At 65.6% G+C, this 109,920-nt stretch carries 111 protein-coding genes and 1 pseudogene; 40 read left to right on the forward strand and 72 right to left on the reverse strand.

Annotated features, from left to right (window positions below; genetic code table 11):
• Positions 1-316: 316 nt before the first annotated feature.
• From Q1U94_RS07945 to rnd, 5 genes are read left to right on the forward strand one after another with little or no spacing between them, the layout of a single operon-like run.
• Positions 317-943, forward strand: coding sequence for a TetR/AcrR family transcriptional regulator (locus tag Q1U94_RS07945; RefSeq protein WP_300543207.1), 627 nt, complete (start codon positions 317-319; stop codon positions 941-943).
• Between the two features lie 29 nt (positions 944-972).
• Entirely contained in the window at positions 973-1,734 is a 762-nt protein-coding gene (locus Q1U94_RS07950) for a lysophospholipid acyltransferase family protein (RefSeq protein WP_300543208.1), read from the forward strand.
• Between the two features lie 48 nt (positions 1,735-1,782).
• Entirely contained in the window at positions 1,783-2,508 is a 726-nt protein-coding gene (locus tag Q1U94_RS07955; protein ID WP_300543210.1) for a 1-acyl-sn-glycerol-3-phosphate acyltransferase, read from the forward strand.
• Entirely contained in the window at positions 2,505-3,824 is a 1,320-nt protein-coding gene (locus tag Q1U94_RS07960) for an MFS transporter (RefSeq protein WP_300543212.1), read from the forward strand. Before Q1U94_RS07955 ends, Q1U94_RS07960 begins: the two co-directional genes overlap by 4 nt.
• Before the next feature lie 37 nt (positions 3,825-3,861).
• Complete coding sequence (gene rnd, locus Q1U94_RS07965; RefSeq protein WP_300543213.1) at positions 3,862-5,031, forward strand: ribonuclease D; 1,170 nt, start codon at positions 3,862-3,864, stop codon at positions 5,029-5,031.
• Here rnd and Q1U94_RS07970 read toward each other — a convergent pair.
• The 4 genes from Q1U94_RS07970 to Q1U94_RS07985 are packed head-to-tail and all read right to left on the reverse strand — an operon-like array spanning position 5,028 to position 10,522.
• Complete coding sequence (locus Q1U94_RS07970; protein ID WP_300543214.1) at positions 5,028-6,551, reverse strand: Ppx/GppA family phosphatase; 1,524 nt, start codon at positions 6,549-6,551, stop codon at positions 5,028-5,030. The genes rnd and Q1U94_RS07970 overlap by 4 nt on opposite strands.
• Positions 6,552-6,556: 5 nt before the next feature.
• A complete protein-coding gene (locus Q1U94_RS07975) occupies positions 6,557-8,734 on the reverse strand; it encodes an RNA degradosome polyphosphate kinase (RefSeq protein WP_300543215.1) in 2,178 nt (725 codons plus the stop codon).
• Entirely contained in the window at positions 8,731-9,411 is a 681-nt protein-coding gene (locus Q1U94_RS07980; RefSeq protein ID WP_300543217.1) for a hypothetical protein, read from the reverse strand. The genes Q1U94_RS07975 and Q1U94_RS07980 overlap by 4 nt, the downstream gene beginning before the upstream one ends.
• Positions 9,412-9,436: 25 nt before the next feature.
• Entirely contained in the window at positions 9,437-10,522 is a 1,086-nt protein-coding gene (locus tag Q1U94_RS07985; RefSeq protein WP_300543219.1) for a DUF2066 domain-containing protein, read from the reverse strand.
• A gap of 129 nt (positions 10,523-10,651) precedes the next feature.
• Between Q1U94_RS07985 and purM the strand changes: the two genes are divergently transcribed.
• Genes purM through arfB form a run of 3 tightly spaced genes read left to right on the forward strand, consistent with a single transcriptional unit; the run spans position 10,652 to position 12,782 of the window.
• Entirely contained in the window at positions 10,652-11,692 is a 1,041-nt protein-coding gene (gene purM, locus Q1U94_RS07990) for a phosphoribosylformylglycinamidine cyclo-ligase (RefSeq protein ID WP_300543220.1), read from the forward strand.
• A 19-nt stretch (positions 11,693-11,711) separates the two neighbouring features.
• On the forward strand, positions 11,712-12,362 hold the full coding sequence (gene purN / locus Q1U94_RS07995; protein ID WP_300543222.1) for a phosphoribosylglycinamide formyltransferase: 651 nt from the start codon (positions 11,712-11,714) through the stop codon (positions 12,360-12,362).
• Positions 12,363-12,782, forward strand: a complete 420-nt coding sequence (arfB, locus tag Q1U94_RS08000) for an alternative ribosome rescue aminoacyl-tRNA hydrolase ArfB (protein WP_300543223.1) — start codon at positions 12,363-12,365, stop codon at positions 12,780-12,782. It begins immediately after the preceding gene.
• 41 nt (positions 12,783-12,823) lie between these two features.
• On the opposite strand, the gene Q1U94_RS08005 is transcribed toward arfB, so the two are convergent.
• The 4 genes from Q1U94_RS08005 to Q1U94_RS08020 form a co-directional block, all read right to left on the reverse strand.
• A complete protein-coding gene (locus tag Q1U94_RS08005) occupies positions 12,824-13,444 on the reverse strand; it encodes a LysE family translocator (protein ID WP_300543225.1) in 621 nt (206 codons plus the stop codon).
• Positions 13,445-13,600: 156 nt separating this feature from the next.
• A complete protein-coding gene (gene ndk / locus Q1U94_RS08010; RefSeq protein ID WP_300543227.1) occupies positions 13,601-14,023 on the reverse strand; it encodes a nucleoside-diphosphate kinase in 423 nt (140 codons plus the stop codon).
• 109 nt (positions 14,024-14,132) lie between these two features.
• On the reverse strand, positions 14,133-14,507 hold the full coding sequence (locus Q1U94_RS08015) for a hypothetical protein (protein ID WP_300543228.1): 375 nt from the start codon (positions 14,505-14,507) through the stop codon (positions 14,133-14,135).
• Positions 14,504-15,379: a M20/M25/M40 family metallo-hydrolase gene (locus tag Q1U94_RS08020; protein WP_300543229.1), complete on the reverse strand. Its 876-nt coding sequence runs from the start codon at positions 15,377-15,379 to the stop codon at positions 14,504-14,506. Before Q1U94_RS08020 ends, Q1U94_RS08015 begins: the two co-directional genes overlap by 4 nt.
• A 101-nt stretch (positions 15,380-15,480) precedes the next feature.
• Here Q1U94_RS08020 and Q1U94_RS08025 point away from each other — a divergent pair, with 101 nt between their 5' ends.
• Both Q1U94_RS08025 and Q1U94_RS08030 read left to right on the forward strand, forming a co-directional pair.
• Positions 15,481-17,367 carry an ABC-F family ATP-binding cassette domain-containing protein gene (locus Q1U94_RS08025; protein WP_300543230.1) on the forward strand — a complete coding sequence of 629 codons (1,887 nt, stop codon included), beginning with the start codon at positions 15,481-15,483 and terminating at the stop codon, positions 17,365-17,367.
• 233 nt (positions 17,368-17,600) lie between these two features.
• On the forward strand, positions 17,601-17,903 hold the full coding sequence (locus Q1U94_RS08030) for a hypothetical protein (RefSeq protein WP_300543231.1): 303 nt from the start codon (positions 17,601-17,603) through the stop codon (positions 17,901-17,903).
• Here the strand turns inward: Q1U94_RS08030 and Q1U94_RS08035 are convergent.
• The 4 genes from Q1U94_RS08035 to Q1U94_RS08050 all read right to left on the reverse strand — a co-directional run bounded on the left by Q1U94_RS08035 (position 17,900) and on the right by Q1U94_RS08050 (position 20,592).
• The gene (locus tag Q1U94_RS08035; RefSeq protein WP_300543232.1) at positions 17,900-18,256 is read right to left on the reverse strand and encodes an I78 family peptidase inhibitor; all 357 of its coding nucleotides are present in this window, start codon (positions 18,254-18,256) and stop codon (positions 17,900-17,902) included. The two genes, Q1U94_RS08030 and Q1U94_RS08035, sit on opposite strands and share 4 nt — an antisense overlap.
• Positions 18,257-18,277: 21 nt before the next feature.
• The gene (locus Q1U94_RS08040) at positions 18,278-18,592 is read right to left on the reverse strand and encodes an I78 family peptidase inhibitor (RefSeq protein WP_300543233.1); all 315 of its coding nucleotides are present in this window, start codon (positions 18,590-18,592) and stop codon (positions 18,278-18,280) included.
• A complete protein-coding gene (locus Q1U94_RS08045) occupies positions 18,589-19,041 on the reverse strand; it encodes a DNA polymerase III subunit chi (protein ID WP_300543234.1) in 453 nt (150 codons plus the stop codon). Before Q1U94_RS08045 ends, Q1U94_RS08040 begins: the two co-directional genes overlap by 4 nt.
• A gap of 66 nt (positions 19,042-19,107) precedes the next feature.
• Positions 19,108-20,592 carry a leucyl aminopeptidase gene (locus tag Q1U94_RS08050; RefSeq protein ID WP_300543235.1) on the reverse strand — a complete coding sequence of 495 codons (1,485 nt, stop codon included), beginning with the start codon at positions 20,590-20,592 and terminating at the stop codon, positions 19,108-19,110.
• A gap of 123 nt (positions 20,593-20,715) precedes the next feature.
• On the opposite strand from Q1U94_RS08050, the gene Q1U94_RS08055 reads away from it, so the two are divergent.
• The 6 genes from Q1U94_RS08055 (at position 20,716) to rsmA (ending at position 28,424) form a co-directional block, all read left to right on the forward strand.
• On the forward strand, positions 20,716-21,837 hold the full coding sequence (locus Q1U94_RS08055; protein WP_300543236.1) for an LptF/LptG family permease: 1,122 nt from the start codon (positions 20,716-20,718) through the stop codon (positions 21,835-21,837).
• On the forward strand, positions 21,834-22,931 hold the full coding sequence (locus Q1U94_RS08060) for an LptF/LptG family permease (protein ID WP_300543237.1): 1,098 nt from the start codon (positions 21,834-21,836) through the stop codon (positions 22,929-22,931). Before Q1U94_RS08055 ends, Q1U94_RS08060 begins: the two co-directional genes overlap by 4 nt.
• A gap of 83 nt (positions 22,932-23,014) precedes the next feature.
• Complete coding sequence (gene lptD / locus Q1U94_RS08065) at positions 23,015-25,207, forward strand: LPS assembly protein LptD (RefSeq protein WP_300543239.1); 2,193 nt, start codon at positions 23,015-23,017, stop codon at positions 25,205-25,207.
• A gap of 69 nt (positions 25,208-25,276) precedes the next feature.
• Positions 25,277-26,548: a peptidylprolyl isomerase gene (locus Q1U94_RS08070; RefSeq protein ID WP_300543240.1), complete on the forward strand. Its 1,272-nt coding sequence runs from the start codon at positions 25,277-25,279 to the stop codon at positions 26,546-26,548.
• Complete coding sequence (gene pdxA / locus Q1U94_RS08075; protein WP_300543241.1) at positions 26,548-27,561, forward strand: 4-hydroxythreonine-4-phosphate dehydrogenase PdxA; 1,014 nt, start codon at positions 26,548-26,550, stop codon at positions 27,559-27,561. The genes Q1U94_RS08070 and pdxA overlap by 1 nt, the downstream gene beginning before the upstream one ends.
• Complete coding sequence (rsmA, locus tag Q1U94_RS08080) at positions 27,558-28,424, forward strand: 16S rRNA (adenine(1518)-N(6)/adenine(1519)-N(6))-dimethyltransferase RsmA (RefSeq protein ID WP_300543242.1); 867 nt, start codon at positions 27,558-27,560, stop codon at positions 28,422-28,424. The genes pdxA and rsmA overlap by 4 nt, the downstream gene beginning before the upstream one ends.
• On the opposite strand, the gene gmk is transcribed toward rsmA, so the two are convergent.
• From gmk to fabD, 7 genes are all read right to left on the reverse strand, one after another.
• A complete protein-coding gene (gene gmk, locus Q1U94_RS08085; RefSeq protein WP_300543243.1) occupies positions 28,411-29,067 on the reverse strand; it encodes a guanylate kinase in 657 nt (218 codons plus the stop codon). The genes rsmA and gmk overlap by 14 nt on opposite strands.
• Entirely contained in the window at positions 29,057-29,932 is an 876-nt protein-coding gene (locus Q1U94_RS08090; RefSeq protein WP_300543244.1) for a YicC/YloC family endoribonuclease, read from the reverse strand. The genes gmk and Q1U94_RS08090 overlap by 11 nt, the downstream gene beginning before the upstream one ends.
• Positions 29,932-30,972, reverse strand: coding sequence for an endolytic transglycosylase MltG (gene mltG / locus Q1U94_RS08095; protein WP_300543245.1), 1,041 nt, complete (start codon positions 30,970-30,972; stop codon positions 29,932-29,934). Before mltG ends, Q1U94_RS08090 begins: the two co-directional genes overlap by 1 nt.
• Before the next feature lie 22 nt (positions 30,973-30,994).
• Positions 30,995-32,278, reverse strand: coding sequence for a beta-ketoacyl-ACP synthase II (gene fabF / locus Q1U94_RS08100; protein ID WP_300543246.1), 1,284 nt, complete (start codon positions 32,276-32,278; stop codon positions 30,995-30,997).
• A gap of 10 nt (positions 32,279-32,288) precedes the next feature.
• Positions 32,289-32,525, reverse strand: a complete 237-nt coding sequence (locus Q1U94_RS08105) for an acyl carrier protein (protein WP_271187710.1) — start codon at positions 32,523-32,525, stop codon at positions 32,289-32,291.
• A gap of 159 nt (positions 32,526-32,684) precedes the next feature.
• Positions 32,685-33,422 (reverse strand): 3-oxoacyl-[acyl-carrier-protein] reductase, encoded by a 738-nt coding sequence (gene fabG / locus Q1U94_RS08110; RefSeq protein WP_300543248.1) that lies wholly within the window; start codon positions 33,420-33,422, stop codon positions 32,685-32,687.
• Positions 33,422-34,375, reverse strand: a complete 954-nt coding sequence (gene fabD, locus Q1U94_RS08115) for an ACP S-malonyltransferase (protein WP_300543249.1) — start codon at positions 34,373-34,375, stop codon at positions 33,422-33,424. The genes fabG and fabD overlap by 1 nt, the downstream gene beginning before the upstream one ends.
• Positions 34,376-34,617: 242 nt before the next feature.
• Here fabD and rpsF point away from each other — a divergent pair, with 242 nt between their 5' ends.
• From rpsF to Q1U94_RS08165, 10 genes are all read left to right on the forward strand, one after another.
• Positions 34,618-34,974 (forward strand): 30S ribosomal protein S6, encoded by a 357-nt coding sequence (gene rpsF, locus Q1U94_RS08120; RefSeq protein WP_300543250.1) that lies wholly within the window; start codon positions 34,618-34,620, stop codon positions 34,972-34,974.
• A 14-nt stretch (positions 34,975-34,988) separates the two neighbouring features.
• Complete coding sequence (gene rpsR / locus Q1U94_RS08125) at positions 34,989-35,243, forward strand: 30S ribosomal protein S18 (RefSeq protein ID WP_138510340.1); 255 nt, start codon at positions 34,989-34,991, stop codon at positions 35,241-35,243.
• A gap of 14 nt (positions 35,244-35,257) precedes the next feature.
• The gene (rplI, locus tag Q1U94_RS08130) at positions 35,258-35,899 is read left to right on the forward strand and encodes a 50S ribosomal protein L9 (protein ID WP_300543252.1); all 642 of its coding nucleotides are present in this window, start codon (positions 35,258-35,260) and stop codon (positions 35,897-35,899) included.
• A gap of 321 nt (positions 35,900-36,220) precedes the next feature.
• Entirely contained in the window at positions 36,221-37,708 is a 1,488-nt protein-coding gene (locus Q1U94_RS08135) for a replicative DNA helicase (protein WP_300543254.1), read from the forward strand.
• Entirely contained in the window at positions 37,689-38,798 is a 1,110-nt protein-coding gene (gene alr / locus Q1U94_RS08140; RefSeq protein ID WP_300543255.1) for an alanine racemase, read from the forward strand. The genes Q1U94_RS08135 and alr overlap by 20 nt, the downstream gene beginning before the upstream one ends.
• Before the next feature lie 14 nt (positions 38,799-38,812).
• Complete coding sequence (gene radA, locus Q1U94_RS08145; RefSeq protein ID WP_300543256.1) at positions 38,813-40,189, forward strand: DNA repair protein RadA; 1,377 nt, start codon at positions 38,813-38,815, stop codon at positions 40,187-40,189.
• Positions 40,190-40,201: 12 nt separating this feature from the next.
• Positions 40,202-40,846 (forward strand): CvpA family protein, encoded by a 645-nt coding sequence (locus Q1U94_RS08150; RefSeq protein WP_300543257.1) that lies wholly within the window; start codon positions 40,202-40,204, stop codon positions 40,844-40,846.
• A complete protein-coding gene (gene purF, locus Q1U94_RS08155) occupies positions 40,843-42,324 on the forward strand; it encodes an amidophosphoribosyltransferase (RefSeq protein ID WP_300543258.1) in 1,482 nt (493 codons plus the stop codon). The genes Q1U94_RS08150 and purF overlap by 4 nt, the downstream gene beginning before the upstream one ends.
• Complete coding sequence (locus Q1U94_RS08160; RefSeq protein WP_300543260.1) at positions 42,321-43,037, forward strand: SDR family NAD(P)-dependent oxidoreductase; 717 nt, start codon at positions 42,321-42,323, stop codon at positions 43,035-43,037. Before purF ends, Q1U94_RS08160 begins: the two co-directional genes overlap by 4 nt.
• A gap of 80 nt (positions 43,038-43,117) precedes the next feature.
• Positions 43,118-43,597 (forward strand): GNAT family N-acetyltransferase, encoded by a 480-nt coding sequence (locus Q1U94_RS08165; protein WP_300543261.1) that lies wholly within the window; start codon positions 43,118-43,120, stop codon positions 43,595-43,597.
• Between the two features lie 46 nt (positions 43,598-43,643).
• Here the strand turns inward: Q1U94_RS08165 and der are convergent, their stop codons facing one another.
• From der to Q1U94_RS08230, 13 genes are all read right to left on the reverse strand, one after another.
• Positions 43,644-45,029, reverse strand: a complete 1,386-nt coding sequence (gene der / locus Q1U94_RS08170) for a ribosome biogenesis GTPase Der (protein WP_300543262.1) — start codon at positions 45,027-45,029, stop codon at positions 43,644-43,646.
• An 84-nt stretch (positions 45,030-45,113) separates the two neighbouring features.
• Entirely contained in the window at positions 45,114-46,481 is a 1,368-nt protein-coding gene (locus tag Q1U94_RS08175) for a PQQ-like beta-propeller repeat protein (RefSeq protein ID WP_300543264.1), read from the reverse strand.
• On the reverse strand, positions 46,474-47,184 hold the full coding sequence (locus tag Q1U94_RS08180) for a tetratricopeptide repeat protein (protein ID WP_300543266.1): 711 nt from the start codon (positions 47,182-47,184) through the stop codon (positions 46,474-46,476). Before Q1U94_RS08180 ends, Q1U94_RS08175 begins: the two co-directional genes overlap by 8 nt.
• Positions 47,185-47,270: 86 nt before the next feature.
• Positions 47,271-48,098, reverse strand: a complete 828-nt coding sequence (gene panB / locus Q1U94_RS08185) for a 3-methyl-2-oxobutanoate hydroxymethyltransferase (RefSeq protein WP_300543268.1) — start codon at positions 48,096-48,098, stop codon at positions 47,271-47,273.
• 82 nt (positions 48,099-48,180) lie between these two features.
• On the reverse strand, positions 48,181-48,522 hold the full coding sequence (locus tag Q1U94_RS08190) for a hypothetical protein (protein ID WP_300543270.1): 342 nt from the start codon (positions 48,520-48,522) through the stop codon (positions 48,181-48,183).
• Positions 48,519-49,061 (reverse strand): sigma-70 family RNA polymerase sigma factor, encoded by a 543-nt coding sequence (locus tag Q1U94_RS08195; protein WP_300543272.1) that lies wholly within the window; start codon positions 49,059-49,061, stop codon positions 48,519-48,521. The genes Q1U94_RS08190 and Q1U94_RS08195 overlap by 4 nt, the downstream gene beginning before the upstream one ends.
• A gap of 22 nt (positions 49,062-49,083) precedes the next feature.
• On the reverse strand, positions 49,084-49,467 hold the full coding sequence (locus tag Q1U94_RS08200) for a DUF6249 domain-containing protein (protein WP_300543273.1): 384 nt from the start codon (positions 49,465-49,467) through the stop codon (positions 49,084-49,086).
• 78 nt (positions 49,468-49,545) lie between these two features.
• On the reverse strand, positions 49,546-50,103 hold the full coding sequence (locus Q1U94_RS08205; protein ID WP_300543275.1) for an NnrU family protein: 558 nt from the start codon (positions 50,101-50,103) through the stop codon (positions 49,546-49,548).
• Positions 50,104-50,187: 84 nt separating this feature from the next.
• Complete coding sequence (locus Q1U94_RS08210; RefSeq protein ID WP_300543276.1) at positions 50,188-50,520, reverse strand: hypothetical protein; 333 nt, start codon at positions 50,518-50,520, stop codon at positions 50,188-50,190.
• On the reverse strand, positions 50,517-51,047 hold the full coding sequence (locus Q1U94_RS08215; RefSeq protein WP_300543278.1) for an RNA polymerase sigma factor: 531 nt from the start codon (positions 51,045-51,047) through the stop codon (positions 50,517-50,519). Before Q1U94_RS08215 ends, Q1U94_RS08210 begins: the two co-directional genes overlap by 4 nt.
• The gene (locus Q1U94_RS08220) at positions 51,048-51,461 is read right to left on the reverse strand and encodes a hypothetical protein (protein WP_300543279.1); all 414 of its coding nucleotides are present in this window, start codon (positions 51,459-51,461) and stop codon (positions 51,048-51,050) included.
• Between the two features lie 92 nt (positions 51,462-51,553).
• Positions 51,554-52,180 (reverse strand): SH3 domain-containing protein, encoded by a 627-nt coding sequence (locus Q1U94_RS08225; RefSeq protein ID WP_300543280.1) that lies wholly within the window; start codon positions 52,178-52,180, stop codon positions 51,554-51,556.
• An 86-nt stretch (positions 52,181-52,266) separates the two neighbouring features.
• Positions 52,267-53,709, reverse strand: a complete 1,443-nt coding sequence (locus Q1U94_RS08230) for an alpha/beta fold hydrolase (protein ID WP_300543282.1) — start codon at positions 53,707-53,709, stop codon at positions 52,267-52,269.
• Between the two features lie 146 nt (positions 53,710-53,855).
• Between Q1U94_RS08230 and Q1U94_RS08235 the strand changes: the two genes are divergently transcribed.
• Positions 53,856-55,373, forward strand: coding sequence for a LytTR family DNA-binding domain-containing protein (locus Q1U94_RS08235; protein WP_300543284.1), 1,518 nt, complete (start codon positions 53,856-53,858; stop codon positions 55,371-55,373).
• Between the two features lie 73 nt (positions 55,374-55,446).
• Here Q1U94_RS08235 and Q1U94_RS08240 read toward each other — a convergent pair whose 3' ends face one another.
• From Q1U94_RS08240 to Q1U94_RS08255, 4 genes are all read right to left on the reverse strand, one after another.
• Positions 55,447-56,370 carry a hypothetical protein gene (locus Q1U94_RS08240; RefSeq protein ID WP_300543286.1) on the reverse strand — a complete coding sequence of 308 codons (924 nt, stop codon included), beginning with the start codon at positions 56,368-56,370 and terminating at the stop codon, positions 55,447-55,449.
• A gap of 72 nt (positions 56,371-56,442) precedes the next feature.
• Complete coding sequence (locus Q1U94_RS08245; RefSeq protein ID WP_300543288.1) at positions 56,443-56,652, reverse strand: SlyX family protein; 210 nt, start codon at positions 56,650-56,652, stop codon at positions 56,443-56,445.
• Between the two features lie 46 nt (positions 56,653-56,698).
• The gene (locus tag Q1U94_RS08250) at positions 56,699-57,217 is read right to left on the reverse strand and encodes a DUF2938 domain-containing protein (RefSeq protein WP_300543289.1); all 519 of its coding nucleotides are present in this window, start codon (positions 57,215-57,217) and stop codon (positions 56,699-56,701) included.
• Positions 57,214-58,071, reverse strand: coding sequence for a class I SAM-dependent methyltransferase (locus tag Q1U94_RS08255; RefSeq protein WP_300543290.1), 858 nt, complete (start codon positions 58,069-58,071; stop codon positions 57,214-57,216). Before Q1U94_RS08255 ends, Q1U94_RS08250 begins: the two co-directional genes overlap by 4 nt.
• A gap of 75 nt (positions 58,072-58,146) precedes the next feature.
• Here Q1U94_RS08255 and Q1U94_RS08260 point away from each other — a divergent pair, with 75 nt between their 5' ends.
• Positions 58,147-58,584 (forward strand): helix-turn-helix domain-containing protein, encoded by a 438-nt coding sequence (locus Q1U94_RS08260; protein ID WP_300543291.1) that lies wholly within the window; start codon positions 58,147-58,149, stop codon positions 58,582-58,584.
• 84 nt (positions 58,585-58,668) lie between these two features.
• The gene (locus Q1U94_RS08265) at positions 58,669-59,148 is read left to right on the forward strand and encodes a glutathione peroxidase (RefSeq protein ID WP_300543293.1); all 480 of its coding nucleotides are present in this window, start codon (positions 58,669-58,671) and stop codon (positions 59,146-59,148) included.
• A 31-nt stretch (positions 59,149-59,179) separates the two neighbouring features.
• Here Q1U94_RS08265 and Q1U94_RS08270 read toward each other — a convergent pair whose 3' ends face one another.
• A complete protein-coding gene (locus Q1U94_RS08270; RefSeq protein ID WP_366917277.1) occupies positions 59,180-59,878 on the reverse strand; it encodes a YafY family protein in 699 nt (232 codons plus the stop codon).
• Positions 59,879-59,950: 72 nt separating this feature from the next.
• Here Q1U94_RS08270 and Q1U94_RS08275 point away from each other — a divergent pair, with 72 nt between their 5' ends.
• Complete coding sequence (locus tag Q1U94_RS08275; protein ID WP_300543295.1) at positions 59,951-60,556, forward strand: glutathione S-transferase family protein; 606 nt, start codon at positions 59,951-59,953, stop codon at positions 60,554-60,556.
• On the opposite strand, the gene Q1U94_RS08280 is transcribed toward Q1U94_RS08275, so the two are convergent.
• Together Q1U94_RS08280 and Q1U94_RS08285 are read right to left on the reverse strand one after the other, a co-directional pair.
• Positions 60,553-60,777: a hypothetical protein gene (locus tag Q1U94_RS08280; protein ID WP_300543297.1), complete on the reverse strand. Its 225-nt coding sequence runs from the start codon at positions 60,775-60,777 to the stop codon at positions 60,553-60,555. The genes Q1U94_RS08275 and Q1U94_RS08280 overlap by 4 nt on opposite strands.
• Before the next feature lie 113 nt (positions 60,778-60,890).
• Positions 60,891-61,100 carry a cold-shock protein gene (locus Q1U94_RS08285; protein ID WP_300543298.1) on the reverse strand — a complete coding sequence of 70 codons (210 nt, stop codon included), beginning with the start codon at positions 61,098-61,100 and terminating at the stop codon, positions 60,891-60,893.
• 520 nt (positions 61,101-61,620) lie between these two features.
• Between Q1U94_RS08285 and Q1U94_RS08290 the strand changes: the two genes are divergently transcribed.
• Positions 61,621-62,430 (forward strand): hypothetical protein, encoded by an 810-nt coding sequence (locus Q1U94_RS08290; protein ID WP_300543299.1) that lies wholly within the window; start codon positions 61,621-61,623, stop codon positions 62,428-62,430.
• Positions 62,431-62,676: 246 nt separating this feature from the next.
• Here Q1U94_RS08290 and Q1U94_RS08295 read toward each other — a convergent pair whose 3' ends face one another.
• Entirely contained in the window at positions 62,677-63,396 is a 720-nt protein-coding gene (locus Q1U94_RS08295) for a hypothetical protein (protein ID WP_300543301.1), read from the reverse strand.
• 3 nt (positions 63,397-63,399) lie between these two features.
• Positions 63,400-64,974, reverse strand: a complete 1,575-nt coding sequence (gene guaA / locus Q1U94_RS08300) for a glutamine-hydrolyzing GMP synthase (RefSeq protein ID WP_300543302.1) — start codon at positions 64,972-64,974, stop codon at positions 63,400-63,402.
• Positions 64,975-65,202: 228 nt separating this feature from the next.
• Between guaA and Q1U94_RS08305 the strand changes: the two genes are divergently transcribed.
• Positions 65,203-65,799 (forward strand): YceI family protein, encoded by a 597-nt coding sequence (locus Q1U94_RS08305; protein WP_300543303.1) that lies wholly within the window; start codon positions 65,203-65,205, stop codon positions 65,797-65,799.
• Here the strand turns inward: Q1U94_RS08305 and Q1U94_RS08310 are convergent.
• From Q1U94_RS08310 to guaB, 6 genes and pseudogenes are all read right to left on the reverse strand, one after another.
• Positions 65,796-66,380 (reverse strand): annotated as a pseudogene (locus tag Q1U94_RS08310) (RsmB/NOP family class I SAM-dependent RNA methyltransferase); the annotation flags it as partial. The gene Q1U94_RS08305 and the pseudogene Q1U94_RS08310 sit on opposite strands and share 4 nt — an antisense overlap.
• A 12-nt stretch (positions 66,381-66,392) precedes the next feature.
• Positions 66,393-67,109, reverse strand: a complete 717-nt coding sequence (locus Q1U94_RS08315; RefSeq protein ID WP_300543304.1) for a hypothetical protein — start codon at positions 67,107-67,109, stop codon at positions 66,393-66,395.
• 27 nt (positions 67,110-67,136) lie between these two features.
• Entirely contained in the window at positions 67,137-67,676 is a 540-nt protein-coding gene (locus tag Q1U94_RS08320) for a DUF2867 domain-containing protein (RefSeq protein ID WP_300543306.1), read from the reverse strand.
• Positions 67,677-67,732: 56 nt separating this feature from the next.
• Complete coding sequence (locus tag Q1U94_RS08325; RefSeq protein ID WP_300543308.1) at positions 67,733-68,101, reverse strand: DUF3088 domain-containing protein; 369 nt, start codon at positions 68,099-68,101, stop codon at positions 67,733-67,735.
• Positions 68,098-68,514, reverse strand: a complete 417-nt coding sequence (locus Q1U94_RS08330) for an MAPEG family protein (RefSeq protein WP_300543309.1) — start codon at positions 68,512-68,514, stop codon at positions 68,098-68,100. Before Q1U94_RS08330 ends, Q1U94_RS08325 begins: the two co-directional genes overlap by 4 nt.
• A 129-nt stretch (positions 68,515-68,643) precedes the next feature.
• The gene (guaB, locus tag Q1U94_RS08335; protein WP_300543310.1) at positions 68,644-70,113 is read right to left on the reverse strand and encodes an IMP dehydrogenase; all 1,470 of its coding nucleotides are present in this window, start codon (positions 70,111-70,113) and stop codon (positions 68,644-68,646) included.
• 170 nt (positions 70,114-70,283) lie between these two features.
• Here guaB and Q1U94_RS08340 point away from each other — a divergent pair, with 170 nt between their 5' ends.
• Positions 70,284-72,326, forward strand: coding sequence for a bifunctional diguanylate cyclase/phosphodiesterase (locus Q1U94_RS08340; RefSeq protein WP_300543312.1), 2,043 nt, complete (start codon positions 70,284-70,286; stop codon positions 72,324-72,326).
• 180 nt (positions 72,327-72,506) lie between these two features.
• Here the strand turns inward: Q1U94_RS08340 and Q1U94_RS08345 are convergent, their stop codons facing one another.
• Positions 72,507-73,250, reverse strand: a complete 744-nt coding sequence (locus tag Q1U94_RS08345) for an RlmE family RNA methyltransferase (protein ID WP_300543313.1) — start codon at positions 73,248-73,250, stop codon at positions 72,507-72,509.
• Positions 73,247-74,359: a Ppx/GppA phosphatase family protein gene (locus tag Q1U94_RS08350; RefSeq protein WP_300543314.1), complete on the reverse strand. Its 1,113-nt coding sequence runs from the start codon at positions 74,357-74,359 to the stop codon at positions 73,247-73,249. Before Q1U94_RS08350 ends, Q1U94_RS08345 begins: the two co-directional genes overlap by 4 nt.
• Positions 74,360-74,571: 212 nt before the next feature.
• On the opposite strand from Q1U94_RS08350, the gene hspQ reads away from it, so the two are divergent.
• The 3 genes from hspQ (at position 74,572) to Q1U94_RS08365 (ending at position 75,986) form a co-directional block, all read left to right on the forward strand.
• A complete protein-coding gene (hspQ, locus tag Q1U94_RS08355) occupies positions 74,572-74,907 on the forward strand; it encodes a heat shock protein HspQ (RefSeq protein ID WP_300543316.1) in 336 nt (111 codons plus the stop codon).
• A 96-nt stretch (positions 74,908-75,003) separates the two neighbouring features.
• Positions 75,004-75,645: an SRPBCC family protein gene (locus Q1U94_RS08360; RefSeq protein ID WP_300543318.1), complete on the forward strand. Its 642-nt coding sequence runs from the start codon at positions 75,004-75,006 to the stop codon at positions 75,643-75,645.
• Positions 75,645-75,986, forward strand: a complete 342-nt coding sequence (locus Q1U94_RS08365; RefSeq protein WP_300543319.1) for a metalloregulator ArsR/SmtB family transcription factor — start codon at positions 75,645-75,647, stop codon at positions 75,984-75,986. The genes Q1U94_RS08360 and Q1U94_RS08365 overlap by 1 nt, the downstream gene beginning before the upstream one ends.
• Before the next feature lie 27 nt (positions 75,987-76,013).
• On the opposite strand, the gene Q1U94_RS08370 is transcribed toward Q1U94_RS08365, so the two are convergent.
• The 3 genes from Q1U94_RS08370 to Q1U94_RS08380 form a co-directional block, all read right to left on the reverse strand.
• Positions 76,014-77,027, reverse strand: a complete 1,014-nt coding sequence (locus Q1U94_RS08370) for a fumarylacetoacetate hydrolase family protein (protein WP_300543320.1) — start codon at positions 77,025-77,027, stop codon at positions 76,014-76,016.
• Positions 77,028-77,066: 39 nt separating this feature from the next.
• Positions 77,067-77,705: a carbonic anhydrase gene (locus Q1U94_RS08375; RefSeq protein ID WP_300543321.1), complete on the reverse strand. Its 639-nt coding sequence runs from the start codon at positions 77,703-77,705 to the stop codon at positions 77,067-77,069.
• A 157-nt stretch (positions 77,706-77,862) separates the two neighbouring features.
• Positions 77,863-78,330, reverse strand: a complete 468-nt coding sequence (locus Q1U94_RS08380) for a hypothetical protein (RefSeq protein ID WP_300543323.1) — start codon at positions 78,328-78,330, stop codon at positions 77,863-77,865.
• Positions 78,331-78,424: 94 nt separating this feature from the next.
• On the opposite strand from Q1U94_RS08380, the gene Q1U94_RS08385 reads away from it, so the two are divergent.
• Positions 78,425-79,333 (forward strand): LysR family transcriptional regulator, encoded by a 909-nt coding sequence (locus Q1U94_RS08385; protein WP_300543324.1) that lies wholly within the window; start codon positions 78,425-78,427, stop codon positions 79,331-79,333.
• A 39-nt stretch (positions 79,334-79,372) separates the two neighbouring features.
• On the opposite strand, the gene Q1U94_RS08390 is transcribed toward Q1U94_RS08385, so the two are convergent.
• From Q1U94_RS08390 to Q1U94_RS08405, 4 genes are all read right to left on the reverse strand, one after another.
• Positions 79,373-80,431, reverse strand: coding sequence for an isoaspartyl peptidase/L-asparaginase family protein (locus tag Q1U94_RS08390; protein ID WP_300543325.1), 1,059 nt, complete (start codon positions 80,429-80,431; stop codon positions 79,373-79,375).
• 78 nt (positions 80,432-80,509) lie between these two features.
• On the reverse strand, positions 80,510-82,546 hold the full coding sequence (gene pbpC, locus Q1U94_RS08395; protein WP_300543326.1) for a penicillin-binding protein 1C: 2,037 nt from the start codon (positions 82,544-82,546) through the stop codon (positions 80,510-80,512).
• A 3-nt stretch (positions 82,547-82,549) separates the two neighbouring features.
• Positions 82,550-87,415 carry an alpha-2-macroglobulin gene (locus tag Q1U94_RS08400; protein ID WP_300543327.1) on the reverse strand — a complete coding sequence of 1,622 codons (4,866 nt, stop codon included), beginning with the start codon at positions 87,413-87,415 and terminating at the stop codon, positions 82,550-82,552.
• 89 nt (positions 87,416-87,504) lie between these two features.
• Positions 87,505-88,209, reverse strand: a complete 705-nt coding sequence (locus Q1U94_RS08405; RefSeq protein WP_300543328.1) for a sulfite exporter TauE/SafE family protein — start codon at positions 88,207-88,209, stop codon at positions 87,505-87,507.
• Positions 88,210-88,323: 114 nt separating this feature from the next.
• Here Q1U94_RS08405 and Q1U94_RS08410 point away from each other — a divergent pair, with 114 nt between their 5' ends.
• Entirely contained in the window at positions 88,324-89,091 is a 768-nt protein-coding gene (locus Q1U94_RS08410; RefSeq protein ID WP_300543329.1) for a DUF2189 domain-containing protein, read from the forward strand.
• Here Q1U94_RS08410 and ccoS read toward each other — a convergent pair.
• The 8 genes from ccoS to ccoN are packed head-to-tail and all read right to left on the reverse strand — an operon-like array spanning position 89,043 to position 96,964.
• Positions 89,043-89,258 carry a cbb3-type cytochrome oxidase assembly protein CcoS gene (gene ccoS, locus Q1U94_RS08415; protein ID WP_300543330.1) on the reverse strand — a complete coding sequence of 72 codons (216 nt, stop codon included), beginning with the start codon at positions 89,256-89,258 and terminating at the stop codon, positions 89,043-89,045. The genes Q1U94_RS08410 and ccoS overlap by 49 nt on opposite strands.
• Positions 89,246-91,441, reverse strand: a complete 2,196-nt coding sequence (locus Q1U94_RS08420) for a heavy metal translocating P-type ATPase (protein WP_300543331.1) — start codon at positions 91,439-91,441, stop codon at positions 89,246-89,248. The genes ccoS and Q1U94_RS08420 overlap by 13 nt, the downstream gene beginning before the upstream one ends.
• Positions 91,429-91,899: a FixH family protein gene (locus Q1U94_RS08425; protein WP_300543333.1), complete on the reverse strand. Its 471-nt coding sequence runs from the start codon at positions 91,897-91,899 to the stop codon at positions 91,429-91,431. The genes Q1U94_RS08420 and Q1U94_RS08425 overlap by 13 nt, the downstream gene beginning before the upstream one ends.
• Entirely contained in the window at positions 91,896-93,380 is a 1,485-nt protein-coding gene (gene ccoG, locus Q1U94_RS08430) for a cytochrome c oxidase accessory protein CcoG (RefSeq protein ID WP_300543335.1), read from the reverse strand. Before ccoG ends, Q1U94_RS08425 begins: the two co-directional genes overlap by 4 nt.
• Positions 93,381-93,422: 42 nt before the next feature.
• On the reverse strand, positions 93,423-94,355 hold the full coding sequence (gene ccoP, locus Q1U94_RS08435; RefSeq protein WP_300543336.1) for a cytochrome-c oxidase, cbb3-type subunit III: 933 nt from the start codon (positions 94,353-94,355) through the stop codon (positions 93,423-93,425).
• Entirely contained in the window at positions 94,345-94,539 is a 195-nt protein-coding gene (locus Q1U94_RS08440; RefSeq protein WP_300543337.1) for a cbb3-type cytochrome c oxidase subunit 3, read from the reverse strand. Before Q1U94_RS08440 ends, ccoP begins: the two co-directional genes overlap by 11 nt.
• Before the next feature lie 4 nt (positions 94,540-94,543).
• Positions 94,544-95,302 carry a cytochrome-c oxidase, cbb3-type subunit II gene (gene ccoO, locus Q1U94_RS08445; protein ID WP_300543338.1) on the reverse strand — a complete coding sequence of 253 codons (759 nt, stop codon included), beginning with the start codon at positions 95,300-95,302 and terminating at the stop codon, positions 94,544-94,546.
• Between the two features lie 9 nt (positions 95,303-95,311).
• Positions 95,312-96,964, reverse strand: a complete 1,653-nt coding sequence (ccoN, locus tag Q1U94_RS08450) for a cytochrome-c oxidase, cbb3-type subunit I (RefSeq protein ID WP_300543339.1) — start codon at positions 96,962-96,964, stop codon at positions 95,312-95,314.
• A gap of 198 nt (positions 96,965-97,162) precedes the next feature.
• Here ccoN and Q1U94_RS08455 point away from each other — a divergent pair, with 198 nt between their 5' ends.
• Positions 97,163-98,233 carry a DUF2855 family protein gene (locus tag Q1U94_RS08455; RefSeq protein ID WP_300543341.1) on the forward strand — a complete coding sequence of 357 codons (1,071 nt, stop codon included), beginning with the start codon at positions 97,163-97,165 and terminating at the stop codon, positions 98,231-98,233.
• A gap of 12 nt (positions 98,234-98,245) precedes the next feature.
• On the opposite strand, the gene fsa is transcribed toward Q1U94_RS08455, so the two are convergent.
• The 6 genes from fsa to Q1U94_RS08485 form a co-directional block, all read right to left on the reverse strand.
• A complete protein-coding gene (gene fsa / locus Q1U94_RS08460; RefSeq protein ID WP_300543342.1) occupies positions 98,246-98,899 on the reverse strand; it encodes a fructose-6-phosphate aldolase in 654 nt (217 codons plus the stop codon).
• A 75-nt stretch (positions 98,900-98,974) separates the two neighbouring features.
• Positions 98,975-100,231: a threonine ammonia-lyase gene (locus tag Q1U94_RS08465; RefSeq protein WP_300543344.1), complete on the reverse strand. Its 1,257-nt coding sequence runs from the start codon at positions 100,229-100,231 to the stop codon at positions 98,975-98,977.
• A 90-nt stretch (positions 100,232-100,321) separates the two neighbouring features.
• The gene (locus Q1U94_RS08470; RefSeq protein WP_300543345.1) at positions 100,322-100,471 is read right to left on the reverse strand and encodes a hypothetical protein; all 150 of its coding nucleotides are present in this window, start codon (positions 100,469-100,471) and stop codon (positions 100,322-100,324) included.
• 75 nt (positions 100,472-100,546) lie between these two features.
• A complete protein-coding gene (locus Q1U94_RS08475; RefSeq protein ID WP_300543346.1) occupies positions 100,547-101,116 on the reverse strand; it encodes a DUF4287 domain-containing protein in 570 nt (189 codons plus the stop codon).
• A gap of 13 nt (positions 101,117-101,129) precedes the next feature.
• Positions 101,130-101,693: an SRPBCC domain-containing protein gene (locus Q1U94_RS08480; protein WP_300543347.1), complete on the reverse strand. Its 564-nt coding sequence runs from the start codon at positions 101,691-101,693 to the stop codon at positions 101,130-101,132.
• On the reverse strand, positions 101,690-102,091 hold the full coding sequence (locus tag Q1U94_RS08485; protein WP_300543348.1) for a helix-turn-helix transcriptional regulator: 402 nt from the start codon (positions 102,089-102,091) through the stop codon (positions 101,690-101,692). The genes Q1U94_RS08480 and Q1U94_RS08485 overlap by 4 nt, the downstream gene beginning before the upstream one ends.
• A 433-nt stretch (positions 102,092-102,524) precedes the next feature.
• Here Q1U94_RS08485 and Q1U94_RS08490 point away from each other — a divergent pair, with 433 nt between their 5' ends.
• On the forward strand, positions 102,525-105,968 hold the full coding sequence (locus Q1U94_RS08490) for a pyruvate carboxylase (protein WP_300543350.1): 3,444 nt from the start codon (positions 102,525-102,527) through the stop codon (positions 105,966-105,968).
• Between the two features lie 87 nt (positions 105,969-106,055).
• Here the strand turns inward: Q1U94_RS08490 and Q1U94_RS08495 are convergent, their stop codons facing one another.
• On the reverse strand, positions 106,056-107,063 hold the full coding sequence (locus Q1U94_RS08495; RefSeq protein ID WP_300543352.1) for a DUF3137 domain-containing protein: 1,008 nt from the start codon (positions 107,061-107,063) through the stop codon (positions 106,056-106,058).
• A complete protein-coding gene (locus Q1U94_RS08500; protein WP_300543353.1) occupies positions 107,063-109,903 on the reverse strand; it encodes a valine--tRNA ligase in 2,841 nt (946 codons plus the stop codon). Before Q1U94_RS08500 ends, Q1U94_RS08495 begins: the two co-directional genes overlap by 1 nt.
• Positions 109,904-109,920: the final 17 nt, after the last annotated feature.

A 109,920-nucleotide genomic window follows, 5' to 3' on the forward strand; every position in this document is an offset into this window, starting at 1 on the left:
CCGGGCTCTCCGGTGGACAGGGGCGGCTCGAGCCTGCAGCGGGCGGTCCGGGGGACACGCGGTGCGGGGTGCGCGGGAGTACCGGCCTGCCCAGCCTACGCACACGCAAACGCCGTATGCCCTGGGGAAATGGTGTGTCCCGGTTTTCGCCCGTTTTTCGTTGAGCACCCTACTCTGCCCGCCCACTAACCCGCTGAAATTATACTTCATTCACACCGGACATGATGTAAGCAATTATTCACTTGCATTTTTACGAACAATGTTCTAAAAGTATGTAAATGGTCATTCACACTCCTCAGCAAGGGACACGAAACCGATGACCGGGATGTTGAGACAGGATCTGTTCGACGGGGTGGACACCAATGTCGGGGTGACCGCCAGGCGCGGGACCACCAAGGCCCGGATCGAGCGGGCCGCGCTGATGCTGTTCGCCCGCCACGGCATGGACGGGGTGTCGATCAAGCAGATCGCCGGGGCCTGTTCGATCTCCGACGGCGCCATGTACCGGCATTTCAAGTCCAAGGATGCACTGGGCCGGCAGATGTTCGAGGCGATTCACGCCCGCCTGCTGGACCTGGTGACCGCCAATCTGCAACCGGACGCCTCGCTTGAGGATATCGCACGCGCGCTCACACGTGCCTATTGCCACCTGGCCGATACCGATCCGGCGCAATTCGTCTATCACCTCACCCACCGCAACTATTTCATCGCCGCGTCCGGCGATGGCGGGGCCGATCCGTCCGACGTGATGACGGCCTGCGTGGCCCAGGCGATGGAGCGCGGCGAGATCCCTCCCGGCGATCCCGAACTCAGATCCGCCATGGCGCTGGGCGTGGTCATGCAAGCCGCCGAATATTCCCTCTACGGCCGTATCCAGCTGCCGCTGGCTCAGCACGTCGAGACCTTCGTGCGTGCCATCATGGCCGTGCTGCGCACGGCCTGACCCGGCCGATCCAGACACAGGACACCGATATGCGTTCCCTTCTCTTCAACATCGCCTACTGGACCATTTCCGGCATCTATGCCGTGCTTTGCGCCATTCTGGCGCTGATACCGGGGCGGTTCGCCCTGATGCACGGGCTGCGCTCCTACTGCCGGCTCACCGTGCACCTGATGCGCTGGATCTGCGGCATCCGGGTCGAGGTGCGCGGCACACCGCCGAAGGACCGGCCCGTGATCATCGGCGCCAAGCACCAGTCCTGGGGCGACGGTATCGTGATGATGGCCAAGTGCGGCGACGTGAATTTCGTCTGCGGCGATCACATGCTGAAATTCCCGCTCATCGGCTGGGTGCTGAAACGCTGCGGCGCCATTGTCCTGTCGAACCGGGGCGGCGCGGCGGCGCAGAAGAGCCTGATGGCGGGCGTCGAGCGCTCGCAGGGCGAAGGCCGGCCGCGCCCGGTCCTGATCTATCCGGAAGGCCATCTGACGCCGGTCGGCACCGGCATGCGCTATCGCTCGGGCGTATGGCGCCTGTCCCGGGCGCTGGACCGTCCCATCGTTCCGGTCGCCACGAATCTGGGCCAGTGCTGGCCGCAACAGAACTGGACCAAGTTTCCCGGCACGGCCGTGGTCGAGTTTCTCGAACCGATCGCACCCGGTGAGAATCGCGATGCGGTGCTGGCGGAACTGGAAACGCGTGTCGAAACCCGCTCGCGCGCCCTGGAGGCCGAGTTTGCGCCGCTCACCGAACCGTCGCAATCTCGCTGCCGCCCGGCGCAAGCCTGCGCGTAGCAAGCCTGCGCGTAGGACGCGAACGCCGCGGGAAACCGGGGAGACATCATGCGATCGGCCATCTTCAACATCCTGTTCTGGGGCCTTCTCGTGGCGATGGTCCTTGCCGCGTACGCGCTCACCTTTCTGCCCTGGCGCCAGCCGGTCGTCGCCCTGATGCGAACCACCTGTTCGGGCGTACGCGGACTGATGCGCGGGGTACTGGGGATCCGGATCGAAATTCGCGGCCGTATTCCCAGGGACGAAGCCGTTATCGTCGCGTCCAAACACCAGTCCTGGGCCGACGGTTTCGTGATGATGAGCGTGCTGGGCGATATCAATTTCGTTATCGGCAACGGCATCGAGACCTTCCCCCTGATCGGCCGGATCGTCGCCAGGTCGGGGGCCACAATGGTCGCCTCGCCGGGCCTGCGCGGAGCCGAGGGCGCACTGCACGACGCCATGAAAACCGCCGCCGACGATCCGCGCGTCCTGCTCATCTACCCCGAGGGCGGATTGGCACCGGTGGGCGAGGCCAAACGCTATCGAAAGGGTGTGCAGCTGATGTACGAGACGCTGAACCGTCCCGTCGTGCCTGTGGCCACCAATCTCGGCCTGCGATGGCCACAGAACAAGTGGACCAAGCGCCCGGGACCGGCCGTGGTCGAATTCCTGGCACCGATCCCGCCCGGACTGCCGCGTGACGACTTCCTGCCGCGCCTGCAACTCACCATCGAAACCCGCACCCGCGACCTCGAAACCGAGGGCATGGCCGCAAAGGAAACCAGCACATGAGCGCCAGGATCGCCGCCCGGCTGGTAACGCAAAGACGTTTCCTGCCCCTGCTGATCGCCCAGTCGCTGGGTGCCTTCAACGACAATTTCTTCCGCTATGCCGTGGTCACCATGGTGACATTCGGAGGCCTGTCCATGTTCGGCCTCGACCGGCTGACCCTGGTCTCGGTGGCCGCCTCGCTGTTCACCGTGCCCATCTTCCTGTTCTCGGCGATCGCCGGACGCCTTGCCGACCGGTTCGACAGGACCCGGATCATGCGGGTCGCCAAATTCGCCGAGATCTGGCTGATGGCCATCGTGGCACTGGGATTCGTCCTGGAGCAGCCGCATCTGCTGATGGCCGCCCTGTTCCTGATGGGCGCCCAGTCGGCCTTCTTCACGCCGGCGAAGAACTCCGCCCTCCCCACCCTGCTGGCGCCGACCGAACTGGTCCCGGCGAACGCGCTCCTGTCGGGCCTGCTCAATGTCTGCGTCCTCGTGGGAATCGGCCTGGGGACCTGGCTGATCACCAAGACCTACGGCCCCGCCACTGTCGGTGGAGGCCTGGTGGTCATGGCCATCGTCGGCTGGCTGGCAATCCGGCAATTGCCCAGCGCTCCGGCCTCGCGTCCGGACCTGAAGCTCACCGCCAATTTCGTTGCCGAGACCGTGCGCGTGCTGGGCTATGCCTGGCGGGCACCGGCTGTCTTGCGGCCGCTGCTGGGCGTCGCCTGGTTCTGGATGCTGGCGGCCTCCATCGTCACGCTGATGCCGGTCTTCACCGCGTCGATCCTGGGGGCTGACGAGACCGTGGTGCTTGTTTTCTCCGCCCTCTTCACGGTTGGCGCAGCGGTCGGGGCCATGCTGTGCGGCGCCCTCAGCGGGGAAGGCGACGCCCTGCCCTTCTCGATCGCCGGTGCCCTGGGCATCGTGGTCTTCACCGGCGATGTCGCGCTCTACACCTGGGCCAACCCCGTCATTCCGGAAGGAGCGGCCCTCCTGTCCGCCGACGTCTTTCTTGCCGAACGGGCCAACTGGCGCATCCTGACCGATCTCTGCCTGGCCGCAATCTCCGCAGGCCTGTTCGTCGTCCCCCTGCAGGCCATGGCCCAGCGCCGGGCCGCGCCGGAACTGCGCGGCCGGCTCCTGGCCGCCGGCGGTATTCTCAATGCCGCCACGGCAACCGGGGGCCAGTTCGTGCTGGCGGGAATTGCCGCAACCGGCCTGCCGATCCAGACCGCCTTCGTGACGATTGCGGCGATCAGCCTCCTGGCCGGCCTCTTCATCCTCTGGCGATTGAGTTTGCGGGGGAAAACACCGGCCGACTCGCCTTCCTGATGGAAAAGTGGAGCGGTCCGCGCTAAAGGGCCGCTCCATGAACATCATTACGACGACAAAGGCCCTCGAAGCGGCCTGTGACGAACTTCTCCAGAATGCGTATGTGGCCGTCGATACCGAATTCATGCGGGAAACGGTGTACTGGCCCCAGCTCTGCCTGATCCAGGCCGCGGCCGGCAAGACCGAGGTCATCATCGACCCTCTGGCCGAAGAGCTCGATCTGGAACCCTTCTGGGAATTGATGGCGGACGAGCGCATCACCAAGGTGTTCCACGCCGCGCGCCAGGATCTGGAAATCTTCTTCCACCGCGGCGGCGACAGCCTGATCCCGCATCCCATGTTCGACAGCCAGGTGGCCGCCATGGCGCTGGGCCTGGGCGATTCCATCGCCTATGACGCGCTGGTCAAGGCGCTGCTGAAACGCCCGATCGACAAGGGACCGCGCTTCACCGACTGGTCGCGCCGACCATTGTCCAAGGCGCAACTGGAATACGCGATGGCTGATGTCACCCATCTGCGCGACCTCTATCCGATCATGCTGGAACGGCTGGAAAAGAAGGGCCGCGAAGGCTGGCTGGCCGAGGAGATGAAAGTTCTCACCAATCCCGCCACCTACCGGCTCGATCCGGAGGAAAGCTGGCGCCGCATGAAGCTGCGCAAGACGACGACGAAATGGCTGGCGGCGCTGCGTGCCGCCGCCGCCTGGCGCGAAACCGAGGCGCAGACCCGCGACATGCCGCGCCAGCGGGTGATGAAGGACGATGCGATCTACGAGATCGCCAGCGTCGCGCCGACCGCGCCGGAGCAATTGCAGGGCCTGCGGGCCGTTCCCAAGGGTTTCGAACGCTCTGCACCCGCCAGGCGCCTGTTCGAGAAAATGTCCGGGGCCCTGGCCGACGCGGAGAGCTACGCGCCGCAGGCCGAGAAACCCGCTCCGCCGCCCCAGGGTATCGGACCGACGGTGGAACTGCTCAAAGTGCTGCTGAAATTCGTCGCCGAAGACGCCGGTGTCGCCACCCGACTGATCGCCACCGTGCCCGACCTGGAAAAGATCGCATCCAGCGACAATCCGGACGTCGAAGCGATGAAGGGCTGGCGCCGGGAAGTCTTCGGCGAACCGGCCCTTCGCCTCAAGCGCGGCGAGCTGTCGCTGACGCTGCAGGAGGGCAAGGTCGTGGTGAGCGAGATCAAGCCGCCGCCGCGCTAGACATAGTCCGCATGCGCCGAACGTCCGATCGCCCGGGCGAGATTGTCCAGCAGGCTCAGCGAGCGCTCGACATATAGATCTCGCACACTTTCGTCGACAGCCAGGCGGACCGTGTCGGGCGTGACCGACAGGGTGAACCGGTCCAGAAGGCGCGGCGCCCGGCCGGAGAGTTTCGCGCCCAGGCGCAAGGCACACCCCATCATCTGGGCGATATTGTGCTGGGTCTCGGTGAGCAGATGGAACTCGGCATGCTCGTCCAGCTGGGGCCGCTTGCCGGCATAGCGATAGTGGATCGCGGCGGCCAGGAAGGCCCGTTCGGGGTGGGTAACACCGGCAAAGGGCGCGTACAGCACGGTGTCCCGGGCGAGCTCGGCGCGATGGTCGGGATGGAAACGGGCGCCAAGATCGGTGAGACGCGCGCCGGCTTCCTGCAGGACCCGGTCGCGGGCCGGCGAAAAGGCCGTCTCCACTTCGCGCATGGCCGGGGCGATCCAGGCGGCCAGGGCCCGGCCGAAATCCGGTGTCGGGGAAGACGGGCGCGACATCGCCTCGGCCCCGGCGATCAACGGATCGGTTTCCATCAGCGCCGGCGGCAGCCCATCGGCGAGAACACCCTCGCGCACGCCGTAGGCAGAGAAGACGATACGGTCGAAATTCCCGTGCCGCATCACCCGGCGCAACAGCAGGGCCGCATAGGGCAAGGTCGCCACACGCCGGGCCGACAGGCCGGGCGTGCCCAGCAGGGAGGCCGCGCTGAGCCGCGTTGCCAGCCGCGCCAGTTCGCGGACTTCATCGGCATCCAGGGCGAACTGGTGCACCACATGCAGCGGATAATCGAAACGGACGAAGGCGAGCTGCGCCATGGCGCGCCAGGCCCCGCCGACCGCATAGAAAGTGCCGCCCTGCCCCGCCAGCGTTCCGCATTCGGTGAGGCGCTCGTCGACGATCTTCATGGCCGCTTCGCTGTCGAACGTGTCGCCGTCCATCACTTCCTGCGGTCCCAGCGCCAGCGTCCGGCCCGGTGCGGGAACGCCGCCAACGATCGGGGTGAGTTCCAGGCTGGACCCTCCGAGATCGCCCATCACGCCGTCGGCATCGGGGATACCCGCCACCAGACCCAGCGCCGAGAGCCGCGCTTCGTCCTCACCGGACAGCACACGAACCTCCAGACCGGTCAGGTCGCCAACGGCCTCGACGAAAGCCGGCCCGTCCCGGGCGTTGCGGACCGCGGCCGTGGCCACGGCATGGCGCTCGGTCACGCTTTTGGCATCCAGAAGGCGCTGGAAACGTTTGAGGGCCCGCAGGGCGATCTCCCGGCCCTCGGGATGGAGTTTGCCGGTGTCGTGCACGCCGCGGCCGAGGCCGGCCATGACCTTCTCATTGAAGATCGGCCAGAGCGCCCGCCCCTCGACACGGAAATGCACCAGGCGCACCGAATTGGAGCCGACATCGATCACCGCGATGTCGCGGTGGATCGCGGTCTCGGCGATCAGGGGTTCGATAGAGGCCGGCTCCGCCAAGGCCGTCAGCTGCCGGGATGACCCGTCAGGGTCGGCGGCTGGTCGTCCTTCAGGGCGTGGCCGCGGCCGGACAGGCTCGGATTGGTCATGAAATAGGCATGGGCCGAGAAGGGCTTGTCGACATTGGCCGCATCCACTCGGTGATAGGCGCCCTCACTGTCCATATACCAGGACTGGTCGGTATCGTTGAGATTGGCCACCATGATCTGGTCGAGCACCTGGCGATGCACCGTCGGATTCTGGATCGGGCAGAGATGTTCGACCCGCCGGTCGAGATTGCGCGGCATCCAGTCGGCAGACGAAATGAACACCTTCGCGGCCGGCGACGGCATGGCCTGGCCGTTGGCGAAGCAGACGATGCGCGAATGTTCCAGGAAACGGCCAACGATGGACTTCACGCGGATATTCTCCGACAGCCCCTTGATACCCGGCCGCAGGCAACAGATGCCGCGCACCACCAGTTCCGAGCGAACGCCGGCCTGGCTGGCCCTATAGAGCGCATCGATGATTTCCGGATGGACCAGCGAATTCAGCTTGGCCCAGACAGCCGCGGGCTTGCCGGCCTGTGCATTGCCGATCTCGCGCTCGATATGCTCGATGATGAATTCCTTCATCCCGATCGGCGAGACCGACAGCCGTTCCAGGTTTTCCGGACGGGCATAGCCGGTGACATAGTTGAACACCCGCCCCGCATCGCGCCCGAAGGCCGGATCGGCGGTGAACAGCGACAGGTCGGTATAGATGCGGGCCGTGATCGGATGATAATTGCCGGTACCGAAATGGGCATAGGTGCGCAGGTCCGAGCCTTCCCGGCGCACCACCAGCGATATCTTGGCGTGGGTCTTGTACTCGATGAAGCCGTAGACGACCTGGACGCCGGCCCGTTCAAGGTCACGCGCCCATTTCAGGTTCGCCTCCTCGTCGAAACGCGCCTTCAGCTCGACCAGAGCGGTAACATTCTTGCCGCTTTCGGCCGCCTCGATCAGGGCGGCGACGATCGGACTGTCCTTGGAGGTGCGATACAGCGTCTGCTTGATCGCGATCACATCCGGGTCGGCCGCCGCCTGACGCAGGAATTCCACCACCACGTCGAAGCTCTCATAGGGGTGGTGGACGATGATGTCCTTTTCCTTGATCGCCGCGAAACAATCCCCGCCATGATCGCGGATGCGTTCGGGATAGCGCGGCTCATAGGGTTTGAACGTGTGTTCCGGCCGGTCGTCGGGGATCAGCTGGCCGATCTGGGCGAGCCCCAGAAGCCCGTTCACAGGCACGATATCCTGCGGTCCCGCATGCAGGTGCTGGACGATGAGATCGCGCAGCGCCGGCGGCATGCCGGCCTCCATGGTCAGTCGCACCACGACCCCGCGGCGGCGCTGTTTGAGGAGGTTCTCGAATTCCAGCATCAGGTCTTCGGATTCTTCCTCGACCTCGATATCGCTGTCGCGGATGACCCGGAACACGCCCTTTCCGACCACTTCATGGCCCGGGAACAACGTGTCGACGAAGAGCGTGAGCACGGCCTCCAGCGAGATGAAGCGGCGATCCGGCCGTCCCCCGTCACGGCGCGGGCGCGTGGGCAGTTCGACAAAACGCTTGACCCCGCTGGGCAGCGGAATCAGCGCATTCATCAGCTTGCCGGTACCGCGTTTGCGCAATTGGAGCGCCAGGGCGAAGCCCAGATTGGGGATAAAGGGAAAGGGATGAGCCGGGTCGATCGCCAGCGGCGTGATCACCGGCAGGGTGTGTTTGAGAAAGTCGCCGCGCAACCAGGCTTCATCCGTCTTGCCGACCTGATGCGCCTCAAGCACTTTCACGCCCGCCTTGCCGATTTCGGACTTCAGCTTGCCCCAGAGCTTTTGTTGCTTGAGCATCAGCTCGCCAGCCAGCGCATGGATCTGTTCGAGCTGTTCGGCCGGTGTCAGCCCGTCGATACTGGTCGCGGTCACGCCGGAATGCATCTGGGCCCGCAGACCGGCCACGCGCACCATGTAGAACTCGTCCAGATTGCTCGCCGAGATGGACAGGAAGCGCAGGCGTTCGAAAGCCGGGTGATCGGCATTCTCAGCCTCTTCCAGGACGCGCAGGTTGAACTGCACCCACGACAGCTCCCGGTTCAGGAAGCGCGCCGGTGACTGCATCAGGGCGCCGATGTCGGAAATGTCGCGTGCCGGCAGGTTCATTCCACGTCTCCGCTGTCCTGCCACGTGTCTAACACCTCCCGCGCCACGGTGCGATTGATGGGTGTCTTTTTTACCAGTGCCAGTTTGTCCATACGCTCAACCAGGCAGCGCACGGCTGCGACCGACCGTTCCATGCGCGGCAGGAGGTAGTCGATCACCCCCGGCCGGACCGGTGCGCCGCGGTCGGCGAGCTGTTTTTCGATCAGCCGCGTCAGCAATTCGTCGTCTGCCTCATGCAGGTCGGCATGAGGCAGGGCACGCAGGCGCGAAACCAGGTCCGGCAGCTCGGCCGGCCACAGGACGGGCGGTGTGCGCGCCGTCAGCAACAGCGCCGGTATGTCGCCCTCCGACGCACGGTTGAGCGTATGGAAGAGCGCATCCTCGTCCACACCGCGGTCCACATCCTCGAGCAGCAGGGCCTGTCCCGTGGCAAGGCCCGGCAGGCTGTCGCGCAGCAGCGCCCCCGGCACGATCGCCGCATGGCATTCCCTGGCCCACACGGTCCCGATATGGGATTTCCCCGCGCCCGCCGGACCGACCAGCGCCATGACGTGGCGCGGCCAGTCCCGCCAGCGCTCCAGCGCGGCCATGGCCTCTGCATTCGACGGGCCCAGAATCAGGCTTTGCGCGCTGAAATCCTCGCGAGCCGGCAGATCGAGCGCCAATTGCGGTGTCATGGTCAGTCCGCGGTTAGAAGTCACGCTAGCGGGCGGACAATACCACCCAGCCCAGCCCGGGATGTTCTTCCAATGCCGCGCCGCGCTCAGCAAGCTCGGAGACCAGCTGTTCGAACGCACCGCGGTAATTGACCGTCATGCGGGCACCGTCGCGCGAGAGCGCATCCAGCTGGGCATTCTGCACCAGGGAGGCACGGGCCAGCGCCTGCTGCAATTGCCGCCATTCCGGCAGGCCGGAATAGAGCACGGTCACACGCAACTCCGTCAGCTGCCTGTCGCGCACGATGGACTGGACCTTCCAGGCCTGTTCGCGATCGCGCACAAAGCGCCGCGCGCCGTCTGTCCAGTCCCCGTACACCGTCTCCGGCCCCCAGGTTTCGACCGCCATGGTTCCGTCGCCTGCAATTTCGACCAGATAGCCCCCGAAACGCCGCTGCCCGCCGCGTTCGCCGGCGCGCAGGACCGCGATCCGGTTCACCCCGTGCTCCGCGGCCAGCCCGCGCAGCGCTGCCTCGTCGAGTTCCAGCGCCTGGCGCGGTGTGACCGAGCCGGCTTCGGGCGTGAACATCGGCGTCAGCGCGTGGTCGAAATTCTGCTCGCGCCAGGCGGCGCGCCAGGGATTGCTCTCCCAGAGGCGAAAGCCGGTCTCCGACTCGAAGACAGGCAGGACCAGAACCGGACGGGACTGGCTCTCCACATAGGGAACACCGTAGGCATCCAGGACCCGGCCCACCGAGCGGCGGTGAAATCCGACATCGAGTTCGGCGAGATAGCGCGTGGCGCTGCGCTGTTCACTGTGGATTTCCAGGCCCGAGATCATTTCCGCAATGATCGCATCGTCGAGGGCGAAACCGCTGACCGTTTCGCCCGCCTCCGTCACGCGCGGCTGCATGTCCAGCGGCGTACCGATCCGGTCCTCGGCCAGGGTGATCCGCTCGATCAGGCGGCGGGCCGCGTCGCGCTGGCCCTGGCGCATGGCCTGTGTCTGCGCCTCCAGCGCATTGCCCGCCGTCGCATCGATCTCCACGCCGGTCACGGTGAAGGGATCCTCGGCCCCTGCGGCCGGCAGGGCGACAAGGCTGAGGCAGAGGGCGGCGAGGAAGGAACGCACGGCAGACTCCTGTGGATTTCTTGCGTCGCCACTATAACCGGACGCAGTGTCGCGTGAAGCCCGCGGCTTGCGTCCGGCGCGGCTTTCGACTGTACTCCGCCGCACTTTCCACAAGGCTGGGGGATCGGCATGGCCGGAACCGACGACACCACGCGCAAGAACGGGCTCACCTATGCCGACTCGGGCGTCGATATCGATGCCGGCGATGCGCTGGTCGATCGTATCAAACCGCTGGCGGCCGCCACGCGGCGTCCGGGCGCGGCGGCGGATCTGGGCGGTTTCGGCGGGGCTTTCGATCTCAAGGCGGCCGGCTATGACGACCCGATCCTGATTTCCGGCACGGACGGTGTCGGCACCAAGCTGAAACTCGCCATCGCCACCGGCAAGGTCGATACCGTCGGGATCGACCTGGTCGCCATGTGCGTCAACGACGTGCTGGCCCAGGGCGCCGAACCGCTCTTCTTCCTGGACTATCTGGCCACGTCCAAACTCGACCCCGCCCGCGGCGAAGCCATCGTGAAGGGGATTTCCGAAGGTTGCCGCCAGTCCGGCTGCGCCCTGATCGGCGGCGAGACGGCAGAAATGCCGGGCATGTATGAGGGCGAGGATTTCGACCTGGCGGGTTTTGTCGTGGGGGCCGCCGAGCGCGGCCGGCTGTTGCCGGACCATGACGCCATGGCCAGGGGCGATGTGCTGATCGGCCTCGCCTCTTCGGGCGTGCATTCGAACGGCTTTTCCCTGGTTCGCAAGGTGATGGAAATTGCCGAACGCGACTGGTCCGACGAAGCGCCCTTCGCGCCGGGCCAGACGCTCGGCGAGGCGTTCCTGACCCCGACCCGGCTCTATGTGAAATCCTGCCTGCCGCTCATCAAGTCGGGCCTGATCAAGGGGCTGGCCCATATCACCGGCGGCGGTCTGGTCGAGAACCCGCCGCGCATGATGCCCGATCATCTCGTCGCGCGGATCGACTATGATACATTCGAGCTTCCGCCGCTTTTCCAGTGGATCGAGAAGACCGGCGGCGTCGCCCGCCCGGAAATGCACCGGACCTTCAATTGCGGTATCGGCATGCTGCTCTGCGTGAGCCCCGACACTGTCGATGCGGTTATGGACGCGCTTGCCTTGACGGGTGAGACCGCCATGATTGTCGGTGACGTCGACAACGCCTGATCCGGACAGGATACACACAATGGCGAAGACCAAGATCGCCGTGCTCATTTCCGGGCGCGGATCGAACATGCAGGCGCTGGTCGAGGCGGCGAAGGCGGAAGACTATCCCGCCGAGATCGTGCTCGTCGCGTCGAACAATCCCGACGCTCCCGGCCTTGAATTCGCCGAGGCGGCCGGGATCGACACCGAGGTCATCGACCACCGCGATTATGACGACCGCCAGGCCTTCGAAACGGCGCTGGACCAGACGATCAAGCTCTACAATACGCGCTTCGTGTGCCTGGCCGGCTTCATGCGCATTCTCACCCCCTGGTTCACCGAGCGCTGGCGCGACCTGCTGATCAACATCCACCCGTCCCTGCTGCCGGCCTTCAAGGGGCTGCACACGCACGAGCGGGCGCTGGAAGCGGGTGTACGCATACACGGCTGCACGGTGCATTACGTCCGCCCGGAAATGGATGACGGCCCGATTATCGGCCAGGCCGCCGTACCGGTACTGCCGGGCGACACGCCGGACGTCCTGGCCGCGCGCGTGCTGGAGGCCGAACACAAGCTCTATCCGCAGTGCGTCGCGCTGGCCTGTTCGGGCAAGGCGCGGGTCGCTGGCGAACGCGTGCGCCTGCAGGCCCGCGAATTCGGCGCCGAACTCCTGATGAACCCGCACGACTAGATGCGCATCACCGACACGCTGACCGTCGACGAGACCGAGATCGAGGAACGGTTCGTCCGGGCCTCCGGTCCCGGCGGCCAGCATGTCAACAAGACGGAAAGCGCGGTCCAGCTGCGCTTCGATGTCCGGCGATCGGCGGCACTCGACGAGGCGGTCAAGCGCCGCCTGACCCGCCTGGCAGGTTCGCGGATGACGCAGGACGGCGTGCTGGTGATCCGTGCCGACACCCACCGCTCGCGCGAGCGCAACCGGGCCGATGCCAGGGAAAGGCTGCGGAGCCTGGTCGAGCGGGCCCTGACCCCACCCAAACCGCGCAGGAAATCCCGTCCCTCGCTGAGCTCGATCCGCAAGCAGAAGGAGGCCAAGGCCCAGCGGTCGAAGACCAAGGCGAGGCGCAGGAAGCCCGGGCTGGACGACTAGTAAGTCTCCACATGGCCCGTTCCGGCCCGGCGCACGGGGCTCTAGCCCAGCAGAATGAGGGCGATCGTCAGGAGGATGATCCCGGCGATCGCGGCATTCAGGATGCGCGCCCAGCGCGGATCGCCCATGAAGCGTTTCAGCGTACCGCCGGCGAACATCCAGGCCAGTCCCGCAGGGGCGCCGAAACACAGGAAGGTGCCGACCATGATCGCGGCGCGCTCGGGCGCGGTATCGGCCAGGGCGACATAGGCCCCGGCGGCCGAGACCGACATCATCATCGCCTTGGGATTGACCCACTGGAACAATGCCGCCTCGTAGGTGCGGAAGGGGCGCGTACGGGTCTGGCCGGCACTGCGCGCCGCGGCGGGCAGCGGGTTCAGCGCAGCCACCGCGTATTGCCAGGCCATCCAGGCCAGCCACAGCGACCCGCCCGCCTTCACGACCACCAGCGCCACGGGAAAGCGCAGCACCAGTTCGCCCAGCCCGAATACGGCGGCGACCAGCATGACGTTGAAACCCACATTCATGCCCAGCCAGTGCGGCAGGGTGCGCCGCACCCCGAACAGCGCGCTCGACGACATCACCATGAGATTGTTCGGTCCCGGCGTGTAGGACATCGCAAAAACGAAACCTACCAGGCTCAACCAGAGCGCCATGTCCATGGGCTTTCCCCGCGCTACCTGCCGGTGCCAGTTAGGCATGCCGGCCTGCGGCCACAATCCGCTTCTTGCCGCGTGCTGACGGAAAGTTGTCAGGAGCAGGACAAAAAAGGGCCCGGCATGACTGCCGGGCCCTTGTCCGTCCGAACGCGCGTGGCGTCAGCCAACGATCTCGTCGTCGGAGAAGAAGAACTTGATCTCTTCGGCCGCGGTTTCGGGGGCGTCGGACCCGTGCACGGAGTTTTCGCCGATCGACAGGGCGAATTCCTTGCGGATGGTCCCTTCGGCGGCCTCGGCCGGATTGGTGGCGCCCATCACTTCGCGGTTCCTGGCGATGGCGTCTTCGCCTTCGAGAACCTGCACGACCACCGGCTCGGAGATCATGAACTCGACCAGTTCGCCGAAGAAGGGACGGTCCTTGTGCACAGCGTAGAAGCCTTCGGCCTGCTCGCGCGTCATGTGGATGCGCTTGGAGGCAACGACCCGCAGGCCGGCCTCTTCGAACTTGGCAATGATCTTGCCGGTCAGGTTGCGCTTGGTGGCGTCGGGCTTGATGATGGAGAAGGTGCGTTGCAGCGCCATGAGACTAAATCCTTGGATACTTGAGCGGGGGGTGTCCGGGAGAACCCGGCCGGTGAATTCGCGCGGCTTATAGCGGGCAGCCGGTCGGTTGAAAAGCGGCGGAGTGCTATCAGGCCGGCTGCGGCGCGACGCGGTCCGGCCGGGCCGCCGCCAGATAGATGCCGGCCGCCAGATAGAGAACGGACATCAGCGCGAAGACCCACCCCGTATTGGCAATGGCGTGGGGCGAACTGACCGGGGCAAACGCCAGCAGGCCGGCAAGTCCCAGCCGCAGCACGCCATAGATCGCCAGGATCGCACCCCATACCCGCACTGCGATGCGGCCGGCCCGAGGACCGGCGAGGCGAGCCCCCAGCAGCAGCGCCATGACCGTGAGAACGAAACCCAGCGGTACGAACGATCCCACCGAACCATAGATCGCTGCCCGCACCGAGAAGGCAACGAGGCTCAGCGCCAGGACAAGATTCGGCAGGTCCCGGATCACGGGATGTCTCCACGGATCAGATCCAGAAGGACGGACTGCACGAGACGTGTATTGCGGGCCAGATAGGCGTGGTTGAGCGTATCGGCGGTATCGGTCGGCCGGTGCCGGTGCGGCGAGGAATCGCGCAGTTGAAAGGCTTCCCCGAGACACACCGCATCGATTCCGAGATCGCGAAAGGAGACGTGGTCGCTGGAATCGTAGGTCACACGGGTAACCGGAATATCCATCTCGGCCGCGGCACGCTCATAGTGCGGGAACAGGCTGTCCGGTGCATCGACCTCGATCGCGCGGTCGCCGTCGCCGTCCCAGCCCGCCATGTCGATCGAGTGCATGGAATGAATATCGAGGCCTGTATCGAGAAGCTGCCGGGCGAGTGCGGCACTGCCGACCTTGCCCTCCTCCTCCTGATCGAAAAAGGCGAGCAGCACTGTGTATTGGCGGTCCGGTTCAGCTGCGAGGGCCCCGGCGATCGACAACACGGCAGCGAGACCGCTGGCATTGTCGTCTGCGCCGGGACTGCCGGCTTCGCTGTCATAATGCCCGCCCAGAACGACGACCGGCGCATCGGGCCGGCTGGCCGGAATGGTCGCGGTGACGTTGACCCCGCTGAAGGGCGGCATGACGAGATCGAGAAGCGGATGGACGTTCGGGGCGCGATAGGGCCGACGCTCACCGTGCAGGCCGCGGCGCTCCAGTTCGGCGATCAGCACATCGGCGGCAACCCTGCGCTCGCCGGCCGAGCTGCGGGCCGGCGCCGTCGCGGCCTGAAATCTGGAGACGAACTCGCGCTGCTCCGCTTCCAAGGCGTCCTGCGCGCCAGCCGGGCAAAGCCCAAGCAGACCCGTCAGGGCCCCGATCATCCATCGTCTCATGCCAACCGCCTCATCCCGCGCGGACGAAGCCAGCAAGATTATTGTGGCGAGAGTGCGACCGGCTTGCGCGTGGACACAAGCCGCGCTAACCGCCTCTTCCCATGCTGCACATCAACGATCTCACCTATCGCATCGAAGGCCGGATGCTGTTCGACCAGGCAACGCTGTTTCTGCCGGCCAAAACCCGTATGGGACTGGTGGGCCGTAACGGCACGGGCAAGTCGACCCTGTTCCGCCTGATCCGCGGCGAAGCCGTGCCGGAGACCGGCGACGCGCGAATTCAGAAAGGCGCGCGCCTGGGCTCGGTGGCACAGGAGGCGCCCGGCGGGGAGGAGACGCTGATGGAGGTCGTGCTGGCCGCCGATACCGAGCGCGCCGCCCTGCTGGCCGAAGCCGAGACCGCCACCGATCCCAACCGCATCGCCGAAATCCAGACACGGCTGGCCGATATCGACAGCCATACCGCCGAGGCGCGTGCCGGCGCCATCCTCTCGGGCCTGGGCTTTTCCGGCGCCGACCAGCAGCGGCCCTGCCGGGAGTATTCGGGAGGCTGGCGCATGCGGGTGGCGCTGGCCGCGACACTGTTCGCGCGGCCGGATTGCCTGCTGCTGGACGAGCCGACCAATTATCTCGACCTGGAAGGCGTGATGTGGCTGCAGAGCTATCTGAAGACCTTCCCCGGCGCTGCGCTGGTGATCTCGCACGACCGCGACCTGCTGAACGGGGCGATGCAGAAGATCGCCCATCTCAAGGACGGCAAGCTGACCGTGTTCGACGGCGGCTATGACGATTTCGAGAAGGCGTTGACGGAAAGGCAGCGCCTGCAGATGAAGCTGGTGGAGAAACAGGAGGCCGAGCGGCGCCACCTGCAGGCCTTTGTCGACCGTTTCAAGGCCAAGGCCTCCAAGGCCAAACAGGCGCAGTCGCGCGTGAAACGGTTGGAAAAGATGCAACCCGTGGCGACCATGGTGCAGGACCCCGTGGCGCCTTTCGACTTCCCCAACCCCCAGCGCCGCATGGCCCCGCCCATCGTGCGCATGCTGGATCTGGAAGTGGGCTACGAGCCCGGCAAACCCATCCTCAAGGGTGTCAGCCTGAACATCGATACCGACGACCGGATCGGCATTCTCGGCCGCAATGGCGCGGGCAAGTCGACCCTCGCCAAACTCCTCGATGACAGGCTGGAGCCAACCGGCGGCTTCCTGCGCAGGCACAAGAAGCTGCAGATCGCCTTCTTCGCCCAGCACCAGATCGAACACCTCTCGCCGGAGGTCTCGGCCTATCAGCATGTCATCGAGCTGATGCCCGACGCCACCGAGGCCCAGCGCCGCGCCCGCCTGGCCCGGTTCGGCCTGCCCGGCGACCGCCAGGAAACGCCTGCCAAGAACCTCTCCGGGGGCGAGAAGGCGCGGCTGCTGTTCAACCTGATCACCTTCGATGGTCCGCACCTTCTCATTCTCGACGAACCGACCAATCATCTCGATATGGACAGCCGGGCGGCACTGATCTCGGCGATCAACACCTATGAAGGCGCGGTCGTGCTGATCTCCCATGACCGCCACCTGATCGAGAGCTGTGTCGACCGGCTGTGGCTGGTCGCCGACGGCACGGTCAAACAGTATGACGATGATATCGAGACCTACCGGCAAAGCCTGCTGGGGCGGTTGCCCCGCGACCCCGGTGCCAGGAAGAAGGCCGCCCCGGCGGACGAGAAGACGCTGCGCCGCCGGTCGGCGGCCGGCCAGCGCGAGGCGCTGAAACCGTTGAAGGCCGAAGCGGCCCGCTGGGAAAGGGAGGCGGAACGCTTGCGCGGGGTTCTGGAGGTCATCGACCGGGGCCTCGCCGCGCCGGGACTTTATGAAAAGGATCCCGGGACGGCCACGGAGCTGCAGATCAAGCGCGCCCGGGCTGTGGAACTGCTGGATGCCGCCGAAACCAGATGGCTGGAGGCCGAGGAAGCGCTGGAAACGGCGCGCGCTGTGTCCTGAGACCGCCCAATTCCGTTAAGCAACCGTTTGCAATTCCCTCATAGGGTATGAGCGTGCTTGAAAACCACAGGTGGACGGATCATGAGGTCCTTTGGCGCGCCGCCGGGCGTCATCCACCCCAGGGAAGGCCGCCCGGCGGCTGACAATATGGCTCCCTCGAGCCTCTCCAGCGCGTCTCCCGCAGAGACGGCGCCCGGGACCGCTTGCACCCGTTTTCGTGCAGGAGGCCGTTCATGAAGATCGACCGCCCCGCGCCCGCTTCCCCGTCCAGGCTCGTCTCGCGGCGCCCTTCCGGCTCCGGACCTGCCGGCCTGCGCCACGACAACAGTTTTCACACCCCGGACCGCTGGCGCGTCGACGCGGTAATTGCCACACCTGCCGATCCGGATGAGCAACAGCCCGTTGCCGACACTCCGGCGCTAAGCCGCGAGGATGCGATGGAAACGGCACTCGAAGTGGGCGCCTGGCTGGCCGGCCATTCCCTCGCCATCGCGAACCGGCACGCAGGACGCCTGCATCACCTGTTCATCGACTAGCCGCAGGCCATGCTCTCGACAACATCCTGTTCGTCCACCCGGATGGTCAGCCGGTCGGGCCGGTAGTCCATCGTCATGGCATCGTCCGGCCCGACGACACGGTAATTGTCCGGCATGGCGCTGCGCGGCACCTCGGTGCGCGGCTGGCCAACATAGTGCTGAACGCGTTCCATGCCGCAATTGCCGGTGATCGGCGGGGTAACACCCCTGCCGTTCACATCCTCGGCATCGCCGAGAGGCGGCAGGGCGTCGGCCGGGCGGGACGCTTCGGGAGCCGGCGCGGTGTGAGGCGCTCGCGCGGTCAGGGCGCACCCGGCGAGGAAGCAGGCAAGCAAGGCGATACGCGTTTTCATGGGCTTTGTCCGTCCGTCAGGTCAGCCGCACCAGGGCCGCAGAATGACGCCCGCCCCGCTGACGTCAAGATTGAGCCGTTCAGGCCGGTAGTCTTCGGTGACGGCGGTATCGGGGCCGATCACGCGAACATCGCGGGCGAGCGTGCCCAGATCGACTTCTGCGACCTGCTGTCCGACGAGATAGGTCCGCGCCCGGGCACCGCAGGCATCCTCGACCGGCCGGCCGCCGTCAAAGACCGGCGGTGCGATGTCCGGCCCGGAGGTGTCCAGCCCGCCCGATGTCGAACAGGCGGTTACGGCCAGGGCCGACAAGGCCGCCAACAGACAATGCCTCATGCCTTCTTCTCCCAGCGCCCTTCAGGCGATTGCCGCCAGTAGGAGACCGTCCGGCCCTCGCCGGAGGCCTTCTTCCACAATTGCCGCGCATCCTGCACCGCCATCTCGTCATGTCCGTCGAACATGACAATCATACGTTCGAAGGCGTCGGGATTTTCCGGTTCGGCCCCGTCGAGCAGGAACAGGCATTGCGCCTTGTTGGGATTGGTCTCGTCCTCGGCCAGCAGGACGGGCTGGCGCTCGTCATGCCCGCCGCCGGCCTGTCCATGGGGCGTGAAACTGTCGTCGCGCCAGCTCCAGAGCCACTGGTCCAGGGCTTCCCGGCGCCGCGCATCGGGCGAACGCACCAGCGCCCGCCAGCCCCGGGCCAGCGTCTTTTCCAGGAGTTCGGGCAGAACCTGATCCAGCGAGGAGCGCTCGAGATGGTAGAACCAGAGTTCACCGGTCATGGCCTTCTCCACATCGTCCTGCCCCATCATGGGGCAGGACGGGTACCGGTCTGTCGTGCGCGGCTCCTACGCCTCGTAGTGGTCGCGCACGAAGCGGTCGAGAATGCGCACGCCCCAGCCCGTGCCCCAGCTGGGCTGGCGCGGATCCTCTTTCGAATTCATGCCGCCCATCGCCGTACCGGCAATGTCGATATGGCACCAGGGACGGTCGTTGACGAAGCATTTGAGGAATTCCGCCGCCGAGATCGACCCGGCCAGGCGGCCTTCGCCGATATTGCGGATATCGGCATTCTTGGTCTCGATATGCTTTTCATAGTCCGGACCCAGCGGCAGACGCCAGACCGGCTCGTCGCTGTCGGTGCCGGCGGCAAACAGGCGCTCGGCAATCTCGTCGCTATTGGTGAAGATGCCGGCGCGCGTATTGCCCAGCGCAATCAGCATCGCACCGGTGAGCGTCGCCAGATCGATGATGAGTTTGGGCTTGAACCGGTCCTGGGCATACCAGAGCACATCGGCCAGGACGAGACGGCCTTCCGCATCGGTGTTGAGAATCTCGATCGTCTGGCCCGACATCGAGGTGACGATATCGCCCGGACGCTGGGCATTGCCGTCGGGCATGTTCTCCACCAGGCCGACGATGCCGATCGCATTGACCCCGGCCTTGCGGCCGGCCAGCGCGCGCATCAGGCCGACCACGGCGGCCGAACCGCCCATGTCACCGCGCATCTCGTCCATATTGGCGCCCGGCTTCAGCGAGATACCGCCACTGTCGAAGGTCAGGCCCTTGCCGACAAAGAGCAGCGGCGCTTCGCCCTCGGGGCCGCCCGACCATTTCATGATCGCGATCTTGCTCTCGAACTCGGAACCCTGGCCAACGCCCAGAAGGGCGTGCATGCCCAGTTCCATCATCTTGGCTTCGTCGATGATCTCGATCTCCAGGCCATGTTCGGCCATGCCTTCGATCTTTTTGGCATAGGTCTCGGGGTTGAGCACGTTCGGCGGCAGGTTGGTGACGTCGCGCGCAAGATCGACCCCGTCGGCAACGGCGCCCCAGCTCGCCCACGCTGCCTTGGCGGCATCGACATCGCCCGCGGTGATGATGACCGTCGCAAGGGAAGGCTTCTGGTCGTCCTTCAGCTTGGTGCGGAACTGGTCGTAGCGATAGGCCGCCAGCCGCGCACCCAGCCCGGCTCGCGCGGCACCCTCTGCATCCGTCTCGCCGTCCAGCCGCAGCGTCACTGCGGTCTCGCCACCGGTCAGCAGTTTCTGCACCACCGCGGCACCGGCCTTTTCGAGCACGGAGGCGGTGCGCTTGTCCTTTTCACCCAGGCCGAACAAGACGATCCGCGACGCATCGATACCCGATGGCGCGACGATCTCCAGCGTCTGGCCGGCCTTTCCGGTGAAGCGGGACGCGGAAATCGCCCGCTGGACCGCACCGCCGGTGGCCGTGTCCAGTTCGGCCGCAGCGTCGGACAGGGCGTCATTGTCGTACACCGCAGCGGCGATGGCGCCCGTTGCGGTTCCGGCAGCGGCAAATTCGATTTTCATGGCTTCCCTCTCCGATTGATGGCCTGCCCGGAACCTGCGTTTCGGGCGAAAAACTTGTGTTGCGGAAGTGGTATCCGATCACGACGTGAGATAGAAGGCGGATCGCGCAGCACAAGCCCGGTCATGATTCTCGTTCAGCGGTACTTCTTCAACCAGTTGCTCTGGCCTCTCGTGACAGCGGTGGCCGCGTTTGCCGGGCTGGCCCTGCTGACCCAGTCGCTGTCGAATGTCGACCTGATCTCGGGCTATTCGGAAACCGCCTTCACCTTCTTCAAGGTCACGATGCTCGCGCTGCCGCACCTGACCGCTCTTCTGGTGCCGCTGGCTCTCTTCGTGGCGGTCCTTTCGACACTGAACCGGCTGACGGGAGACAGCGAGATCGTCATCGCCTCGGCCGCCGGAATGAGCCGGTACGGCCTGATTGCGCCGGTCATCCGGCTTGCCGTGTACGTGATGATCGTGAACCTGGCGATCAACCTGTTCGTCCAGCCCCTCGCCTATCGCGAAATGCGCCGCAGCCTGCACGAGTTGCGCTCGGACGTGGCGTCCAGCCTGATCACGCCCGGCGCTTTCAACCAGGTCGGCCCCGGCGTGACGATCTATGCCCGCGAACGGGACCGCGACGGCCGCATGCAGGATATCCTGATCAACGATACCCGCGCCGATGAACGCGCCACGTTTACGGCCCGCGAGGGCGTGGTGGTGCGCACCGGAACGCGTTCGGTCATGGTGCTGATCGACGGCAATCGCCAGGAGATCGATGAAGCCGGAGAATTGTTCTACGGCACGTTCGACCGTACCGAATTCGACCTGGGCGAATTCATCGGTCCCGTCGATGCCATGTTCTTCAAGGAAAGCGACCGCTTCCTGCACGAGCTGATCTGGCCGGACGCGGCGACCATCGCCCGCACGGGCGGACCGGAACGCGCCTGGGCCGAGGCGCATTACCGCCTCTCGGCGCCGCTCTACAATCTTGCCTTCGCCCTGATCGCAGCGGCCGCCTTCATGGCCGGCGACCATTCGCGCATGGGATATTCCAGGCGGGTCATGACCGCCGTGACCTTGGGCATGACCATGCGGCTGATCGGCTTCGCCATCCAGTCGGCCAGCGCCGACGACGCGGCGGTGAATGCCGGGCAGTATCTCGTCCCGCTGTCCGGAGTCATCGGCGCCCTGGCTGTGATCTACTGGCCTTCGCGGCGAAGACCGGGACGCGCGCTCCTGGCCCGGGAGCCGGCGGCATGACCGGCGGCCGGCTCAACCGTTATATGCTGTTCCAGACCTTGAGCGGGCTCGGTCTGGCGGCGCTGACGATCACCACGGTGATCGTGCTGGTCGACTTCGTCGAACAGTCCCGGGCAATCGGCACGCGCGTCGATGTGTCGACCTTCGACCTGCTGAGCCTGACGCTCCTGAAGACCCCCTCGCTTCTGGAGACCACGCTGCCCTTTATCTTCCTGTTCGGGATTCTCACCTCCCTGTTCCGGCTCAACCGGCGCAGCGAGCTGATCGTGATGCGCGCCTCGGGCATGTCGGCCTGGCGGATCCTGACAGCGCCGATGATTTTCGCGCTGCTCGCCGGAATTGTCGGGGCTACGGCGCTCAATCCGCTTGCCGCGGCCGGCAATGCCGAGTTCGAGCGCCGCCGCGACGCACTGATGAATGTCCGGCGGGCCATAGGGGTGGAACAGCCCGTCTGGCTGCGGGAAGCCACGACGGACGGCTTCACCGTGATCTCGGCGACGACCCTGGAAGAGAACCGGCAGGAATTGCGCAATCCGGTCTTTTACCAGTTTGCTGTCGACGATGCGGGAATTCCGAGGCTGGAACGCCGGATCGACGCGGCGGCGGCCACACTGGAAAACGGGTTCTGGCAAGTGACCGGAGCCATCGAGCGTTCGCCCGCCGCGCCGCGATTGCAGCTGGGCACCATTACCATGCCGACCCTCATCAATCGCCAGGCGCTTTTCGAGCGGGCCCGGTCGCCGGAGGGCGTCTCCTTCTGGGACCTGCCCGCGCTGATCGTGTCGGCGGACGAGGCCGGCCTGGCGACCCAGCGCTACGAACTGCGCTGGCACAGCTTGCTGGCGCTGCCCCTGACCTTGCTGGCGGCGACCCTCATCGCGGCGGCGGCAACACTGCGGCTGCACCGGCTCGGCGGCGCCGCGGCCTTCGCGCTTGCCGGCGGCCTGGCCGGTTTTGTCATGTTCTTCTTTCAGGAATTCCTGGGGTCGTTCGGCGCCACCGGCGCCCTCCCCCCCATCACGGCGGCATGGGCGGCTCCCGCGCTGACCGCACTCATCGCACTCACCTACATCGCCTCGACGGAAGACGGATGACGGCGTGGACGTCGGCGGCAGCTTCGGCTAGTCAGAATATGGCCGTTCGGCCGGGGGTCGGCACAAATGAGGGAGTGACGCGCATGGCGTCGCAGTTTCGCCGCTTAGCGGCCGCGTTGATGACTACGACGGCGCTTGCATTCGCCGGTCCCGCCCTCGGCCAGACCTCGCCCGGCAGCGAAGCCCCGGTCTATCTGGAAGCCGACCGCCTCGAAGACCTGTCGGACGGCGGCTATCTGGCCCGCGGCAATGTGCGCGTCCGCCAGCAGGGCCGAACGCTGATGGCGGACGAGCTGGAATACCATCCCGATATCGACCGGGTGATCGCCCGCGGCCATGTCGTCATCGTCGGCCAGGGGCCCTTCCCCCAATATGCCGACGAGGTCGAACTCGATTCCGAACTGGCATCCGGCGTGGCACTGGGTTTTGCGACCATGCTGGAAAATAATGGCCGCATGGCCGCAGCGGCGGCGATCCGTCACGAAAACGAGTCGATGACGCTGCGCGACGCCTATTATACCGCCTGCGAGCTCTGCGAGACGGGGGAGCGCGAACCGACCTGGCGCTTGCGGGCCCGGCAGGTCCACCAGGACGCCGAAGAGCAGATGGTCTACTATCGCGACGCCCGGCTGGAACTGGCCGGCGTTCCGGTCCTCTACTCGCCGGTGTTCGCTCATGCCGACCCGGCAGCGGAACGTCATTCAGGGTTCCTCTTTCCCAAGCTGGGCCTCTCCTCGCGGCTCGGCTTCGTCTATCAGCAACCCTATTACTGGGTGGTCTCGCCGTATCAGGACCTTGTTGTCGCGCCGCGCTACATGGGCAATGTCAATCCGCTGCTCTACGGCGAATACCGCAAGCGTTTCTGGTCAGGCTATGTCGAGTTCGACGGCAGCATCACGCGCGAGCGCGAGATCGACAGCGACGGGGAACTGTTCGGAGATCGCGAATGGCGCTGGCACATTTTCGGCGGAGGCCAGTTCCAGATCGCCGAGGACTGGCGTTGGGGTTTCGGTATCCAGCGGGTGCGCCATGACGATAACCTCTATTTGCGCCGCTATGATTTCTCCGAACGCAACAAGGATCACGGCCAGCCCATCGAAGCGGTAAACCGCCAGCTGGTCAGCCAGTTGTATCTCGAGAACCGGTCCCGCAACCGGTATGGATCCATCCTCGCAGCTTCCTACCAGGACCTGCGCCGGGGCTTCGACAACGACACCCTGCCGGAGATCGCGCCGCAGATCGACATCCGCCAGGTCATCACGGCACCCGACAATTGGGGCCGGGTCGTTCTGAGCGGGAATGCCGTGCATTTCACACGCACAGAGGGCACCGATTACACGCGCGGCAGTGCCACTGCGGACTGGCGCACCCGCTGGACCGCACCGGCCGGCGTGGTGGTGGAGCCCTTTGCCTACGCACAACTGGATCACTATGACCTCGCCGACCTCCCGGTGCCGGCGGGCGAACCGGATACGGACAGTTTTTCACGCGCCCTGGGGCTGGTCGGCACCGAGATAAGCTGGCCCTTCTACCGGCCGGGCGAGACGGTCGACTGGATCGTCGAACCCGTCGTTTCGCTTGTCGCCGCCTCGGACGATCCCGAAGCCAACCGCCTGATCAACGAGGACAGCCAGACCCTCGATCTTGACGAAAGTCTTCTCTTCGAGCCCGTGCGTGCGGCCGGATACGATCTGTGGGAGGAAGGCCTGCGCGTGAATTACGGCCTGCAGGCAAGCGCCTTCTGGGGGGATACGGGCCGTATCCGCGGTTTTCTGGGGCGCAGCGAGCGGCTCGACGGCGATCCCGTTTTCCAGGCCACAAGCGGCTTGCTGGAGGACCGGTCGGACTATGTCGTCGCCGGCGAAATCGCGATCGACGGTTTCTCCGCGGAATTGCAGACACGGCTCGATACGGTCGATTACGACGTCAATACCCTGCAATTCGAGACCCGCTACACCAGCGACCGCGTCAATGTCATGCTGGGCTATCTCGATGTCAGCGACGAAGCCGCCACTCGCGGACCGCAACGCGAATTGCGGGCCGATATCGGTATCGGTGTGACACGCAATTGGAGCCTGGTCGGACGCGTCACGCGCGATATCGACAGGGATTTGTCCCGCCGCCAGGAAACCGGCCTGATGTACCGGGACGAATGCACACAATTCGAAATCGTCTATCAGCGGGAAGATCTGGGAATTGACGATCTCGGCCCCTCGGAATCGATCCAGTTCCGCATTACACTTTTCACCCTGGGCAGCGTGGATCCAGACAGCTAACGGTGTCGCGTCATTGCGCCCGTTCCGAGTTTGAGTAATGTTCCGCGCCGAACCGAAATGCGATTGCTTATGACCTGCGCCAAAAATCTCGTCATTGCCCTGTTTGCCGTGCTGGCGGTCGCTGGCCTGCCCGCAGCCCACGCCCAGTCGACCGAGGGGGTGGCTGCGCTCGTCAATGACGAACCCATCACCACGGTGGATGTGCGCAACCGGATGCGGCTGATCATTGCCTCGACCGGCATGTCGCAGATCGACCAGGAGACCCTGGCGCGTATTCAGGACCAGGCGCTTCGAGGCCTGATCGACGAGCACCTGCAATTGCAGGCCGCACGGGAGTACGAGATCGAGGTTGAAGATTCCGAGATCACCAACTCGCTGCTCGACCTGGCCAACCGGAACAACACCACCATCGATGCCATCATTTCGGATCTGGAAAACTCCGGCGTCGATATCGCCACCTTGCGGCACCAGCTTGAAGCCGAGATTGCCTGGCAGATCCTGGTCAATGGCCGCTACGGTTCGCGGATCAGGATTTCCGATCAGCAGATCGAACTGGCCCTGGAACGTCTGGCAGCCAGCGCTTCCCAGCCGCAATACCGCATTTTCGAGATGTACTTCGAAGTGCCCGCGCCGGGTCAGGAACAGGCGACCGTCCAGCGCCTTATCGCGGTCATGAACCAGCTCCAGCAGGGGGCCGCCTTCCCCGAACTGGCGCGGCAATTCTCCGACGCTCCGTCGGCCGCGTCCGGCGGCGATATTGGCTGGATCGTGGCCTCGCAGCTGCAGCCCGAAGTCGCGGCGATCATGCCGCAGATGAGGCGCCAGTTCGAACAGACCGGCGGTCAGGGCGCGCTGTCCAATCCGGTGCAGGTGCCCGGCGGCTTCATGGTCATCGCCCTGGTCGGCGTTCGCGACGGCACGACCACGCTGCAGTATGACCTGAACCAGATTACCGTGCCGGCCAGCGCGATTGGCGAGAACACCCGCAGCCGGTTTGCACGCCTGATGGCCGAGGATCCGACCTGCGCCACCGCAGAAAGCGTCGCCAACCGCCTGGAAGGTGCCATACACACGCCGCTCGGCTCGATCGGCGCCGACGCCGTTCTGGCACAGATCCGCGAGGCGCTCGAACCGCTCGATGCCGGCGAAAATACGGGCGTCATCGAGAATGCGGGCGGAAGCCTCACCGCACTGATCGTCTGCGACCGGGCCATTGCCGGTCCCGGTGTACCGACACGCGATCAGCTCGAGGCCGACCTGCGAGGCCAGCAATTGTCCCTGCAGTCGCGCCGCTGGCTGCGCGACCTGCGCCGGGATTCGACGATCGAGATTCGCGACTGATGAGACCGCCCTCACCCATCGTCGTGTCGATGGGTGATCCGGCCGGTATCGGCCCCGAGATCATCCTGAAAGCGTATCAGTCGCTACGCGGCGATGGCCTGCGGCTCGTTGCCCTCGGCGATCATCGCGTGTTTTCCGATATGGCCGGCCGGCTGGGTCTGCCCGCGCCGACCCGCGCGGCACAGTTTTCCGGCCTTCCCGGCGAAACCGCGGCGCTGCCCGTCCTGGAACCTCCCGTCGTGTGTTCCCGCGCTGTCGAACCGGGCCGGCCGGACGCGGCGCATGCCGGGGCCGTCAAGTCGGCGATCGAAACCGGCGTTTCGCTCTGCCGCGACGGCCGGGCGTCTGCCCTGGTCACGGCTCCGATCTCCAAGGCGGTGATGTACGAGGCCGGTTTCGACTTTCCGGGCCATACCGAATTCCTGGCCGATTTGACGGCGGACATGCCGGTTTCCGGTCCAAGGGGACCCGCCATGATGCTGTCGGGCGGCGGATTGCGGGTTGTCCTGGTCACCATCCATCTGGCCCTGCGCAATGCGATCGAGGCCCTGAGCCCGGACCGCATCGCCACGACAGCGCGATTGACCGACCATGCCTTGCGCCAGGATTTCGGTATCGCCGCGCCGCGCCTGGCCCTGGCCGGTCTCAACCCGCATGCGGGCGAAGGCGGCGCCCTGGGCGAGGAGGAACGGCGCATCGTCAATCCGGCTGCCGCCGGCCTGCGCACCGAAGGCATCGACATTACCGATGCGCTGCCGCCCGATACAATGTTCCACGCAGAAGCCCGTACCCATTACGACGCGGCGGTCTGCCTCTATCACGACCAGGGCCTGATCCCCGTGAAGACGCTCGATTTCGACGGCGGAGTGAACATCACCCTCGGCCTGCCCATCGTGCGCACATCGCCCGATCACGGCACCGCCTTCCCGATCGCCGGTCAGGGCAAGGCCCGGCCGGACAGCCTGATTGCCGCCATCCGCGAAGCCGCGGCAATTGCGGAGCGGCGCGGATGAGCCTCGACGACCTGCCGCCCCTGCGCGAGGTAATCGCGCAGCACGGGCTGGGCGCCAACAAGGCCTTTGGCCAGCATTTCCTGCTCGACCTCAACCTCACCGGAAAGATCGCCCGTCTGGCGGGCGATATGAGCCAGACCCACGCCATCGAGATCGGCCCCGGACCGGGCGGTCTGACCCGGGCCATCCTGGCTGCCGGGGCGAAGACGCTGACAGTCGTGGAGAAGGATTCGCGCTTTCTGGGGGCCCTCGGCGATATCGGCACGGCCAGTGGCGGCCGCCTCCATGTCGAACAGGCCGATGCGATGCAGGTCGACGAGGTGGCATGCCTCCCCGCCGGGGGCGACAAGGTCATTCTCTCCAACCTGCCCTACAATGTCGGCACGCTGCTGCTGATCAAATGGCTGGAAGCCGAACCGGTCTGGTGGTCGCGAGCCGTATTGATGTTCCAGCGCGAGGTCGCCGACCGGGTCGTCGCCTCGCCCGGCAGCAAGGCCTATGGCCGGCTTGCGGTGATCGCCCAGTCGCGCTGCACGGTCCGGATGGGTCTCAAAGTTCCGGCCCGCGCCTTCACGCCACCGCCCAAGATCGACAGTGCGGTCGTGGTACTCGATCCGCTGCCGGCCGGAACACGGTTCGAGGATGTGGCGGCGCTGGGCGTTGTCACCGCCTCCGCCTTCGGCCAGCGCCGCAAGACGCTGCGCCGCAGCCTGGCCCAGGCGGCCGGGCAGACCGGCGCAGGCGCCGAGGACCTCATCGCCGAAGCGGGGCTCGATGCCGGCGCCAGGGCGGAAACAGTGGATGTGCCGGGCTTCCAGCGTCTGGCCCGCGCCTGGCGCGCGGCGCGTGCTACTGGCCCATGATGGCGCCGACGAAATCGTCGAGCCAGGGATGGCGCGTCCGCTTGAGCCGTTCGGCATGGAGAATCTGGTTCAGCTTTTCCAGAGCACGGGCGAAATCGTCATTGACGATGACATAGTCGTATTCGTGCCAGTGGGAGATCTCGTCCTTGGCCCGGGCCATGCGGCTCTTGATGATTTCCGGCGAATCCTGGCCCCGCTTGCGCAGGCGGTCCTCCAGAAGCGCCAGCGAAGGAGGAAGGATGAACACCCGAACCGTGTCCTCCGGCGCCTGTTCGGCCAGGGTCTGGGCCCCCTGCCAGTCGATGTCGAAGACCACATCGCGGCCTTCCTCCACCGCTTCCATGACCGGTGTCTTGGGCGTGCCGTAGAAGCGGCCGAACACCTCGGCCCATTCGAAGAAATACCCGTCCTCGATCCTGGCCTTGAAGTCCTCGACCGACATGAAGTGGTAGTCCTGTCCGTCGACCTCGCCCGGACGTGCCTTGCGCGTGGTCGCGGAGACCGACAGGACGACATCGGGATTCTGGCTCAGGAGCCGTTTGGACAGCGTCGTCTTGCCGGCTCCGGACGGGCTCGACAGGGCGAGCAATACCCCGCGGCGGCGGCCGCGAAAGATCGGTCCGGTATGGCCGTCACTCGACATTCTGCACCTGCTCCCTGAACTGGTCGATCGTGTTCTTGAGCTCAAGACCGATCTGGGTAAGGGAAGAATCGGAAGACTTCGAGCATAGTGTGTTCGCTTCGCGATTAAACTCCTGACACAGAAAGTCGAGCTTGCGGCCGACAGGCGAGCCCGCCGCGATCAGCTCGCGCGCCGAGGCGACATGGGCCGTCAGCCGCTCGATCTCCTCGCGCACGTCCATCTTCACCGCCATTGCGGCGGCTTCCTGGGTGAGCCGGTCTTCCGGCAGGTCTCCGGCCAGGAGGTCGGCGAATTTCGCGGCGATCCGGTCACGTATGGTATCGATGCGGGCCGCTGCACTGCCGGCCGCCTGGCGGGTCAGGTCCTCGATCGTGCCGACATGCCCGCGCAGCACAGGTTCCACTGCGGCCCCCTCGTCGCGCCGGGCGGCCCGGAGCGCGTCGAATGTTTTCGCCAGGCCATCCACGATCGCTTCGTCAAGGCCCGCTTCGGCCGGCTCGGCCTCCTCGCCGCCGAGCACGCCCGGCACCTGCAGCAAACCCTCGAATGCGGGTGGTTGAACGCGGCCGGATTCGACATAGGGCCGGCTCGCCTCGAGCAAGGCATCGAGCCGTGCCGTATCGATGCTCAAGCCGCTGTGGCCGGCATCCCGCCGCAGATTCAGGCTGGACTGGATATTGCCGCGCACGAAGCGCGCCTTGGCCAGTTCTCGGGCCCTGATCTCCAGCCGGTCATAGCCGGAAGGGAAGCGGAACCGCGCTTCCAGCCCCTTGCCGTTGACACTGCGCGTCTCCCAGACCCAGCGCCATTCGCCGTGCACACCCTCGCAGCGCGCAAAACCGGTCATTCCGGACAGAGCCGCCATCAGCGCCCGTCCCGGCGCTGGCGCTCGATACGGCGCCATCGGGCCACGTTGCGCTGGTGCTCGGCATAGGTCTCGGCGAAAACGTGTCCGCCAGTCCCGTCGGCGACGAAGAAGAGCGCATCGCTGTCGGCCGGATTGAGCACTGCCGCGATCGACTCGCGCCCCGGATTGGCGATCGGCGTGGGCGGCAGGCGCGGGATCTGATAGGTGTTCCAGGCGTTCTGCGCATTGTCGATTTCCGACCGGCGCAGGCCGCGGCCCAGCGGTTCGCCCCGGCTGATGCCGTAGATGATGGTGGGATCGCTTTCCAGGCGCATGCCCCGGCGCAACCGGTTGACGAACACGGCCGCCACTTCCGGCCGTTCCGACGCCACGCCCGTTTCCTTCTCGACGACCGACGCGAGGACGATCGCCTCTTCGCGGGTCTCGAAGGGCAGGTCCTCGGCCCGGCTGGGCCAGAGCCGGTCGAGCAATTCGTCCTGGGCGGCCGCCATGCGGTCGATGACCTCCTGGCGCGGAGTGCCGCGGGTCACCAGATAGGTTTCCGGCAGCAGCGTGCCTTCCGCCGGCACCTCGGCGATCTCGCCGGTAAGCACCTCGGTCTCGTTCAGCGTGGCGACAATCATCGCGCTCGTCAGGCCTTCTGCGAACGTAACGGAATGCTGAACGGTCTGGCCCGTGCGCAGCAATTCGTAGATCCGGGCCATGGAGGCGCCGGCCGGGATCTCGTACTCGCCCGCCTGCAGGGCCCGGTCTCCATTGTCCAGGGTGACGGCAATGCGGAAGATGCGGCGGTCGCCGATAACCCCCTCCTCCTCCAATTGCCGGGCAATGCGGATCAGACCGGCCCCGCGGGGCAGGAGCACAACGGTATCCTCGGCCGAGGGGCCGGGCGCCTCGAACCGGGCTTCCAGCCACTTGTAGCCGCCATACGCCGCACCCAGCGCACCAACCGCCAGCACGGCCAGGACAAGCACCAATCCAATCAGAAACTTCGCCAGCCCGTCTTTCCCGGGCTTCGGCGCGGACGCCTCACTCATTTCCGGCTTCCCCGACTTTCCGTCACTCTGCCGCGACGAATACCACGGAGGCATTGGTGCCGCCGAATCCAAACGAGTTCGACAATGCCGCCCGCACCGGCTTCTTCACCGCCGCCCTGGGCGCCAGGTTGATGGCCGTTTCGACGGAGGGATTGTCAAGATTGAGCGTGGGCGGACAGATGCCGTCGCGGATGGCCAGGACCGAGAAGATCGCCTCGACGGCGCCTGCGGCTCCCAGGAGATGTCCGATCGCCGATTTGGTCGAGGACATGACGAGCCCCCCGGCACAGTCACCGAAGAGACGCTCGACGGCGCGCAGCTCGATTTCGTCGCCCAGCGGCGTCGACGTGCCGTGGGCATTCACATAGTCGATATCGCCCGGCGTCATGCCCGCGCTTTTCAGCGCCGCCGACATGGAGCGGAAACCGCCATCGCCGTCCTCGGCCGGGGCGGTGATGTGATAGGCATCGCCGGACAGGCCGTAGCCCTTGACCTCGGCGTAGATATTCGCCCCCCGGGCCCTGGCGTGTTCGTACTCTTCCAGCACGACCACGCCGGCCCCCTCGCCCATGACAAACCCGTCGCGGTCCCTGTCATAGGGACGCGACGCCGCGGCGGGCGTGTCGTTGAAGCCGGTCGAGAGCGCCTTGCAGGCAATGAAACCCGCCACGCCCAGGCGGCACACGGTGGCTTCGGCGCCACCGGCCACCATCACGTCTGCATCGCCATGCGCGACCAGCCGGGCCGCATCGCCGATGGCGTGGGCACCGGTGGAACAGGCCGTCACCACGGCATGGTTGGGACCTTTGAGGCCGTGACGGATCGACACCTGGCCGGAGACCAGATTGATCAGCATGGCCGGAATGACAAAGGGGGAGAGACGCCGCGGCCCCTTCTCGTGCAGATCGACCGAGGCATTGTAGGTCGTTTCCAGACCGCCAATGCCCGATCCGATCATGACGCCGGTTCTGTACCTGTCCTCGTCGGAGGCCGGGGTCCAGCCGCTGTCGGCAATCGCCTCGTCGGCGGCCGCGATACCGTAGAGAATGAAATCATCCACCCGGCGCCGGTCACGCGCGCTCAACACGCTGTCGGGGTCGAACACCCCCGCATCGCCTTCGCGCCCGCCGCCGCGGCCGTCACTGCGTGGCACGAGACCGGCGATCCGGCACGCCAGATCCGCGGTCTCGAAATGCTCGATCGGTCCCAGCCCGGAATGACCGGCGAGAAGACGTTCCCAAACGACTTCCCGCCCGCAACCCAGCGGCGTTACAAGGCCGATACCCGTGACGACAACGCGACGCATGAAGGGGTCGTTAGCCCACCTTCTCGGAGATGAACTTCACGGCGTCACCGACCGTCTGGATGTGTTCGGCGGCATCGTCCGGGATTTCGATGTCGAACTCTTCTTCGAACGCCATCACGAGCTCGACATTGTCCAGGCTGTCCGCGCCCAGATCGTCGATAAAGCTCGCATTCTCGGTAACCTTTTCGGCTTCGACATCGAGATGCTCGACAACAATTTTCTTAACGCGCTCGAGAACGTCAGACATTTCAGACCCTCATTGTGAATCACCGCGGAACTATAGCGGTGCAGGACAGGACGGAAAGGGCCTATGACAAGGCCATTCCCAGGATGCGCGGGCACCTAGCACAGTTCAAAGCACGAGGCCAGAATGTGAAGCCGTGGCCGCAAACTCGATATTCTCTGTTTAAATCATCGCCATACCGCCATTGACGTGCAAGGTCTGGCCGGTGACGTAGTGGGCTTCTGCACTGGCGAGATAGACCACGGCGGCGGCGATGTCATCGCCGGAACCGAGATCGCCCGCGGGAATCTTGTTCAGGATGGCGGCTTTCTGGTCGTCCGTCAGCACATCGGTCATCGGCGAGGCGATGAATCCCGGCGCGACGCAATTGACGGTGACACCGCGCGCCGCGACTTCCTGGGCGAGGGATTTGGAAAACCCGATCATGCCGGCCTTGGAGGCGCAGTAATTGGCCTGCCCCGGATTGCCGGTCACGCCGACAACCGAAGTAATGCCGACAATCCGGCCCCAGCGGGCCTTCATCATGCCGCGCAGGGCCGCACGGGACAGGCGGAAATAGCTGTCCAGATTGATGCGCAGCACCTGGTCCCAATCCTCGTCCTTCATCCGCATCAGGAGCTGGTCCCTCGTGATGCCGGCATTGGCCACCAGGATATCCAGCGAGCCCATGGCCTCGGCGGCCTGTTTCGGCAGCGCGTCGACGGCTTCGGCATCCGAGAGATTGCACGGCAGGACATGGGCACGTTCGCCCAGATCGCTTGCAAGATCCTGCAGGACGTTTTCACGCGTGCCCGACAGCGCCACCGTGGCGCCCCGGGCATGCAGCTTGCGCGCAATCGCATTGCCCAGCCCGCCGGTCGCACCGGTCACGAGCGCATTCTTGCCGGAAAGATCGAACATCAGACGTTCTCCTTGAGCGCGGCCGCAAAGGCTTCCAGGTCGGCAGCGGTATTGAGGGCGACGCCGGTGGCGTCCTTGGTTGTGCGCTTGAGCATGGTGGTGAGTACCTTGCCGGAACCGGCCTCGGCCAGTGTACCGATACCCGCCTCCTCGACCATCCATATCACGCTCTCGCGCCAGCGCACGCGGCCCGTAACCTGTTCGACAAGCTGTTTGCGAATGGTCTCGACGTCGTCCGTCGGGCGTGCGGTGACATTGGCCACGACCGGCACGGACGGTGCGTTGATCGCCGCCGCGGCCAGGGCTTCGGCCATGGCGTCGGCAGCCGGCTGCATCATCTCGCAATGAAACGGCGCGGACACCGGCAGCAGCATGGCTTTCTTCAGGCCCAGATCGTTCGCCGTGGCAATCGCGGCCTCGACCGCCGGCTTGGCACCGGAAATCACGATCTGGCCCGGCGCATTGTCATTGGCGATCTGGCACGGGCCGAGATGCATTCCGCTGGCGACGGCCTTGGCAGCCAGTTCCTCGTCCGCGCCCAGAAGGGCCGCCATGGCCCCGGCCCCCACAGGCACGGCCTTCTGCATGGCCCGGCCGCGGAGCTTGAGAAGTTTCGCCGCGTCGGAAACCGAAAGCGCACCGGCAGCGGCCAGTGCCGAATATTCACCCAGACTGTGACCGGCGACAAACTTCGCCGCGGTGACGTCTACGTCAAACTCGCTCTTGAGGACCGCCATAACTGCGAGACTGGCCGCCATCAGGGCGGGCTGTGCATTCTCGGTCAGCGTCAGATCCTCGATCGGCCCCTCGGCCATCAAAGCGGACAGGTTCTGGCCCAACGCCGCATCGACCTCGTCAAGCACGGCTTTCGCGCTGGCGAAATCGTTGGCCAGATCCTGACCCATACCGACGGCCTGGCTGCCCTGGCCGGGAAAGACAAAGGCGAGTTTCATCGAATATTCCTCCCCCGTTGTTCGAGTTGTCCGCTCGATAGCCCCTGAAAGACGGGCAGCGCAAGGGCGCTTGCGGCTTGCACTGCCCACGCATTTCAGCTATGGGCCGCGCTTCGCTTGGTTGCGGTCCCTTCCCGCTAGCGTTCGTGCATGGTGTACGGGCCGGGAGAAGGGAGCCACCGCGGGCCTGCCCGACCCTTCGGCAAGGTCTGCGCCGCAACCGTATATGAAGGGAGCCATTGATGGCACTTTACGAGCATATCTTCATCGCGCGTCCGGACATTTCCCCGGCGCAGATGGAATCTCTCATCGAAGAGACCAAGACCCTGATCGAAGAGAAGGGCGGCAAGACCGGCAAGACCGAATACTGGGGCCTGCGCAATCTTGCCTATCGCATCAACAAGTCCCGCAAGGGCCATTACGGCCTCATCGACATCGACGCTCCGGCGGATGTCATGGCTGAACTGGACCGAATCCAGCGCCTGTCCGAAGACGTGATCCGCCACATGACGATCCGCGTCGACGAGCACCACGAGGAACCGTCCGCGATCCTGTCCAAGAAGGACGATCGCCGCGGTCCCCGCCGCGAGCGCAACTAGAAAGGACTTACGCGATGTCTTCTGGAAACATCTCCAACCTGCCGGCGCGCCGTCCGTTCATGCGCCGCCGCAAGGTCTGCCCGTTCTCCGGCGAAAACGCGCCGAAGATCGATTACAAGGACCCCAAACTGCTGCTCCGCTACATGTCCGAGCGCGGCAAGATCGTTCCGTCCCGCATCACCGCGGTCTCGGCCAAGAAGCAGCGTGAACTGGCCCGGGCGATCAAGCGTGCCCGCCAGCTGGCCCTGCTGCCGTATGTGGTCGATTGAGGGAGGACTGACAGATGAAACTGGTTCTCCTGGAACGCGTTGAAAACCTGGGTGTCATGGGCGATGTCGTCTCCGTGCGCCCGGGCTATGCCCGTAATTTCCTGCTGCCGCAGGAAAAGGCGCTGCGCGCCACCGAAGCCAATCTCGCCCGTTTCGAAGCCGAACGCGAAGCGCTGGAAAAGCGTAACGCCGAACGCGCTGCCGAAGCGGCCAAGGCCGGCGAAACGATCGATGGCGAAAGCTATGTCATGATCCGCCAGGCCGGTGAGAGCGGTCAGCTCTACGGTTCCGTCACCTCGCGCGATATCGCCGATATCGTGTCGCAGTCCGGTACCGCGGTGGCCCGCTCGCAGGTCGTGCTGAACGCGCCGATCAAGACGCTGGGCGTGCACGATGTCCGCATCAAGCTGCATGCCGACGTCTCGGTGACGGTGACGATCAATGTCGCCCGTTCCGAAGACGAAGCCGAGCGCCAGGCCGCCGGTGAAGACGTGATCGCGGCCCAGGCCGACGAAGATCGCGCGATCGCCGAAGCCCAGGCTGCAGCCCTGTTCGAAGCCAGCGAGGAAGGCCAGGAACTGGCCGCCCAGCAGGCTGCAGCAGCGGAAGCCGCCGAAGGCGAAACCGAAGCGGAAACGGAAGAGACCGGACAGTAGTCACGGGCTTCCCATCCCAGACCATCGAAGAGGGCGGGCCGGTTTCGGCCCGCCCTTTTTGTGTCCGTCCACGGTAAAAAGTTTACCCAGCGCACCGTGGAAAACTAACCTGCTGATATCCTTAAGTGGCCAATTCCTGCCAAGCCCCCGCAACCTCTTGTAGCGGCGGGCACTGCCGGACTTGTCCACATATCAACAGGCGCTGTGCAGATGGCGGGAATCGACTGATAGTGGCCGGATTCGGGAGTGGCCTTGGCAGCGGCTGCCCGCTATTGAACCGCTCTTCGCCTCCTTCGGGGTGAGGACCAGGGGACAATCGGAATGACCACCGCGCTGCAGCCGTTCATCGAGGACGACGCCCAAATAACCGATGCCGATACGGCCCCCCACAATCTGGAGGCCGAACAGGCCTTCCTGGGTGCTCTCCTGTACGACAACGAGATGTACCACCGGGTCGCGGACTGGCTGAAACCCGGACATTTCTACGACCCCGTCCATGGCCGCATCTTCGAGACCGCCGCCGATCTGATCGGCAGGGGCTCGCTGGCCGATGCCGTAGTCCTGAAGACCCAGTTCGACCGCGATGACGGGCTCAAGGAAATCGGCGGCACGACCTATCTCGCCGTTCTGATGGAAGGTGCGGTGACGGGCAATGCGGCCGTCGAATACGCCAAGATCATCTACGAACTGGCCCTGCGCCGCGAACTGATCCGGATCGGCAACGATCTGGCCAATGCGGCCAGCGCCGACGCCGAGATCGAGGCGCGCGCCCTCATCCAGGACATCGAACAGCAGCTCTATAATCTCGCCGAGGAAGGCTCGTCCTCGCGCGGCTTCGTCAGCTTCAAGCAGGCGCTGACGGAATCGGTGGAGACGGCCGCTGCAGCCTATGAGCGCGATGGCGGCCTGGCCGGCATTTCCTCCGGCCTGGCCGAGCTGGACCGCAAGCTGGGCGGGCTCCACCCGTCCGACCTCATCATCCTCGCCGGCCGGCCCTCGATGGGCAAAACCTCGCTGGCGACCAATATCGCCTTCAACGTGGCCAAGGCCTATCAGTACGAGGACCAGCCGGACGGTTCACGCAAGACCGTTCGCGGCGGCATCGTCGGATTCTATTCGCTGGAAATGTCCGCCGAACAGCTCGCCACCCGCCTGATCGCCGATCACACATCCATCCCCGGCTACATGATCCGCCAGGGCACGATCGACGAGGCCCAGTACGGCGAGATCCGCGACGGGGTGCTGGAGATCCAGAGCCTGCCGCTTTATATCGACGACACCGGCGGCCTGCCGATCTCGGCACTGGCCGCCCGGGCCCGGCGCCTGAAACGGACGCACGGACTGGACCTGATCGTGGTCGACTACCTGCAGCTGGTAACCGCTTCGCGGACCCGTGCCGGCGCCAGCCGGGTGGAAGAGGTCTCGGAAGTGACCCAGCACCTAAAGGCGCTGGCCAAGGAACTCAACGTGCCGGTGATTGCCCTGTCGCAGCTGTCGCGCCAGGTGGAGAACCGCGACGACAAGAAGCCCCAGCTCTCGGACCTGCGCGAATCCGGCTCGATCGAGCAGGACGCTGACGTTGTGATGTTCGTTTACCGCGAAGCCTATTACAAGGAACGGGAGAAGCCGCGCGAGGACACGCCGGAATATCTCGCCTGGGAAGAAGAGTTCCGCCGAATTGAGAAAGTCGCTGAGGTCATTATCGGGAAGCAGCGTCACGGCCCGATCGGATCGGCTAAGCTCGCCTTTGACGGCATGCTGACCAAGTTCACCGATCTCGAGACCCGGTATGACGACGATCCGCACTGAACCCCGCGCCGAACCCGCACCGCGCCTGATCATCGATCTGGCGACCATACAGAACAATTACTCCAGGCTACGCGACCTCGCCCCGGCCGCCGATGCGGGCGCAGTGGTGAAGGCGAACGGCTATGGTCTGGGCGCGGCCGAGATCGTGCCGGCCCTGGCCGATGCCGGCTGCCGGACCTTCTATGTCGCCCACACGTCCGAAGCCCGCGAAGCGCGCGACGCGCTGGCCGGACGCGCGGCCGACATCTATGTCTTCAACGGGTTCTGGCCGTCCGAACTGCCGGCCCTGCGCAAGGCCGGCATTTTCCCGGTCATCAACGAGCTGGCGCAATTGGAACAGTTGCGCGAACTGGCGCCCGACCTGCCCTGCGCGATCCATTTCGATACCGGGATGAACCGGCTGGGCCTTGGCGCCGAGGAGACCGAGGCCCTGATTGCTGACCCGGCCCGGCTCGACGCCATCGATGTGCGGCAGATCATGAGCCATCTGGCCTGCGGCGACATGCCTGACCATCCGCTGAACGCCCGCCAGCGCGAACGCTTCACGCGTATCCGTGCGGCCTTCCCAGGCATTCCGGCCAGCCTGTCCAATTCGGCGGGCATCCTGTTGGGACCGGATTATCATTTCGACGTGCTGCGCCCCGGCCTCGCCCTGTTCGGCGGCGTTCCCGCGCCGGGCCATCCCTCGCCCTTCGAACCGGCCGTCACCATCGACGCCCCCATCCTGCAGATCCGCACCCTGCGCCCCGGCGACACGATCGGCTATGGCGCAACCTATACCGCCGGCGAAGCGCGCCGGGTTGCCACCGTTGCGGCCGGCTATGCCGACGGCCTGCTGCGCGCGTTCGGCAATGGCGGCTATGGCCGGATCGGGGAGACTCGCGTACCCATTCTCGGACGGGTGTCGATGGACCTGATCGGCGTCGACGTCACCGAAGCCGGCCCCGTGGCACCGGGCGATCCGGTCTGTTTCCTGGGCGGCGATATCGAGGACATGGCCGACAGCGCCGCGACCATTTCGTACGAATTCCTGGTGCGGCTGGGTCTGCGTTTCCACCGCATCTACAAACCGGCCGCCAAGCGGCGCTGACAACACGAAGAGCCATGGCCCGTTCCGATACCGTCTATGTCTGCCAGGCCTGTGGTTCGACACATCCCAAATGGGCCGGCCGCTGCGACGATTGCGGCGAGTGGAACACGCTGGTCGAGGAAGCGGCTCCGGCGCCGCTGGGCACCCAGGCCAGCGCCCCGAAACGGCGCGGCCGGGCGGCCCGGCTGGACCTCGTCGACCTGGGGGCGGAAACCCCCGAAACGCCGCGCCTGATCTCCGGGATCACCGAACTCGACCGCGTCTGCGGCGGCGGTCTCGTGCCGGGGTCGGCCATTCTGGTCGGCGGCGATCCGGGAATCGGCAAGTCGACCCTGCTGCTGCAGCTGATGGCCCGTATCGCTTCGCAAGACACGCGCGCCATCTACATTTCCGGCGAGGAGGCGATCGACCAGGTGCGCCGCCGCGCCAAGCGGCTGGGCCTCGCCCAGGCACCGGTCGCCCTCGCGGCGGAAACCTCGCTGAACGACATTCTCGACGGGCTGAAGAGCGAAGGGCCCGATATCGTGGTCATCGACTCGATCCAGACGCTGTGGTCCGACCAGCTCGCCGCCGCACCGGGCACGGTGGCCCAGGTCCGCGCCTGCGCCCAGGAACTGGTGCGCTTCGCCAAGAAGCGCAATTGCACGGTCATCCTCGTCGGCCACGTCACCAAGGACGGACAGATCGCGGGACCGCGCGTGGTCGAACACATGGTCGATGCCGTGCTCTATTTCGAAGGCGAGCGCTCGCACCAGTTCCGCATCCTGCGCGCCGTGAAGAACCGGTTCGGCCCGACCGACGAGATCGGCGTGTTCGAGATGGGCGACATGGGCCTGGCCGAAGTCGCCAATCCGTCCTCGCTCTTTCTCGACGGGCGCGGTGAAGCCAATCCCGGCGCCGCGGTCTTTGCCGGCATGGAGGGCACGCGGCCGGTCCTGTCGGAAATCCAGGCCCTGGTCGCCCCGGCCGCCTTCGGCACGCCGCGGCGGGCCGTGGTGGGCTGGGATTCCGGGCGCCTGGCCATGGTGCTGGCCGTGCTGGAAGCGCGCTGCGGCTTCAACATTTCCAATCGCGACATATTTCTCAATGTGGCGGGCGGGTTGAAGATCACCGAGCCGGCGGCCGATCTGGCTGTCGCCGCGGCGATCGTTTCCTCCGCCATGGACGTGGCCCTGCCGGCCAAGGGCGTCGTTTACGGAGAAATCAGTCTTTCCGGCGATGTTCGTCCTGTCGGCCGCAGTGATTCGCGCCTGAAGGAGGCCGCCAAGCTGGGCTTCACCGAAGCGATCGCCCCGCAGGCCGCCGCCGACGAAAAGGCGCCAATACGCGTGCGCGGCGTGGCCACGGCACTCGATTTGGTGCAAACTTTGAAGGCCTTGGCGGGCGAATAAGGAGCAACGCCGATGGACAGCACCCTAAGCGCATTCGACGGGATCGGTCTCGCCCTCCTTCTCGCATCGGGTCTGCTGGCACTGGTACGCGGCTTCGTCCGCGAAGCGTTGTCGGTCACGGCCTTCGTCGCCGCCTCGCTGGCAACGCTCTGGTCCCTGCCCGCCTTCATCGGCCCGGCGCGCGACATTATCGATCCGGACTGGCTCGCCCCGCTCGCCATCGGCGGCTTCGTTTTCATCGTGATCTATCTCGCCGTCACCTTCGTGACGAGTTCGCTGTCGAAAGGTCTGGCCAAGGGCGAGGATGTCAATGTCGTCGACCGGACGCTGGGTTTCGCATTCGGCCTTGTCCGCGGCATGGTTCTCTTGGGTCTGGGTGTGATTTTCCTCGCCGCCACCTTCGGCGAAAACGGCCGTCCGCCCGGCTGGGTTACAGAAGCGCGCATCTATCCCATGGTCAGCGCCACCGCACGCGCCCTGCAGACGCTGGCACCGGAAACCTCGCGCCTGGCCGAGACCCGGCCCCTGCCCGGCGGCGAGCGCGACCCGATTGCAGAAACAATAAGAAATAATGACAGCTCCTATAGAAGCCGCGACCGAAACCGACTAGATGAGCTCATCGGTTCGACCACGGATGACCAGGACGACGACGGATGAGCTGCAACCCCGCCATTCCTGCCACGCTGACCTACGATCCCGAGACAGATCGGCCGCAGGAAGAATGCGGTGTTTTCGCTGTTTACGGGGCCGAGGACGCCGGCGTGCTCACGGCGCTCGGGCTTCACGCGCTGCAACACAGGGGTCAGGAAGCCTGCGGCATCGCGACCCATGACGGGTCGCGTTTCCATATCGAACGCTATCTGGGCCTGGTGGGCGAAAACTTCACCTCGCCGGACATGCCGCAACGCCTGCCCGGACGCGTGGCGATCGGTCATGCCCGCTATTCCACGCAGGGCGCCTCGGTGCTGCGCAATGTCCAGCCGCTCTATTCCGACGTACGCGGCGGCGGCATCGCGCTCGCTCACAACGGCAATCTGACCAATGCCCGCGTTCTGCGCGAAGAACTGGTCAATCACGGCGCGATCTTCCAGTCGACCTCGGATTCGGAAGTCGTCCTGCACCTCGCGGCCCAGTCGAAGAAGACCAAGCTGACCAATCGTGTGCTGCAGGCGCTGAAACAGGTCCAGGGCGCATTTGCCTTTATCGCGCTGGTCAATGACCGGCTGATCGCGGCCCGCGACCCCTACGGCATTCGGCCTCTCGTGATGGGCAAGCTGGGCAATGCAACCATTTTCGCATCCGAGACCTGTGCGCTGGACATGGTGGGTGCCACCTTCGAGCGCGACGTGGAGCCCGGTGAAGCCGTGGTCGTAAATGAAGAGGGTGTGCGCACGGAACGCTTCGCCCCGGCGCATCCGGCCCGGGTCTGCGCCTTCGAATACATCTATTTCGCCCGGCCCGACTCCGTCATCGGCGGCCGCAGCGTCTACGAGGCGCGCAAGCAGATGGGCCGCCAGCTGGCGCTGGAAACCCCGGCCGATGTGGATGTCGTCATTCCGGTGCCCGACAGCGGCGTACCCGCAGCGATCGGCTTTTCGGAAGCTTCGGGCATCCCCTTCGAAATGGGCATTATCCGCTCCCACTTCGTCGGACGGACCTTCATCCAGCCCACCCAGGACCGGCGCGACCTGTCGGTGCGCCGCAAGCACTCGGCCAATGCCGCCGCCGTGCGCGGCAAGCGGGTTCTGCTGATCGACGATTCCATCGTGCGCGGCACGACCTCGCTGAAGATCGTGCGCATGATGCGCGATGCCGGTGCCGCCGAAGTCCATTTCCGCTCGGCCTGTCCGCCGATCAAATTCCCCGACTTCTACGGTATCGACATGGCCGGCCGTTCCGAACTGATCGCGGCAAACATGGAGATCGGGGAGATGACCGAAAAGCTCGAGGCCGACAGCCTCGGCTTCCTCTCGGTCGAGGGCCTCTACGAAGCCGTCATCGGCGGGCCGCGCAACGACAAGGCGCCCCAGCTGGCCGACCACTATTTCACCGGCGAATATCCGACCCGGCTCGTCGACCATGACCGGGACCTGTCCGCCAAGGAATTCCAGCTCTCGCTACTGGTGGACGCATGACCCCAATCGATCTCAAAGGCCGCCTCGCTCTGGTGAGCGGGGCGTCGCGCGGTATCGGCTATGCCCTGGCGCTGGAACTGGCCAGGGCCGGAGCCCACGTCATCGCCACCGCCCGCACCCAGGGCGGTCTGGAAGAGCTGGACGACGCGATCCGCACTGCCGGCGGCACGGCCACCCTGGTTCCCATGGACCTGATGTCGGAAGACGGGATCGAGCAGCTTGGCCAGATCGTCAACGAACGCTGGGGCAAGCTGGACATTCTCCTCGCCAATGCCGGCGCGCTGGGCGAGCTGACACCCGCCGCTCAGGTCAAGGCCAAGACCTGGCAGAATGTCGTCGGCATCAACCTGATCGCCCCGGCCCGCATGATCCGCGCCTTCGAGGGACCGCTCCTGGCCTCGGACGCCGGCCGCGCCGTCTTCGTGTCCTCGGGTGCCGCCGGGTCGCGCCGCGCCTTCTGGGCGCCCTACGCCGCGTCCAAGGCGGGCCTTGATGCACTGGTCCAGTCCTGGGCGAACGAACACGTCAACAATCCCGGCCTGCGCATCAATGTGGTCTATCCCGGAGCCATGCGCACCCGCATGCGCGCCAAGGCCTTCCCCGGAGAGGATCCGAACTCGCTTCCCGAACCGGCAGCGCTGTGGCCCATGGTGGCCGAACTGGTTTCGCCGGAGTGCAAGCGCCATGGCGAAATCGTGAGTTTCAGGGGATAGCACACCCCGTCCGTCAACTTGACGTGAAAGGCCGGCCCGCGGCTTTCGCCCGGCGGCAGGGCCTGCTAGCCCGTCAGGCCATGACTGACCGTCCCGACATCGAATTCGTCCGCCTGTCCGATATCCCGCGCGCGGAAATCAACGCGCACATGTCGGATCCACGCGTGGGCCGCCATCTGCCCTTGCTGGCCGGCCGTTGGGACCAGGCCGCGTGCGATGCCTTCCTGGCAGCCAAGCAGGCTTGCTGGGACCGCGACGGGCTGGGTCACTGGGCCATTCTCTGCGATGGCACATATGCCGGCTGGGGCGGTTTCCAGAAGGAGGACGGGGAATGGGATTTCGGCCTGGTGCTGAAACCGTCGCATTTCGGACTGGGCGCACGCATCGCCCGCAAGGCGCTGGCATTCGCGCGCGCTGACGATCGTATTCCCTACGTCACCCTCCTGCTGGCCCCGTCGCGCCGGAATTTGCGAGGGCTGGACCGGCTGGGCGCCCGGCCTGTTGGCGAAGCCGTGCACGAGGGCCAGCGCTTTCTCAAATTCCAGCTGGATACGGCCTAGCCACAATGGGCCGCTTGCCATCGCGGCCGGCCATTGTGCAGGGGTCCTAGGCCTTCTTCCCGCCGGACCCGCCGCGATCGCCGTCCACATAGGGATTCTTGCCCGCCTTCACGATCAGGCGAATGGGCACGCCGGGCAGCTCGAAGGCCTCGCGCAGGCCGTTGACCAGATAGCGCTTGTAGCTTTCCGGCAGGTCAGCGGCGCGCGAGCACATCATGACGAAGGTCGGCGGACGGCCCTTGGTCTGGGTGATATAGCGCGGCTTGATACGCCTGCCGTTTACCGATGGCGGCGGATGCCGCTCGATCATCTCGTGCAGCCAGTCATTCAGGTCGCGCGTCTTGACCTTGGCGTCCCAGTCCTCGTGCAGCTTGGCCAGGGCCGGCATCAGCATGTCGAGCCCCTTTTTCTTGACTGCCGAGATAGGCAGGATCGGCGCGCCCGTCATCTGGGGCAAAAGGCGTTCGAACTCCACCCGGATATCCTTGATGAAGGCCTCGCGGTTCTCAACCAGATCCATCTTGGACACGGCGATCGCGACCGCCCGGCCTTCCTTGTAGGCCATGTCGGCCAGGTGCAGGTCCTGCTTTTCCAGCGGGTGGCCGGCATCCATCAGCAGGAGCACGACCTCGGCAAACTTCACGGCACGCAGCGTATCGGCGGCACTCATGCGCTCCAGCCGGTCGGAAACCTTGCCGCGTTTCCTCAGACCCGCGGTATCGTGCAGGCGCACGCGCCGCCCGTCCCACATCCAGTCGACGGATATGGCGTCGCGGGTGATCCCCGCCTCCGGACCGGTGATCAGGCGTTCCTCGCCGATCAGCGCGTTGATCAGCGTGGATTTTCCGGCATTGGGCCGGCCGATCACGGCGATGCGCAGCGGCGGCTCGTCCTCGCGGTCGCGATGGCGTTTGGCGGCCCTGGCCAGATCGCCCAGCCCCTCTTCCACCGCCTCGTAGAGTTCGCCGATACCGCCGCCATGGGCGGCCGAGAGCGGTACCGGTTCACCAAGACCCAGGGCATAGGCGTCCATCAGCCCGCCTTCGCCGATCCGGCCCTCGCACTTGTTGGCCACCAGTACGACCGGCTTGCCCGAGCGGCGGATGACATCGGCGAAGGTCTGATCCAGCGGTGTGACACCGGTGCGTGCATCGACCAGGAACAGGCACAGATCGGCGTCGCGAAGCGCGATCTCTGTCTGGGTGCGCATCTCTGCGTCCAGCCCCGCCTTCTCGCCATCGTCATAGCCGGCGGTGTCGATGAGCAGGAGCGACATGTCGCCCAGCCGGCCGCGCGCTTCGCGGCGGTCGCGGGTCACGCCCGGGCGGTCGTCGACAATGGCCAACGGCTTGCCGGCCAGCCGGTTGAAAAGGGTTGATTTTCCCACATTCGGCCGTCCCACGACGGCGATGCGGGGCAGATGTGCAGTCATGCGTTTGCGCCTTGGAGCCCGCCCGCGTGATTAGCAAATCGCGCGGGCGGCTCAAACTTCTTGTTGAAGGCGCAGTCCTGGCGCCTAGCGGAGCGCGATCAGCCGCGCCTCGTCGGTGACCACATATACGGTTTCGTTGGCAATGACAGGTCCCACGAACACATCGTCGCGCAGATCCGTCTCGCGCAGGATCTCCCCGTCATAGGCATTGAGAAGAACACCCTGGCCATCGCTGGAGGCGACGAAAACCCGGCCGCCGGCCAGAACCGGCCCGGTCCAGGCGATGCGGTCGCGGCGCTTGTTCGGGTTTTCGAACAGATCGAGCTGGGTGATCCACAGCACGCTGCCATCACGCCGGTCGAGACAGACGATCTCGGCTTCATTCGTGGTGATGTAGAGATAATTCCCCGCCACCCAGGGCGCATGTGCGCCACCGGCAGGCTGCGTCCACAGCCGCTCGCCCGTACGCAGCGAGATCGCCACCAGCATCCCGGAATGGCTCATCGCATAGACGGTGTCGTCCATGATGACCGGGCTGCCGGCCACGTCATTGATATCCGAGAGCGCCGTCAGACCGGCCGAACCGGACAGGCTGTCCGACCAGATCGGATTGCCGTTCTGCACGCGCTGGGCAATCAGTTCGCCCGAGGCAACGGGGGCTACCACGAGAACGCGGAGCACGGCCGGGCTCGGCGCGGTCAGGAGGCGCGCCGTTTCGATAATACCCTCATAGGTCCACATCACCGTGCCGGTATCGGCTTCCAGCGCCAGCAGCTGATTGTCGTCCGAGGTCACGAAGACGCGTCCCTCGGCAACGGTCGGCGCGCCGTGGAAGGGAACCAGCGTATCGGTGCGCCAGATCTCGTTGCCCGACGCCGCGTCGAGTGCCACGAAATAGTTATAGCCCGCATGGGCGAAGATACGGCCGCCGTCGAAGGCAATCGCGCCCCCGAAGGCCATGCGGTCGCGCCGGGTCGGCCCCGTTAGCCGGGTCGACCAGATCCGTGCGCCCGTGTCGGCGTTGTGGGCGGAAACCTCGCCGTTGGCGTCGATCGTGTAGATGCGGTCTTCGGCCACGACCGGCCGGGCAATCAGGCGGCGGTTATTGTCCGAACCGCGGCCATAACTCTGACGCCAGGCCACATCCAGCGGACCGCTGGCCTGGGTGTGCTGCAGCGCGTGCGTGGGATAACCGCCGGGCTGGGACCAGATCCGGTTCACATAGGCCGTCGGCAGGTCGATCGGCGCCGCATCGGCATCGAGTTGCAGGCCCTGGTCGAAACTCATGATCGAGATACGGCCGTCATCAGGGGCGATACCGTTGATTTCGTCATCGTCACCACCGCCGAATCCCGGGATGGCATTGATCGGATTGGGCACAGAAGAACAGGCCGCAAGCGGCGCGATCAGGGCGGCAAGCCAAATCGAACGGATACGCGTTACATCAATCATCGCCTGAATCCCCGGCGGTCTGGTCGTCGGTGGGTGAAATCTCGGACTCGGTTGCAGCGGCATCGCGCTCGATCACCGCCAGCGCCTCCTGGGCGCGGCGGCGCACACCATCGGACGCCTCGAAGGCGAAACTGATGAACTGGTAGGCCTCGCGCGCCCGTTCCAGATCGCCATCGCGCAGCGCGGCCGCGCCGATGGTCTCGCGCGCCAGAAAGCGATAGGGCGAGGTGTCGGAGGTGAGCGGCGACAAGCGGATTTCCACATCGGCGAAGGAGAGACTGTCCCAGCGTGCCCAGACAGCGCGGATCTCGGCCAGATCGCGCAGGAGGGGATCGGAGGCGGTCCCGGCGGCCCGCTCGAACCAGCCGGCCGCAGCGTCGCGATCGCCCTGTTCGAGCGCCAGCGCGCCACGCTGCATCATCGCCAGCGCGGGATAGCCGGCGGCCCCCTCTTCGGCCAGCGTCTCGAATCCCGCGGCGGCCACGGACAGCTGATCATTGCCCGCAGCACGCATCGCCGAGATGAAGGTTTCGGACGACGCCTCGCGCTGGGACATCTGCCACGCCTGCCAGCCCTGATAGCCGGCTGCACCGGCGATGATCGCCAGCGCGGCGCCCAACGCCCAAGGCCCGTATTTCCTGAGGAGATCCTGGTACTTGTCCCGGCGAAGTTCTTCGTCGACTTCTTCGAAAATATCGACCACGTCGATGCGGCTCCGTGTTGTGTGCGGCAATGCCCAATGAATGTGCGCGGGACCCTAGCGTCAGCCGCGCCGAGCGGCAACAGAACTCAACCGTCCTTGCGGACCAGGTTGTAGACCTGTTCGCCGGCGGGGAAGCTGCGATTACGCACTTCCTGGGCATAAAGCGCCACTGCGGCATCGGTGCGTTCGGCCATATTGTCATAGCGCTTGACGAATTTCGGCGTCCACTCGAACACGCCCAGCATGTCGGGTGTGACCAGGATCTGGCCGTCACAGGCCGCCGATGCGCCGATCCCGATGGTCGGCACGGAGACGGTCTGTGTGATCTCGCGCGCGAGGTCCTCGGCCACGCCTTCGATGACAATAGCAAAGGCACCGGCATCGGCTGTGGCGGCAGCCTCGTCGATAACGCGCTGGCGTTCGACATCGGTCCGGCCCTTGGCCTTGAAACCGCCTTCCGCCAGAGCCGCCTGGGGCCTCAGGCCGATATGGCCGATCACCGGGATCGATCGCTGGGCCATGAAGTCGATGGTCTCCGCCGCATAGGTGCCGCTTTCGATCTTGATCGCCTGGCACCCCGTCTCCGACATGATGCGGGCGGCATTGTCGAAAGCCTGTTGCGGCGAGCGCTCATAGCTGCCGAAAGGCATGTCGACGGCCACGAGGGCCCGCTTGGCACCGCGCATGACGGCCTGGCCATGCAGGATCATCATCTCCAGGGTCACGCCGATCGTGGAATCGAGCCCGTGCACGACCATGCCGACACTGTCGCCGACCAGCAGCAGGTCGCAGTGCGGGTCGAGGAGACGCGCCATCGGGGCGTCATAGGCGGTGAGGCAGACGACGGGCTCGCCGCCCTTGCGGGCGCGGATTTCGGGCGCCGTGATCCGGCGGGTCTTGGATTGGGCGGACATGATTTGCGCGTCTCCGGTGGTTTAGCGGAGCCTAGCGCACCATGCTGCAGCGCAAAAGCCTGTGCTTGAAATATCTGCGTCGTCAGGCAATGCGGCGCGGCAGGATTGCAGCCACGAAACCCACCGCCACGGCCATTGCGCCGGCCGCCATTACTTCCGGCGACATCAGGAAGCCGGCTGTGGCCATCAGCCCTTCTGACGGCAACTGGACATTTCCGAACAGGTTCTCCAGCTGCGTCCCGGCGATCGCCGAGCCCGTGGACCCGGCCCCGCCCAGGATCAGTACGCGCTTGCGGTCGGGATTGGCGAGCCGCTCCATGACACGCCTGGCGAAGGCATCGCTCTCCGTCTCGCGCTCGAGCGGCGCGGCGGCGTCCGCAAAGGCCGCCTTCAGCCTCTGATCGAATGCATCGTCCATGGTCATGACGCCATCACCTCCGACTCGTGGAAGTAGGCCTGGAGTTTGGCCCGCCCCCGGTTCACATGCGACTTCACCGTTCCCAGCGGCATGCCCGTCGCCTCGGCCGCTTCGGAATGCGACAGGCCACAGGAATAACACATCACCACAAGGGTACGCTCTTCTTCCTTCAATGTGGCCAGGGCCCGGTCGAGATCAACCACATTGCCCATGTCGCGCGGCGCTTCGGTATCCTCGATACCGCTCTGGAGCTTTTCCATCGCCCGTTCCGTCGACTTGCGCTTTCGCGCGGACTTCAGGAACTCGGTATAGGCGATCGAGCAAAGCCAGGACTTGAACGTGCCGGTCCCCTTAAAGGACCCGATCTTCTCATAGGCCCGGATAAAGGCGTCCTGCGCCAGATCGTCAGCCAGGGCGTGATTGCGGCACATGCGCTGCAACATCGCCCGCACCAGGCCCTGATGGCGCCGGACCAGTTCCCCGAACGCTGCCGGATTCTTCGTGGCAACGACCAGGGCGACAAGTTCTTCATCCGGCGCCATCATCGGCACGCCCCCTGAATCCGGCTCAGTCTTTCTTCTTGTTCAGCAGGCCAAAGCCCAGCAGCACCAGACCGATAAAGCCCGGGAAGGCCGACATGCCGAGGAAGACCATCAGCGTCTCTCGGTCACCGTCACCGAATTCCATGGCCGAGATCGTCCAGCCGAACACGATCAGTGCCAGGGCCACCGCGACCAGGATCGCCCCTGACTTCGTGTCGCCGTTCGAATCCTTGCGCGGCATGCCCAGGGCCCGGATCGTTTCCGGGGTCATCTGCTGGCCTGACCGGATCGCCTCCTGCACCGTCAGCAGTGTGGCCTTGCGCTTTTGCGTGCCGGCGTTGACCGCGATGAAGACGATCAGCACAACCATCGCGAACAAGCTCACCGGGACAATGATTTCAACACCCATTTCAACCTCCGTTGCCGGCAGCACTGCGCCGCCTTTGTCCCCTTGATGCACCGGGACCCGAATTCGGATGCAGGCGGACTATCCGATGATCGCCACGCCGAACAGATACATGTGTGTATTGATCAGGACCAGTGCCGCCAGGACCCCCAGGACAATGGCCGTCAGGTCGCCGCCCCATCCCTTGACCACCGGTGGCGGCGTCTCGCGCATCCAGGCCGAGACGAAGGTGATCGACGACCAGACGAAGAAACCGCCGAACAGAAGCATCGCGGCCAGTTCGCCATTGGCGAGAAGATGCGCGCCCGACCACAGGACCACGCCCGCCAGCATGGGGTGGCGCACCCAGCGGCGGATATGCCCGGGCGCGTAGGCCGAAACGATCAGGATCAGCCCCAGCGGGACCGCCGCAAAGGCGACATGCCGCGACCAGGCCGGTGGCGCCCACACGGCGATGCTGGGATGGGCCAGTATCTTGCCGTAGATGATCAGCGCGAACCCGATCAGCGAGATCGCCGTGTAGGCCAGCTTGTATGGCCCCTCGCCCAATCGCGCCTGCAGCGCCGGCCGCGCGCCCGGTATCACCCGCAAGAAGTGGACGCCAAGAAACAGGACAAGACCTGTGACCAGGACCAGCATGAGCACCTCCCCGTTGCTTCCCCGCAACTATAGGCGATTCATCCTTCTGTCAGGGACAAAACCGGCGAGGATGCTGGCTGCCGTCTAGAACAGGCGCAGCGCCGGCCAGCGGATTGTGCGCGTCAGCCAGGCATGCCCGGCAAAGGCGATCAGGCCGGCCACGCCCAGGACCAGGAACAGGTCGTAGAGCGTTCCGCCCAGCGCCGCGGCGATCCCGTCGAGCACGGGCGCAAGCAGCACGGCACCGATCAGCAGCAGGGCCGCCGCCAGCAATCTCAGGGCCAGGTCCACACGGAAGCGACGCAATGCCACCTTCTCCATCACCGCCAGGCGGAACCGGGCATCGGCCGCCGGCGCCTCGCCGGCCCGGAAGAAGGCGTTGAGCGGATCGGCGCCTGTCATATCGGAGTCCGTCATTCGCTCACTCCCAGCAGTTCACTCAGCCGGGCACGGCCGCGGCTGACATGCGATTTTACCGTACCCAGCGGCATATCCAAGACCGCTGCGGCATCTCCGTGCGTCCAGCCGCCGGCCAGGCAGAGGGCCACGCAGGCGCGCTGGTCCGGCGTCAATTGCGCCAGGGCCTGCTGCATGGCCAGCGCCATCTCGGTCTGCGGCGTATGCGCGTCCGGCCGCATATCCTGGTATTCGTGATCGCGTTTGCGCGAGCGGGCCATCGAGCGTGCCCGCCCCTTGGCCTTGCGCCAAGCAATCGCGAACAGCCAGGTTTTGAGCCGGCCGCCCTCCTTGAGCGTGCGTAACCGCGTCCAGGCGCCCAGAAAGACCTCCTGGGCCATGTCGTCGGCATCGGTCTCGTCCACGCAGATCCGCCGCAGGAACCCCCGGACCGGTGCCTGATACCGGTCCACAATGCGGGCGAAGGCGGTGTCCGAGCCCGACCGGGCCGCCGCGACCAGCGCGGCGTCCGTCGGTTCCCCCGGCATCTAGCCGCCCTTGCGTCCGCCGGAGAAGATTGCCGCAGCCAGGAAGGCCAGAGACAGCACGCCCAGGACCATGGACACAAAATACATTTCTTCGCCTACGCCATTGATCATTTCCGTATAGCCGGCATAGGCGAAGACGCTCGCGAGGCCCGCAAACAGGATAACCAGAAAGGCGTGGCCGCCGCCCTTGCGCTCCGTCGGATCGCTCGCCGTCCAGTCATTGGGGTCGTGATCGGCCTTGTCGAGCGAGGCGAGCAGATCGGCCGGGGGTTCCTTGCCCGCAGCGGTATAGCTCTTGATCAGGTCGATCTTTGCCTGGGTGCGCTTGTACCGCATGAAGCTGCCCCAGCCGGCCGCCACGAAAAAGGCGAGCGGAAACAGGAGCCACCAATAGCTGTGAAACAGTTCGTTCATCGATTTGTCCCTCTTGCAATCCGGCACCGTCGGGGCGCCTGTCACCCCTTAGTCGCCACCGGTGGCGCTCCTGGATGCAGGCCTGCAGACATTTATTCCTGCGGCGGGGTCCAGCAGCAGCCCTCGACGAACCGCACGCCCTCGCCGTCCTCCGCATCGACATAGGCCCGCCAGCCATACTGCCGGTCGCTCATGCCGTCGGAACACATGCCCTCGGTGACAACGGCAACACCGCCCGCTTCGCCCCCGAAACGGTAGACGAAGGGCTGGAAGCGGCCGCTGGCCGTGCGGGATTCGCTCACCGCAATCGCCCGCTCCTCACCCAGCGACATCATGTCATGATAGCGGCCCGTACCGTCGGTCCCGATATCCAGCCCCCAGAAGGGCTCCGTGCCGGCACAGCGAAATCCGCCCGGCGCGCCCTGCCCCGGAATCGGCGTCCGGTCCATCGCCGCCAGATAGGCCAGGCTGACCCAGCCTTCACCGCCGCGGACGACAACGCGGCCCCAGCCATGCCGCGTCTCCAGTACTTCCACCATGCGTGCATTGGGCGACAGGGTGGCCACGATGGCGGAGGTCGGACTGGGCGTCTCGCGGATGTTCAGCACATCGGTCTGATCGACATTGACCACACGATGCACGTCCGGCCGGGCGTGGGCCGTGCCGGCGGTCAGGCCGCTCAACGCGGCGCAAAGCGCAGCGACTGCTGTCGGTTTCATGACTTACTCCCCGTTGCGGGAGCACTCTAACGAAGGCCCGTGGCGCCGGCCAGAACGCCGGTCTGCCGGCACCACGGCCCCGCCTGCTAGAACGGCAATTGCGTGAAGTCCGGCAGATCGACCACGATGTCCTGGTCCTCTACCGGCTCTCCCCGCATGAAGCGATGCATCGCCTCGTGCACGTCCGGCGAGCTCATGAAGAGATTGTGCCCGGCATTGCGAACCGTCACCCGGGTCACATTGGCGAGCCCGGCAACGGCTGCCGCCTGGCCTTCCGGATAGGTGCGCCCGTCCAGCGTTCCGGTGAGCAGCAGGACCGGGGTGTCGCCCGCGGGCGGCGCGCGGAAATCCTCGCCCAGGTCGAACCCGTCCCAGACGCCCCGGATCTGCGGCATGGGGAAGTTGAGATATCCACCGACGAGCCCGGTTTCCGCTTGCCGGGTAAATTCGGCCAGCCGCGCATCGGAGATGCCGGAAGCCAGGTCCATCGCAGTCGGCATGGCGCTGAGCGTCAGGGGTTCGCCCGGCGTGTGGAAGCGCTGCAACAGACCGATGGCCAGGCCGGGATCGCCGGCATCGAGCGAGGCGTAGAGGGCCATCAGTATCGCGGCATAGTGCGGATCGGATATCAGGGAGGAGGCGAATTCCTGCATGTGCCGGCGCTGCAGCAGGAAGGGCGCCGTCGAACCATCCGCCTGCGGGATGTGCAGCAGCATCGGCGCGGCCTCGAGCCGGTCATGCACGCGGCGCATCAGGCCGGCAATGTCGGGATAGGCGGTGGCCGCCGCCGGTTGCGTATCGACGGCCGCCTGGAGCCGCCCGAAATAGGCGTCGGTATGGGCCGGCATCTTCACCGTCTGGTCCAGCCCTTCCGCGCTGGCGATGACGACGCGGTCGATCTCGCCGGGGATGTCCTTCAGCGCGGCCAGGGCCAGGTGGCTGCCATAGGAAATTCCCCACAGTGCCACCCGCTCGGCGCCCAGATGCACGCGCAATGCGGAGATATCCTGTATGCTTTCGGCGGTCGTGTAGCCCTCGATGGCGACGCCCTCGCCGCGCCAGTACTCCCCGCACTCCTCGACCGCCGCCCGGTAGGCGCCGGCATAGGCCGTGTCACTCACCGCTTCCGTCTCCGGCACCAGGACCGACGACGTGCAGCGCGGCAATCCGGTGGACCCGCCCGTACCGCGCTGGTCGAAGGCGATGACGTCGCCATGCTGGCGCATCGCCATGAACAGCGGGAAGCGATGAGCCCGCGCCGTGCCGCTGCCCGAACCGCCGGGCCCGCCGGCGAGGTAGACAATGGGCGGCCCTTCGCTCGTCCCGGTGGCGGGAAAGCGGATGTAGGAGATACGGATGGTCCGGCTGTCCGGATCCGACCGGTTCTCCGGCACATCGACATGGCCCTGAAAGGCCTCGACGCTTTCTCCGCTCTGCGCGGTAAAGACGATCGGCTCTTCCGCATAGGCGGAGATATTCAGGCCGGCCGCGCCCAGAAGGGCGGCGGCAAAGTTTCTGACAAGCTGCATCTGACAATTTCCCGTTCTGTGTAGGCCCTCGGCATGCATTCAGACTGGACCGGCAGACCCCCGCCGGCACGGCCCGATCTGTCAACGGTGCCGGCGGACCGGCAAACGGCATCGGCCTTCGGCGGGCGGCGCGCTAAACTGGATGAATGAAACGCTCCATCCCGATCCTCGCCCTCCTCCTTCTGCTCCTGGCACCGCAGGCCCCTGCCCAGGTGCCAATCCTGGTCGACACCGCGACGGTGCGCGCGTGTCCGGCCGGCGGGGCCATGCTGCCGCCGGCCGATTTCACCGGTCCGGACTGTATCGTCACCGACCTCTGGTCACTGGACCCGCAAGGGCGGGAATTGTGGGTCGAAGCCCGGCTCGTTCCCGGTGCCGGACATCTCGCCGGTGAAGCGCCGCTCGGCCTTGCGGTCTCGGGCAAGATGTCGTCGGAGGTCTGGCTCAACGGCACCCGTCTCGGCGCCAACGGCCGGCCCGGCCCGGATCGCGCCAGCGAGATCCCCGGACAGATGGATGCGATCTTCTACGTACCGCGCAGCCTGGTGCGCGAAGGCGAAAACACGGTGGTGATGCACGTGTCCGCCATGCACGGCTTCCTGCGGCTGGCGGCGCCGGTGCACGGCGTGATGCTGACCGCCTATGGCGATCCGGTCCAGCGCATAGCCCTGGCCTACTGGCCGGCCCTGATCACCTTCGGCTGTTTCGTCCTGGGCTTTCTGTTCTTCGGCGTCATGGCGGTTCGCGACGAAGACCGGGAAGGCTCGGCCCTGCTCGCCCTGGCCTCCTTCTTTGCGGGCGGGCAATTGCTCAGCGAGGCCAGCCGCGGCCTGTTTGCCTATCCCTATCCTTTCCACGATTTCCGTCTGGTCCTGATCGTCGGCTTTGCCTTTGCCTTCGGTCTTTGTCTCAACGCCTATCTGTTGCAGAAACTCTCCGGTCTCCGGCTGCGCGCCCGGGGATTGCGCCTGGCCGGGATTGCGCTGGTAATGCTGGGCGTTGTGGCACTCACACCCGGTTTCGACGGCAAGACCGGCTACACCCTGCTGACCGCGACGGGAATCGGCGCCGCCTGGTGCGCGCTGTGGACCTGGCAGCGCAAGCCCGGTGCGTGGATCTATCTGGCTTTGATGACGGGTTTTGCGGCCCTTGTGCCCGTGTTCCAGGGCGAGTTTCTGGATCTCTATTTCTTCATCGCCAGCGCGGCCCTGCTGCTCTTCCTGTTCTACCGCCAGGCCCTCACCCTGGTTCGGGACCGGCAGCGGCGGCGGGCCGAGGAATTGCGCGCCCAGCGCCTGGAAACCGCCCTTGCCGAGGCGCGCCAGCGGCTGGCGCCGGCCCAGTTGCAGCTGGTCAGCGCCGGGCGTGTCGACTATGTCGCAACCGACCGTATCGTCCAGCTCAAGGGCGCGGGCGATTATGTCGAAGTCCACTTCCAGGACGGGCGCACGGCCCTCTACAACGGATCGCTGACGGGTCTGGAAGACGAGCTGCCGGGCACATTCCTGCGCGTGCACCGTTCCCACATCGTCAATACCGCCTTTGTCAGCGCCCTCGAACGCGATGGCTCCGGCATCGGCCGCCTACTGCTATCCAATGGAACCGACGCGCCGGTCAGCCGGCGCATCATGCCGAAGGTGAGGAGTGCGCTGGCTGCGGAATGACCTCCGCGCCCTGCATTCGAAAACCGCCCGGGCTGATCAACAGCGGCCAGCCCGTAATTGCGCGGCCGCCCGGCTAGTGACCGTCCATGGCTTCGCCTCGCCCGGATGCGGGCACCGGTGTCTCGAACGTGCCCGCTTCCAGCTCGGCGATCTGGCGGCGCACCCAGTCCGCGACGGCCGCGCTGGGCAGGAGGCCGCGGCCTTCCGCGACATAGTCCAGACCTTCGAGCACCTCGCCGTAGGGCCCGAAACCGGACAGGCGGTAGGGCACGACCAGGACCCGGCCCTCGTCTTGCGACGCCGCAGCGACCCAGTCCCGGATACGGACCTCCGCAGCCGCGCGCGCCTCGGGCCAGTCCTCGCGCAGGGTCTCCACACGCACCTCGCGCACCGGCATGGCATAGCGCACCGCGTCGGCACGGGCATCGATCCACTCGATCCAGCGCGCATTCTCGGCGTCGTCACCCGGTCCGTGCGCCAGGATGAGGACGCTTTCGTTTTCCGGGTCCTCGCTCATGGCCCGCACGCGTTCGACCAGAACGGCACCCATTTCCGGCGCTTGCGCGAGGCCCCGGGTCGTCAGGGCGAAATCGGCATCGCTCTCCAGGCGCCAGTACTCCATGCGGTGGCCGTGATGCCCCGTCGCCGCCTGCCAGTCCTGCGGCCGCGCCGGCGCGCCCGGCTCCAGGCCGAGGATCCGACGGGTGCGCTCATGCCAGCTCTCGCCGGAGATGAAGATGCGCACCACGCCGATCCGCTCGGCCCCGCGCTCTTCCAGCCGGTCGACCGCCTGCTGCAGACTGACCGCATCGGCCATGCCGAAGGCGAGTTCGAGCCTGTGATCTCCGGCCACGGGTGCGAGCATGGTCTCCACCGAGGCATTCCAGGCCTCGCTACCGCCATGCGCCATGACAAGAACGCCGAAATCATCGTCCTGCGCCTGGCCCGTCGCGGCCATGGAGAGCGAGGCGGAAACAGCGGCAATCAGGGTCTTCATCGAATTCTCCGGGACGAAAGGATTTCCCGGCGTACTGCAAATGGTTCGCAGAAACAAGGCCCGCCGCGGCCGTCAATAGTGCGGCGGGGTCCGGCCCTCCGGCAGCGGCGCCTGTTCCTCCAGCATGTCGATGCGCGACATCAGCTTGTCGATCCGGCGCGTCAGGCGGGCGATCTCCTGTCGCTGTTCGACGGCCACCTGATTGAGTTCCTCGAGCGTCAATTCCTGGTGCGCCAGATGGCTTTCCAGCCGCTCGAGACGGTCGGTCCTGATTTCCGTCATTCCGGCTCCTCCCGGCTGTGTGTGTCCGCGACCAGGTCGCAGGGTTTCATAGGGTCACAGCGGGGCCGGCTGCAAGCCGGTTAAGCGCCCATCCGCCGGCATAAAGCCCCAGGCCGAAAACCGCATGCGTGACCAGAGTGTGCAGACGGGCAAGGCCCGGGCGCGGCGTGCGGCTGGCGGCGATGCCGGCTCCGAAACAGGGCTGCATGAGGAAAAACGGGGCCACGGCACTGCCGGTACCGACGATCAGCGCCGGCAGGAGCCGCGGTTCGGCAAGCCAGCCCGGCCCCCACAATACGACCAGAATGCCGGCAAAGCCGATCCCGGTGGCGTAGTGGGCAATCCAGCCCAGTGCCCGCTCGTGCCTGACCGGCGGCGATGCCGATATCGGGCGATGGACCAGGCGGCCATGCCTCATATGCCCCAGCCAGCGGCCCACCAGCGCATAGTCCAGCGGCGGCACACCGAAGACTTTCCGGCGCAGCCAGGCCCAGGCATCCATCACCGCTGTTGCGGCAAGGCCGATTGCCGGGATGGCGATCCAGTCCGGACCGGGGGCCGTCATGCCCGTTTCCCCTCTGCGCGCGCTTCGATCAGCCAGCAGGCTGCGGTAAACCTCACCTCGCCGCCGCTGACATAGCGGTCGAAGGCGGGCCGGATGGCGGCCAGTACGTCCTCGCGCCGGCCGGGCTCGATGCCGGGAAGGATGCGGCCGACCGGACCGAGCCGGGCAAGATATGTGGAAAGTTCGGCCGCGTCGAAGCGGCAAGGCGTGTCGACCGGACGGATATCGATATCCTGCCAGCGTGCCGCAGCGAGCATGTTCCGGGTCCGCCCGGCATCGGCCAGGGCGAACTGCCCCGGCGCATCCGGCTGCAATTCCGGCAGTTCCGGCAGGAGCGGTGCGGCCGCTTCGGCAGCAGCCGTCATGAACGGGTTTTCCGCCGGCGAGCGCCAGGCCAGCAGCCGCATGGGCGCACCGGGCGTGGACGCAAGGTTGATATTGGAGAAAGCCTCCACTGCCCCGTCGAAGAACATCACACCGAACCGCGACTGTATCCGGTCATAGGCCTCGGGCTCGAACCGGTAGCGCTGGGCATCGGCACAGATGAAGTCGGCGGCAATGCGCGCCTTTTCCGCCCGTTGCCGGGCGGCATCGATCATGGGACGGGAAATGTCGATGCCCGTTGCCCGGCCTGCGGGACCCAGCCGCCCGGCCGCGGCAAGGACCGTGCTGCCGGTTCCGCAACCGATATCAAGCAGGCTTTCGCCCCGGCCGGCCGGCAGGGTTTCGACGAGCAGATCCTCCAGGGGGCTGAATATCCGGTCGAGCAGGGCCTGCGTTTCGACCCATTGGTGGCCGGCGACGCCGTTCCACAGGGCCGAGTGGTCTTCCGCCAGATTGCCGTTGTCGTCCATGCCAGCCTCCTTTTGCGCTTGTGATCGGGACGGATTGCGCGCACCCTGCCACTTCAAGTCAACTTGAGGTCAAGCATGCGGGATCTGGACATTGCAGAGGTCGCCCGGATGTCGGGCGTTCCGGCTTCAACCCTGCGCTATTACGAGGAAAAGGGGCTTGTAGCCTCGATCGGGCGGCGTGGACTGAAACGCCTCTTCGACCCCGGCATCTTGGACCGGCTGGCCCTGATCGCACTGGGCCGGGCCGCCGGCTTCTCGCTCGACGAGATCGGCGGCATGTTCGGTCCCGGCGGCGAGCCGCGGATCGATCGCAGCCGCCTGGCCGAAAAGGCCGAAGAGATCGGCCGCACCATCGACCAGCTGACCGCGATGCGTGAGGGGCTGCGCCACGCCGCCGGGTGCAAGGCGCCCAGCCATCTGGAATGCCCCACCTTCCGGCGGCTGATGCGGATCGCCGTCCGGGGCGGACTGGGCGAACCGGTGCCGTCGGCGGCGCCGCGGCGGCGCGGCTGACGGGCCGGCCGCACACCGGCGGGCTCGACGCCGCGGCCGCAGCAGTCGAATATGCCCGCCTGAGGATCACGGAAAGGATGTGGTGTGGCTTCCATCTACGACTTCACGGCGACCGGTATCGACGGCAAGGAGGTCGCCCTCGCCGACTATCGCGGCAAGGTCTTGCTGATCGTCAACACGGCGTCGAAATGCGGTTTCACACCGCAGTACGAGGGGCTGGAGACGCTCCACAAGGACTTGCAGGACAAGGGCCTCGTCGTGCTGGGCTTTCCGTGCAACCAGTTCGGCAATCAGGAGCCGGGCGATGCCGGGGAGATCGCGAATTTCTGCAAGCTCACCTATGACGTGAACTTCCCCATGTTCGCCAAGATCGACGTCAATGGCGAGAACGCGGCCCCGCTCTATGAATTCCTCAAGCGCGAGGCCAGGGGGTTGATGGGCTCGAAGGCGATCAAGTGGAATTTCACGAAATTCCTGGTCGATCGCGACGGCCATGTGGTCAAGCGTTTCGGCCCGCAGGAGACCCCGGAAAAGCTCCGCGGGGCGGTGGAGGCCCTGCTCTAGATCCGCCAGGCTGCCGGCCGGCCGGCAGCCGTCAGGACAATGCCGATTGCCGTCGCCGCAGCGCCACGTATTCGCGCAACAGGCCGACACGCCGCGGCCGGAAACTCTCCGTGCCGCGCTCCAGGCGTTCGATCCGGGCGACGTGAAAGACGCGATAATCCTGCCGCAGCCGGCAATAAGCCAGCAGCATCAGCGTTTCCTCGCCATAGGACAGACCCAGCGGCCAGATCGTACGCTCGGTGCGCTGCTCCTTGAGGTCGCGATAGGTCATGATGAGGGAGGTTTCCTCCCAGCATGCCTCGCGCAGCATGCCCATATCCACCCGGACCGGCGGCCGGTGGCCGGCGGGAAACCAGGCGCGCATCACCGAATGCAGGGCCTGACGCGACTGGCTGTCCGGCAGCGTGGCGATGATGCGGGCGAGCGCGTCGCGGCCGGCGGCCGTCAGCGCCGCGTCACCTATCCGCTCCAGTCCGCCGACGGCCAGCGTCAGCGCCTCGATCTCCAGTCGCGAAAAACTCTGCGGCGGCAGAGCCGGATCCTCGGTCAGCGTGTAGCCGACGCCCGCGGCCCCGTCGATCAATGCGCCGCCCGCCCGCAGCGTGGCAATGTCACGATAGAGCTGCCGCGGGGATACGCCGGTCTCTTCGGCCAGGCGCGCAGCGGTGACCGGCGCCGGCAGGCGCCGCATCGTGTCCATCAGACGCATCAGCCGGTCGGTGCGCGCCATCATCCCTCCTGCCGTAATCTGTCAGCAGTACGGGTTTAGAACACGGGCATCGCCAACCAAAGGAAAAACCCCATGCCCACTCTCTATCATTCCCCCATGAGCCGCTCCTCCGGCATCGTCACCCTGATCGACGAGCTCGGCGCCGATGTGGAGATCCGCGAAGTGAGCATTCCGCGCCGGGATGGAAGCGGTGAGCCCGACCCGGCCAATCCCCACCCGGAAAAGAAGGTGCCCTATCTGGTCGACGGGGCCGAAACGGTGCGCGAACGCGGCGCCATCATGCTCTATCTCACCGACACGTATCCCGAGGCCGGCCTGGGCCCGATCGAGGGCGAACCCGGGCGCGGCGAGTACCTGTCATGGCTGTTCTACTATCAGGGCGTGATGGAGCCGGTCTTCATCCTGCACTGGGCCGGCCTGTCGCACCCTGCGATCGCTGCCAGCCTGCGGGACATGGACACGATGCTTGCCCGCCTCACCGAGGCGCTGAAGAAAGGCCCCTGGCTGCTCGGCGAGCAATATTCCGCCGCCGATCTTTTATGCTCCAGCCCCTTCCAGTGGTTCTCCGACCTCCTGCCGGACAATCCGGAAATCCGCGACTGGGTGGCCCGCTGTGCCGACCGGCCGGCAGCAAGGCGGACGGCCGAACGGGATGCGGCGGCGCTGCAGCCGGGCTAGGACCCGGCGCGGCGCGGGCTGCGGCGCTTCGGAGCGGCCGGTTCGGGCGCTTCGGCCTCGCGGGCCAGGCGGGCGGCGCGCAGCCTGTTCGTCAGGGCCGTGCGCGCATCGCTCTCTTCCTTGAGATATTCGCGCACCGTGGCGTCGGTGATGTCGGCCTTCGACTTCGACGTCGGGGATTTCAGCTTGAAGAGGCTATCGGCCTCGGTTCTGTCGACCATGAAGCGGTCTCCTTGAAAAGGGTCTGACAAACACAAAAAGGCCGGGCTGATGCCCGGCCTTTCCGATTGCCGATCCGGCGCGCCGGCAACCAGCCGCCGGATGCGCCGGATACCTAGACGGTTTCCAGATTGTCCGCGGCGCTCTTGCCGGAGCGCTTGTCCTGGACGACGTCGAAGGAGATTTTCTGGCCTTCGGACAGCGGCGGCAGGCCGGCACGCTCGACGGCGGTGGCGTGGACGAAGACGTCCGTGGAGCCATCTTCCGGAGCGATGAAACCGAAGCCTTTGGTGGTATTGAAGAATTTAACGGTACCAGTAGCCATGACGAGATCCTTTCAATCAGTCACGTGTAGGTGGGCCCGGTCGGCCGTGTGCCGACAGATACCCGAAGTGTCGAAATTGGAAGGAAGAGCGTCAGGGGGGCGAAAAACCGCGCCCGGAAGTTTCGTCAATCAAGTTCGATGACGGACATATAGGCCGGGACTGTGTCCGAAACAAGGCGGTTGTTTTTTTGGGGGGCGAAATCGCCTCCCACTGTCATCCCGGCCGGATGGCCCGCGCATGCGGGCCGTAGTGCCGGGACCCATAAACGCGAGCGTAGGCCGGAGGCAGGCGCGGTTCTGCCGCTGCCAACATCCGGAAGAAAGCGAGTCTATGGGTCCCGGACTTCCGCCCTGCCTACGCAGGGCATCCATCCGGGATGACAGTGGTGGGCAAATCGGTGAGCGTCACCGGCTTTTCTCAGATAGGTACCTCAGTTCGTGGAAAGATGAGTTCTTTCAGGTACCGAACTGCGTAGATTTCTGGATTATCTTGATCGGGCGAAAGGTAATAGAGGTCATCATGAAAGCCATATCGAGAGAGCACGCGACTTCAGAATGCGAAAAAATTCTGCATGAATCTAAGGCGTACAATATCCAACACTCCATATGTCCCAGCCAAAACCAGACCATCGATCTATTTTTGGAGAGACGGTGTGAGCTAGAGGGGGCTTATCTCGAAATTTTTTCGAAGCTAGCTGACTACCCGGAGGCATTTAAAGAAATTTTGGAGCTAGTCACACGTGCAGGCAAATTATGGAGTCTTGAAGAATGGTCAAAGGCTCGACAAGATCGCAAGGAACTCGAGAGCATCAATCTAAAAATTGAATCCGCCGCAAAAGAATTGGCCAATTTGATTCACGAAAGAAAAATCATAAATAATCGATCACATTTTTCAATAGGCAACCTACACAATATAGTAAACGTAATAGAGAAGGCGTCTAAAAACAATTATGTATATAAATTCCACCTGCGCGAGCCCCTACTCGCACTTCGCGCACGGTTCGACTATAAGTACTGGCCGACGGTGGAGGAATGCTGCATGGCGATCGCATCTGACGCGTCTGAAAGCGTACCAAACGCCAATAACGCGGTTGCCGAGGCGGTCACTAGAAGCCAAAGAAACTCGAAAGCAGACTTCTTCAAGGCACTTCTGGTCGATATCGATGAACTTCTAGAAGACTTTCCTTTTGAAATTCCTGATAATTTCAAGCTATCGGACGAAACTATCGCCACGCTAGGAAACTGCATTCTCGAACTGGAAGCTAATTCTCTCGTAGATGGTCAATATATCAAACGACTCCGACAGGGGATGCGCCATCGTTCGGACTGAACCCGCGCGCCACTATTGGTGATCTTCGTGACCACGCGACCCCAAAACCCCCTCTTCGACGCAGCGGATGAGACGCGGGGTGAGACTTCCTATCTCACTCCACCTCGGCGTCATTTCGCCCAGATGATCCGTAAAAGCGGGATGCACCGCCGGGCCATACAAACCGATCCAGAAGCAGGCACGATCCCCGCTGCAAGTCTCTAGAGAAAAATGAGTTTATGGACCCCAGTCCGCTTTCTTACCCGTTTACGGGATAACGTACGCTCGCTCTTCAATCCGGTCAGGGTTTGGAGGGATTAGGATGACCTCGTCAAATACCCCTTTGTCGACCTTGGCGTCCTTGAAGAGCTCTCGGTCAAAATCATCGAGTCCATGGGCCACGTGATCTACGAGTACGAGCATCCAATTGCGGTACTTTTGTTTGCGAGGTGCAATTTTTTTGCTCTTTTCCTGAATGGCGTGCTCGACGCTCTTTGAAAGGATTTCCAAGAGCCACCCACCAGATGAATCATCAAAACCCCCGCCCAAGACGAACTGACGCCCCAAAGGCTTTGAAGCTTTTACGATTTCGACTTGGACAGTACCCGCCACACGCTGCCAGGTAGACGTTGCGAAGTCACCAGCAAGAAACTCATTCAAGGTTTGAACTAGAGCGCTCTGAAGGACCTTTCGCTTTGGCAGAGGGCGATCAAATTTAATCAAAACAAAGTAGCTGTCGGCACGCCCTTTCGTCTCAAACTTCTCAAGAACTTGACGCACCGTCTTCCACAGCGGAACGGCCGCTTCTTCTATACTCGCAACCTTCCCACTTGACGACTGCACCAGTTGATCAATTCGGCGCACCTCTACAGCAAGCGAGCCATCACAAACGAAATCAGGGGGCACATTTCCGTCGGGCTCGTACTCAATCTTCGCCCAACCTTGACGTTCCAAAAAGACTTTCACCAAAGCTTCGGATCGATCCATCCCCTACTCCCACTCAATCGTCCCCGGTGGCTTGCTGGTCACATCATACACCACCCGGTTCACGCCGCGGCATTCATTGATGATCCGGGTTGCCACGCGGCCGAGGAAATCGTGCTCGAACGGGTAGTAATCCGCCGTCATGCCGTCCACCGATGTCACCGCCCTGAGCGCCAGCACATGGTCGTAGGTGCGTTCGTCGCCCATCACGCCGACGGTGCGCACGGGCAGGAGGACCGAGAAGGCCTGCCAGATCTTGTCATAGAGGCCTTCCTTGCGGATCTCGTCGATATAGATCGCGTCGGCCTTGCGCAGGATGTCGGCCTTTTCCTTCGAGACGGCGCCGGGGATGCGGATGGCCAGGCCCGGCCCCGGGAAGGGGTGACGGCCGACGAAGGCTTCGGGCAGGCCCAGCTCACGGCCCAGCGCCCGTACCTCGTCCTTGAACAGTTCGCGCAGGGGTTCCACCAGACCCATATTCATGCGTTCGGGAAGGCCGCCGACATTGTGGTGCGACTTGATCGTGACGGAGGGACCGCCATCGAAGGAAACACTTTCGATCACGTCCGGATAGAGCGTGCCCTGGGCCAGGAAATCGGCGCCGCCGGCCTCCTTCGCCTTTTCCTCGAACACGTCGATGAAGAGCTTGCCGATCGTCTTGCGCTTAACTTCCGGATCCTCGACCCCGTCGAGAGCCTTGAGGAACATGTCTTCCGCATCGGCATGGATGAGCGGGATGTTGTAGTGTTCGCGGAACAGGGTCACCACCTCCTCCGCCTCGCCCAGCCGCATCAGGCCGGTATCCACGAAGACGCAGGTCAGCTGGTCGCCGATCGCCTCGTGCAACAGCACGGCGACGACCGAGCTGTCCACGCCGCCGGAGAGGCCGCAGATCACTCGTCTGTCGCCCACCTGTTCGCGGACTTTCAGGATCGCCTCGTCCTTGAAGGAGGCCATCGACCAGTCGCCGGAAAGGCCGGCAATCGTGTGGGTGAAATTCCTCAGCAGGGCGGCGCCGCGCGGCGTGTGCACGACTTCCGGGTGGAATTGCACACCATAGAATTTGCGGTCCTCGTCGGCGATCGCGGCAAAGGGTGCATGGCCGGACCTGGCAATCACCTTGAAGCCCGGCGGCAGGGCCGAGACGCGGTCGCCATGGCTCATCCACACGCGTTCTTCGTGACCGACGGGTCCGAACCCCTCGAACAGCGGGCTGTCCTCGATCAGGGTGATGTCGGCGCGGCCGAATTCGCGATCGTCGGAGGCTTCCACCGATCCGCCCAGCTGGGCACACATCGTCTGTTCGCCATAGCAGATGCCCAGCACCGGTATCCCGCGGGTAAACACGCTCTCGTCGGCGCGGGGGGAATTGTCCCAGTGCGTGGAATGCGGCGACCCCGACAGGATGATCGCCCTGGGATCGAAATCGTCGATAAAGGCCTTGTCGGCGCGGTTATAGGGGTGGATCTCGCAGAACACCCCGCTTTCGCGCACGCGCCGGGCGATCAGCTGGGTCACCTGGCTGCCGAAGTCGATGATCAGGAGCTTCTGGTGGTTTTCGTGAATGATGTCGTCGGTCATGCGCGCACAGACCCGCAGGCGCGGGTTTCCCAAAGGTCGATTTTCAAGGGGGATGGCCGAGTTGAAGTCAGCATGCGGCCCGATAGCGCGAGTCAGCGCGAATGGCTAGAGGCCAGCGGCACAGGGACGGGAAATGACCGGTTCTGCCCCTTCCGGACCGATTGGACCTTGAACCCGTCCTCCGGCGGGCTCAGATTTGGGCTGTCCAAGCCGCACCGGGAGCCCGTCATGTATCCGTTCCGCCTTGCCGTCCTGCCCGCCAGCCTCGTCCTGCTGGCAGCCTGCTCGCAACCGGCCGCCCAGGGCGACTGGGTTCTCGATGGCAGCGCCTCCCGTCTCAACTTCGTCTCGATCAAGGCCGGAGACGTGGCCGAAACACACCGTTTCACGGATCTGTCCGGTTCCGTCGCCCCGGGCGGCGAGGCCGAACTGGTGATCGATCTGGCCAGTGTCGATACCGGCATCGGGATCCGCGACGAACGCATGCGCGAACACTTTTTCGAAGTCGCGGATTTTCCGCAGGCCCGGATCACCGCCCGGATTGACCTGGCAACACTGGCCGAACTGGCCCCGGGCGAACGCACCACGCTTGCCGTCGACGCCACGCTCGACCTGCACGGAGCCAGCGTGCCCCTGGCCGCGGATGTGGTGGTGACCGATCTCAACGGCACCCGCGTACTGGTGGAAAGTGCCGCGCCGGTCGCCCTTCATGTCGGGGATTTCGGCCTCGGCGACGGTCTCGCAACCCTGCAGGACCTGGCCGGACTTCCCTCGATCACACCGGTCACGCCGGTGACGTTTTCGCTGGTATTCGAACGCGGCTAACCGCGCCGCTCCATCACGCAGATATAGAAGCCGTCCGTATCCGTTCGGGCCGGCGAGAGCTGGAGCGCGCCATGGGCGCCCGTGCACGCTTCCAGGACGGTCCGGGCGCCATCGGCGAGCTGCCCCGTAGCCTCCATCACGTCCAGCGCAGGCACCGGCTGGAAGCCGTCCGTGCGCGCCAGAAAATCCGTGATCCGGTCCTCATTCTCCTCGGGCAGGACAGAGCAGGTGACGTAGACGAGACGGCCGCCGTGCTTCACATAGCCGCTGGCGCCATCGAGCACCGCATCCTGTTCGGCCATGCGTTTTTCCAGGGCGGCGGGCCTGAGGCGCCACTTGGCGTCGGGGCGGCGGCGCCAGGTTCCCGTGCCCGTGCACGGCGCGTCGCAGAAAACGACATCCATCTTCTCAGGAAGATCGCCCAATACCTCGTTTTCCTTGCCGTCATGCACCTGGACATTGCGCGCGTCGGCGCGTTTCAGACGCGGCCATATAGCGCGCAGGCGGCGCCAGTCGATGTCCCAGGCATGGACCTGTCCGGTATTCATCAGGAGCGCCGACAGGGCGAGCGTCTTGCCGCCGGCGCCGGCGCACTAGTCCAGGATCTGCAGGCCCGGCCGGGCGCCCGATGCCAGGGCGGCGAGCTGGGAACCGATATCCTGCACCTCCACCCAGCCCTTGCCATAGGCGGGAATACTCTCGGCGGCCGCTGCCTTGCCGCGCGGATCGCGCTGGGGAATACGGATGGCGGAGCGCACCAGGCAGGCGGGTTCCGCAGCCTTCAGTTTCGACGACACCTCTTTGAAAGCCTTGTCGAAATCGACCTTTACTTCATTCACTCGAAGATCGACCGGGGCGCGTGAGGACAGGAGCCGCCCCTCCTCCGCCGCGGCCTCGCCAAAGGCCCGCAGAAGGCTTTCCTCCAGCCATTCAGGCACATCGCCGCGAATGTGGAGCGGGGCGTCCGAAATATCGCGGGAGAGCCCGTCCCGTTCGGCAGGAGTGAGCGGGTCCGGCGCGTGCTCGTCGCCCTCGAACAGCGCGTCGATCCCGTCGGCCGAGAGCCCCCAGATCCGGCCGGCCGTGCCCAGCGCCAGGGCCCGCGCCGAACCGCCGCCCATCGCGTGGGCGATCGAGGCCCGGTGCCGAAGCGCATCCAGAACCAGCCCGCCGATCCACGCCCTGTCGCCCGAGCCGGCAAAACGATGCGCCTTGCCCCAGTCGCGCACGGCATCCTTCACCGGCTGGTGCTGGCGCTGCAATGTGTCGAGGATCTCGATGGCCGCGGCAATGCGGGCGCCGTCTTTCATGGTCCTGTCCCGGTCTGCGGCCGGCCGTCACGTCTCCGGCATGCGGAGCGGCAGCGCGATCGCCTTTTTGAGCGTGGCTTTCACCAGCTGTTTGTGGATGGGAAGGATGAGCGCCAGATAGACGTATCCGAACCCGTTGTGACGCTTGCAGCAGGTCGTCATGACGACTTTCGCCGCCGCACCGCGCGTGCGATGCACTGATAGACGAAAATCCTGGTGCCGGTCATCCTCCCCCAGCAGGACCTCGTCGGCTTCCAGCGCATAGAGGCGGAAGAAATTCACCCGGTCGCCGGGCCCTTTCTCGTGCGGCGCCTTGCCCCCGCCCTCGGCACGCAGCTGGCCGGTCGTCTTGAGCCCCAGCGGGGCGACGAGCGCATCGCGGAGGGCGATCAGCGCGTTGGACCAGCCGAACTCGACCGTGCCGAAATGCTCGGCGAAGGCATACGGCGCACAGTTCTGCAGGTCCGGGCGGCCATCCAGCGAGATGCTGTAGCAGTCCACATAATCGCACGGCGCGATATAGGCACCGATCAGGCTGCCGGGCGGCGGTGTATCCTTGCGGGGCATGCGGCAAACTCCCGGGGCCGGTCCTGCCCGCAGGATACACCTGCGGCCGCAGCCCCCTATTTCGGACGCGCTCCGCCATAGGCGGCGGCCAGCTGGCGGCAGATCGTTGCCGGGTCGGTGTAGATGCGCCGTTCGTTCACGACAGCCTCGGGCTCTTCATGGGCGTGGCTGTCTTCGGCAAGAATCAGCGTCGGTGCGTTCTGGTGGTCGTCGTCCAGCAGCGCGACGATCTCGGTGCGCGGACGGGGATGGTCGATGCGCACCACGGTGATGCGGTCGGCCCAGTGCGGATTGACCGCCAGCGCGCCCTCCATCGTGCAGCAATCGGCGCACAGCCAGGGGCCGCCTTCGGCATCGTCCCACTGTCCGGTGAGCAGGAAAAGCACGTCTTTCGACATGTCGATCATCGGCTGGTCCGTCATCATCGCGTGATTACCTCAATCGCCATGACGGTCCAGAATGCGGCGAGCACGAGCACGCCGGCCAGGAAGGCCATGAAGCGGTGCAGCATGTGATTGGTGGTGATGTGGATCGCCACATGCACCAGGCGAACACACACCCAGACCCAGGCCAGGGCCAGCAGAACGGGACCTGCCACATCGTAAACGCCGGCAAAGGCAATGCCCGCATAGAATAGGATCGGCGTCTCCAGCTGGTTCTGGTAGGCGTTGGAGAATAGCATCGACCGTTTCGGCCACGTCTTCTGCCCCAGCGCCACCTCGGACACTTTCACCTCACCGCGCCGGATCGCCGCGGTCCGCGTCAGCCCGGTCGCAATTACCAGGGCGAAGGTCAGCGCCACCTGCACCAGGACCGGATAGAGAAAAGCTGTGTTCATCGCATAACTCCCGTTCAAGCCGCTCTCCCGGCGGCGACACGGGACCCTAGTCAGGCTTCCCGGCGTGCGACAGCCATCCCGGTGGATGGCTGCCATACGCCAGTTTTTGCAGCGGTTTCGCGTCCGCAATCAGCTCGTGGTCGGATAGTTCGGCGCTTCGCGCGTGATCTTGACGTCGTGCACATGGCTTTCGCGCAGGCCTGCATTGGTGATGCGCACGAATTGCGCGCGCTCGTGCAGCTCGCCGATCGTGCGCGATCCGGTATAGCCCATGGCCGCACGCAGGCCGCCGACCATCTGGTGCAGGATCGGTCCGACCGGACCCTTGTAGGGGACCTGGCCCTCAATGCCTTCCGGCACGAGTTTCATGCGCTCGGTATCCTTCTGGAAATAGCGGTCGGCCGAGCCGGCCGCCATCGCGCCCAGCGAGCCCATGCCGCGATAGGATTTGTAGGAACGGCCCTGATAAAGGAAGACTTCGCCCGGCGCTTCCTCGGTACCGGCCAGCAGCGAGCCGACCATGATGCAATCCGCGCCTGCGGCGATCGCCTTGGCCATGTCCCCGGAAAACTTGATCCCGCCATCGGCGATAATGCACGCGTCGGAGCCCTCCGCGGCACGCCTGGCATCCATGATCGCGGTGAGCTGGGGCACGCCGACACCGGCGACAATGCGGGTGGTGCAGATCGAGCCCGGCCCGATGCCCACTTTCACGCAATCGGCCCCGACATCGATCAGCGCCCTGGCGCCGTCATAGGTCGCCACATTGCCGGCCACGACACGGGCGGCGTTGGACGCCGCCTTGACGCGCCTGACCTGGTCCAGAACGGACTGGCTCTGGCCGTGCGCGGTGTCGATGACGACGACATCCACGCCGGCATCCATCAAGGCCTCGGCGCGCTCGAAACCGCTGTCGCCGACCGTGGTGGCCGCCGCGCAGCGCAAACGTCCCTGGGCATCCTTGGCGGCCATGGGGTGGGCCTGGGCCTTTTCCATGTCCTTTACGGTGATCAGGCCGATACACCGGTCCTCGTCGTCCACGACCAGTAGGCGCTCGATCCGGTGCCTGTGGAGTTTCGCGCGCGCCTCGTCCTGGGAAGCGCCCTCCTTCACCGTGACAACCTCGCGCGTCATCAGATTGCCGACCTTTTCGTTCGGATCGTCGGCGAAACGCACATCGCGGTTGGTGATGATACCGACCAGCTTGCCCGGCAGCCCGTTATTGGGCCCTTCCACTACGGGAATTCCGGAAATGCGGTGCTGGGCGATCAGGGTGCGCAGTTCCGCCAGCGTCGCGTCCGGCGAGATCGTCACCGGATTGACCACCATGCCGCTCTCGAAACGCTTTACCCGGCGCACTTCCTCGGCCTGTTCGGCGATGGTGAGATTGCGGTGGATGACGGCCAGGCCGCCGGCCTGGGCCATGGCGATCGCCATGCCGCTTTCGGACACGGTGTCCATGGCGGCGGCGAGCATGGGAATATTGAGCCCGACATCCTTGGCCACACGCGTGGAAACATCGGCATCGGCGGGAAGAACTTCGGACGGGCCCGGTTGCAAGAGCACGTCATCGAAGGTGAGACCTTCGCGAATCTCCATGGGAGACTCCTCTCTGCTGCTTGCGGCGCGGCTATAGCAGGAGAATCCGCAAGGTCAAACACCGAATGCGGATCAATGGTCACAAAGCCGGAAAATTCTCGCGCCATGGATCGATTGTTAACGCCTTCCAGCTAGGTTCCCCGCGAATTGTACGACGAATGGGGGCTGGCATGCGGGTCATCACCTGCCTGTTCACCGAACACAATCTCTGGCTCGTCCTGCTTGCCGCAGCCATGTGTGTGACCGGGTGCGTTGTGACACTGCACCTGTTTCGCCGTGCCCTGCGCACGGGCGGACCGGAGAAGGCCGGCTGGCTGTTCCTCACCGCCGTCTGCGCCGGATCCTCGATCTGGACGACGCATTTCATCGCCATGCTGGGCTACCAGCCCGGCGTGCCGGTGAGTTTCGATGCGGCCCTGACCCTGTTCTCCATGATCATTGCCATCGCCGGCACGGCCATCGGCCTGGCCATCGCTGCTGGCCGGTTCGGCCGCGCCGCGCCGGTCTTCGGCGGCGCGATCTTCGGTCTCGCGATCGCCGCCATGCATTTCACCGGCATGTTCGCCTACCGGGTCGACGGGCTGGTGGCCTGGGACCAGACCTATGTGACGGCTTCCATCCTCCTCTCCGTCGGACTTGCCGCCGCCGCCTTCCAGGCCGTGTACCGCTGGAAATCCGGCGCGCGCATCTTCGTGGCCCCGGGAATTCTCGTCCTGGCCATCGTCACCCTGCACTTCACAGCCATGGCGGCCTTCCAAGTCACGCCGCTGGCCGGCATGGAGACCGGTGCCGACAGCGCCGCCTTCCGGGCCATGGCGCTTTCGGTCGCCGTGGCCGGCCTGGTCATCGTCGGCACGGGCGTGTCCAGCTATCTGATCGATTTCCGTGTCCGCGAGGACTCCGACGAGCAATTGCGTCACATGGCGCTGCACGATCCGCTGACCGGCCTGCCCAACCGCACCAGTTTCAATGCCCATCTCGATGCCTGTCTGGCAGATGCCGAAACCGCCAACAGTCTCGCCGTGGTCGGCATCGATCTGAACCGTTTCAAGGAAATCAACGATGTCTGGGGCCATGAGGCCGGCGATGCCGTCCTGTGCACCCTGGCCGACCGGTTGAAGGCCTTTGCCGGCCAGACCCATTTCGCCGCCCGCCTCGGCGGGGACGAATTCTGTGTCGTGTTGCACACCGACACGCGAACCGCCCTGCAGGAACGCGTGGAGGCGATCGAGGCCCTGTTCAACGAGCCCGTGGTCTACGGCGAATATGAATCGGCGACCGGCGCCAGCCTCGGCGTTGCCGTCTATCCGCATGACGGCAAGGACCGCGATGCGCTGGTCCGCAATGCCGACCTGGCCATGTACAAGGCCAAGATCGATCCGATGCTCGATGTCTGTTTCTACGACACCGAGCTGGGCGAGGAGGTTCGCGAACGCCGGGCCCTGGCAAACGATCTGCGCAGCGCGATCGAGACCGACCAGCTGGAACTGCACTACCAGGTCCAGACCTCCATCGGCACGGGCGAAGTGCGCGGCTTCGAGGCCCTTCTGCGCTGGACCCATCCCGCGCGCGGCCCGGTCCCCCCGGCCGATTTCATCCCGCTGGCCGAAGCCAACGGGCTCATCCTGCCGCTCGGCGAATGGGTGCTGCGCCGGGCCTGCCGCGATGCGGCCGGCTGGGGCAATGACCACAAGGTCGCGGTGAACCTGTCCGCCGTGCAGCTGACCCATACGGGCCTGCCGCGGCAGATCCAGCAGATCCTGCTCGAGACCGGCCTGCCTGTCAGCCGGCTCGAGATCGAGCTGACCGAGACCGCGCTGATCAAGGACAAGGTGCAATCCCTGCACATCATGCGTCAGATCAAGGCGCTGGGCGTGTCGGTCGCGCTCGACGATTTCGGCACCGGCTATTCCTCGCTGGACATCCTGCGCACCTTCCCCTTCGACAAGATCAAGCTGGACAGGTCCTTTACCGAGGAATTGGAGAGCGACCACCGCTCCCTCGCCGTGGTACGTGCCATCCTCGCCCTCGCCAAGAGCCTGGGCATCCCGGTCCTCGCCGAAGGCATCGAGACAATGAACCAGCTCTCGCTGCTGAAGGACGAGGCCTGCGACGAAGGCCAGGGCTTCTATCTCGGCCGCCCGGCTCCGATGGACGCTCAGGGCTCCGCCGTCTCGGGCGAACCCGGCCTCCCGCGGTCCGGCGCCGCCTGAAAGCGCGGCCGCCGTACCCGCTTGCGCGCAGCGCGCGTCCCGTGCGGATAGCGGCTCAGCGTTTTCCAGGCCTTGCGCCAAGTTCCAGATAGTGTGCCTCGCGCCTCAGGGAGAAGGGCTGAGGGACTGGCGGGCTTCCCATCATCCGGCCTCACGTCCGCCGGCAAACGCCGGCTGCCCCTACCCCCTGAACCCGGTCGCGATCACGAAGGTCTCGGCGCTCTCGGAGCGGCTGGCATCGGGTTTGAAATGACGGACCTTTTCGAAATTGGCCTTGAGCAGGTCGAGAAGATCGCCCTCGGCGCCGCCCTGGAAGACCTTGGCGACAAAGAAGCCGCCGGGTTTCAGGGTTTCCAGGGCGAACTGCGCGGCCAGTTCGACCAGGGCAACGATGCGCAGATGGTCGGTTTTCTTGTGGCCGGTGGTCCAGGGTGCAAGATCGGAAATGACGCCGTCGGCCGGTCCGCCCATCTCGGCCTTGACCAGGCCGGGCGCATCTTCGGCGGTGAAATCGTGCTGCAGGAGAGTGGCCCCCGGTACCGGTTCGATTTCGAGAAGGTCGATACCCACGACTTCCGCCGCCTTCGCCTTCAGCGCCACCTGAACCCAGCCGCCGGGCGCCGACCCCAGATCGACGATCCGCATACCGGGCTTGAGCAGGTGGAAGCGCTCGTCCAGCTGGATCAGCTTGTAGGCCGCGCGTGAGCGATAGCCCTCCATCTGGGCCTTCTTGACGTAAGGGTCATTGAGCTGGCGCTGCAGCCAGCGCGTGGACGATGTCTTGCGGCCGCGCGCCGTCTTCACGCGCTCGAACATCTGTTTCGCCGCGCGGGCATCGCCGCCCTTTTTCACCGGGCCGGAACGCCGCCGGCGGCGCTTGCCGCCATCGCCCTTGCCGGCGCTCTCCTCGCTGTCATCGCTCATGCCTCAACCCCGGACGAACCCTTGCCTTTCCCGCGCCTGTGCCTGCGCCGCCGTTTCTTGGACTTGCGCATCAGGTTCAGCAACATCCCTTCGCGCAGCCCCCGGTCGCCCACGCGCAACCGGTCCGCCGGCCACGCCTCGGCCACGGCTTCGTAGATGGCGCACCCCGCCAGGACAAGCTCGGCCCGGTCGAGGCCGATCGTGGGCTCCTGGGCGCGGCCGGCAACATCGAGATTGCGCAACCTGGCACAGGCGGCCAAGGCCTCCTCGCCGGTCATCCAGAGGCCGTCCACCCGCGAGCGGTCGTAACGCGGCAGGCGAAGATGCACACCGGCCATCGATGTCACCGTGCCCGACGTGCCGACCAGATGCCCGCGCCCCTCCCTGAAGAGCGGACGCATGGCCTTCGCCCCGCGCGGTGTCTTCATCAGCTGACGGGCATAGGCCTTCATCTCATTGTACCAGGCCTCGCGGTCCTCCCGTTCGGGAAAGCGTTCCGACAGCGTCACCACACCCACAGGCGTCGACGTCCAGGACTTCATGGGCGGACGCCCCCCGCTTTCCGGACCTCCGCGCCGGCGCCATTCGGCGATATCGACCCAGGACAGCTCCGTCGACCCGCCGCCGATATCGATCACCAGGGCTGCATCCTTGTCCGGATCCAGGAGATCGACACAGCCATGCACGGCCAGACGCGCCTCTTCCTCGGGCGAAATCAGATCGAATTCCAGCCCGGTTTCCCGGCGGACGCGGTTGAGGAATTCCTCGCCATTGCCGGCCATACGGCAAGCCTGGGTGGCGATGGAGCGATATTTGACAACCTTGTGGCGCTTAATCTTGCCGGCGCACACTTTCAGCGCCTCGACGGCCCTGTCCATGGCCCCGTCGGACAGGCGTCCTTCAGCGGCCACACCCTCGCCCAGGCGCACGACACGCGAAAACGCATCCACAACCTGGAAACCCGCACCGGTACGATGGGCCAGCAGCATGCGGCAATTATTCGTACCCAGATCGATTGCGCCGTACACCGGAGCCGGCGCACGCTTGCGCCCGTTCCGCTTGCGTCCGGCGGCGTCCTTCCCCGCATTCCGGGGCGATGGCTCCGCCATGATATCCCTTTCGCCGTCCGGCGCGCCCGGCCCGCAAGTGCGGACGGCGCGGCTCGACCCGGCCTCGAAACAGTGTCCCGCTCAGAATACCCGTCTCGCCTGAAGCCGCAAGGATGCGTGACGCAATCGCATGGATTTCGTAGCTTGTTGCTGAATCGCGCCCCATATGGGAGGCGAAGGACACAGTAACAGGTACGCGTTAGAGTAGGCTCATGATCGTTCGCCACGCCAGATTCTCTCTCGGCGATGTGGTCCGCCACCGCCTCTTTCCCTTCCGGGGGGTGGTGGTGGATGTCGATCCGGAATTCGCCAATACCGAGGAATGGTACCAGGCCATTCCCGAAGATATCCGTCCGCGCAAGGACCAGCCCTTCTACCATCTGCTCGCCGAGAACGAGGACAGCTATTACGGCGCCTATGTCTCGGAGGGCAATCTGATCCCGGACGCCGAAAACGGCCCGGTCGGGCATCCACAGATTCCGGAAGCCTTCGAGGGCTTCGACGGGGAACGCTATACGCTGCGCATGGGGCCGGATCAGGCGCACTGATCCCGGCTCCTGCCGTCTTGCGGACCCGTGCCGGGTAGTCCTTGACCTTTCATTTAAGTTTTGACTTAATAAGTTCGAGCTTAAATGAGGTCCGTCATGCAGCTGGATATTCATCGTCACCTGGGAGCGGTCGAACGCTCCGTCACCGACACAGAGCGCGAGGGCAGGCCGGCCCGGGCCGTTGCCCTGTCGCGCACCTATCCCACCGGCATCGAGGACTTGTGGGACGCCGTCAGCAATCGCGAACGGCTGCCCCGCTGGTTCGCACCGGTCACCGGCACGCTCGAACCGGGCGGGCGTTTCCAGGTGCAGGGCAATGCCGGCGGCACGATCACAGAATGCGACCCGCCCCGGCGGTTTGCGGCGACATGGGAATATGGCGGCGATGTCAGCTGGATCGAGCTCCGGCTCGACCCGGTCGGCGAGGATACAGCCCGGCTCACCCTGACCCACACGGCACACCCGTCCGAATTCTGGGAGAAGTTCGGTCCCGGTGCGGTCGGCGTCGGATGGGAGCTCGGCTTTCTGGGCCTGGCGCTCCATCTGGACCGTCCGGACGCCCCCAGGGTGGACGAGGCGGAATTCGCCGCCAGCGAGGACGGGACCACCTTCTCGCGAACCAGTGCGCACGCCTGGGGCGAAGCCGATATCGCCGGCGGGGCCGCTCCCGAACAGGCGCGGGGCGCGGCCAGGCGGACCGCCGACTTCTATACCGGCGTCACCCCGGATGAGGCCTGATGCACGCTTTCGACGTTCTCGGCGATCCGGTCCGGCGCCGCCTTCTGGAACTGCTTGCGGACGGCGAGCGTCCGGCCGGCGACCTGGCCGGTATCGTCTGCACCGAGTTCGCCATCAGCCAGGCGGCCGTCTCGCAGCATCTCAAAGTGCTGCGCGAGGCGGGCTTTGCCACGCCCCGCAAGGAAGGGCCGCGCCGCATCTATTCCGTCGAACCCGGCCGCTTCGAGGAAGTTGACGACTGGCTCGACCGGTTCCGCCATTTCTGGGAACCCAGACTGGATGCCCTCGCCACCGAAGTCGCCCGCGGCAAGAAGGCCCGCCGCAAGGATACGGGGGCGTGACGCCCCGGCGGCGTCACGCCAATCCGGTCAGCCCTGTGCTTTCACCACTTCCTGTTCGATGGCACCAAAGATCGAATGGCCATCCCTGTCCTTCATCTCGATACGAACCGTGTCGCCGTAATTCATGAAGGGAGTCTTGGCTTCGCCGTTCTCGATCGTCTCGATCATGCGGATCTCGGCGATACAGGAATAGCCCACCCCGCCTTCGGAAATCGGCTTGCCGGGGCCGTCGTCCAGCTTGTTGGAAACAGTACCGGATCCCACGATCGTGCCGGCCGTCACCGGGCGCGTCTTGGCCAGATGGGCTATCAGCTGCGGGAAGTCGAAGGTCATGTCGATGCCGCACTCGGCCTTGCCGAAGGGCTGGCCATTGTATTTTACCAGCAGCGGCAGGTGCAGTTTCCGGCCGTCCCAGGCCTCGCCCAGCTCGTCCGGCGTGACAGCCACCGGCGAAAAGGCACTCGGCGGCTTGGACTGGAAGAAACCGAACCCCTTGCCCAGCTCCGCCGGGATCAGGCCGCGCAGCGAGACATCATTGACCAGCATGACCAGCCGGATTGCCTTCGCCGCCTCTTCGGGGGAACAGCCCATGGGCGCGTCGCCCGTGATCACCGCGACCTCGCCTTCCATGTCGCAGCCCCAGGCCGTATCGCCCAGCGGGATATTGCCACGCGGCGCCAGGAAGGCGTCGGACCCGCCCTGATACATCAGCGGATCGGTCCAGAAGCTTGCCGGCATTTCCGCGCCGCGCGCCTTGCGCACCAGTTCGACGTGATTGACGTAGGCCGAGCCGTCGGCCCACTGATAGGCGCGCGGCAGCGGCGACAGCGCGTCGCGTTCGTGGAATCGCTCGCGCGGAATCGTCTCGCGTTCCAGCTCGCCGGCCAGGCTTCTCAGCTCCGGCTCGCATCGTTCCCAGTCATCCAGCGCCGCCTGCAGGTTCGGGGCGATGCGGGAGGCATCGGCGCACCAGGCCAGATCCCTGGAAACGACGACCAGACGGCCGTCACGGCTGTCCGATTTGAGCGTGGCGAGTTTCATGGGCGTGTCCTCTTCGGGGGTTGCGGACAGAAAGGGCGATCAGCGAATGGAAACCGTCTCGAACCGGCCATCGCCCGCAAGCCATTCCAGCTTGCCGTCGGCAATGGAGAAACGGGCGCCGTGGATTTCCAGATTGCGCTCGGCGATAGCGTCGGCAACGAAGGGGAAGGCCTTCAGCCGCTCGACGGAATGCTCGATCGAGACGAGTTCGAGATGGCTGGACAGTTCGGCCAGCGATGCCTCGCCGATCTGGGCCCGCGCCTGTTCACGGGCCGGTTCCATGGTCGACAGCCAGGGCCCCAGATAGTCGGTCGGAACCCCGTCCATGCCGCTGGCGCAGGCCTTGACCCCGCCGCAATCGCCATGGCCCATCACCAGCACGCCCCTGACCTTGAGCACCTTGACCGCAAATTCCAGCGCGGCGGAAACACCGTGCAGGCCGCCGCCCTCTTCGACCGGAGGCACGAGATTGGCGACATTGCGAACGACAAAGAGCTCGCCGGGCGCGGCGTCGAAGATCGCCGCCGGATCGACCCGGCTGTCGGAACAGGCGATGACCAGGGTGTGAGGCGTCTGGCCTTCGGCCAGTTCGGCGTAGTGGGCGCGTTCCTCGGCAAAGCGTCCGCCGCGGAAACGGCGGTATCCGTCGATGAGCGTTTCGGGTGCTGCCGGCTGCATGAACCTCTCCCTCCGGTCGTTTCAGATCACGTCTGCGGGGGTTTTTAGTTGCAATCGTAACCAACGGGAAGCCCGCGGCAACAGACACGAAAAAGGCCGGAGCCCTTTTTGGCTCCGGCCTCCAGTAGAGTGCATAAGGTCTAGCAGTCTGGGAGGATCAGCCGGCCGTTACGCACTGGGACAGGGCAAGATTGGCCTCGACTTCATCCTCGCCGGAGGACGACATGTCGGCCGCCCGGAAGGCCTCCACGGCTGCCTCGCGCTGGCCGGACAGCCACAGCGCCACGCCGCGATTGTTCAGCGCACGCCAGGCACCGTCCCGCATTTCGAGGGCTCGATCACAGGCACTCAGGGCCGCCTCGAGCTCGCCGGTGGCCGCGTAGGCGGCACAGAGATTGGTGTGGGCGGCAACCTTGTGGCCCGGCGCACCGCCGGACTCCAGGATTTCTTCGCCGAAATGGATCGCTTCCGGCCACTCCCCGCGGGACACGGCATTGTATTGTGCCCGCACCACGCCATTGGCGGTGCGGTGGGCGGCAAATTCAGGTTGGTCGTCGCAGGACTGGGCTTGGCCCGCAGACGAAAACACGGCCGCGACAACGGCCGCGGCAAACAGTGCGCGCATGGTCACTCCCTCCGAAGGTGAACGGTGTTAAGTTTTAGAACGAAGTTATGTGAATGGAATTGACGAAATCAGGATCGTCGGAATACACAAACGTATGGATGACTGGTCCGACTATCTCGTCTGCCTCGCCGTGTCCGAAGCGGGCAGTCTTACCGCCGCCGCGCAGCAGCTCGCTGTCAGCCAACCCACGGTGACCCGGCGATTGCAGGCGCTCGAACAGCGATTCGGCGAGCCCGTCTTCGAACGCGACCACGGCCAGCTGCGCCTCACGCCCCTGGGCCAGAAAGTCGTTGCCCATGCCAAGCGCATGCGCGAGGAGGCGTCGGCGATCGAACGCGCGGTGATCGCCCAGGACCAGTCCCTGTCCGGACTGGTCGTCGTATCGGCATCCGAAGGCCTGGGAGCGGACTGGCTGCCGCGCGCCCTCGCCTCGTTCCAGCGCGACAATCCCGGCATCGGCATCGAGATCTCGATCAAGAACAACACGGCCAACCTGGCCGACCGGGAAGCCGACATCGCGTTGCGCTGGAACGGTCCGGGGACCCAGCAGAGCCTGATCGGGCGGCGCGGTGCGACCGTGGGTGCGGGACTATACGCCTCGAAAGCCTATCTCGATAGCAACGGACGGCCGGAGACGGTCGAGGACCTGGCCGATCATTCCTGTGTGGGTTGGTCTATGGTCGATTTTTTCGGCTGGCCGTCCACGGAACACGGGACACCGGTCCTGCCGAAAAACATCTCCTTCAAGGCCAATTCGCCCGCCAGCCATGTCAAGGGAATCGAAGCGGGCTTCGGCGTCGGCGTCACATCGCACCGCCTGGCCCTGCAGAACCCGCTGCTGGAACGCATCCTGCCCGACTTCTCGTCCTCGCTGGATCTGTGGGTCGTCGCCCACGAGACCGTGCGCAAAAGCGCGCGCGTGCGCGCCGCCTTCGATCACATCATTGCCCAGATGCAGGCCGACAGCGCCTATTTCAGCCGCGGCGAGCCATCGACGCTGTAGGACAGGGCGTGTGCCCCGCAGGCACACGCCCTGTGACCGCTATTCCTCGTCGCCGTAGATTGCGACCACCGGCTCGCCACCTTCCGACAGGCGGGCGCGATACATGCCAGGCGTGTTGAAGCTCCAGGCGATGTCTCCCTCCGCCGTTAGGGCGACAATGCCGCCATCACCTTCCAGCGCCGTGAGCTCGTCCTGAATGACGCGGTCGGCGGCGGCCTGCAGGCTCAGCCCCTGCAATTCCACCAGCATGCAGATCCGGCTCGCCACGGTCAGGCGGATGAAGAATTCGCCCGTCCCGGTCGCCGAGACGCCGCAGCTCTCGTTGCTGGCATAGGTTCCCGCGCCGATGATCGGGCTGTCGCCGACCCGGCCCCAGCGCTTGGCCGTGGTGCCGCCGGTCGACGTGCCGGCGGCGATATTGCCGTTCCGGTCCAGTGCAACCACACCGACCGTGCCGAACCGGTGCTCCCGCGAATCGCGTTCCAGCGCACCGTGATCGACCGGTTCCGGCTCCGGCGCCCCTTCCGGCCGCGGCGGAATCGCAAGGCCTTGCGCGCCCAGCGCACGCTCCAGCGACGCCCAGCGGCGTTCGGTGAAGAAGAAGGCCGGTTCGACGATTTCCAGACCCTGTTCGCGGGCAAAGGTCTCCGCGCCCTCGCCCTGCAGCATGACGTGGCGCGAATTTTCCATCACGGCGCGGGCCAGCGAGATGGGATGGCGCACCTGGGTGACGCCGGCAATCGCGCCGGCATTCAGCGTGGCACCGTCCATGATGGACGCGTCGAGCTCATTGCGGCCGGCAGCGGTGAAGACGGCGCCGCGACCGGAATTGAACATCGGGTCGTCTTCCAGGCCGTGTATCACCGCCTCGATCGCATCGAGGGCCGATCCGCCCTCGGACAGCACCGCCTCGCCCCGCTCGAGTGCGGCGTGCATGGCCGCTCGATAGGCTGCATCGGTCTCCGGCGTCATCGAATCGCGCTCGATCACCCCGGCTCCGCCGTGCACGACGAGCGCCCATCCGCCCTCGTCCCGGGCCGTGGCGGCTGCTGTGGTCAGAAGTGCGGCGCAGGCGGCCGGCAAAAAGGTGCGCAACATGTCGGTTTCTCCCCAAGGATATGTGCGGGCAGGGTCTCCCCTCGCATCATCGAGCGCAAGCCCGCATCGCGGCGTCGTTCAGCCGCCGGTCAGGATGCGTACGCGCGAACGCGCCGTGCGGCCTTCGTCATCCACGGCTGTGACGGCGTAAAAGCCCGGCCCGGCGGGCACCCAGACCGGTTCGCCCATGGCATTGGCGTCCACCCGCTCGCCATCGGCATACCAGGTCAGATCACCACGGGCCTGGGCGGACAGGATGAAGCCGCGGCCCGCCCCGTCGGCCCAGACTTCCGACCCGTCCGGCGGGAAGAGGATATGCGGTGCGGGATCGGTGCGGAAACTGGCCATTGTGTCCGGCGTCTCCGGCAGCGCTTCGCGCTCGCCGGCCCCGCGCATCGCCTCCGGATCGATTCGGGCAATACCGTCGGCCAGGCGGAACAGGAGCGGCAGCGCGCCTTCGCGCCCGGTCACACCCTCGCGCGGAGCACCGTCGGCGCGGCCGGTCCAGACCACGATCGTGTAGTCCCCGGCCACACCCGCCGCCCAGGCGTCGCGAAAGCCGTAGGACGTGCCGGTCTTGAAGGCGATGTCGGGCGCACCCCGGGCCAGTGCGGCCGGCATGCGCCCGCCCGGATGCGGCGCCCGGCGCAGGATATCCAGGATTTCTCCGGCCGACTCGGCCCCGATCACGCTGTGCCCGGCCCCGGCAGCCGTCTCGTCCCCGAACCAGCGCAGCGGCCGGGCCACACCGCCATCGCCCAGCGCCGCATAGAGCACGGCCAGCTGGCGCACGCTCAGCCCTGCCCCGCCCAGCGCCACGGCCAGGCCGCTGTCCTCGCCGGCCCCGCGCGGACGTTCCGGACGCGCACCGGCGAAGGAGAGTGCCGCATTGAACCGCCGCGCCCCGACCCCGTCCAGCGCGGTCACGGCGGGTACGTTGAGGGAGTGCTGCAGGGCTTCGGCACTGGTCACATCGCCGCGGAAACGGCGGTCGAAATTGTCCGGCCGATAACCGGCGAAACGCCGGGGCAGATCCGCGATACGCGTGCCGCCGGCGGCCAGCCCGTCATCGAAGGCCATGCCATAGATGAAGGGTTTCAGGGTCGAGCCCGGCGAACGCGAGCGGTCGGTCAAATCGATCCAGCCGCCCGGCCGGTCCCGGCTGGCCGAACCGGCCAGGGCCCGGACGGCCCGGCTGTCCGTCTCGACCAGGATCGCTGCGAACTGGACCGGTTCCGGTGTCTCGGAGGCCGCAAGGGACAGCTCCTCCTGCAGCATGCGCTGCAGCGTGATGTCCAGTGTCGAAACGATCTCGGCGGTGCCGGGCCGCGCCGCGCGCAGCGTATCGGCGGCGTGCCAGGCATCGGAGGGAAAGGCACCGCGCCCCGGTGCCGGATCGAGCGCAGCGTCGGCTGCAGCCGAGGGCCGGGCCAGGCCGACCTCGGCCAGGCGATCGAGCACGCGCCCCCGCGCCAGTACGGCATTGTCCGGGTGCCGGTCCGGGCGCCGGGCTTCGGGCGATTGCGGCAGGGCCAGCAAGAGCGCGATCTGTTCGACGGTCAGCGTGTCGGGTTCGCGCCCGAAATAGGCCCAGCTGGCCGCCCGCACACCCTCCAGATTGCCGCCATAGGGTGCCAGGGTGAGATAGTATTCCAGGATTTCCCGCTTGGAATGACGCAGTTCGATCTGCAGGGCGCGCAGCATCTGGACCAGTTTCGCGCCGATCGTACGCTCGCGCGGCTCGATCAGGCGGGCCAGCTGCATGGACAGGGTGGACCCGCCGGAGACGATTCGTCCGGCAGCCAGGCTGTCACGGGCAGCGCGGAAGAGTGCCAGCGGGTCCACGCCCCAGTGCGACCAGAACCGGTGGTCCTCATAGGCCAGCAGCGCCTCGACAAAATCCGGGTCGAGGGAATCGAGATCGGCGGCCAGGCGCCAGCGTCCGTCAGCCACGGGATAGGCGCGCAGGACCTGGCCATTGCGGTCGCGCACGACGGTGGACACCTCGTGCACCGCCTCCAGGGGCGGCGGCAGGTGCCGGTCCAGTGCCAGAAGGCCGACCAGCAAGCCCAGCCCGGCCACGACCCCCCAGTATATGCGGTGCAGCCCCAGCATGCCCTAGCCTCGCGGCGCGATCACCACCCGGCCCGTCGTCGAACGTGCGAAGGTGTCGGCCCGGTACATGTCTTCCACCACCGCGCCCGGCAGGGTGTACCGGCCCGGCGTCACCGCGCGGACGACATAGGCCAGGCGTTCGGGCCGGCGGTTGCGCAGGTCGATGGCCGCGACGAAACGGTCGTCGCGCGCTTCCGCCACCCGCGGCGTATCGATCCGGCCCAGCCAGGAATAGATGCCGTCGCGGCCCGCCTCCTCCGGCCTTACCACCGCCTCGATCTCGAAGCCCGGCGGCAGCAGGTCCTCGACAATGGCGGGGATCAGGCGTTCCTCGCGCGGCGCCACGGTAAGATCGACGATCAGCCGGTCGCCCTGCACCAGGCTGTCCAGATCCACCGGCGAGCCGTCGAGCCGGCGCACGCGCTTCTGGATGACCAGGCCCTCGACCGCCATGCCCGGCGCCTCGACCGTCTCGCCGCGGGCGATCTGGGTGACCCAGACAGGATTGTCGCCGGCAATGCGGAACTCCGCCCCGTCCTCAAGCAGGGCCTCGTCCAGCTCGTAACGGTTTGCACCGGGGGCGGGCACATTGGCCGGCGCCTCGACGCGCATGTCCGCATCGCCGGAAAGCGCTTCGGCGGCCAGCAGGAGGAAGGCCTTCTCCTGGGTGTTCAGACGGGCCGGTTCGGGCAGGTCCTGCACAACCCGTTCGGCCAGGCGCACGACGCGGCCGGTCTCGCCCGCCTCGGCGGCCAGGGCGAGCACGCCGGCGAGGTCGCGGCGCGGCGACTGGTAGTAATTGCCCGGATTCTCGAAACCGAGCGCCGCCTCGGCGGCATCGAAGGCACTGACGGAGCGCGCACGGTCGCCGATCAGGTAGAGCGCCGCACCGATCTGGGCGAGGGCCAGCGGGCTGTCGATCGCCTCGAGACGCTGGTCGTGCATGTAGCGCAGGCGCGAGCGGTCGACCCGTCCGGCCCGGGCCAGCACGTAGAGCGCATAGGCCGCCGACCGGTCCGCCAGGCGTTCCGGCGTGTCGGTCTGGCCCCGCCAGCGATAGATTTCGGTGTCGTACCCCCCGGCCCGCCACATCTCGCCCGAGGCGATGTGTTCCAGCGCCCCGTAGGCGCGGTCCAGCGCCGCTTCGGGCACGGTGTAGCCGGCCTCGTGCGCCCGGGCGAGGAAATCGACGGCATAGGCGCCGATCCAGGGCCGCGCGCCGCGATCGCCGATACGCCACAAACCGATCACGCCGTCGCTGGCCTGGCGGTTGAGGATGGTTCCGATGGCCTCCTGCACGATGGCGCGGGAGCCGGGAATGGCCTCTTCGCCCACCTCGGCCGCAAGCGGACCGGCATAGACAAGCGGCAGCGCCCGGCTGGTGATCTGTTCGGTACAGCCATAGGGATAACGGCTCAGGGATTCCAGTAGCGCCGCCTCGTCCAGCGGGGTCGGCGAGAAGCTCACCGACACGGTCGAGGTTCCGGGCAGATAGGCCGCCAGCGCCTCGCTGGACAGGCGCCAGCTGTCACCGGGCATGACGCGGCCCCGGGTGACCTGCGAAGAGGCCAGCCAGGCCTGCCGCACCTCGATCGGATAGCTGCGGGACACCGCAAAGTCTCCCGGCCCCTCGACAGACAGGCCGGCCGCGCCGATACCGGTATCCGTGCCCGACATCTCATAACGCCGGTCGATGCGCTGCCCGCTGGCCAGCTGCAGCGTGTCGCCGGCCGACATGGACACAGGGTCCCGTGCCGACAGCGTCGCCGAGTAGGTCCCTGCCGCTCCGTCGACATTGTCGATGGTCAGCGTGGCGGTGGAGATATCCCCTGGCGCCAGGAAGCGCGGCAGGATGAGTTCGGCCGGCACATCGTCGCGTACGGTCAGCGGCCGGGCCGCCTGCCCCACGGCCCGGCCCGTCCAGGCCACGGCCATCAGCCGGAGCTCGCCGTTGAAGTCGGGCACGTCGAACGTCACCGTTGCGCGGCCATTGCGGCCCACCTCGACCGGGCCGGAGAACAGGGCGACCGTCCGGGTCGGCACCACTGTGAGCCCCGCCCCGCCGATCTGGTCGCCGCCCTGGCGTACCGGCGCTGCGGCCCCCTGGTTGGGATCGAGCAGGCGTCCGTAATCGTCGTACAGATCGACATCCAGTGCCGCCTTGCCGAAATACCAGTTCTGCGGATCGGGCGAGGCGAAACGCGTCAGGGCGAGAATGCCTTCGTCGACGGCCGCCACCGAGACATAGGCGCCGGAGCGGACCGGTCCGTCGATCTGGAGTTCCAGGGATACGGTCTGGCGCGGATGGATCCGTTCCGGCGCATTGAAATCAATGGTCAGCGTGCGCTCCGCCGTGTCCACGGGCAGGTGTGCGACGCCGACGGCCCGGCGCGGCGCCGGCCGGTCAACGGGATGGCGCGGCGTGTAGACGGTGACCATGGCATAGGCGCCCGCTCCCCAGTCCTCGGTCACGCGGAAGGAGAGTTCGGCCCCGCCCTCCGGCACGCTGACGGTCCGGGTTTCCAGAACCCGGTCACTGGCAATCACCACTTCAGCCTCGCCCGGATAGGGCGGCAGGATGGCAAGGGTCGCACTGTCGCCCACAGCGACCGGCGCGTCGGGAACCGACACGGTAACGCGGTCCGGTGCCGTCTCGCCGCTTTCCGCCGATCCGCCCCAGCCGACATAGAAGGCCGAACTGGCCGACATGCCGCTCGCCGCATGCTCGACGATCAGATGATAGCGGCCCCAGTCCAGGGCGCGCAGCGGCAGGGTTTGCGGACCCTCGCCCGACAATTCCATCACCCCGTCTTCGATGGGCACGACATGGCGCGTGCGGCGCCATTGCCAGCTTCCGCCATCGGCGCGGTACCAGTCATAATCCCAGTCGATGCGGACCAGGCGCCAGCTGACCTCGGCGGCAACGGGCATTCCCCCGGCATCCACGGCAACCAGGTCGAAGGCGCTTTCGCGATTGCGCTGGGCGCGGCCGTCGAATTGCGGCCTCAGACCCAGATAGAGGTCGGCGGGACGGTAGGGAATACGCACATCGTCGGCGACCGCCCGGCCGCCCGGCTCGATGGCGGAAATGACAGCCCGGATACGCAATGGCCGGGTGGCGTCCTCGCCATAGCCCCCGGCGTCGACGATCTGCACGGCCCGCCCGGCCCCGTCGGCGACGGTGTCAGGCAGATCCATGGAACGTTCGCGGAAGCTCTGATCGTGGCGGCCGAAATCGAACCCGCCATAGGCCTCGAACGGGCCGGGATCGGTTTCGATGCGCAGCCGGCCCTCGACCGGCAGGCCGGCGCCCGGCGCGCCATAGAGGAAGCGCACATTCGCCTCGATCTCCCGCGTGCCGCCCTGCCGGATAGGCGTTTCGTCGTCGGTTTCCAGATCGAGCGCCACGCGTTGCGGCACGAAATCCTCGACGGAGAAACGGGTGGAGGCGACGACGCCATACCCGTCCATCTCTGCCACGATACGCCATTCGCCCCGTGCGGCGGCACGCGGCAGGCTGTAGTCCCAGAACACGGTACCGGCCCGGGGCGCCGCCTCGTAGCGCGCATTCGCCGCCTCGATCCCGTTGGGGCCGTAGACGGTCAGCGTGACCGGCCGGTCGGAGATCGCCACGGCCTCCACATCGCGCACCATGGCGCCGGCATGAACCGTTTCGCCGGGGCGGTAGATGCCCCGGTCCAGCCAGAGGAAACCGTCCGCTCCGTCCGGACGCTGGCGGCCACCGGTATTCTGGCCGGAGAGGTCGACCGGATTGCGCTGGAAATCGAGGACCGCGAAATCATTGTCCGGGCCGTAGGCGGTGAGCAGGCGCGGTGCCATCGCCCCCTCGCCACGCGTCAGCGGTGCCGCGAAACGGGCATGGCCGTTGGCGTCGCTCGTGGCCGTACCGAGAACCTCGTTGGACCGCGCAATCAGTTCCACCCGCACGCCCGGAACCGGCTCGGCCGTTTGCAGGGATCGCACAGTAAAATCGACGCCATCGCTGCCGCGATAGGCCGTCAGGGCCAGATCCGTGATCACCAGCCAGCGCGTTGCCCTTGCCGGAGAGCGGTACTCGTCGCCGGCCTCGGCGGCATCGGTGAGGGAAATGTAGTAGGCGCCGGGCGAAAGCGTGCCGATGGCCTCGGCGATGGGGAAGACGGTGGTGACCGGCGTGTTCAGCGCGCCGGCCGTATCCATCTCGCCATTCCAGATGCGTTCGCCGACCTCGAAGGGGCGTTCATCCTCCGGCGTCCAGTTGTACTCACCCTCGGCGCCGTTATAGCCCGCCGTGATGGAGCGGAAGGCCAGCGCCCGGTCCGTGATCCGCCAGAGCTCGACCTCTACGCTGTCGACATTCACCGTCTCGATGGCCAGGCCGTCGGCATCGCGCCGTGGCAGGATTACACCGTCGCCCGCAATGCCCACATAGGCCGGACGGTCACCGAAATCGACCTGCACTGTCTCATCCGCCGCCAGCCCCTCGCCACCGGCAGACGGCAGGCCTTCGCGCAGGGTCAGGACCTGACCTTCGCCGAAACCCAGCCCGCCGACGCACAGCGTCTGACCGGCCACCGAGAGCGCGACCGGCCTGTCCGGTTCGACGGCGATATAGGGCGTGTAGTCGGCGGCCGGATCGAGGGGCGCGGTGAAGACCAGGCAGAGCCGCGGCGCATCGCCGTCGACATCGACCGTATAGCGCACGAAAACAAATTCCCCGGGGGTGTCAGGCGCAGCGCGAGGCGCATCGGCAGGCCGCGCTTCCAGGTCAGGCCCGGACGGCCCCTGCGGTCCCGTGGATTGATCCGTACAGGCAATGACCCCCGCGGCCAGGATCAGCGCCAGAATCCGGCTGCGCCAGTGCGACATGGCCGACTCTCCCCTTCCAGCCGCCCAACCATAAGACGTTGTTAACGAAATAGCACTGGAGAAATGGTCGCGGACGCGAATTTTTCGTGTCAGTCAACCGGAATGCCGCAGATCGCCGCGATGGTGCGCCACGGCAGGGCAGCAGAAGCCAGCCCCAGAGCGGCAATGGCCAGTCCGGCGCCGATCCGGACCCGCGCTGTCCGCGCGGCCGACATCAGCGCGGACACGCCGAAAGCCGATGCCGTAACGGCGGGAAGCGTGCCCAGACCGAAGCCCAGCATGATCGATGCACCGGTCTCCGGCCGCCCGGACAACATGACATAGAACAAGGTGGCGTAGACCATCCCGCAGGGCAGGAAACCCCAGAGAAATCCCGCCGCCAGCGGGCTGGCGAGCGAGAGGCCGAAAGGTGCGCGGATCCAGCCGAGAATGCGATGTCCGAACCGGTCGAATCCCGCCAGCGACGGCGCCCAGCCCGCCACCGACAGGCCTATATAGACCAGCATGGCCGCCCCCGCCCAGCGCAGGAGGAGGTGCGCCTCGGACCGGTCGAAGGCGAAATAGGCCTGCGACCCCAGCGCCGCCAGCAGGCTTCCAGCCAGAACATAGGCTGCCATCCGGCCCAGCTGGGCGAGCATCAGAGCCCGGGTACGCGCCACCGCCGTGTTCCCGCCGAGTGTGACCGACAGGCTCGCCGCGATCCCGCCACACATGCCCACACAGTGCAGGCTGGAGGCGAAACCGGCCAGAAGACCGCCTGCTATACTCAGTTCCGACAGGCCGGCTGGCGCCATTGCCGCTTCTCCTCAAAACCCGTGCTTGCCCTGTGCAAATCCACAAATAAAGTGTGGCGTAACGCCGCAAACCAGCCAAAACTGACTGGCGACGCATAGCCCCGGGAGGACATCATGGTTCAACTCAAACAGGTCCGCCGCGATGCCCCCTGGAGCTGGCTCAAGGCCGGCTGGGCCGATCTGGTGCGCGCGCCCCGCGTGGCGCTGGGCTACGGCCTGGTCTTCGTCGGCCTCGGCGTGCTCGTCGTCGCCGGCCTGCATGCCGTCGGCATGACCGCGGCCGTCCCGGTCCTGCTGAGCGGTTTCGCCCTGATCGCCCCGGCCCTGGCCATCGGCATCTATCAGGTGTCCAGGGCCTTCGAGCGAGGCGAGACGCCCCGCTTCCGGGTTGTCGTTTCGCGCTTCCCCTCGCGCCTCTCGCAGATCGGATTCCTGAGCCTGTTGCTGGTCATGCTGCTGCTCATCTGGGTGCGGATCGCGCAATTCCTGCTGGCGGCCATCGCACCGGATACGCCTTTGACACCGGGGCCCTTTCTGGAATTCGCCCTGACCGATCCGGGCGGGCTGACGCTGGTCGTGCTCGGTACGCTGGTCGGCGCGGTTCTGGCCGGGACGGCCTTTGCGATGTCGGCGCTGTCCTTTCCCATGCTGGTCGATCAGGACGTGGATGCGGTGACAGCGCTGGTGGCGAGTTTCAAGGCGGTGATCGCCCAGCCCTTCGTGATGCTGACCTGGGCCTGGCTGATCGCCTTCATGGTGGCGCTGGGATCGGTCTTCTTCCTGGTGGGACTGGCCGTCACTTTCCCCTGGATCGCCCTGGCGACCTGGCATGCCTACCGCGATTTCGCCCCGTCGCCGGAACCTTCGGCCGTCTCGGCCTGATCGCGTTCTTCCTTTGAAAGCAGGGGCTTGTCGTCGTCGATCAGAATGCGGTGCGCAGCTCCGTCCAGATCGTCGAACTGGCCGGATTTCAGGCTCCACATAAAGGCCAGAAGTCCCAGACCGCCCATGGCGATGGCAACGGGTATGAGCCAGATCAGGACCGACATCGGCGCGCAAGCCTCAAAGCATTGAGTGTCACCAGGACCGAGGACGCCGACATGGCGATAGCGGCGATCAGCGGCGTGACAAAGCCGGCCACCGCAAGCGGCACGGCGATCATGTTGTAAACCGCTGCCAGGGCAAAGTTTTCCAGAACGCGCCGCCTGGCCCCGCGCGACACGTCGAGGGCCATGATCGCCGAGTTCAGCCGGTCGCCCTGCAGCACGAAGTCGGCCGCAGCCTGGGAGATTTCCGCCGCCGATGCCAGCGAAACGGAGACGTCCGCGGCGGCCAGGGCGGGGGCGTCATTGATGCCGTCACCGATCATGGCAACGCGGCGCCCCTCGTCTTTCAGGGCCTTCAGGCGGGCGATCTTGTCCTGGGGTTTCAGTTCGGCCTGCCAGGCATCGATCCCCAATTCCTGCGCAATCGCGGCCACGGGACCCGCACGATCCCCCGACAGGAGTACAATCGCCATGCCCCGGGCCTGAAATTGCGAGACGGTCGAAACCGCATCGGACCGCAACCGGTCCATGAAGCGAAAGCGCACCGGTTCGCCCCCGTCACGGCACAGCCAGGCCTCCGTATGGGGGTCGCCGGGCGTATCGATCCCGATCCAGCGCGCCGAGCCGAGGCGGACCCTCACCCCGTCCTCGAACGCTTCGATTCCGCCGCCGGAAATCTCGCGGGCATCGGCCGCTGCGTGACCCATCCCTGCAGCATCTGCGACGGCGCGGGAAAGCGGGTGACGGCTGGTCCGGGCGAGACGGGCGGCGGTCTCGAATTCCGCGTCGGGAATGTCCCCGCGGTTGATCAGGCGCGGACGGCCTTCGGTGAGTGTTCCGGTCTTGTCGAAGACGACGGTGTCGATGCCCGCCAGACGCTCCATGGCGTCGCCGGATTTTACCAGCACACCTTCGCGATAGAGCCGGCCCGAGGCGACGACCTGGACCGCCGGGACCGCCAGGCCCAGGGCGCAGGGACAGGTGATGATCAGAACGGCAATGGCATTGATGATCGCCATGCGCGGGTCCCCTGCCACGACCAGCCAGCCCACCAGGGTCAGCGCGGCCAGGGAATGCACAACGGGGACGTAGAGTTTCGCGGCGCGGTCGGCGAGGCGGACATAGCGCGAGCGGCTCTGTTCGCCGGCCTCGACCAGGCGGGTGATCTCGGCCAGCAGGGAATTGTCGCGGTCGGCGGTGGCTTCCAGCACCAGCTTGGCATCGAGATTGAGCATGCCCGAGAAGATCTCGATGCCCGGACGGGCCTCGACCGGAGCCGTCTCGCCGGTGACCAGGGATCCGTCCAGCGCGCCCGTGCCCTCGCGGATAATGGCGTCGACCGGCACACGGTCGCCGGCGGCGAGAACGAGCCGGTCGCCCGCCCTCACCTCCCGCGCCGGGATCGCCTCGATGCGGCCGTCGGGACGGATCCGGTTGGCGGTGGCCGCCTGCATCGCCGCCAGGCCCCGCGCCGCCTCGCCGGCCCTGGCGCGAAGGCGCATGTCCAGAAACCGTCCGATCAGGAGGAAGAAGAGCAGCATCACGGCGGCGTCGTAATAGGTGTCGCCATGGCCGATGAAGGTTTCCCAGACCGACAGGCCGCAGGCCAGCAGCACGGCCAGCGAGATCGGCACGTCCATGTTCACATGGCCGTTGCGAAGTGCGGTGATGGCGGAACGGAAGAAGGGCTGGCCGGCATAGGCCGCCGCCGGAAGGACAATCAGGGCAGAGATGCGGTGCATCAGCGCCTGCATCGTTCCGGTCATCTCCATGCCGCCGGCCCAGACCGAGATCGAGAGCAGCATGACATTGGCCATGGCGAAGCCGGCCACGGCCATCGCGCGCAGCAGTTTGCGCTCCTCCTCCTTCTGCGGATCGGCATCGGTTTCCGGCTCGTAGGGCGTGGCCGGATAGCCGATGGCGCGCAGCTTGGCGACGTATTCGCCAGCCAGTGCGGGATCGCCGCGCCAGGACAGGGACAGCCGTCCGGTCGACAGGTTCAGCCGGGCATTCTCGACGCGCGGATCCTCGCGCAGACCCGACTCGATCCGGGCGATACAGCCCGCACACACCGCCCCGCGCACCAGCAGGTCGAGTCTGGACTGACCGTCCGCGAGGCGCACGAAAGCCTGCGGATCGACAGCATTCGCGGTATCCGACAGATGAGCGGCATCTAGGGCAGCCACAGATCATGCTCCATCTCGAACGGCGCCTCGCCGTCATTGACCGCGTGGAGATGCCACTCGCCGGCCTCGGTGCAGGGCAGCGTGACCCGGTAGAGGCCGGCCCGCCGTTCCTCGAAGGCCAGCGGACAATCGCGCGACGTATCCGTCGGATGATTCATCGCGCCGGACAGGGACAGCCCGCTGACCGGGGTGCCGCCGGCGTCGCGCACTTCGACGAGGAGGTCTCCATCGACCACATTGACCCGGGCCGACCAGCCCAACGCATCCTGGGCCCGGCGGCGGTCGAGAACATCGTTGTAGTTCAGCCCCTGGACGTAGGAACGCGGCACGTCCTCGCCGGGATGCGTGCGCATAGCCAGGGTGATGAAGGTGGCGTTCACGCCGATGGTCACCGTGAAGAAAGCCACGATCATCACGAGAACGTGCCAGCCTTTGACCGGGTTCAGGAAGCCCTTCATTCGTCTGCTCCGGTAATGATCATTGACGGTGTCGCCGCGGTTTCCCCGGTCGTGCGATCGGTGACGCGGAAGGCGAATTCCTCGCGCGGCCCGTCGATCGCTGCGGCCGGAAGTGTCAGATATATCACGAAGTCCCTGGTCCGGTCGGGGCCGACTTCCAGGAGCATGGGCGCTGCGTCGGGTGCGCCCAGCACACGCGCCCCGATGGCCGGATCGCCCTCGATGACCAGATCCAGCGTGCGTGCCCGATTGGCCTTGTTGACCACTTTCAGCGTGTAGCCATTGCGCACCGAACCGTCTGAAAGCCGGACATAATTGGGATTGCGGTCGCGCTGGGAATTGAGCTCCAGCTCCGATCGCGCGATCAGCGCACCGAGCATGACCGCAGCCACGATCGCGAACGCCACGGCATAGACCAGGGTCCGCGCCCGCACGAAGCGATAGCGCGGTTCCTCGCCGCGCTGGAAACGGTCGACATTGTCGTCGGTCTCGTAGGTGATGAGGCCGGTGGGCCGGTCCACCTTCCGCATGATGTCGTCGCAGGCATCGATGCACAGGGCGCACTGGATGCATTCCAGCTGGGCACCGTCACGGATATCGATCCCCATCGGACAGACGGCCACACACTGCTTGCAGTCGATGCAATCGCCCCGCCCCTCCCAGGTATCGCCCTTCTTGTGCGCTCCGCGCGGTTCGCCGCGGTCGACCCGGTAGGTGACGTTCAGTGCTTCGCGATCGGTCATGGCGGCCTGTATGCGCGGCCAGGGACACATATAGGTGCAAACCTGTTCGCGCATGGTTCCGGCGAGCGTGTAGGTGGTGAAGGTGAGCATGCCGGCAAACAGATAGGACGACGGCGCAGCCTGGCCGGTGAAGAAATTCCCCAGCGTCTCGTAGGCGTCATGGAAATAGAGGATCCACGCCCCGCCGGTGGCGAGGGCGATGATCAGCCAGACCGCATGCTTGCCCGTCTTCCGCCAGGCCTTTTCGAGAGACCAGGGCGCCCGGTCGAGCCGCATGCGGGCGTTACGGTCACCCTCGAATGCGCGTTCGACCCAGATGAAAAGATCGGTCCACACCGTCTGCGGACAGGCATAGCCGCACCAGACCCGGCCGAACAGCGCTGTGGCCAGGAACAGGCCCAGCGCAGCCAGGATCAAAAGGCCGGTGACGTAGTAGATCTCCTGCGGCCAGATCTCGATGAAGAAGAAATAGAAGCGCCGGCCCGCGAAATCGATCAGCACGGCCTGGTCGGGCGCGCCCTCGCCCCGGTCCCAGCGCAGGAAGGGCACGAGATAGTAGACGCCCAGCGTCACGGCCATGATCAGCCATTTCAGCGAGCGGAACTTGCCGTGCGCGAGCTTGGGATAGATCGGCTCGCGCTTCTTGTAGAGTTCGCGGGTTTCGGCGGCATTGACCGCTTCGGCTTTCGACCGCCGGATACCGGGCGCCGCCATGGCGCGTTTGGACGTGTCGGACATGACGGCGCTCTAACCCGGTTCCCCTTGTTCAGCCGATGCGACCTAGCGCCCCGTGAGACGGTTGGCCGCACCCTCCTCTTCGCCGCCGCCCAGCAGATAGACATAGGCAGCCAGCGCATCGATCGTGGCCTCGTCCAGCCGACCTTCCCAGGCCGGCATGACGCCGTAGGGACCGCGATGGATAATGCCGATCACCTGCTGGCGCTGCGAACCGTAGAGCCAGTTCCGGTCGGCCAGGTTGGGCGCGCCCTGCATCGGGTCGCCGGAGCCGTCTTCCATGTGGCAGCTGGCACACTGGATGTCGTAGATCTCGCGGCCGCGGGCGATCACATCGTCGCTGGCTTCGCCACGTCCCGACAGGGACAGGACATAGTCGGTCACATCGGCGATTTCGCTGCCGGTCAGCAGATCGTCCCGGCCGAAGGACGGCATTTGCGAGAAGCGCGTATCGGGGTGTTCCGCACGAATGCCGACGCGCAGGGTGGTGCGGATGTCCCCATAGGTACCACCCCACAGCCAGACATCGTCGTTCAGGTTGGGATAGCCCGGTGCCCCCTGGGCACCCGAACCGTGACAGGTGGCGCAATTATCGCCGAAGGCCGCCTCGCCGGCGGCGCGGACAAAGCCCAGCAGGTCGGGATCGTTCTCGATCTCCTGGATCGAGGCGCCCTCGAGCGCCGCATAGCCGCCGGCGCGCGAGGCCTGCAGCTCCTCCATCGCCTGGGCGACATTTGCGCGTTCGGAGTGATCGCGGAGACCGCGTGTGTGGTCGGTCTCGCCGGCCAGACCCGGCAGCGCCGGCCAGGCGGGCATGAAGATCATGTACACGACAGACCAGGCGACGGAGGCATAGAAGACCCACAGCCACCAGCGCGGCAGCGGCGTATCCAGTTCCTTGATCCCGTCCCATTCATGGCCGGTCGTCTGGGTGCCCGAATGGGCGTCGCGTTCAACGTCGTGTTCGTCAGCGGACATCGGCATCGTCCTCATTCTCGCCGGCGGTCTCCGGCGCATCGGGTTCGGTGAGCGGCGTACGGGCAGCCTTGTCGAACTTCTGCTGGTTGCGCGGCCAGAGCGCATAGGCGAGCACGCCGGCGAACAGCAGGATGAAGATCAACAGACCGCCTGTCTGGGCGAAGCTGGAGAGTGTTTCGTACATCGCCCTACCTCAGATTCTCGTCGGCCTGTGCCTCATAGGTGGAAAAATCCACCATGGTGCCAAGCACTTGCAGATAGGCGACGAGCGCATCCATCTCGGTAACCCGCGAGGGATCGCCGTCGAAATCGCGCATGACGGCACCAGGATAACGTGCCTGGAAGGCGTCATAGTCCATCGCGTAGGGATCGAGCTGGGTGGTGACGTCCGAGACCGCCGCCTCGATCATCTCCTCTGTGTAGGGCACACCCACGATCCGCAAGGCACGAAGATTGGCGGCGATATTCGCGTAGTCCAGCTCGGCGGTCGCCAGGAAGGGGTAGTCCGGCATGATGGATTCCGGCACCACCGATTGCGGATCGATCAGGTGGTCGCGGTGCCATTCGTCGGAATACTTGCCCCCGACCCGGGCAAGATCCGGCCCTGTCCGCTTCGATCCCCACTGGAAGGGGTGGTCGTACATGCTCTCGGCCGCCAGCGAGTAGTGGCCATAGCGTTCCACCTCGTCGCGCAGCGGGCGCACCATCTGCGAGTGGCAGTTATAGCAGCCCTCGCGGATGTAGATATCGCGCCCGGCCTGTTCCAGCGGCGTGTAGGGCCGCATGCCATCCACTTCCTCGATCGTCGAGTCGAGATAGAAGAGCGGAGCGATTTCCACGATCCCGCCGATCGAGACCGTGATCAGGATGCCCACGGTCAGGATCAGGGAGTTCTTTTCGAAGAGCGTCTTGTGCAGATCGCTCCAGCGGCTTTGCTTCTGCGCCATGACAGCCCCCTATTCGGCCGGAACGGCAGACGTTTGCGGGATGACGTTCTCGTCTTCCTCTTCCACGTCGCCCTTGATCGTGCGGTACATGTTGTAGGCCATGATGATCGCGCCCGAGAGGTAGAGCACGCCGCCAAGGGCCCGGATGATGTATGAGATGTGCATCGCCTCCACGGTCTCCACGAAGGAGAATTCCAGGAAGCCGAGCTCGTTGTAGGCCCGCCACATCAGACCCTGCATGATGCCTGCGACCCACATCGAGGTGATGTAGAGCAGGATTCCGAAGGTCGCGATCCAGAAGTGCCAGTCGACCAGCGCCTTGGAGAACATGCCCTTGCGCTTCCACAGCCAGGGCACCAGGCAGTAGACGGCACCGAAGGAGATGAAGCCGACCCAGCCGAGCGCGCCTGAGTGCACGTGGCCGACAGTCCAGTCGGTATAGTGCGAGAGCGCGTTGACGGCGCGCACCGACATCACCGGGCCTTCGAAGGTCGACATGCCGTAGAAGGCCACCGACAGCACCAGCATGCGAACGACCGGATCGGTGCGCAGCTTGTCCCAGGCGCCCGACAGCGTCATCAGCCCGTTGATCATGCCCCCCCAGGACGGCATCCACAGCATCACCGAGAAGGTCATGCCCAGCGTCTGCGCCCATTCCGGCAAGGCCGTGTAGTGCAGGTGGTGGGGACCGGCCCAGATATAGATGAAGATCAGCGACCAGAAGTGGATGATCGACAGCCGGTAGGAATAGACCGGCCGCTGAACGCGCTTGGGGATGAAATAGTACATGATCCCCAGGAAGCCGGCCGTCAGGAAGAAGCCGACCGCATTGTGGCCGTACCACCACTGGGTCAGCGCATCCTGCACGCCGGCGAACAGCGAGTAGCTGCGCGATCCGAACCACGAGACGGGCATCGACAGATTGTTGACGATGTGCAGCACGGCGATCGTCACAATGAAGGCCAGGTAGAACCAGTTCGCGACGTAGATGTGCGGTTCCTTGCGCTTCCACAGCGTACCGAGGAAGACCAGGAGATAGGCGACCCAGACAATGGTCAGCCAGATGTCGGCATACCATTCCGGCTCGGCATATTCCTTCGACTGGGTGATTCCGATGAGATAGCCGGTCGCCGCCATGACGATGAAGAACTGATAGCCCCAGAAGACAAACCAGGGCCAGATCCCGCCGGCGATCCGGGTGCGGCAGGTGCGCTGGACCACGTAGAAGGAGGTCGCGATCAGGGCGTTGCCGCCGAAGGCGAAGATCACGGCGGAGGTGTGCAGCGGGCGCAGGCGTCCGAAACTGGTGAATCCGAAGGGTTCCAGATTGAGCATCGGAAAGGCCAGCTGGAAGGCGATCACCACGCCCGCCAGAAGCCCGGCAATGCCCCAGAACATCGTGGCGATCACGCCGGCCTTGACGACGTTTTCATTGTATTCGCGCTTGTCGTCGATCACGCCGCCGCCCGCGATGGTACCGACCAGCATCACAATCCCCGTGAGGAACCCGCCCAGCAACAGCCAGGACTGGCCGCGCATGGCCGCATCGGGCGCATACGCGGCCGCAAAAAGAGACCACAAGGCCCCAAGAAATGTAATGATGAAGACGGCGGCTGTTCCCGGATCGGTCCCGACCCGTTTCAGCCCTTGAGCGTTCGACATATGCGCCCCCGGATGGCTGTTATTGGCCCCGGTGTAGCGCAGTATTCCGCAAAAACTCTATGGCAATTTGTCGCGTGCGACGAAAAGGGTCTGTGCCACATCCTTGACGGGCAGTGGATCACACGGCTGGTCGCAAGTCACGACTTGATCATTGGAATCCGGAGGCGCACACAACCCTGGCAAATAAGGAGGAAACATATGGGTTGGTCGCTCTCAATCGACATGGACGATATTGCCGACGCCACCGTGGTGACGGCGAAGTCCGGACCGCTTCCCGACGGCGCGGCACGCCTTCGGATCGACCGGTTTGCGCTCACCGCCAACAATGTCACCTATGCCGCATTCGGCCGGGCCATGCGGTACTGGGATTTCTTTCCCGGCGATGACGGTCGCGGGCGGCTGCCGGTATGGGGTTTCGCGGAGGTGTCAGAAAGCCGGGTGGACGGGCTTGCGCCCGGCGAGCGCGTATACGGTTACTTTCCCGCTGCCAGCGAACTCGATGTGCAACCTGTGCGGATCACCGCATCCGGCTTTGCCGATTCGTCGGCACACCGGACCGACCTCCCCCCGGCCTACAACGCCTATGTTCGCTGCCAGGCCGATCCGGCCTGGTCGCCGGAGATCGAGGCGGCGCAGATGGTGCTGCAACCGCTCTTCGTGACTGCCTTTCTGCTCGACAACTATCTCCGCGATGACGCGAACGGGCTTGATGCGGCGCGCATCCTGCTGACTTCCGCTTCATCCAAGACGGCAATTTCGCTGGCCTATCTACTCAAACAGGCCGGCCGGCCGGCGCATGCGCTGACATCGGCGCGCAATGCCGGATTCGTTGCCGGGCTGGAGCTGTATGACGGGGTGACGACCTATGATGCGCTCGGCAGTCTCGGCGCCGGTGCTCCGGCGGTGATCGTGGATTTCGCCGGCGATGCCGACATCAATCGCGGCCTGCACACGCACCTGGCCGACGCATTGCTGGCCAATATCCGGGTCGGTGGCGCGCACTGGGAGAGAAGTGCGCCGCCGAAAGACTTGCCACCGCCCAGGCCACACTTCTTCTTTGCCCCGGATGTCGCCCGCAGCCTGATCAAGACCTGGGGACAGGACCGGTTCGAAACGGCCTACAAGTCCGGCTGGCAGGACTTCGCCCGGGCAGCCGGGACCCTGTTCGGTTTTGAGGAACGCACCGGCGCCGGCGGTGCACTCGAAACCTACAGGCAACTTGTCGCCGGCGACGTCGCAGCCGACCGGGCCCTGAGCATCCGCACCTGATCGAAGGACGGGTCAGAGAATGCTCTGGCCCGTCTTCTTCCAGTCGTCCAGGAAAGCTTCCAGTCCGGCATCGGTCAGCTTGTGCTTGACCAGGCCCTTGAGAACGGCCGGTGGCACAGTAGCCACATCGGCCCCGGCCAGGGCGCATTGCTGGACGTGATCGGCCGAACGAATGGAAGCGGCCAGCACCTCGGTCTCGAAGCCATAATTGTCGTAGATGATGCGCAGGTTCTCGATCAGCTCCATGCCGTCGACGCCCAGATCGTCCAGCCGGCCGATGAAGGGCGAGATATAGGTCGCCCCCGCCTTGGCCGCGAGCAGTCCCTGATTGGCCGAGAAGCACAGGGTAACATTGGTCTTGATGCCGTCGGACGTGAGCGCCTGGCAGGCTTTCAGTCCCTCGAAGGTCAGCGGCAGCTTGACCACGACATTGTCCGCGAGCGCGGCGAGTTTCCGGCCTTCGGCGATCATCGCGGGCGCATCCAGCGCGGTCACTTCCGCGCTCACCGGACCGTCGACCAGATCGCAGATCTCCTTGACCACTTCGAGAAAATCGCGGCCCGACTTGGCAATCAGGGACGGGTTCGTGGTGACGCCATCGACCAGGCCGGCCTCGGCCAGTTCGCGAATCTCCGCGACATCGGCGGTATCGACAAAAAACTTCATGATCTGACTCCTCGAACTGGACCGGCCGGTCTGCTGCGCCGCGTCATACTATGGGTGCGTGACAATTGAAATGCCTCAATATCCCGCCGGTTCGACGCGAAAGCCCGCCTCGCGCAGGGCCGTTTCGATGCGGTCCATATGGGCGGCATCCTGCGCCTCCAGGGAGATGTCGATATAGGTCACCTTGGCCGGCAGGTCGGAGAAGGTCTTGTGGTAGGCCACGTCGGTGACATTGCCCCCGGCCTCGGCGATCACTTCGGAGACGGCCGACAATTGTCCGGGCACGTCCACGAGTTCGATGCGCAGCCGTGCCAGCCGCCGCGATCGCGCCAGATCGCGCAGCAGCAGCGAGGACAGGAGCCGCGTGTCGACATTGCCGCCGGTCAGCACCAGGCCGACCCGCTTGCCCGCAAAGCGCTCCGGTGCCGCCAGTACGCCGGCCAGGCCCGCCGCGCCGGCGCCTTCGGGCAGGACTCGCAGATGCGAGATAAACAGGTTCAGCGCGCGCTCGATCTGGCGTTCGTCGACCAGCAGTACATCGTCCAGCAGCTCGAGCAGGACCTGGCGGGTGCGCTGCCCCGGTTCGCGCACGGCGATGCCCTCGGCCAGGGTGAAGCCGCCGACCGCTCTGTCACGGCGGTGATAGAGATTGGCGAAGGCCGGGAAGAGATCGGCCTGCACGCCGACCAGTTCGATCCCCGGCTTGATGCGCCGCGCCGCCAGGCCGCAGCCCGAGGCCAGACCGCCGCCACCGACCGGCAGAACGAGCGTGTCGAGATCGGGATGTTCGGCCAGCATTTCCACTGCCAGCGTACCTTGTCCGGCGATCACCACCGGATCGTCGAACGGATGGATGAAGACCGCGCCGGTCTCCTCGCTCAGCGAGAGGGCGTGCGCCTTGGCGGCGTCGAAATCGGCGCCGGCGATATCGACCTCTGCGCCCAGCGCCCGGGTCTGGTTCACCTTCACCGTTGGCGTGCCCCGGGGCATGACAATGGTGGCCTTGATCCCCATCGCACCGGCATGCCGCGCCACGCCCTGGGCATGATTGCCGGCCGAGGCCGCGACCACGCCCCGCTCCCGTTCCGCCGGGGTCAGCGCGGAAAGCCGTGCATAGGCGCCACGCTCCTTGAAGGAGCCGGTCGCCTGCAGATTCTCCAGTTTCACCACCACCTCGCATCCCAGCACCTGCGACAGGGCGGGCGACGGCAGACAGGGCGAGTTGAGAATCCCGCCCATGCCGGCAGCATGCAGCGTGTCGACAAAGGCGAAGGCGCCGGCGAGATCATCCGGCGGTGCCGGCGTCGTGGGTTTGAGGGCGGTGTGGGGCATGGTTGTTCCTGTAAGCCGGCCGCACACGAAAAAGCCCCGCTCCTTTGGGAGCGAGGCCGGTTTTCCGTGTCGGTCGTCCGTGTGGGGACGTTAGACGGGCGTGGGCAGCGCTCCCATCAGGGTGAGACCGATGATAATCGAAATGAGAATGAGGCCCGACGTCATGAGCACGCGAAGGCGGCTGGTCCGCTCTTCGTCGATCCGTTTGGCGATCGCAATGGCTCTGGCACGTTGACGCATATCGGTCCTTTCCTGCTTCTGCCTCCTAATGTGGCGATGCAATGACAAAGAGTCCAGACGGGAAATGTTCCGCCACTATCCCGCCGCGTCGTAGGCGGCCTTCAGCCAGCCGATCAGCTCACCGTCCACCTCAGCCGCCGACGTCAGCCGCACACGGTGGGACACCATCGCATTGAAGGAGCCCGAAGCCTCCAGCCGGCCCGCAGGCCCGGTGCCCTTGAGATTGATGCCGACATCGACGCGGGTTTTTGTGGAAGGCTGGATCAGGCCGAACTGCTTGGCCCGGCGCAGCGAGACATAGGCCTTCTTTGGCGCCAGCTCGACATCGTCGCCAAATCCCTTCACCGCCCGGACCAGCACATCGTAGATCGGCTTGAGAGCGGCCTTGTCGCCGGCATACTGCGCACCGACGAGATCGTCCTCCGCGGCCGGCCGGGTCGCCACGCCGCCACGCACCTCGTGCGCGACGAGATTGGCGAAGCCGTGCGTCATGCCGTGGTCCGACTTGAGCAGCTTGACCATGTCGCCATGCTTTTCCAACCCGCTCTCGCGCACGATGGCGACCCAGTCGGCCAGCGGCTTGCCGGTCTTTGCCGGCATGTTGGCGATCATCGATTTCGTCATGTCATCGGGCGACTGGGCCATGATATCCTCCCCCTCAAAGCTTCGGCGCGCGGTCGAGCGGCCAGTTTTCCGAGCGCGCCGCCTTCGGCGTCATCGGCGCCATCAGCGAGAACATGAACAGCATCATGCGCCCGCCGAAAGTGGCCTTGCCCGTCTCGACGACGGATTTGAGGTTCTCGCAGATGAATTTCGCACCCTGCGCCATCTGCTTTTCCGACTTCGAGACCGCGCCGGTGGCAGCGTGTTCGCTGATCAGGGTGAATTCGGTCCCGTCCCCGACTTCCTTCAGCCGGTAGCGGACGATGGAGACCGGATCGTCGGACGTGGTGAACTTGAACGTGTGTGCGTAGTGATGCGGCGGTTCGAAATCGAGCACCTCGCCCATCACCATGGTGTATTTGCCGTCCGGCGAGCGCATCGCGAACGGCGCGCCCGGAGCAAAGCCCGGCGTGTCGTACTGGCCGCCGAAGAAGAATGGCAAAGGCCTGTCGGTGCGGATGAGTTCGCTCCAGACCCTGTCGATGGGCGCCCGGATGATCACCCGATACATGGATGTGCGCACTTCGCCCAATTGCGAAGCCTTGGCGGGTTCGGTCATGTCTGTCCCTTTCGCTCCCCCGGTAGATGCGTGACGGACGCAGCCCTGTCCGGCGCGTCCGGGTATTCGGCGGTGCGTTGCTCCGCCAGGTATTTGATGTCCAGCACGCGGCCCGCCCACATCGCGGAATACTCGCTGGACCAGCGATCATGAATCATCTGGATGGGCACCACATTCATGTAGAGATGCCGCGTGCGCCCACGCTTGTCCGAAATGATCAGCCCCGCCTCTTCCAGCACGGCGAGGTGGCGCATCACGGCCACCCGGCTGACATCGAACCCGGCCGCAACCTCCCCCACCGCACACCCGGGATGGTTCTTGACGAAATCCAGCATGCGCCGCCGCTGGGCATTCCCCAGCGCCTGGAAAACGGTATCCATGGATTCCGGCGACATCATCCGGCTATCTCCACATGTAATATATGCATTACATATTCGGCTTCCGGATTTGTCAATGGGGTTGCGCAAAAGCCGGGCCGCGCTCAAACATGTAATACAGAACGCAAAAACGTTATCCCGGCGCAAGCTGGGATCCCGATTCATAAAGCCCGGTCAGGGCGCCTTGAAACGCGATGCCGGCCCCACCTCTCGCTATCGCCCAATCCTGTGGCCCCCGGGGTCCCAGCTTTCGCTGGGATGACGGTGGTGGGCGTCAATCGATCGGGGCCGGAACGGTATCGCAACCCAGTCCGGCACTTCCCTGCATGGCGGCAGGCAAAACGCTCCCGGATGGCGCGCCAAGTGTGCGCATGCAACAATTGTCTTCCCAAAATGCTCGGAAGCGCGTTTCATGGTAACGGTACCATGAAACTGCGAAGGGGAGATCGCTTACATGCCCGCCGAAAAACTGCTCGTCGCCAATCGCAGCGAAATCGCCATCCGCATCATGCGAGCGGCCACGGAGCTGGGCCTGAAAACCGTCGCCATCTATGCCGAAGAGGACAAGCTGGCGCTGCACCGGTTCAAGGCGGATGAGAGCTATCGCGTCGGTGCGGGCCTGGGGCCGGTCAAGGCCTATCTGGATATCGACGGCATCATCGCCATCGCCAAGCGCAGCGGCGCGACGCTGATCCATCCCGGCTATGGCTTCCTGTCGGAAAACCCGGATTTCGCCGAAGCCTGTGCCGAGGCGGGACTGACCTTTGTCGGCCCCTCGCCCGACACGATGCGCGCCCTGGGCAACAAGGTCGCAGCGCGGGACATGGCGGTGGAAGCCGGGGTGCCCGTCGTGCCCGCCACAGGTCCGCTGCCCGACGATCCGGCGGACTGGGAAAGCCAGGCCGGCGCGGTCGGCTACCCCCTCATGCTCAAGGCCAGCTGGGGTGGCGGCGGACGCGGCATGCGTGTGGTCGAGACTGCCGGTGAACTGACGGCCCAGGTCGAGGCCGGCCGGCGCGAGGCCGAAGCGGCCTTCGGCAATGGCGAGGTCTATCTGGAAAAACTGATCCGCCGCGCCCGCCACATCGAGGTTCAGATCCTGGGCGATGCCCACGGCAATCTGGTCCACCTCTTCGAGCGCGACTGCACCGTCCAGCGGCGCAACCAGAAAGTCGTCGAACGCGCGCCGGCACCGGATATGACGGACAAGACGCGCACCGCGATCTGCGACGCCGCCCTGCGCCTGTGCCGGCATGCCGGCTATCGGGGCGCGGGCACGGTGGAGTTCCTGCTGGATGCAGATACGGGCGACTTCTACTTCATCGAGGTCAATCCCCGCGTCCAGGTCGAACACACGGTGACCGAGGAAGTCACCGGGATCGACATCGTGCGCGCCCAGATCCAGATTGCCCGTGGCGGCCATATCGGCGTGGAGGCCGAAACCGGCGTACCGGAACAGGGCAAGATCGAACTGCATGGCCATGCCCTGCAATGCAGGGTGACCACGGAAGATCCGCAGAACAATTTCACGCCGGATTATGGCCGCATCACCGCCTATCGCGGCGCCACCGGTTTCGGCATCCGCCTGGACGGGGGCACGGCCTATTCCGGCGCGGTAATCACGCGCTACTTCGATAGCCTGCTGGAGAAGGTGACCGCCTGGGCGGCAACGCCCGAGGAAGCCGTGCGGCGCATGGACCGGGCACTGCGCGAGTTTCGCATCCGCGGCGTCTCGACCAATATCGCCTTCCTGGAAAACGTCATCAATCATCCCGATTTCGTCTCGGGAAACATCACCACCCGCTTCATCGACACCACGCCCGCCCTGTTCGATTTCCCCAAGCGGCGCGACCGGGCAACCCGCCTTCTCTCCTTCATCGCGGACGTCTCGGTGAACGGCAATCCGGAGGTCAAGGGCCGGCCGGGACCGCCCGCCCATGCCCGCACCCCGGTGCCTCCGGCCGCAGCCGGCCCGCCCGTTCCCGACGGGACCAAACAGATCCTCGACAAGGCCGGCCCGGAAGGTCTGCGCGACTGGATGCTGGCCCAGGACCAGGCGCTGATCACGGACACCACGATGCGCGATGCCCACCAGTCGCTGCTGGCCACACGCATGCGGTCCTACGACATGGTGGCGGTCGCCGAGGCCTATGCCCGGCACCTGCACCGGCTGTTCTCGATCGAGTGCTGGGGCGGGGCGACCTTCGACGTGGCGCTGCGCTTCCTGAAGGAAGACAGCTGGGACCGGCTGGCCGAACTGCGCGAGCGCATCCCCAACGTGATGCTGCAAATGCTGCTCAGGGCCTCCAACGCCGTCGGCTACACCAATTATCCCGACAATGCGGTCGATCACTTCGTGCGTCAGGCGGCAGAGACCGGAATCGACGTCTTCCGCGTCTTCGACAGTCTCAACTGGGCGGAGAACATGAAGGTAGCCATCGCCTCGGTGCTCGAGACGGGCAAGGTCTGCGAGGCGGCGATCTGCTATACCGGCGATCTGGGCAATCCTGACCGGCCGAAATACCAGCTGGACTACTATCTCGAACTGGCGCGCGAGCTCAAAGGCGCCGGCGCCCACATTATCGGCATCAAGGACATGGCGGGTCTGGCACGGCCGGCCCAGATCCGCACCCTCGTGAAGGCCTTGAAGGACGAGACCGGCCTGCCGGTCCACTATCACACCCATGACACGTCGGGCATTGCGGCTGCGACGGTGCTGGCTGCCTGCGAGGCGGGCGCGGATGCCGTCGATGCGGCGATGGACAGTTTCTCCGGCCTCACCTCCCAGCCCAATCTGGGCTCCATTGTCACCGCCCTGGCCGATACCGGACGCGACAGTGGGCTGGACCCGGCCACGATCCGGCGCTTTTCCGACTATTGGGAGGATGTGCGCACCCAGTACGCCGCCTTCGAATCCGATCTGCGCGCGGGCGCCTCGGAAGTCTATCTGCACGAGATGCCGGGCGGCCAGTTCACCAATCTCAAGGAACAGGCCCGCGCCGTCGGCCTGGCCGAGCGCTGGCACGAGGTCGCGAAAATGTATGCCGACGTCAACCGCATGTTCGGCGACATCGTGAAAGTGACCCCCTCGTCCAAGGTTGTCGGCGACATGGCGCTCTACATGGTTTCGTCGGGTCTGACGGTGAAGGACGTCCTCGATCCGGACACCGACATCGCCTTTCCGCAAAGTGTGACCGGCCTTCTGCGCGGCGATCTGGGCCAGCCGCCGGGCGGCTGGCCGGCCACGCTGCAGGCCAAGGCCCTCAAGGGTGAAACACCCTCGACCGACCGGCCCGGCAAGCATCTCGCCGCGGTCGATTTCGACGCCGTGCGCGACACGATCAAGGGCCATGGCGAGCGGCCGGTGAACGAAAACGATGTCGCCTCGGCCGTGATGTATCCGAAGGTCTTCGCCGAGTACGAGGATCACCGCGCCCGGTTTGGCCGCGTCGACAAGCTGCCCACGCCCGTCTTCTTCTACGGCATGGAGGCCGGCGAGGAAATCACGGTCGAGATCGACCGGGGCAAGACGCTCAACATCCGCCTCATGGCGATCGGCGAGGCCGACGATCACGGCGAGCGGGAAGTCTTTTTCGAACTGAACGGCCAGCCACGCGTCATCCGCGTCGACGATCGCGCCGTGGCGCCCACCGTGGAGGCCAACGAGAAGGCCGACATGAACAATCCTGCCCACGTCCCCGCGCCGATGCCGGGCCTGATCGCCACCCTTGTGGCATCGGAAGGCCAGACCGTGAAGGCCGGCGACGTGCTCATGACGCTGGAAGCGATGAAAATGGAAACCTCGATCGCCGCCCTCCAGGCCGGCACGGTGAAACGCCTGCCGGTCAAGGCCGGCAGCCAGGTCGACGCGAAGGATCTGCTGGCCGTGGTGGAGTAGGCCCGTCTTTCCGGGGAGAAGGGATCGAGGGGCGGTGAAGGGGCGCTCCGGGAGGATGAGAACAATCCGCCGGCCGCACCCCGCCCGTCAGGCCTGGTTGTCCGTCATTGCGGACATGTCTACCGCCGCATGCTCGCCGAACTTCGCCGGTTCGACGAGCAGTTCGATCAGGCCGAGCACCTGGGTCAGTTCGCCGACCAGGGCCTGGACGCGGGACTGGTCGGCGAGCGGACGGCTCATGGTGCCGATCTCGAAGAAATCGCCGGTTTCCGCGGCGATCAGAAGCTCGCCCTGGCCACTGTCGGCGTCGAACAGGGCGCGCACATGCTTGCCGTGCAGCGACTCTTCCAGAGCCAGAAGGCGCTCCATGAAGGACGGTGTGAGCATGTAGCGGGCGAGGACCTGGTCATTGCCATAGACCTCGAAAACACGCTCGAATTTCGGGTCCACCAGACCGATCCGCTCCAGCTTGTTCGAGCCGAAGGAGCGGCCCAGTGCGGCCAGCCCGTTGAACCAGCCCCTGTCGCGCGTGATCACGGTGACACCCTCGACCCGGCGGGGAAAATTGATGCGGATCAGCACGCCACGGAAGACCGTGACGTAGTAGGTGCGCTTGTCGGAGCGGCGCTTCTGTTCGAGATGGGCTTCGTAGAGCTCGAAATCACAGCCCTCGCGGTGCCCGGAGAAATGATCCTCGAAAGCGCGCCGGTCCGAGGACGGCAGCAGACCGTAATCGCGGAAGGTGGAAAACCGCGCCGGTTCGGCGGGCGTGCCGGCATAGCTCAGGCCGAGCGCCTCGGCGACCGCCGTGTTGAGCCTGGACTTGACCCGTTTGGCCAGCCGGTGAACGCGGCGATTGCCGATCAGAAGCCCGGCGACAAGCCCCCCGGCCAGGCCGAAGGCCGCAATCACGGCCTCGCCTGTATTCGCGGCGACAGCCGCCCCCGCACCCAGGCCCAGCACGGCCCCGCCCAGCGTCCACAAACGCCGCTCGCGCACGGCCGCGCGCCGCTCGCTCTCCAGTCCTTCAAGCCAGGGTTTGAGCCTGTCGTTCCAGAGCGTGTTCCAATCAGCCTTGCCGGCGTCCTCGGCCATCAAATCCCCTGCAGTCGCTCCAGCGCCTCGGCCATCTTGGCCTTTTGTGCGGTGTAGTCTGCAAGTTTCGCGCGCTGTTCGGCAACCACTTCGGCGGGGGCGTTGGCGACGAATTTTTCGTTGCCGAGCTTTTTCTCCAGACGGCCGATCTCGCCGTCCAGCTTGGCCAGCTCCCTGGCGATCCGCTCGCGTTCGGCATCGAAATCGATGACGCCTTCCAGCGGCAGCGCCAGCGTCGCCTCGCCCAGAACGCTCTGGGCGGAGGCTGGCGGCACACTGTCGGCCACGCCGATATCGGCCAGTCGCGCCATCCGCGAGATCAGGGCTTCATGACGCTCCAGCCGCGCCGCGGTCTCGGCACCGGCCCCGACCGCGACGAGCGGTATCCGGGCGCCGGCGGGCACATTCATCTCGGCGCGCAGACGGCGGATATCGGTGACGAGATCGATCAGCCAGCTCATCTCGGCCGTCGCGGCCTCGTCTTCCAGACCGCCCAGCTGCGGCCAGTCGGCAACGATCAGCTGGGTCCCGCGCTCGCCGGTCTGCTGCCACAATTCTTCGGTGACGAAGGGCATGAAGGGGTGGAGCATTTTCAGCGCCTGGTCGAGCACGAAGGCCGTGGTCGCCCGCGTCTCGGCCTTGGCCGCCTCGTCCTCGCCCTGCAGCAGCGGTTTGGCGAACTCCAGGTGCCAGTCACAGAACACGTTCCAGACGAATTTGTAGGCCGCCGCTGCCGCATCGTTGAAGCGGAAACCGTCGAGCCCGGCCTCGATCGCCTTCACGGCCCCGGCGGCCTCGGACAGGATCCACTTGTTGACAGTCCGGGTCACCGATTTCGGATCGAAATCCGCAACCGGGCGGCACTCATTCATCTCGCAGAAGCGGGCCGCATTCCACAGCTTGGTGGAGAAATTGCGATAGCCCTCCACGCGCTCCCTGGACATGCGGATATCGCGTCCCTGCCCGGCCTGGGCGGCCAGCGAGAAGCGCAGCGCGTCGGCACCGTATTCCTCGACGATTTCCAGAGGGTCGATCACATTGCCCTTGGACTTGGACATCTTCTGACCCTGCTCGTCGCGTACGAGAGCGTGGATATACACGTCCTTGAAGGGGGCCCTGTCCATGAAGTGCAGGCCCTGCATCATCATCCGGGCGACCCAGAAGAAGATGATGTCGAAGGCGGTGATCAGCACCGAGGTCGGGTAGAACTTCTCCACGATCTCCGGCGTGTCATCCGGCCAGCCCAGCGTCGAGAAAGGCCAGAGCGCAGAGGAAAACCAGGTGTCGAGGACGTCCTCATCCTGCGTGAGGGCAACGCCGTCGCCCTTGGCCTTGCGTGCCTGATCCAGCGCAGCCGCTTCACTCATTGCGACATAGACATCGCCGTCGGCATCGTACCAGGCCGGCACCCGGTGCCCCCACCACAGCTGGCGCGAAATGCACCAGGGCTGGATGTTGCGCATCCATTCGAAATAGGTCTTTTCCCAGGTTTTCGGATGGAAGGTGGTGCGCCCGTCCTCAACGGCGGCGATGGCGTCCTTCGCCAGCACATCCGCATTCACGAACCACTGGTCGGTCAGCATCGGCTCGATAACGACGTGGGAGCGGTCGCCGAAGGGCTGCTGGATCTTCTTGTTCTCGACCAGGGGGACCTGATTGCCCTCCTCATCCGTCACGGTGACGGCCAGGCCTTCCGCGGTGATCGCCTCGACGATCTTCTTGCGCGCTTCGAACCGGTCGAGCCCGCGATACTCGTCGGGCACGAGGTTGATGTCATCCACTTCGGCCTCGGACGGCAGCGCGCCGCCCTTGGCGATCGCCATCGCCCGGGCCGCGCAGTCCGCATAGGGTGCACCGTCGGTGCGCAGGGCGGCCTGCATGTCCATCAGCCGGTAGAGCGGGATATTGTTGCGCTTGGCGACTTCATAGTCGTTGAAATCGTGGGCACCGGTAATCTTCACCGCACCGGAGCCGAACTCCGGATCGGGATACTCGTCGGTGATAATCGGGATCAGACGGCGGTGCTCCTTCGGCCCCACCGGGATCTCGCACAGCGCCCCGACAAGGGACTTGTAGCGCTCATCGTCCGGATGCACCGCCACCGCACCGTCGCCCAGCATGGTTTCCGGGCGCGTGGTGGCGATGGAAATCCAGTCGCGCTCTTCCTCGAAGACAATGTTTCCGTCCCCGTCCTTTTCCACATAGGTATAGCTGCGGCCGTCGGCGAGCGGATACTTGAAGTGCCACATATGCCCGTCGACCTCGACATTCTCCACTTCGAGGTCGGAGATCGCGGTCTCGAACTTGGGATCCCAGTTCACCAGCCGCTTGCCGCGATAGATCAGGCCCTGTTCGTACAGTTCGACGAAGACTTTCAGCACCGCCTTGGACAGGCCCTCGTCGAGGGTGAAGCGCTCGCGCGACCAGTCGCAGGAGGCGCCCAGGCGGCGCAATTGCTGCAGGATCGCGCCGCCGCTTTCGGCCTTCCATTCCCAGACGCGGTCGATGAAGGCCTCGCGTCCCATTTCCCGGCGGGACATATTGCCCTCTTCGGCCAGCTGGCGCTCGACCACCATCTGCGTGGCGATACCGGCATGGTCGGTGCCCGGCTGCCAGAGCACGGAACAGCCCAGCATGCGCTTGTAGCGCACCAGCACGTCCTGGAGCGTGTTGTTCAGCGCATGGCCGATGTGCAGACGCCCGGTGACATTGGGCGGCGGAATGACAATCGAGAAGGCCTCCGCATTGTCGTCATCCTTCGGCTGGAAGGCGCCCGAGCGCTCCCAGGCCTCGTAGATCCGGGTTTCGGCGTCTTGGGGATTGAAGGTCTTGTCCATCATGGGTCCGCACGTGTTGG

The organism is Maricaulis sp. (assembly GCF_030149515.1).
In the GTDB taxonomy this organism is placed as follows: domain Bacteria; phylum Pseudomonadota; class Alphaproteobacteria; order Caulobacterales; family Maricaulaceae; genus Maricaulis.

What these genes read in the sequence shown, in the direction of transcription:
- Q1U94_RS07945 (WP_300543207.1), top strand. Translation starts at nt 317, where the DNA reads ATGACCGGGATGTTGAGACAGGATCTGTTCGACGGGGTGGACACCAAT.
- Q1U94_RS07950 (WP_300543208.1), top strand. Translation starts at nt 973, where the DNA reads ATGCGTTCCCTTCTCTTCAACATCGCCTACTGGACCATTTCCGGCATC.
- Q1U94_RS07955 (WP_300543210.1), top strand. Translation starts at nt 1,783, where the DNA reads ATGCGATCGGCCATCTTCAACATCCTGTTCTGGGGCCTTCTCGTGGCG.
- Q1U94_RS07960 (WP_300543212.1), top strand. Translation starts at nt 2,505, where the DNA reads ATGAGCGCCAGGATCGCCGCCCGGCTGGTAACGCAAAGACGTTTCCTG.
- rnd (WP_300543213.1), top strand. Translation starts at nt 3,862, where the DNA reads ATGAACATCATTACGACGACAAAGGCCCTCGAAGCGGCCTGTGACGAA.
- Q1U94_RS07975 (WP_300543215.1), bottom strand. Translation starts at nt 8,734, where the DNA reads ATGAACCTGCCGGCACGCGACATTTCCGACATCGGCGCCCTGATGCAG.
- Q1U94_RS07980 (WP_300543217.1), bottom strand. Translation starts at nt 9,411, where the DNA reads ATGACACCGCAATTGGCGCTCGATCTGCCGGCTCGCGAGGATTTCAGC.
- purM (WP_300543220.1), top strand. Translation starts at nt 10,652, where the DNA reads ATGGCCGGAACCGACGACACCACGCGCAAGAACGGGCTCACCTATGCC.
- purN (WP_300543222.1), top strand. Translation starts at nt 11,712, where the DNA reads ATGGCGAAGACCAAGATCGCCGTGCTCATTTCCGGGCGCGGATCGAAC.
- arfB (WP_300543223.1), top strand. Translation starts at nt 12,363, where the DNA reads ATGCGCATCACCGACACGCTGACCGTCGACGAGACCGAGATCGAGGAA.
- Q1U94_RS08005 (WP_300543225.1), bottom strand. Translation starts at nt 13,444, where the DNA reads ATGGACATGGCGCTCTGGTTGAGCCTGGTAGGTTTCGTTTTTGCGATG.
- ndk (WP_300543227.1), bottom strand. Translation starts at nt 14,023, where the DNA reads ATGGCGCTGCAACGCACCTTCTCCATCATCAAGCCCGACGCCACCAAG.
- Q1U94_RS08020 (WP_300543229.1), bottom strand. Translation starts at nt 15,379, where the DNA reads ATGAGACGATGGATGATCGGGGCCCTGACGGGTCTGCTTGGGCTTTGC.
- Q1U94_RS08025 (WP_300543230.1), top strand. Translation starts at nt 15,481, where the DNA reads ATGCTGCACATCAACGATCTCACCTATCGCATCGAAGGCCGGATGCTG.
- Q1U94_RS08030 (WP_300543231.1), top strand. Translation starts at nt 17,601, where the DNA reads ATGAAGATCGACCGCCCCGCGCCCGCTTCCCCGTCCAGGCTCGTCTCG.
- Q1U94_RS08035 (WP_300543232.1), bottom strand. Translation starts at nt 18,256, where the DNA reads ATGAAAACGCGTATCGCCTTGCTTGCCTGCTTCCTCGCCGGGTGCGCC.
- Q1U94_RS08040 (WP_300543233.1), bottom strand. Translation starts at nt 18,592, where the DNA reads ATGAGGCATTGTCTGTTGGCGGCCTTGTCGGCCCTGGCCGTAACCGCC.
- Q1U94_RS08045 (WP_300543234.1), bottom strand. Translation starts at nt 19,041, where the DNA reads ATGACCGGTGAACTCTGGTTCTACCATCTCGAGCGCTCCTCGCTGGAT.
- Q1U94_RS08050 (WP_300543235.1), bottom strand. Translation starts at nt 20,592, where the DNA reads ATGAAAATCGAATTTGCCGCTGCCGGAACCGCAACGGGCGCCATCGCC.
- Q1U94_RS08055 (WP_300543236.1), top strand. Translation starts at nt 20,716, where the DNA reads ATGATTCTCGTTCAGCGGTACTTCTTCAACCAGTTGCTCTGGCCTCTC.
- Q1U94_RS08060 (WP_300543237.1), top strand. Translation starts at nt 21,834, where the DNA reads ATGACCGGCGGCCGGCTCAACCGTTATATGCTGTTCCAGACCTTGAGC.
- lptD (WP_300543239.1), top strand. Translation starts at nt 23,015, where the DNA reads ATGGCGTCGCAGTTTCGCCGCTTAGCGGCCGCGTTGATGACTACGACG.
- Q1U94_RS08070 (WP_300543240.1), top strand. Translation starts at nt 25,277, where the DNA reads ATGACCTGCGCCAAAAATCTCGTCATTGCCCTGTTTGCCGTGCTGGCG.
- pdxA (WP_300543241.1), top strand. Translation starts at nt 26,548, where the DNA reads ATGAGACCGCCCTCACCCATCGTCGTGTCGATGGGTGATCCGGCCGGT.
- rsmA (WP_300543242.1), top strand. Translation starts at nt 27,558, where the DNA reads ATGAGCCTCGACGACCTGCCGCCCCTGCGCGAGGTAATCGCGCAGCAC.
- gmk (WP_300543243.1), bottom strand. Translation starts at nt 29,067, where the DNA reads ATGTCGAGTGACGGCCATACCGGACCGATCTTTCGCGGCCGCCGCCGC.
- Q1U94_RS08090 (WP_300543244.1), bottom strand. Translation starts at nt 29,932, where the DNA reads ATGGCGGCTCTGTCCGGAATGACCGGTTTTGCGCGCTGCGAGGGTGTG.
- mltG (WP_300543245.1), bottom strand. Translation starts at nt 30,972, where the DNA reads ATGAGTGAGGCGTCCGCGCCGAAGCCCGGGAAAGACGGGCTGGCGAAG.
- fabF (WP_300543246.1), bottom strand. Translation starts at nt 32,278, where the DNA reads ATGCGTCGCGTTGTCGTCACGGGTATCGGCCTTGTAACGCCGCTGGGT.
- Q1U94_RS08105 (WP_271187710.1), bottom strand. Translation starts at nt 32,525, where the DNA reads ATGTCTGACGTTCTCGAGCGCGTTAAGAAAATTGTTGTCGAGCATCTC.
- fabG (WP_300543248.1), bottom strand. Translation starts at nt 33,422, where the DNA reads ATGTTCGATCTTTCCGGCAAGAATGCGCTCGTGACCGGTGCGACCGGC.
- fabD (WP_300543249.1), bottom strand. Translation starts at nt 34,375, where the DNA reads ATGAAACTCGCCTTTGTCTTTCCCGGCCAGGGCAGCCAGGCCGTCGGT.
- rpsF (WP_300543250.1), top strand. Translation starts at nt 34,618, where the DNA reads ATGGCACTTTACGAGCATATCTTCATCGCGCGTCCGGACATTTCCCCG.
- rpsR (WP_138510340.1), top strand. Translation starts at nt 34,989, where the DNA reads ATGTCTTCTGGAAACATCTCCAACCTGCCGGCGCGCCGTCCGTTCATG.
- rplI (WP_300543252.1), top strand. Translation starts at nt 35,258, where the DNA reads ATGAAACTGGTTCTCCTGGAACGCGTTGAAAACCTGGGTGTCATGGGC.
- Q1U94_RS08135 (WP_300543254.1), top strand. Translation starts at nt 36,221, where the DNA reads ATGACCACCGCGCTGCAGCCGTTCATCGAGGACGACGCCCAAATAACC.
- alr (WP_300543255.1), top strand. Translation starts at nt 37,689, where the DNA reads ATGACGACGATCCGCACTGAACCCCGCGCCGAACCCGCACCGCGCCTG.
- radA (WP_300543256.1), top strand. Translation starts at nt 38,813, where the DNA reads ATGGCCCGTTCCGATACCGTCTATGTCTGCCAGGCCTGTGGTTCGACA.
- Q1U94_RS08150 (WP_300543257.1), top strand. Translation starts at nt 40,202, where the DNA reads ATGGACAGCACCCTAAGCGCATTCGACGGGATCGGTCTCGCCCTCCTT.
- purF (WP_300543258.1), top strand. Translation starts at nt 40,843, where the DNA reads ATGAGCTGCAACCCCGCCATTCCTGCCACGCTGACCTACGATCCCGAG.
- Q1U94_RS08160 (WP_300543260.1), top strand. Translation starts at nt 42,321, where the DNA reads ATGACCCCAATCGATCTCAAAGGCCGCCTCGCTCTGGTGAGCGGGGCG.
- Q1U94_RS08165 (WP_300543261.1), top strand. Translation starts at nt 43,118, where the DNA reads ATGACTGACCGTCCCGACATCGAATTCGTCCGCCTGTCCGATATCCCG.
- der (WP_300543262.1), bottom strand. Translation starts at nt 45,029, where the DNA reads ATGACTGCACATCTGCCCCGCATCGCCGTCGTGGGACGGCCGAATGTG.
- Q1U94_RS08175 (WP_300543264.1), bottom strand. Translation starts at nt 46,481, where the DNA reads ATGATTGATGTAACGCGTATCCGTTCGATTTGGCTTGCCGCCCTGATC.
- panB (WP_300543268.1), bottom strand. Translation starts at nt 48,098, where the DNA reads ATGTCCGCCCAATCCAAGACCCGCCGGATCACGGCGCCCGAAATCCGC.
- Q1U94_RS08190 (WP_300543270.1), bottom strand. Translation starts at nt 48,522, where the DNA reads ATGACCATGGACGATGCATTCGATCAGAGGCTGAAGGCGGCCTTTGCG.
- Q1U94_RS08195 (WP_300543272.1), bottom strand. Translation starts at nt 49,061, where the DNA reads ATGATGGCGCCGGATGAAGAACTTGTCGCCCTGGTCGTTGCCACGAAG.
- Q1U94_RS08200 (WP_300543273.1), bottom strand. Translation starts at nt 49,467, where the DNA reads ATGGGTGTTGAAATCATTGTCCCGGTGAGCTTGTTCGCGATGGTTGTG.
- Q1U94_RS08205 (WP_300543275.1), bottom strand. Translation starts at nt 50,103, where the DNA reads ATGCTGGTCCTGGTCACAGGTCTTGTCCTGTTTCTTGGCGTCCACTTC.
- Q1U94_RS08210 (WP_300543276.1), bottom strand. Translation starts at nt 50,520, where the DNA reads ATGACGGACTCCGATATGACAGGCGCCGATCCGCTCAACGCCTTCTTC.
- Q1U94_RS08215 (WP_300543278.1), bottom strand. Translation starts at nt 51,047, where the DNA reads ATGCCGGGGGAACCGACGGACGCCGCGCTGGTCGCGGCGGCCCGGTCG.
- Q1U94_RS08220 (WP_300543279.1), bottom strand. Translation starts at nt 51,461, where the DNA reads ATGAACGAACTGTTTCACAGCTATTGGTGGCTCCTGTTTCCGCTCGCC.
- Q1U94_RS08225 (WP_300543280.1), bottom strand. Translation starts at nt 52,180, where the DNA reads ATGAAACCGACAGCAGTCGCTGCGCTTTGCGCCGCGTTGAGCGGCCTG.
- Q1U94_RS08230 (WP_300543282.1), bottom strand. Translation starts at nt 53,709, where the DNA reads ATGCAGCTTGTCAGAAACTTTGCCGCCGCCCTTCTGGGCGCGGCCGGC.
- Q1U94_RS08235 (WP_300543284.1), top strand. Translation starts at nt 53,856, where the DNA reads ATGAAACGCTCCATCCCGATCCTCGCCCTCCTCCTTCTGCTCCTGGCA.
- Q1U94_RS08240 (WP_300543286.1), bottom strand. Translation starts at nt 56,370, where the DNA reads ATGAAGACCCTGATTGCCGCTGTTTCCGCCTCGCTCTCCATGGCCGCG.
- Q1U94_RS08245 (WP_300543288.1), bottom strand. Translation starts at nt 56,652, where the DNA reads ATGACGGAAATCAGGACCGACCGTCTCGAGCGGCTGGAAAGCCATCTG.
- Q1U94_RS08250 (WP_300543289.1), bottom strand. Translation starts at nt 57,217, where the DNA reads ATGACGGCCCCCGGTCCGGACTGGATCGCCATCCCGGCAATCGGCCTT.
- Q1U94_RS08255 (WP_300543290.1), bottom strand. Translation starts at nt 58,071, where the DNA reads ATGGACGACAACGGCAATCTGGCGGAAGACCACTCGGCCCTGTGGAAC.
- Q1U94_RS08260 (WP_300543291.1), top strand. Translation starts at nt 58,147, where the DNA reads ATGCGGGATCTGGACATTGCAGAGGTCGCCCGGATGTCGGGCGTTCCG.
- Q1U94_RS08270 (WP_366917277.1), bottom strand. Translation starts at nt 59,878, where the DNA reads ATGGCGCGCACCGACCGGCTGATGCGTCTGATGGACACGATGCGGCGC.
- Q1U94_RS08275 (WP_300543295.1), top strand. Translation starts at nt 59,951, where the DNA reads ATGCCCACTCTCTATCATTCCCCCATGAGCCGCTCCTCCGGCATCGTC.
- Q1U94_RS08280 (WP_300543297.1), bottom strand. Translation starts at nt 60,777, where the DNA reads ATGGTCGACAGAACCGAGGCCGATAGCCTCTTCAAGCTGAAATCCCCG.
- Q1U94_RS08285 (WP_300543298.1), bottom strand. Translation starts at nt 61,100, where the DNA reads ATGGCTACTGGTACCGTTAAATTCTTCAATACCACCAAAGGCTTCGGT.
- Q1U94_RS08290 (WP_300543299.1), top strand. Translation starts at nt 61,621, where the DNA reads ATGAAAGCCATATCGAGAGAGCACGCGACTTCAGAATGCGAAAAAATT.
- Q1U94_RS08295 (WP_300543301.1), bottom strand. Translation starts at nt 63,396, where the DNA reads ATGGATCGATCCGAAGCTTTGGTGAAAGTCTTTTTGGAACGTCAAGGT.
- guaA (WP_300543302.1), bottom strand. Translation starts at nt 64,974, where the DNA reads ATGACCGACGACATCATTCACGAAAACCACCAGAAGCTCCTGATCATC.
- Q1U94_RS08305 (WP_300543303.1), top strand. Translation starts at nt 65,203, where the DNA reads ATGTATCCGTTCCGCCTTGCCGTCCTGCCCGCCAGCCTCGTCCTGCTG.
- Q1U94_RS08315 (WP_300543304.1), bottom strand. Translation starts at nt 67,109, where the DNA reads ATGAAAGACGGCGCCCGCATTGCCGCGGCCATCGAGATCCTCGACACA.
- Q1U94_RS08320 (WP_300543306.1), bottom strand. Translation starts at nt 67,676, where the DNA reads ATGCCCCGCAAGGATACACCGCCGCCCGGCAGCCTGATCGGTGCCTAT.
- Q1U94_RS08325 (WP_300543308.1), bottom strand. Translation starts at nt 68,101, where the DNA reads ATGATGACGGACCAGCCGATGATCGACATGTCGAAAGACGTGCTTTTC.
- Q1U94_RS08330 (WP_300543309.1), bottom strand. Translation starts at nt 68,514, where the DNA reads ATGAACACAGCTTTTCTCTATCCGGTCCTGGTGCAGGTGGCGCTGACC.
- guaB (WP_300543310.1), bottom strand. Translation starts at nt 70,113, where the DNA reads ATGGAGATTCGCGAAGGTCTCACCTTCGATGACGTGCTCTTGCAACCG.
- Q1U94_RS08340 (WP_300543312.1), top strand. Translation starts at nt 70,284, where the DNA reads ATGCGGGTCATCACCTGCCTGTTCACCGAACACAATCTCTGGCTCGTC.
- Q1U94_RS08345 (WP_300543313.1), bottom strand. Translation starts at nt 73,250, where the DNA reads ATGAGCGATGACAGCGAGGAGAGCGCCGGCAAGGGCGATGGCGGCAAG.
- Q1U94_RS08350 (WP_300543314.1), bottom strand. Translation starts at nt 74,359, where the DNA reads ATGGCGGAGCCATCGCCCCGGAATGCGGGGAAGGACGCCGCCGGACGC.
- hspQ (WP_300543316.1), top strand. Translation starts at nt 74,572, where the DNA reads ATGATCGTTCGCCACGCCAGATTCTCTCTCGGCGATGTGGTCCGCCAC.
- Q1U94_RS08360 (WP_300543318.1), top strand. Translation starts at nt 75,004, where the DNA reads ATGCAGCTGGATATTCATCGTCACCTGGGAGCGGTCGAACGCTCCGTC.
- Q1U94_RS08365 (WP_300543319.1), top strand. Translation starts at nt 75,645, where the DNA reads ATGCACGCTTTCGACGTTCTCGGCGATCCGGTCCGGCGCCGCCTTCTG.
- Q1U94_RS08370 (WP_300543320.1), bottom strand. Translation starts at nt 77,027, where the DNA reads ATGAAACTCGCCACGCTCAAATCGGACAGCCGTGACGGCCGTCTGGTC.
- Q1U94_RS08375 (WP_300543321.1), bottom strand. Translation starts at nt 77,705, where the DNA reads ATGCAGCCGGCAGCACCCGAAACGCTCATCGACGGATACCGCCGTTTC.
- Q1U94_RS08380 (WP_300543323.1), bottom strand. Translation starts at nt 78,330, where the DNA reads ATGCGCGCACTGTTTGCCGCGGCCGTTGTCGCGGCCGTGTTTTCGTCT.
- Q1U94_RS08385 (WP_300543324.1), top strand. Translation starts at nt 78,425, where the DNA reads ATGGATGACTGGTCCGACTATCTCGTCTGCCTCGCCGTGTCCGAAGCG.
- Q1U94_RS08390 (WP_300543325.1), bottom strand. Translation starts at nt 80,431, where the DNA reads ATGTTGCGCACCTTTTTGCCGGCCGCCTGCGCCGCACTTCTGACCACA.
- pbpC (WP_300543326.1), bottom strand. Translation starts at nt 82,546, where the DNA reads ATGCTGGGGCTGCACCGCATATACTGGGGGGTCGTGGCCGGGCTGGGC.
- Q1U94_RS08400 (WP_300543327.1), bottom strand. Translation starts at nt 87,415, where the DNA reads ATGTCGCACTGGCGCAGCCGGATTCTGGCGCTGATCCTGGCCGCGGGG.
- Q1U94_RS08405 (WP_300543328.1), bottom strand. Translation starts at nt 88,209, where the DNA reads ATGGCGCCAGCCGGCCTGTCGGAACTGAGTATAGCAGGCGGTCTTCTG.
- Q1U94_RS08410 (WP_300543329.1), top strand. Translation starts at nt 88,324, where the DNA reads ATGGTTCAACTCAAACAGGTCCGCCGCGATGCCCCCTGGAGCTGGCTC.
- ccoS (WP_300543330.1), bottom strand. Translation starts at nt 89,258, where the DNA reads ATGTCGGTCCTGATCTGGCTCATACCCGTTGCCATCGCCATGGGCGGT.
- Q1U94_RS08425 (WP_300543333.1), bottom strand. Translation starts at nt 91,899, where the DNA reads ATGAAGGGCTTCCTGAACCCGGTCAAAGGCTGGCACGTTCTCGTGATG.
- ccoG (WP_300543335.1), bottom strand. Translation starts at nt 93,380, where the DNA reads ATGTCCGACACGTCCAAACGCGCCATGGCGGCGCCCGGTATCCGGCGG.
- ccoP (WP_300543336.1), bottom strand. Translation starts at nt 94,355, where the DNA reads ATGTCCGCTGACGAACACGACGTTGAACGCGACGCCCATTCGGGCACC.
- Q1U94_RS08440 (WP_300543337.1), bottom strand. Translation starts at nt 94,539, where the DNA reads ATGTACGAAACACTCTCCAGCTTCGCCCAGACAGGCGGTCTGTTGATC.
- ccoO (WP_300543338.1), bottom strand. Translation starts at nt 95,302, where the DNA reads ATGGCGCAGAAGCAAAGCCGCTGGAGCGATCTGCACAAGACGCTCTTC.
- ccoN (WP_300543339.1), bottom strand. Translation starts at nt 96,964, where the DNA reads ATGTCGAACGCTCAAGGGCTGAAACGGGTCGGGACCGATCCGGGAACA.
- Q1U94_RS08455 (WP_300543341.1), top strand. Translation starts at nt 97,163, where the DNA reads ATGGGTTGGTCGCTCTCAATCGACATGGACGATATTGCCGACGCCACC.
- fsa (WP_300543342.1), bottom strand. Translation starts at nt 98,899, where the DNA reads ATGAAGTTTTTTGTCGATACCGCCGATGTCGCGGAGATTCGCGAACTG.
- Q1U94_RS08465 (WP_300543344.1), bottom strand. Translation starts at nt 100,231, where the DNA reads ATGCCCCACACCGCCCTCAAACCCACGACGCCGGCACCGCCGGATGAT.
- Q1U94_RS08470 (WP_300543345.1), bottom strand. Translation starts at nt 100,471, where the DNA reads ATGCGTCAACGTGCCAGAGCCATTGCGATCGCCAAACGGATCGACGAA.
- Q1U94_RS08475 (WP_300543346.1), bottom strand. Translation starts at nt 101,116, where the DNA reads ATGGCCCAGTCGCCCGATGACATGACGAAATCGATGATCGCCAACATG.
- Q1U94_RS08480 (WP_300543347.1), bottom strand. Translation starts at nt 101,693, where the DNA reads ATGACCGAACCCGCCAAGGCTTCGCAATTGGGCGAAGTGCGCACATCC.
- Q1U94_RS08485 (WP_300543348.1), bottom strand. Translation starts at nt 102,091, where the DNA reads ATGATGTCGCCGGAATCCATGGATACCGTTTTCCAGGCGCTGGGGAAT.
- Q1U94_RS08490 (WP_300543350.1), top strand. Translation starts at nt 102,525, where the DNA reads ATGCCCGCCGAAAAACTGCTCGTCGCCAATCGCAGCGAAATCGCCATC.
- Q1U94_RS08495 (WP_300543352.1), bottom strand. Translation starts at nt 107,063, where the DNA reads ATGGCCGAGGACGCCGGCAAGGCTGATTGGAACACGCTCTGGAACGAC.
- Q1U94_RS08500 (WP_300543353.1), bottom strand. Translation starts at nt 109,903, where the DNA reads ATGATGGACAAGACCTTCAATCCCCAAGACGCCGAAACCCGGATCTAC.